Here is a 115,343-nt window from a genome sequence, read left to right as displayed (position 1 = left end):
AGTAAAGTTAGCCGTATTCGACAGAGGTGCGTACGGAGGATCACAATAGACCACACTTCCCTTGCGCGCTCGACGGAAAGTCTCTGGGTAGCCTTCACATACGAAGGTCGCCTTCTTCGCTTTTTCAGCAAAGAATTCCAATTCAGCTTCTGGGAAGTAAGGCTTTTTATATGAACCAAACGGCACGTTGAAACCGCCCTTCTTGTTATAACGACACAAGCCATTAAAACCGAAACGGTTCATATATAAGAACGCCAATGAGCGGTACATCACGTCGTCAGTTTTATTAAACTCAGCGCGAATGCTCAAATAAGCTTCTTTGCGGTTATTCTCTGCAACAAACCAACGCTTCGCTTCGGAGATGTAATCCTCAGGGCGCTCTTTCAGTAGGTTGTAGAGATTAATCAGGTCGGGGTTGATGTCCGCCAGCAAGTAGTGGTCATAGTCGGTATTAAGAAATACCGAGCCAGCACCAACAAAAGGTTCAACTAGCTTTCGAGCCGGTGGCAAATGACGTTGGATGTCTTCAACCAGACCGTATTTTCCTCCTGCCCACTTAAGAAAGGCTCGTTGCTTTTTCATCTACTGCTCTATCTATCGACCAAAAATTAAGGCTGCGGAATGTAACATATTTTTCAACGAAGCTCAGGATTATTTCACGCGATCAATTTCACGATGTACCTGACCCAAGGATTTTGCCCAAGGACTCACCGATTTAAGCGCATCTGGTAGGCTCTCTACCGCGTCTCGAGCGAGCTGGATAGTCGGGTAATCTTGATAGGTGATGATGTACCATTCTGTTCCACTGCGCACGGTCGGGTAAATTCTTACTTTTCCGTTCAGGTCGTACTCGTCAAGGAAGGTTTGCACATCTTCCATTGCCGTCATCGCCCCTAATTGCAATGTATAAGCGCGTGGTGATAACGCTTTTAGCTCTTCACGAGCAAAAGAGAACTTCACGATAGGCTTCGTTGAATTTGCTTGTGTTGCCTTAGGTTGTTCGCCTGTTTGCACGACGTTAATCAATGAAGAGTTCGAACTGCTCTGTGCTTGAGGCACTGATTCTTCCACAACTTGTTTGATTTCATCGGTATTGGCTTCTTCAGGTTTACCTTCAAGTAAGGCGTCCACCACATCCGACTCAATCACAACACGTTGCTGTTTATCTTCAGTACCAACACTTGCAACTTCCTCTGTCACGGCCGGCGGCAATGAATCTGAATCGTCCGTTGCACCAGCAAGCTCTGTCGTATCTGACGCGTCACTGATTGCGGAATCTGCGCTGCTGGTTTGAACTTCGGGCTCGGTTAGGGTTGGAATGGCAGTTTGCTCAATCGTACCTGTGATTTGCTGTGCTTTGTCGTCTGGGCTTGGCTGATTGTACATCCACCAATAACCACCAGCGGCCAACAATAACAGCACCAAAACAACCAACGCGATATTAAGGGGTGAGCCTACAATTGAGCGGATAATGATCCTTTTTTCCACTTTCATCTCTCCTAACGCCATGATGTCTCCCGGAATCGGGTCGACTTTCTTAAATGCATCTCGAACGCGTTTTTCAGACTCATCGTCAACATATCGAATCACCAAAGATTCAAAGAAACGACGCGCTTCGGCTTCTGACAACATCTCAATATCAAGCTCAACCGGCTTGAGCTCTTGCCCGTAACTAATACGCGACAATACCGATTCCAAACGTCCACTTTGAGTGAACAGTAAGATGTTGATTTTCCATTTTGGATTCGCTTGTGCAGCTAGCACTAGCATCCATAATTCTGAAACTAGGGTTTCACTCAGCAAATGAGCGTCATCAACCACAATGGCGATGTCACACACTTCATCACCCAAGATACGCTCTAAGCTATCAAGCAATGTATCTTGTTGATTGAATAAGGCATCGGAAACTATCTGGCTCAAGATGAGCATACGACGTTGCACATCATCTTGATTGGAATGACAAAGTAACAAACATTGGTTTTTGTTACTTGCACCGAGTTCAAGGTATCGCTGTGCCATCCAAGATTTTCCATATCCGGATTGGCCATTCACGGCGATCAAATTAGAACCAAAGTTGGTTAATAAGCTTAATCTGTCTAGTAACTCGGTTTGTGAATCCAATTCAAGAACGTGAGCAAAACTCATCTAAATAACCTTAATAAACTACAAGAATGACGCCCTAAGGCGCCATTACAAGGTTAAATGTCACGACCAAAGTCGATAGCTTGTTTGATGATATCTTGAGGTGTATCCGCAATGACTTCGGCACTACCAATTCCAGTAGGCAACACTAAGCGCAGCTGACCAGACAAGACTTTCTTATCACGCATCATGTGCGTCATAAAGTCATCAAAACTCATCGACTCTGGCGTATGCACTGGCAGTTTAGCACGGCGCATAATGGTAATAATGCGATCCAGCTGCTCTTGCGAAATAAGTCCACGTAAGTGCGAAGCTTTCGCCGCCATCACTGTGCCAGATGACACCGCTTCACCGTGAAGCCAATTGCCATAACCTAGCTCAGCCTCAATAGCATGACCGAAGGTATGACCAAGATTCAACAGCGCTCGTATGCCTGACTCTTTTTCATCAAGAGCCACAACTTCTGCTTTGATTTCACAGCAACGTGCGATGGCATAAGTCAGTGCTTCTTCATCCAGTGCGTACAGTCGGTCGAGATTCTCTTCCAGCCAATCAAAGAAATCCGCATCATAAATAATGCCGTATTTGATCACTTCGGCAATGCCCGCTGCGAACTCGCGTTCAGGAAGCGTTGATAAGCAGTTGGTATCAATGATAACGGCTTTGGGTTGGTAGAAAGCACCAATCATGTTTTTGCCTAGTGGGTGGTTAACTGCGGTTTTACCACCAACAGATGAATCCACTTGAGACAACAATGTGGTTGGGATCTGGATGAAATCCACACCACGTTGGTAACATGCAGACGCGAATCCAACGAGATCGCCAATAACACCGCCACCTAACGCAATAATCACTACATCACGTGCGTAACTCCCCTCTAGCAGGAAGTTCATGACTTGATTAAACGTGTCTAGGCTTTTGTATTGCTCACCATCAGGCAATTCAAGTAATGAGGCATCACAACCGAGCTGTTCAAGCTGACCAAGAATTTTTTCCGCATACAGTGGAGCAACCGTGACATTACTGATCACGACAACTTTCTGATTTGCGTTTTTGTTTGAAAGAATTTGAGAAAGGTACGCCGGGTCTTCAAATAACCCGGCGCCAATTGAGATTGGGTAGCTACGCTCTGCTAGATTGACCGTAATCCGTTCCATCGGTGTGCTCCAATTTGAAAAAGATAAATGCTTATCTCTCTTCTAGCATTTTTACGATCTGGTTGGCTACCACTTTTGCACTCTGATCGTCAGTACGAACCGTGTAATCCGCTACTTCTTCGTATAGAGGGTTACGTTCGCCTGCCAAACTTTCCAATACTTCACGAGGGTTGTCAGTTTGAAGTAGAGGACGCTTCTTGTCGCGGTTAGTACGAGCAAGTTGCTTTTCAATAGTCGTTTCTAGGTAAACAACAACACCACGTGCAGAAAGGCGATTGCGGTTTTCTTTGCTCTTCACAGAACCACCGCCGGTTGCTAGCACGATGCCTTGCTCTTGAGTCAGGTCTTCAAGTACTGCTTCTTCGCGTTTGCGGAAGCCGTCTTCACCTTCTACATCAAAAACCCAAGAGATGTCTGCACCAGTGCGTTCTTCAATCACTGTATCAGAGTCCACGAACTCCATATGCAGCTGCTGTGCTAGATGTCTACCAATTGTACTTTTGCCGGCGCCCATTGGGCCAACAAGGAAAATATTACGTTTCTCAGCCATATTTAGCGGTAATTTACAACGTTAATTCAATAAGATCGCCACAAGAAAACACAGCCAAACTGCTGTTTCACAAGGCTTGTGGCACCAATTCCTCACAGATAATTCGTGATAAGACCCGAAATTATCCAAGCATGGTGCCACTAATGCAACTTTATTTTTGATCTAATCGATTTTTTACTCACTGAGCGCCTACTGAATCACAACTTTAGGCGTGACAAAAATCAACAGTTCACTTTTGCCGACATTTTCATAACTTCGACGAAAAAGTGCCCCTAACAGCGGTAAATCACCTAATAAAGGCACCTTATCGACGGAGTTTGTGATGCTATGTTGAAAAATACCACCCAACACAACCGTTTCACCGTTATTGACTAAAACTTGTGTGCCAATGCGTTGAGTATCGATCGCGACCGCTTCACCAGTGCCTGTTTTTACAACTTGACCCGGTCTATCTTGCGTAACGCTCAAATCCAACACTAAACGATTGTCAGGGGTAATCTGTGGTGTCACTTTTAAGCTCAATACGGCTTTTTTGAACGTGACAGACGTTGCGCCACTGGAAGAAGACTCAAGGTACGGGATTTCGGTACCTTGCTCGATATAAGCAGGCTTCTTGTTAGTGGTAATCAATCGCGGGCTCGAAATAATCTCTGCCTTGGATTCTTGTTGCAGCGCAGAAAGCTCTAAATCAAGCAGTGTGTCTGAGCCTAACTTCGCAACTTGGAAAGCAAGACTGGTCGCATTCGGGCTGGTTGCAGCCAAGTTCACGTTTAGGAAGTCATCAATACCAACACTGCTGCCACCATCTTCACCTTCGCCATCACCGCCGCCATCGTAAAGGCCGATTGTCGCAAGGTTATTCTCAATCGAACCACCGACGGTGTGGCTGCCGTTGATAGAGGTAAAACCCCAGCGCACACCAAGTTCGTCCATATTACCTTCATTGATGGTGACGATTCGTGCTTCAATCTGAACTTGTTTGACCGGAATATCCAAAGACTCGATGATCTCTCGGATAACCTCAATGTTCTCTGGTAGCTCTCTAATTAAGAGTGAGTTCGTCCGCTCATCAATGGTCATGCTGCCACGTTCTGAGAGCATACTGATATTGCCCTCGCCATTAATCATCTCGGCAATGTCCGACGCTTTAGCAAAGTTAACTTTGATGATCTCAGAAGAAAGCTCCCCCATCTCCTGCTCAAGTTTCTGTTTCTCTAATTGTTGCTTTTCACGCAAATCCAGTTCGTCTTTCGGCGCCACCAAAATCACGTTGCCATCAACACGCTTATCCAAGCCTTTTACTTGAAGAATGATATCGAGCACTTGCTGCCAAGGTACACCATCAAGACGCAAAGTTAAGTTGCCTTCAACGGAGTCGGATACCACTAAGTTAAATTGGTTGTAGTCGGCGATGAGTTGCAATACGTTTCGCACTGGGATGTCTTGGAAGTTAATTGAAATCAGCTTCCCTTCTTTTTCTAGAATGCTCTTATCCGGTGCTTTTTCGTTGGCTTTTATCTTACCAACTTTGATCTCTAGGTAACGCCCAGTCAGACGGTAATCGTGAGTGTATTCCTCATCAATATAAGCAACTAAACGTGTAGTTGAGGTCTCTCGAAATATTTCAATACTCTCGACGACCGTAGAAAAGTCTTTTACATCCAGAAGGTAAAGCTGGTCGTCTTTTACAGATGTGTTGAGTAAGTCGATACTCAAGCCTTCCTGTACGCGCTTGATATCAACGATTGCAGCAGGGGACGCAAGTTCTACAACAATCACGGCATCTTTGTCTTTGTTTGTACGAAAGTCGATGGTCTTTAGCGAGTTAGACTTTACTTCCTGTGCTGCTACAAAAGGGGCTAAAAGTAAAAAGAACCACAAAGAGAAGATCCCTGCTAGCTTCCTTGGTGTCAGTGTTAATCCTTGTCTCATTTTCATCATTACTCAATATCAAAAATAAATGCTGCTATGCCTATCTCAAAGCCAACTTAACTTTGCGCTTTTGCCAACACCCTAAACCGTCGGGTAAGGTTTCATTAATTAATAAATAGTTGTGGGATACGTGGGTCACCTTGCCATTGTTACGACCAAGGTACTGACCCGGCTTCACCTTATAAACGGTGCCATTTGGTGCTTGGACCAAACCAGAAACATTGCTCCCCATCCCCATAACACCTTTTAAGCGCAGTTTATTGAGAGGAAAGCGTTCTAACTTACCTACCCGCTTTCTTGATGGCGGTTGCCAACAATCTTGTCTGGCCAAAGGTTGAGTGGCGATGGTGGCTTCTTTAGGAAGCTCAAAAGGCGCACGTAGAATCTCGGGCTCATAACCGATGACAACATAGTCTTCAGCGGGCTGTAATTTGGCGACGTCACGGCGTGCTTGGTTTTCTACACCACGAATAAAGTCTGTCAGTGATTCATCATTGGCTTGGCAACCCGCTAGCGCCCCTGCAATACAAACCATCAGCAAAGATTTATTTCGCATCTTTCTTTTCCTCTGGTTTGAACTGGTAGGTATTCGCTTTTACACGGAAGTGCAAAGTTTCACTCTCTTGACTCACTCGTTGCCAAGTCACGTCTTTAAACGTGATGATGCGCGGCAACGTGGCGATGGCTTGAGAGAAACGGCCGATATCATGAAAGTCTCCAGTGAGTTCAATATTCAGCGGCAAACGATAAAGAAAGTGCTCTGACTGTTTCTCCCCCCAGTCAATGCGGGTAAATGTCAGTTTGTTATCGATGCCCAGTTCATTCACCGAAGCCAGCATGGTGGCCAGCTCTTTTTGCGCAGGTAGCTGTTGCAGTAGCAGTTCGTAGCGAGTGGTGAGCTCATCGAGTTGTGATTGCAGTTGAGGCAAAGCCGCCACTTTATTGGCCTTTATTCTCAGCGCAACTTTTAAGGTTTGCTCTTCTTGAATCAAAGTGTCCAAACGCGCTTGCTCTGGTTTTAAATAGAACCAGTAACCGAAACCTTGAATCAGCAACACGAGCATTAAGAGAACCACTAACTGCGGCACCAATGGCCATTCAGCGATTTCATCCATTTCAAGGTCTTGCCAATTAACCATGCTGTTTACCTCCTTCTTTTATAGAGGCACCTTTAAACATGAAGGAGACTTTGAACGTCTGAAACTCTTTACCGAAACGCGCTTTTCCATGGACAATGGAGTGCATCTCGACATCTAACAATTTTGCCGAACGCTCCATGTTGTCGAGCATTGTCGCGAGACGCGGCGTACTGTCTGAAATTCCTGAGATCTCGATTTCGTAGTCATTCATCTTAATCTTGTCGACATACACGCCTTCAGGGATCACTGATGGCATCAAGTTCATAAACTCAGTGGTTTTATTGCGTCCGTTTTGTAACCCTTCGACGATCTTTAAACGCTCTAAGATCTTGCCGTGCTCTTGCTCAGCAATCTTCATTGCTTCAATTCGCTTATCAAGCTGAGATATATAGTGAGCTAAATAGTCTAGACGCTGTTGTTGCTGGTCTTGTTGGTATTGGTAGTACTTACCGATACCCCACTGCACGCCCAACGCAACAATCGCACCAAGAACAATCAAACCAATAAAACGTCGACGATGTTCTTCACGTTGATTTTCGCGCCAAGCGAGGAGGTTAATGTGATGCAGCATCGTCACCTCCCAACCACTGAATACCGCGTACCGCTAAACCTGCAGCTGCCGTGAAATGCTGCCAATCTGCAGCTCGGCGTTTACGTTTAGAGACTTTCATTTCAAACAAACTAAGAGGATTGAGAAGTTCACACTCTAGTGCCAATTGACTTGATAGTTCCTCAGCTAACATTGGCGTAGCCGCCCCCTCTCCGGAAAGCCAAATGCCTTTGATATCTTGGCTACCATTGAACGAGGTGTAGAGCTGCATCTGACGCTTAACACGTTCAACCATTTGTCGATTGAACTCTTCAGTTGCGGTTTGAATATCGTCACTGAGTGGATCGTGTTGAGACAAATCGTTTGTTGTGCGGGTACCGCAAGGAAACTCCTTATGGAATAACTCTCCTTGCTCGGTAAACATAGTGAAAGAGCTGCTCATCGCACCAATGTCCAACAAGCAATGCTTATTCTTTTCTGGAAAACGTTCTGCGGTTAGCTTCCATATATGACCAAGACTTTGTGAGTGCACATCCACCAGCACGGTTTTTAGGCCAGACTTTGTTAATGTCTCCACTCGGCTTTCCACCACCTCTCTGCGTGTTGCAAACACTTGGTAGCTCTCTGTGCCGCCCATCTGCTCATCCGTATCAACCTTTACAAAGTCGAGGCTGAGCTCTTCAACCGGAAAGGGAGACTGATGCGCAAAGGCTTGCATCACCGCAAATTCCTTTTCGCTTTCTTCTAGGTTCTGCTCTATTTGTAGCTTTTTGCTGATCACGGCATTGTCTGGAACCGAAATTGCGACCTTTCTAGCTCGAATTGGGAGCTCTTTTCTCATCTCTTTAAGGGTCTTTACAATTTCTTGATGATTTATGGTGTTATTTTCAGCGACAATACGTTCCTTAAGTATTATTTCTTTGTAACCCAATAAAGCGTAACTGTTGCCATTGGGTTTAAGTACCACGGCTTTGAGGCTGTTATGGCCAATATCTATGCCCGTAACTAATAGCTTATCCATCTCTACTCTCGCTCCGAAATTCCTGCGTGTGGTTGTAAATAGCACCCAGAGAATTTTCTTCGTGCAAAGGTTGTTATTAGCATCCAAATAAGAGTTAATATCTCTTATGTGCTAAATTTTTGACCTAAGAGTACAAGGGTTTGCCGTTACACAGCCTCAACCAATCAGGGATTCTCCGGTGAAGTTCATAAAGCGTTTATTATTTTTAACATTGATTTGCATAATTCTTGGAGTCACCACAATTTTTGGCTTCTATCAATACGTGAAGCCTGAATTGCCAGATGTTGCAACTCTAAAAGATGTTGAATTACAAACACCTATGCAAGTATTTAGTCAAGACGGGAAACTGATCGCACAGTTTGGTGAGAAACGCCGAATTCCTGTTACCTACGACGAAATTCCACAAGATTTGATTCACGCGCTGATTGCGACCGAAGATAGCCGCTTTTACGAGCACCCTGGTATCGACCCGATCGGTATTACTCGTGCCGCTGTCGTCGTGGCTCTATCCGGTTCTGCTAAGCAAGGTGCGAGTACCATCACTCAGCAGCTAGCACGTAACTTCTTCCTCTCCAATGAGAAGAAGATCATGCGTAAAATCAAAGAGATCTTTATTGCGATCCACATTGAACAGCTTTTGACTAAGCAAGAGATCATGGAGCTTTACGTTAACAAGATCTTCCTTGGTTACCGCTCATATGGTTTCGGTGCAGCCGCTCAGGTTTACTTTGGTAAGAGCCTGAACGAACTGACGCTAAGTGAAATCGCAACGCTTGCTGGTATGCCAAAAGCACCATCAACCATGAACCCACTCTATTCACTAGAGCGTGCGACAAACCGTCGTAATGTCGTTCTGATGCGTATGCTCGATGAGAAATACATCACTCAAGAGCAATATGACGAAGCGCGTGCTGAACCTATTGTTGCTCGTTACCACAGTGCTGAAATCGAGCTTTCTGCACCATACGTGGCTGAGCTAGCACGTTCATGGGCAGTGAAAGAGTACGGCACAGAAAAAGCATACACCTCTGGCTTGAACATCTACATGACGGTAGATTCAAAGCTGCAAGACGCAGCAAACAAAGCAGCGATCAATAACATCCTTGCTTACGATGAACGTCACGGTTACCGAGGTGCAGAAAAAGTACTTTGGAAAGAAGGTGAAAACGCTTGGGATACCGAGCAAATTGAAAAACACCTTAAGAAGCAGCCAACTTACGGCCAACTTTACCCTGCAGTCGTGACTAAAGTTGACGACAAAACTGCGCAAGTTTGGGTGAAGAACAACGATGAGCAAACCATCGCTTGGACTGGCATGAACTGGGCTCGCAAATACCTAACGGATGAACGTCAAGGTGCGGTGCCTAAATCAGCAAAACAGATTTTAGAATCAGGCCAACAAGTATGGGTTCGTGAAATCAGCACAACCGATAAAGAAGGCAACACCGTTAACAGCTGGAAGCTAAGCCAAGTACCAAGTGCCAACACTGCATTTGTGGCAATGAACCCAGAAAACGGTGCAGTACTTTCTCTGGTTGGTGGTTTCAACTTCGTTCACAGCAAGTTTAACCGTGCGACCATGTCTGTGCGTCAGGTTGGTTCAAGTATCAAACCTTTCATCTACTCAGCAGCACTAAACAAAGGTTTAACGCTTGCTTCGCTTGTTAACGATGCACCAATCAACAAGTGGGATGCTGGTTCTGGTTCAGCATGGCGTCCGAAGAACTCGCCACCGACTTACATCGGCCCTACCCGACTACGTATCGGTCTTGCACAATCTAAGAACGTTATGGCGGTTCGTACGCTACGTGAAGTTGGCTTAGACGAAACCCGCGAATACCTAACTCGCTTTGGCTTTGATATTGACCAAGTGCCACGCTCAGAAACTATCGCGCTTGGTGCTGGTAGCTTAACGCCAATGAAAGTGGCGCAAGGCTACTCGGTGTTTGCGAATGGCGGTTACTATGTAGAACCGTTCTACATTGACCATGTTGAAGACTCGTTCGGTGAAGTGTTGTTTAAGGCAAACCCGAAAGTCATCTGCCAACAAGATTGTCCTCAAATGGAAACACACGTTCCTGCAGAAGATAAGTTTGCTGCTGAATTTGGCGAGCAAGACGTCGCGACAGAGAACATCGCTCCAGACAACGCACTTGAAAACGACACGCCGCAATACGCGAAACAAGTTATCTCAGCGCAAAACGCATTCCTGATGCGTGAAATGATGTACAGCAACATCTGGGGTGGCGGTAGCTGGCGTGATGGTACGGGTTGGAACGGTACTGGCTGGCGTGCACAAAAGCTTGAGCGTCGTGACATTGGTGGCAAAACCGGTACAACCAACGATTCGAAAGACACTTGGTACAACGGTTACGGCCCTGGCATCGTTGCGATTGCATGGGTTGGCTTCGATGATCACTCTCGTACACTAGGCCGCACAACAGTAAACAGCAACCTAGGTAAAGGCCAGATCTCTGGCGCTGAATCTGGTGCGAAAACGGCTGAGCCTGCGTGGATTGACTTCATGCGCGTTGCTCTTGAAGGTACTCCACAACAAGGTAAGAACATCCCTGGTGACATCGTACGTGTTCGTATCGACCGTGATAGCGGCCTACTGACACACAAAGTCGACGGTTCATCGATGTTTGAGTACTTCGAGAAGGGAACTGAGCCTACGGAGTACGTAGGTAACAGCCTTGAAGATAGCATCTACTCAGGTGGTGGCAGCGGTTCAGAAGAGCTGTTCTAACCTCATCATTGAGAGACTAAAAAGGGAGCCATTGAGCTCCCTTTTGTTTATTTGGCTTTTAGGCTATCAAGCAGCGATAGAGTCTTCTCTCGCCTCAAGTACACCTTTGATCATTGCGGCCAATGTTTCAAAGCGGGTACGTAATGGTGACCCCGGACGATAAACCAGTACGATACTGCGAGAAGGCGTTGGGTTAATTGCAGGAACGTAACACACGCCGTCTTTTTTCTTCTCATGAGGTACGGACAACTGAGGTAATAAAGTAATACCCGCGCCCGCTGCCACCATGTTGCGCAGCGTTTCTAAGCTCGTTGCTTTAAAACGTTCATCATCTTTCGCTCCTGCCGCAAAACAGAATCCAAGTGCTTGGTCTCGTAAGCAGTGGCCATCACCCAGAGCTAATACTGTTCTACCGTTCAAGTCGAGCATGTCGATATGATCTAGTCCTGCCCATTCATGGTCGCAAGGAACCGCCACGCTCAGTGGTTCGTTATAGACTTCGATCTCTTTAAATGGAGCCGTCTCATCCACTGAAGCTAATACTAGGCAATCTAACTTGCCCTCTTCTAACTGACGAACCAACTGATGGGTCTGCGCCTCATGTAGAAACAGTTCCAATTCAGGAAACTCTTCTTTTAGTCGAGGAACGATTTTAGGTAACAGATAAGGACCAACAGTCGGAATAAAGCCGATGTGCATCGGGCCAGTCATAGCACCACTTTGACCACTCGCCATATCTTTAAAGGTTTTCACTTCACTTAAGATACGTTTTGCTTGCTCCACCAATTGCAAACCTGAATCGGTAAACAAAACACGACGACTGCTGCGCTCCAGCAATGCCGTACCTAATTCGTCTTCTAGTTTACGAATTTGGCCACTTAAAGTCGGTTGGCTGACAAAACAGGCTTCCGCTGCTTTTCGAAAATGCTTGTGCTCCGCAAGCGCCACCAAGTACTCAAAATCTCGGATATTCATAACGTACGATTCGCTTCTTGTTTGGCGATAGAAATAATCTATCAAAACCATAGCATTAAACGATTAGAGCTATCAAAGTTTTTTTTCAATAATGAGCTCAACAAAACGAAACTGAGCGCCAAATAACGCTAAGCTCGAAAACGAATTATTTCATAAATTTAAAAAGGAAATCATCATGTTTGCATCAAAAGAAGGTCAAGCTGTACCACAAGTTACTTTTCCGACTCGTAAAGGTGACGCATGGGTGAATGTAACCACGGAAGAACTGTTTAAAGACAGAACGGTTATCGTATTCAGCTTGCCAGGTGCGTTTACTCCGACGTGTTCGTCGAGCCACCTACCTCGTTACAACGAGTTGTTCTCAGTATTTAAAGAACACGGCGTGGATGAAATTCTATGTGTGTCGGTTAACGATACGTTTGTAATGAACGCATGGAAAGCTGACCAAGAAGCAGAAAACATTACCTTCATCCCAGATGGTAACGGTGAGTTCACAGACGGAATGGGTATGCTAGTGGACAAAAACGACATCGGTTTTGGCAAGCGTTCATGGCGTTACAGCATGCTAGTTAAAAACGGCGTGGTTGAGAAAATGTTCATCGAACCAAACGAGCCAGGCGACCCGTTCAAAGTTTCAGATGCAGACACAATGATGAACTACGTAGCACCTGAGTACAAAACTCAAGAATCTATCACTGTGTTCACCAAACCAGGTTGTCCTTTCTGCATGAAGGCGAAACAAAATCTGATTGACCACGGTCTTCAATATGAAGAAGTGATTCTGGGTAAAGACGCAACAACAGTAAGTCTACGTGCAATCTCTGGTCGCACAACGGTACCTCAAGTATTTATAGGTGGTAAACACATCGGTGGTAGCGAAGAGCTAGAAGCGTACCTAGGTTAATAGTTTGCCTAATGGGCTTGGGTTGGCAATCTCGCTGTCCAGAACTCAGCCCTAGGTCTCCCGGAGCATCCCTCGCCCGGGAGACCATCCCTCTCAATCACTTCCTATGCTTAGTCTTGATAACTGGTCGTCTTCACCGTTCGACCAGTTATCAAGATTAATGAACTCAAATTCACTCATCCAGACTTAGTCACTTCAACTACGTTTGGGAAAAACGAGAATCCATTATGAAACAGTTAAATGTCGACGTAGCAATTATTGGTGGTGGTACAGCAGGTCTTGGCGCATACCGCGCAGCAAAAGTACACACAGACAGTGTTGTGATGATTGAAGGTGGCCCTTACGGCACGACATGTGCTCGTGTCGGATGCATGCCATCGAAGCTATTAATCGCCGCAGCAGAAAGCGTACATCAAATCGAGAAAGCACCGGGCTTTGGTGTACACCCACAAGGCGAGATTTACATTAACGGTCGTGAAGTAATGGATCGAGTAAAGCGTGAGCGTGACCGCTTTGTAGGCTTTGTATTGGAAGGCGTCGATGAGATTCCTGCTGAAGATAAAGTGTCGGGTTACGCTAAGTTTACCAACGACAACACGTTAATCGTTGATGACCACACTCAAATCACCGCTAAGCGTATTGTGATCGCAACAGGTTCTCGTCCTGCTTACCCAGCGGTATGGAATGAACTCGGCGACCGCTTAGTAATTAACGATGATGTGTTCGATTGGGATGACTTGCCAGAATCCGTTGCCGTATTTGGCCCTGGTGTGATTGGTCTTGAATTGGGTCAAGCGCTGCACCGTTTAGGTGTAAATGTGAAGCTATTTGGTCTTGGTGGTCAAGTAGGGCCATTGACCGATCCTGAAGTGATGGCGTACGCCGATAAAGCCTTCAAAGAAGAGTTTTACCTTGATGCCGATGTAAAAGTTGAAAGCATGAAGCGCATTACTTCGCCAGAAAATGACGGCGAAGATAAGGTAGAAATCCAATTCATCAACCACGATGGTGAACTAGAAACCTTTATTGTCGATTACGTATTGGCAGCAACCGGTCGTCGCCCGAATGTGGATAAACTCGCGATTGAAAACACCAATGTGGCACTAGATGAGCGCGGCGTACCAACGGCGGATCACTATACATTGCAAACTTCAGTAGAGAGCATCTTCATCGCAGGTGATGCAAGTAACCAAATTCCATTGCTGCACGAAGCGGCAGACCAAGGTCGTATTGCTGGTGACAACGCAGGCCGTTTCCCAGATATTCGTGCGGGTCTACGTCGCTCACCAATCTCTGCTGTGTTCTCAGACCCGCAGATTGCAATGGTAGGCGAAACCTTTAAGCAGTTGGAAGCTCGTCTAGGTAGCTGCGGCTGCTTTGCAACCGGTCAAGTATCGTTTGAAAATCAAGGACGTTCACGCGTGATGCTCCGAAACAAAGGCATTCTGCACGTCTACGGTGAACAAGGTACAGGTCGCTTCTTGGGTGCAGAAATGATGGGGCCAAACGCCGAGCACTTAGCCCACCTACTTGCTTGGGCACATCAGAATAAAATGACGGTTTCTGAAATGTTGGATATGCCGTTTTACCACCCTGTTATTGAAGAAGGCGTTCGTACTGCGCTACGTGACCTGAATGCGAAACTTCACTTAGGTCCAGAGACGATTAAGCACTGCCTAGATTGCGGTCCTGGCTGCTAATACTCACTCTCTTTAACCCTCACAAAAAACAAAAGCCTCGTCATAGACGAGGCTTTCTCATTCCAACTCTATCAGTTCAAAACTGAGCAAAGTGGTTGTTTTTAAGCGGTCATCATTGCGTAACGGCTAACAAGCACAATGGCAGTAAAACCAATTGTGAAGAAACCACCAGCAAGGCCTAGTGCTACTTTAAGTTCTGTCGACATTATAATTTTTCCTATTGTCAGGCTGACAGCGCACCATACACCAATTACGTGCTACATATTTTTAACCAAGTTAATTTTCCATTTTTGATTCGATAGACACGACATAGAATCCTGACAAAGAGAAACTCAAACTTGAGTTAGCCGTTATAATCAGGGACAAATAGATAGTGTGGATAGAACAATGGCTTGTCGAAGTTGCCAAGAGCACTGGTTTTGGAAAAAGATCGGACGTTGCCAACGATGCATGGATCAACTGACGGTACTTTCTGTTTTATGTTGGATCGTGTGGTGGTTTGCGTTTAAAGATGATCCGCAAAGTATTGAATCGATCGCACTGATCTTTGCCGGATTTGCATTTAATGGCTTACTGTTTTTGCACCTATGGATGCGTTTTGTGGTTTTGCCGTGGCAACGCCGTCGTGGAAAAGAAAGTAAGGATGATCATCACTCAGATGACAGATAGAAAAAAGCCCCAAAACCAATACCGGTCTTGGGGCTCTCTTAGATTCTTCTAAGAAAAAGCAGTGGTACTTTAATAGACCGGGCTTCCTCTCAAAGGTTCCAAGTTTTTTTCCAATTTTTTTAGTATTTTCTTAAATACTAATAGAATCATCAACCTAGGCTACGTTACTTTTCTGGATCAATTGTTCGAACAAGTTGATCTCTAGTGCAACTTCATCACACGCATGCTGACGTGGACACTGATCGCAGTCTTTCAGTACTTTCTCAGGCAACAATGACTTCGACGTTGGCAAGAAGCTTTGCTTCATAAAGAATTCTGGCGTACGTGTCAGCACAAAGACTTTCTTGATGGCCATTTGGCGCGCTTTCTCAACCAGATAGTTCACAATCGCACTGCCCTGCCCTTGGCCTTGCCAACCGGCTTCAATACCTAGAGAGCGAACCTCTGCCAGCCCTGAGTCATAGACATACAAAGATGCACAGCCAGTTACCTCTCCGTGGTGCTCAGCAACCGCGAAGGAGCCAATATCACGTACCAACTCATTGCGTGAGCGTGGTAAGTTTTCACCCATGTTTGCCCAGTATGCCACCATGCCTTCTAGTGTTTCGATGTCCGTTAAGCGAGCAGGGCGAACGTTGACTGCTGATGTATCGCGTTGAGACAGACGCTTGTCTGCTTGGTCAACAGCGTAAGCCACTTGTTGAGGAGACACACCACCTAGTGCACAACGTTTCTCAAGACACGAGTCGATGGTTAAGATGTCATACACATCCGCTTCAATCACTTCAGAGAAAGCTTTCAGCTCATCAATCGACAGCTCTTCTAGTGCACATCCTTTGGCAATCGCACCAACGACGGCAACGCCAACGATATGGTGCGCTTCACGGAATGGGATGCCTTTCGCTACTAGGTAATCAGCCAGTTCGGTAGAGTTTGCGTAACCTTGTTTCGCAGCCTCTAGCGTACGCTCACCATTAACCTTGATGCCATCAAAACACAGTGCTGCCATTTCCATGCAGTCGTTCCATGTATCAAGTGCATCGAACAGGCCTTCTTTGTCTTCCTGCATGTCTTTGTTGTAAGCCAGCGGCAGCGCTTTCACTGTCATCATCATGCCAGCAAGCGCGCCGTATACACGGCCTGTCTTACCACGAATAAGCTCTAGGGCATCTGGGTTTTTCTTCTGTGGCATCAGAGAAGAACCTGACGTCACCGTATCGGCTAATTCAATAAAGTTGGATTCACCCGAGTTGTAGAAGATCATGTCTTCTGCCAAACGAGACAGGTGCAACATCGAGATAGACGCCACAGACATCAACTCCATCACGTGGTCACGGTCAGACACAGAGTCCAACGAGTTACGTGTTGCACGATGGAAACCAAGGTTATGAGCCAGCTCTTCACGATCGATTGGATAAGCGGTACCAGCAAGCGCACCCGATCCAAGCGGGCAAGTATCCAAACGCTTAAGGGCATCACTCAAACGTGAGTAATCACGTTCAAACATTTCCACGTAAGCCAAACACCAGTGCGCAAACGTCACAGGTTGAGCACGTTGCAAGTGAGTGTAACCAGGAAGAACGGTGCCTTGATGTTGCTTGGCAACACCAACCATCTGAGTTTGCAGGCGATCAAGCGCAATTAACAATTGCTGACCTTGCTGGCGACACCAAAGTTTAAGGTCGGTTGCCACTTGGTCATTACGAGAACGTCCAGTGTGTAGTTTTTTACCTAGGTCGCCGACCTTGTTGATCAGTTGCTGCTCTACCCAAGAGTGGATATCTTCCGCATCTGAGCGCAAGATTTGATGTGGGTCTTCCATCACTTCCAGCTTGAGCTCATTCAGTGCCAGCTCAAGCTTTTGTTGTTCTTCTGCAGATAACACGTCAACAGAAAGCAAAGCTTTAGACCACGCAATTGAGCCTACGATGTCTTGCTCAGCCAATCGGTAATCGAAACGCAATGAATCGTTGAAGTCTTTAAATCTGGTGTCTGCCGCTTGGGTAAATCTTCCGCCCCATAATGCCATTGCGTCTCTCCTGATGACTATTGCTTACGCTAACGTGTTCTTCATTAAGTGTTGACCAAATCGGTGGTCATTTGCTCACTTTTTCTTATGTCTCAACGTTACGATAATCACGGATAAAAATAAAGTAGAAATTCAATATTTTTACATATTTATTCATGATTATTTTATCTTTATGCCAATGAGGTCAGCAAAAACGAAAAAGACCTGCCAATAGTGGCAGGTCTCTTATCTTATAAGGTTTTAAATTAGCTTATTTTTTCTGGCTGTTCAGCGCACGAATACGGCTTGATAGCGAGTAGAGACGTATAAAGCCTTCAGCATGGCTTTGGTCATAAACTTCATCTTCACCAAAAGTAGCAAACTCTTCAGAGTACAAACTGTTATCCGAACGTTTTTGCGTTACCGTTGCGTGGCCTTTGTAAAGCTTCACAACCACTTCGCCATTCACGTCTTGCGCAAGCTCTTCAGAAGCCGCAAGGATTGACTTACATAGCGGCGTGAACCAACGACCATCATAAACAAGGTGCGATGCTTTCAGACCAAGCTCCTCGCGGAATTCAAATGACGCTTTGTCCAGCACCAGTTGCTCTACAGCACGCAGCGCTTCCATCATGATGGTGCCACCCGGAGTTTCGTAGCAACCACGAGACTTCATACCCACTAGACGGTTTTCGACAATATCGATACGACCAACGCCGTGCTTCGCACCTTTTTCATTTAGATAAACCAACGCGTTGTATGGTGTCATCGCTTCGCCGTCTACCTCAACAACTTCACCTTTCGCTACTTTCAGCGTCACGGTTTCAGCTTCATTCGGTGCTTGCTCTGGATCTACCGTCCAAGCCCAGCAATCTTCATTTGGCGCATTCCATGTATCTTCTAGAACGCCACCTTCAGTAGAAATGTGCCATGCGTTCGCATCACGCGAGTAGATCTTAGTAAGAGAAGCCGTACAGGGGATATTGCGCTCTGCTAGGTAATCCAGGCATTCTTCACGGCTCACAAGATCCCACTCACGCCAAGGCGCAATAACATGCAGATCTGGTGCTAGCGCTGCAAATGCACCTTCAAAACGTACTTGGTCGTTACCTTTACCTGTACAGCCATGACACAGAGCGTCTGCACCGACTTTACGTGCCACTTCAACCTGCGCTTTGGCAATGATTGGACGCGCCATTGACGTACCTAGTAGGTATTTACCTTCGTAGTAAGCACCCGTTTTTAGTGTCGGGTAAATGTAGTCTGCGACCATTTCTTCTTTCAGGTCAGCGATGTAGCACTCAGAAGCGCCAGAAGCTTTTGCTTTCGCTTCAATACCTTCTAGTTCTTCGGCACCTTGACCAACATCGGCAACGAAAGCTACAACTTCACAGTCGTAGTTCTCTTTTAGCCACGGGATGATTACTGAAGTATCTAGACCGCCTGAGTATGCGACTACCACTTTATTTACGTTCACTTTGCTCATGTTTTTTCTCCAAACTTAACTGGCGCTGCTCTCGGCGGTCAGTGCCAACCACTTCCTAATGTTGAATTCTTTAACTGTTTTGCTTCTGCTTTATTGCGGCAGAAACTGCGTTCCAATACTTTCACCCGCGAATAGCTGGTTCAGTTTCTCTGGGTAACGCCATGTCGCTACTTCGATAGGACGACCAAGATCATTGGCGGCCTCCAAAGCGGCTTTAACTTTGACGATCATGCCGTCGGTGATCACTTGCCCTTGGATCAACGCATCGGCTTCTTGCTCAGATAGCGTTTTGATCAAATGCCCTTTGCCATCGAGTACACCGCTAACATCAGACAGAAGCACTAACTCCGCATCCAATGCTCCGGCCACAGCAACCGCAGCTTGGTCAGCATTCACATTCATCATCTGACCTTTTTCAGTCAGACCAATTGAGCTGATGATCGGCAATGCGCCTGCATTTAGCACCGCTTGTAATAGGGTTGAATCACCTGGTGATGCTTTGCCTACAGCGCCTAGCTCTGGGTCAAGTTCTTCAACATGACATAACCCACCATCAGCGAGACTAAGACCTACGGCATTCAGACCATCCGCAATAGCTTGACCTTGAAGCAACTTGTTTGCGGTGCCTGCAAGCGCGCCTGCAATAACAGGAATTTGCTCATAAGGCGTCACGCGAAGACCGTTTTTCTTTACGGTTTCAAGCTGAAGCTTTGCCATCAATTCATCAACTAGGTAGCCACCGCCATGAACGATGGCGATTTGTCGCTGTGCCGACTTTTGGTAAGCCGCAATGGCACCAAACAGTTGGCTTAAGGTTTGAGTGCCAGATAGGGCTGCACCACCGAGCTTAATGACTAAAGGAGCTTGATTGGTTTGCGTCATCGCATTTCCCTCTTTCAACGACTACAGCAACGCTGTCAGTTCTGGGTAACCGTAATGAATATTGAGACATTGCATCGCTTGACTCGATGCACCTTTAAGTAGGTTGTCGATCGCCGAAATCACAATGATGTGTTCGCCTTGTACCTTCCATCCGATATCACAGAAAGGGGTATTTTCGACATCCTGAATACGTGGAATACCATCACCTTTAAGGCGAACCGCTGGCTTGCCTTGGTAAGCTTGTTCAAACGCTTGTACCACTTGTGCTTCCGTCACACCTTGTGCCAATTTCATCGTGATAGTGGCAAGAATGCCGCGTTTGAAGTTGCCTAGGTGTGGAGTAAAAATCACATCGCAACCTAAATGCTGAGCAATCTCTGGTTGATGACGATGGTTAAAGACACCGTAAGGTTGCAAGCTCACTTCGCAGAAGCTGTTAACCATGGAAGCTTTACGCCCTGCACCTGATACACCACTGGTTGCGTTAATCACAGGCCATTGGTTGGTATCCAGTAATGCGTGTTCTAATAAAGGTTTGATTGCAAGCTGTGAGGCGGTTGGGTAGCAACCTGCCACTGCAATCAAAGGAGTGGTTTTTATTGATTCTTGGTTCCACTCTGCTAAGCCGTATGCTGCTTTATCTAGCCAGTTGTTATATTGATGTTCGAAGCCATAAAAGGTGTCGTAGAAGCCTTCGCTTTTCACACGAAATGCACCAGATAAATCGAATACCTGACATCCCGCCTCTAAGAAGATAGGAGCTAAGTCATGGCTCACTTCATGTGCCGTTGCCAGAAAGACCACATCAGACACTTGAGCAACTTGCTCAGGGTCAGTCAGTGGTGAAACTGGCATATCAATCACACCCGCTAGCTTGCCGTGCAATTGAGCAATATTCTTTCCTGCATCTACGCTATTGGCGGAAACGTATAAACCTGATAGCGTGAGTTCAGGGTGTTTGTTGACCATTAAAGCCAACTCTGCGCCGGTGTAGCCGCTGGCTCCGATAATCGTGGTTTTTAGCATTACATGACATCCATATACTTAAGGCTCAAAATGACTATTCATATTTGATTTTTGCTTTATTTTGATTTTTTATTCATCAAATATGATTTAATATGTGTTTTACATTTTTGTGCTCTGTCTGTCAATAGGAGAATTGAAGAATCCATGCAATTACCAAGTTTTCTAGAGGTCTATGAAGGACTGATCAGTACCTCTTCGATCAGCTCAACCGATCCAAGTTGGGATCAAGGCAATGCCAAAGTGATCGAGAAGCTAGCTTCTTGGTTTAAAGATCTTGGCTTCAGTGTTGAAGTGATCGAAGTGGAACCAGGCAAACACAATATGATTGCACGTATGGGTGAAGGTGAAGGCGGTCTACTTCTCGCAGGTCACAGCGACACAGTGCCATTTGATGAAGGACGTTGGAGTTTTGACCCACATAAGCTGACCGAAAAAGACAACCGCTTTTACGGTTTGGGTACTGCTGATATGAAAGGCTTCTTTGCCTTTATTTATGAAGCGGTAAAGAAAATCGACTGGAGTAAGCAGACCAAGCCGCTTTATGTGTTGGCGACCTGTGATGAAGAAACCACTATGCTAGGTGCGCGTCATTTCACTGAGAACGCGCCTTTTAAACCGGATTACTGCATCATTGGTGAACCTACTAGCCTAGTGCCTATTCGTGGTCACAAAGGACATGTGGCAAATGCTATTCGCGTAACGGGTAAATCTGGTCACTCATCGGATCCAGCACTTGGTGTCAACGCCATTGAAATCATGCATGAGGTCATGTTTGCCATGATGCAACTGCGTGACAAGCTAGTGAAAGAGTACCACCATCCGGGTTTTGCCATTCCGAGCCCTACCCTAAACCTTGGTCATATTCATGGCGGTGACAGTGCAAACCGTATTTGCGGCTGCTGTGAACTGCATTATGACGTGCGTCCTCTTCCTGGTATTAGCCTTGATGGTTTAGAGAACATGCTGCGCGGAGCCTTGAAAGAAGTCGAAGCGAAATGGCCAGGGCGATTAGAAATTATTCCCCTGCACGAGCCAATTCCGGGTTACGAATGTCAACACGATCACCCATTTATCGGTGGTGTTGAAGAGATATGCCAAACCAGTTCAGAAACCGTTAACTACTGTACTGAAGCACCATTTCTTCAACAGTTGTGCCCGACCTTAGTTCTTGGCCCTGGCTCTATTGACCAAGCCCACCAGCCAGATGAGTTCCTCTCTTTCGACTTTATTGACCCAACTATCGATGTGCTGTCACGTGCGATGGTGAAATATTGTTGTTAGTCGCATTCTGTACTTTCCTGACAATGCAGCTCGATTGGGCTGCATTTTGTTATCTACGCCACTCATCTTCTAGCACGCTATATCCTTCTTTTAGTGAGCGATTTTGTAATTAATTTTCACTTCAAGCGGTATAAGCTGACCTAATTTTGCTCTAAATCAGGAGAGCAGTGGAATAATTGCAAACTTACTCTGCTTTATTTGACTAGAACTGGTGGTTTTCGCTAGATTGGAGTCTTAACAAGGACAATGGATGTAGTTTTTTTACGAGGCAGGATGACAATGAACGAGAAATACGCCGCACTAAAAAGTAATGTGCGCATGTTGGGCCACCTTCTGGGTAACACAATTCGTGATGCTCATGGCGAAGAAATCTTCGAGAAAGTGGAAACCATTCGTAAATTATCCAAATCGGCTCAAGCTGGGAATAATGCTGACAGAGACAGCTTAATAGAAGAAATTAAAAGCCTACCAGATGAGCAATTAACGCCCGTGACCCGTGCGTTCAACCAATTTCTAAACCTGACCAATATTGCTGAGCAATACCACACCATTTCACGCCATTGTGAAGAGCACATCTGCGAACCTGACGCAATTAACTCGCTGTTCTCAAAGCTAGTGCAAAATGATGTGAGCAAGCTAGACACGGCACAAGCGGTTCGCGACCTGAACATTGAATTGGTTCTAACTGCACACCCAACCGAAATCACTCGTCGCACCATGATCAACAAACTGGTGAAGATCAACGAGTGTTTATCCAAGCTAGAGCTGAGCGATCTCTCTTTCAAAGAGCGTAAAAAAACTGAACGTCGCCTTGAGCAACTTATCGTTCAAAGCTGGCACTCTGACGTTATCCGTCAGCAGCGTCCAACGCCTCTTGATGAAGCTAAGTGGGGCTTTGCGGTTGTAGAGAACTCACTATGGGAAGCCGTACCTGATTTCCTACGTGAAATGAACGACCGTCTGAAGTCTTATCTTGGCGAAGGTCTACCAATTGATGCCCGCCCTGTGCACTTCTCATCTTGGATGGGTGGTGACCGTGACGGTAACCCATTTGTAACCCACAGCGTGACTCGTGAAGTACTGCTTCTGTCTCGCTGGAAAGCGGCAGACCTATACCTCAATGACATCAACGAACTGATCAGCGAACTGTCGATGACAGTGTGCAACGACAAAGTTCGTGAGCTTGCCGGTGATGATCAGCACGAACCATACCGTGCGATCCTGAAACAGCTTCGTTCACTATTGAACGAAACGAAAGACATTCTAGACGCGAAAGTTCATGGCCAGAAACTGGCAGTCAAAGCGCCACTGCAAAAAGTAGAGCAGCTTTGGGAACCACTTTACGCGTGTTACCAATCACTAAATGAATGTGGCATGGGCGTAATTGCCAACGGCTCACTGCTGGATACGCTACGTCGTGTTAAAGCGTTTGGTATTCACCTAGTTCGTCTCGATATCCGTCAAGAAAGTACTCGTCATGCCGACGTTCTATCTGAACTGACTCGTTACCTAGGTATTGGTGACTACGAGCAGTGGAGCGAGCAAGATAAGGTAGCTTTCCTAACCAACGAACTTGCATCTAAGCGCCCTCTTCTACCTCGTGACTGGGAACCATCAGAACCAGTTAAAGAGGTTTTGGATACCTGTAAGATTGTTGCTGCGCAGCCTCGTGAAGCGTTTGGTGCTTACGTTATCTCAATGGCACGTACCGCTTCTGACGTACTTGCCGTGCACCTACTGCTGCAAGAAGCGGGCTGTCCTTACCGCATGGACGTATGTCCTCTGTTCGAAACCCTAGACGATTTGAACAACGCGGAAGCGGTAATCAAACAGCTGATGGGCATCGACCTATACCGCGGCTTTATCCAAAACCACCAAATGGTGATGATCGGCTACTCTGACTCTGCAAAAGATGCGGGCGTAATGTCAGCAGGCTGGGCGCAATACCACGCGATGGATTCACTGGTTAAGGTTGCAGAAGAAGAAGGCGTAGAACTCACACTGTTCCACGGTCGTGGCGGTACGATTGGTCGTGGTGGTGCGCCAGCACATGCTGCACTACTATCTCAGCCACCTAAGAGTTTGAAAGGTGGTCTGCGTGTAACAGAGCAAGGCGAAATGATCCGCTTTAAGTTGGGTCTACCTGATGTTGCCGTTAACAGTTTCAACCTGTACGCAAGTGCAATCCTTGAAGCTAACCTACTGCCACCACCAGAGCCTAAACAAGAGTGGCGCGACCTAATGGACGTGTTGTCTGAAGTGAGCTGTGAAGCTTACCGTAGCGTCGTTCGTGGCGAGCCAGACTTCGTGCCTTACTTCCGCCAAGCAACACCTGAACTTGAGCTAGGTAAACTGCCTCTAGGCTCTCGCCCTGCAAAACGTAATCCAAACGGTGGCGTAGAAAGCTTGCGTGCGATTCCATGGATCTTCTCTTGGAGCCAAAACCGCTTGGTTCTACCTGCATGGCTAGGTGCTGGTGAAGCAATTCAATACTCGGTAGACAAAGGTCATCAGGCGCTACTGGAAGAAATGTGTCGTGAATGGCCATTCTTCTCAACTCGCCTAGGCATGCTTGAGATGGTGTACACCAAGTGCAACATGGAAATCTCTCGTTACTATGATCAACGCCTAGTTGAGACGCCACTTCAGCCATTGGGTGACCGACTGCGTGAACAGCTTCAACGTGATATTAAGTCCGTACTGAACGTAGAGAACAACGAGAACCTAATGCAAAGCGACCCTTGGGGCCAAGAATCAATCCGCCTACGTAACATCTACGTAGAGCCATTGAACATGCTTCAAGCGGAGTTGCTATACCGTACTCGTCAAACAGAAGAAGCTTCTGCAAATCTAGAAGAAGCATTGATGGTCACGATTGCTGGTATTGCCGCTGGTATGCGTAACACAGGTTAACTTAGCTACGCTAAAAGCATTAAAAGGCTGAGCTCCTGCTCAGCCTTTATTACTAATCACCAATCACTTCTACTATTTGAGCAATACGCAACCAGCTCATTAATCCAAAAAGAAAACAAAAAGTCTCTTAAAAGCAAAATAAATCACTACACAAAAACGCTATTGAGTATTTTATTAGTTTTTTTGGGTAATTTTGTCCTACTATTCCACTTCATGCTTATTATTTATATACTACTTGCCTGCTGGAAGCTCACAAGTCCAATCAAATAAGCTCCAGCTCGATGGAAACACCCATCACTCTAGGTGATAAACGGCTTTAAGGTGACAGGACCAACATTGTTGGTGCTATTTACACATAAAAAACTCAAGCGCCAATAAGAGCGCAACTGAAAGTGTAGATAGCTTGTTTACAAGTTTATTGACCATTTGGATTGAAGACATGTCATTACCACACGTAATTTTAACTGTACTTAGCACTCGCGACGCTACCGGTTACGACATCACTAAAGAATTCTCAGCTAGCATCGGTTACTTCTGGAAAGCAAGCCACCAACAAGTTTATCGTGAACTTAATAAAATGGCTGAGAAAGAACTGGTTACTTGCGTATTAGAACCTCAAGAAGGCAAACCAGACCGTAAGGTATACTCAATCACTGACGCTGGTCGTAGCGCTCTGGGCGAGTGGTTTGATCAACCAACTGCACACCCAACAGTACGTGATGAGTTCTCTGCAAAGCTAATGGCTTGTGCAGTGCAACCAGCGACGCCGTTCCGCGATCAACTTTCTGAGCTTGTAGAAGAGTCTCGCAAACTGGTTTCTCACTACAAAGAAATCGAAGCAGCGTACTACGCAACGCCATCAACACTAGACAAACAAGCACGTCTTGAGCGTCTAACACTTCGTCGCAACTTAATGCTACGTGAAGCTTGGATTAACTGGGCAGAAGAAGTGCTAACAGAACTTGAAGTGATCGGCTAATTCGTCACTTTAAATGAAACGAAAAAGGCTTGCCGATGGGCAAGCCTTTTGTTTATCTGGAGATAAGCGTATTAAGCGCCTACTGCAACTTGTGGACGAACACCTAGAGTGTGGCAAAGTGCATAAGTCATCTCTGCACGGTTCAATGTGTAGAAGTGAAAATCTTTAACACCTTCACGGCTTAATACACGTACCATATCAATCGCTTGGCTTGCACCGACGAGCTGACGCGTCACTGGGTCATCATCCAATCCTTCAAACTGCTTACTCATCCAGCCTGGTACTTTCACATTGTTCTGCGCCGCAAAGCGAGAAGCTTGTTTGAAGTTAGAAACTGGCAAAATACCCGGGACAATCTCAACGTCGATTCCTGCTGCTACACAACGGTCACGGAAGCGTAGGTAAGACTCCACATCAAAGAAGAATTGGGTAATTGCACGGTTTGCACCTGCATCTACCTTACGCTTTAGGTTAAGCAGATCTGATTGAGCACTTTTTGCTTCTGGGTGAACTTCTGGGAAAGCGGCGACTGAAATATCGAAATCATGGCGCGCTTTAAGCAACTCTACCAAGTCCGAAGCGTACATATCTGGCGCACCGCCACCTGGTGGAATGTCACCACGTAGTGCAACAATATTCTTGATACCGTTATTCCAATAGTCATCTGCAATGTTGATGAGTTCATCACGAGATGCATCGATACAAGTTAAGTGAGGCGCAGCCACAAGACCTGTCGCCGCTTTGATTTCTTTAATGATGGAATGGGTTCTATCACGTTCGCCTGAGTTGGCACCGTACGTAACAGATACAAATTTTGGTTGAAGAGTTTTAAGGCGGTGTACTGAGTTCCACAGCGTTTCTTCCATCTTCTCACTGCTTGGTGGAAAAAACTCAAATGAGACGTTGATATTGTCTGATAGTTCAGCGATATTCTGGTTTAAGGCATCGATGTGCCCTGCATGCGTGTATCCCATCTTACTCTCCCTGTGGCAACTCCACCACGAAATCAAAATTCCTTAAATCGCCGTTTAGACGTCTATATGTCTACAGAATGTATTGAATGTGATTTAATGTCAACCTTGTGATTATGAATTTTTCTCAAGTTCATGATGAGGATAGTTCAAGTTCCTGTATGACCAATCCTTAGCCAAAACTCCCAATTCAGTATGGCATTATCCAAATAATAAAAAACCCCGGAGACAATCCGAGGTTTTGTTGTCGTTCGCAAAACTTGCTTCAGCGAGATTTAGAACAAGCCCGCTAGGCGGTTAAGGTCCGATTGAATCGCACCAGCCGTTACTTCACGCCCCGCACCAGGGCCGCGAATCACCAAAGGATTGTCTTTGTACCACTTACTCTCAATGGCAAAGATGTTGTCGCACGGCAACAAGTTCGCTAATGCGTGCTCACGTGATAACGCTTCTACACCCACCGTTGCTTTACCATTACGTTCTAGGCGTGCGACGTAACGTAGCACTTGGTCGTTTCTCTGCGCTTTGGTCAAACGTTCTTGAAGAATCTCGCTGAGAATATCACCTTGGTCGAAGAAAGCATCAATGCTCAAATCACGTAACTCCTCAGGAACGAGTGACTCAACCTTCACGCTCTCAGGTTCAATATTTAAACCAGACTCACGAGCTAAGATAACCAGCTTGCGCATGACATCAGAGCCATCTAAATCGGAGCGAGGATCAGGCTCAGTCAAACCTTGTTGCCATGCCAAGTCGACAAGCTCGGCAAAAGGTACCGAACCGTCAAACTGTTGGAATAACCACGATAACGTACCCGAGAAAATGCCTGATAGCGCGACAATATCATCGCCACTTTCACGTAAATCTCGAACCGTATGGTTTATCGGTAGCCCTGCCCCCACTGTCGCGTTGTAAAGCCAATGACGACCGATCTTCGCAAAAGCATCTTGCACTTGATGGTAGTACTGGCTGTCTGCTGACCCCGCCACTTTGTTTGCAGAGATCAGGTGAATACCTTGCTGTGCAATGTCAACATAACGGGCAGCGAGCTCCTTGCTTGCTGTGACATCAAGTACAACCGCTTCATCGTAGTTTTGCAGAGCGCCCAGCTTATTGAGCCAGTGGCCGTCATTCTCAATGCTTTCATCATCGAAGCGCTGAGCAACCGTTGCTGCATCAATACCGTTTTCATCAAACCAGTAAGTCTGGCTGTCTACAACGGCAACCAAATCAAAACTCATGCCGTGGCGTTTTTCGAGCTCTTCTTTTTGCTCAGAAAACAACGATAGCCAACTTGAACCAATGTTACCTTTACCACACAAAGCCACTGCTACGCGCTTCTGCGCTTGAAACAGCTGACTATGAATACGTTGAACTAGCTCTTCGACTTCTGCGCGGCGTAGTACAGCGACCAAGCTCAAGCCAGATTCCGTCTCTGAAATAAACTCAACAGGCGCATGCTTAAGTTGTTGGTAAAAACCAAAGCAGTGGTTTGCGTTTTTCGTCACACCAGCGCCAACGGCAGCTAGCAACGAATACCCTTCTTTCAGTTTAATTTCCGCTTCAACGGCGAGCTCTTGTAGATAAGTCAATGCTCCGCCAGCAATCTCTGCCGTGTACGCCAAACGCAAGGTTTGCTGATCTTCTTGCGCTTCAAATGCTAGTGGCTCTAATTGAGCGCGCTTTAACGCTTGCAGCACTTCTTTCTGCGCTCGCTCAAAATCATGGCCATGCACAAATGACAGTTGCACCAGTAGCACTTCATCAAGGGAAGTAATGATCTTCGCACCACGACCCGAGGCTAGTACACGTTCAATACGCGTTGAGCCAGATTCTGGTTGATAGCTGCACTTTAGGTTCAAATCCATCGCACTTTGAGCAACAGGCTGAAGCGTACGGCTGTGCAGTACTGGGGCTGCTAAACGAGCAAGTTCACTCGCCTCATCTAAACGCAGCAGAGGTAACAGGCATGCATCCGACACCAAACGCGGGTCTGCGCTATACACACCAGCGACATCACTCCAGATTGTCACGGTATTTACTTCCGCCAACGCACCAATCACAGTGGCTGAGTAATCTGAACCATTGCGACCTAATAGAACGGTTTCACCTGCATTATTCTGTGCCATGAACCCCGTAATGATGACACGCTTATGGTTATGTTGAGTTAACGCTTCTTTAATAAGTGCATAAGAACGAGCACGATCGACTTCTGGCTGCGTGCCTGCTTCTGCGCGCAAAAAGGCACGTGAGTCTTGAGCGACTGCTGGCAAGTCTTGCTGAGATAGCAATGCGGCTAGCAAACGTGAAGACCAGACTTCACCATGCCCCAGCACTGCGGCTTTTTGTGCTTCTGTTAGCGGAGCTGTCAACTCAGCTAAGGTACTGAATTCATCTTGAAGAGAAGCAAGCACCTGCGCTTGGGTTTCTCCTTCTAACAAAGCTTCAACTAACTCTGTCTGGAACTGACGTAAGCTTTGCAGCGCTTCGTGTGCGATGCGACCGTCTTTATCCAACCCTTCCAAAAATTCAATCAAGCGGTTAGTGGTTTTGCCTGCTGCGGACACCACCACTAAATCATTTTCTGATGAATACTCTTTAAGGATCCCCACGACGCGTTGGTAACACTCTGGGTTTGCTAAGCTGCTACCACCAAATTTATGCAGCTGACGTTGTACACTCATGACCTTTTCTCTCCCAATTACTGTGCTGCTTTCGCGAACGCTTGCTCAAGATCAGCAATCAGATCTTGCGCATCTTCTAAGCCGACTGATAAACGCAGTAACTGTTGAGAAACGCCTGCTTCAGCCAGAGCTTCTTCACCCATCGCACGATGCGTCATTGAAGCAGGGTGACAAATCAAGCTTTCTACACCACCTAGCGACTCAGCAAGGGAGAACAGGTCAAGCTCTTTAACGAACACTTTTAATTGCTCAAACGAACCGGCAAATTCAAAGCTCAGCATAGAGCCAAAGCCTGATTGTTGTTTTTTCGCGATGTCATGACCCGGATGCTCTGGCAGACTCGGATGATAAATCTTCGCTACCAAAGATTGTGTTTGCAGATACGCCAACACTTGCTGAGAACTTTCTTCATGGACTCGCATTCGCGCACCCAGCGTGCGAATTCCACGGAGCGTCATATAACTGTCGAATGGCGTACCCGTAGCGCCAATGCAGTTACCCCACCATGCTAATTCTTCAGCATGCTCTTCGCTCTTGGTGATCACCACACCACCAATCACGTCAGAGTGACCATTAATGTATTTCGTCGTTGAGTGGATAACAAAATCCGCACCAAGCTCCAAAGGCTTTTGGTACACAGGTGTCAAAAAGGTATTGTCCACTGCGACTAAAGCGCCGACTTGTTTTGCTTTCTCACACACAGCCGCAATATCAACAACGCGTACGAGCGGGTTTGATGGTGTCTCTAACAAGATAAGCTTTGGCTTTTTCGCAATCGCCGCATCCAACGCTTGCTGATCCGATTGGTCAACAAACTGCACTTTAAAGTCGCCTTTTTGGGAGCGAGTATTGAACAAACGGTAAGTACCGCCGTAGCAATCATGCGGCGCGACAATTAAGTCATCAGGTCCAAGAAACGCCGATACCCAAAGGTTCAATGCCGAAGTCCCGCAGTTAGTAACAACCGCGCCTTTGCCTGATTCAAGCTCATACAGTGCTTTTTCTAACAAGCCTCGGTTTGGGTTACCAGAACGGGTGTAATCGTATTGTGGAACTTCGCCAAACGCAGGGAAGCCGTAGTTAGTAGAAAGGTAGATTGGTGGTACAACAGCGTGATATTGACTGTCTGACTCGATACCAGTGCGTACAGCAATGGTCGCAGGCTTACGGGTGCTCATGGGTGTATCCTTTCACGGGTGGTGACATCTAAATGGGAATGCGCTATATCTAGCTTGTATTGCTCAATTGATTAACACTCTTCCCTAACTATTAACCTCACTTTACTTGTCTAAAAATGAGACGTCAACACTTCTAGACGTCTATATGTCTTTGCTTATGGCAGTAAATGCAGCTAAAATCAGCACCTATATTTATTTCTCTAACTTATTACATTAATGAAGGTGCGCAATGGCTGACTGGAATGGCGAATACATTAGCCCGTATGCTGAGCACGGTAAAAAAAGCGAACAAGTAAAAAAAATTACCGTCTCTATCCCGCTAAAAGTTTTAAAAGTGCTGACTGATGAGCGAACTCGCCGCCAGATCAACAACTTACGCCATGCGACTAACAGTGAACTACTATGTGAAGCGTTCCTGCATGCTTACACAGGTCAACCACTGCCAACAGATGAAGACCTTCGTAAAGACCGTCCAGATGATATTCCGACGGAAGCGAAAGCACTGATGACAGCAATGGGCATCGAATTCGAAGCGTTTGACGAAGAATAATTGCTTACAAATTCATCAAGATGAGAACCTGCACCGGGGGCAGTTTCAAACCAAACGAAAAAGGGACGCACTGGCGTCCCTTTTGTTTATCTGAAGCGTCTACTATATTAATTACTCAGCCATGTAGTTTTCAGGCATTTCAATACGCGCCACACCTGAATCAACTGCAGCTTGTGCTACTGCTTTTGCTACGCGTGGTAATAGACGTGGGTCCATTGGCTTTGGAATGATGTAGTCAGAGCCGAACTCTAGCTTGTCTACGCCTGCCGCCTTCAATACCGCTTCTGGAACTGGCTCTTTTGCCAATTCACGAATCGCATCAACTGCCGCTAGCTTCATTTCATCATTAATCTCGCTTGCACGCACATCTAACGCACCACGGAAAATGAATGGGAAGCAAAGCACGTTGTTTACTTGGTTCGGGTAGTCGCTACGACCAGTACCCATGATCAAGTCATCACGCACTTCGTGAGCCAATTCTGGTTTGATTTCTGGGTCTGGGTTTGAACATGCGAACACCACTGGTTTATCTGCCATTAGCTTCAATGCTTCTGCAGGTAGTAGGTTTGGACCCGATACACCCAAGAACAGATCCGCACCTTCAATAACATCTTCTAACGTGCGCTTGTCAGTGTTGTTTGCGAATAGTTGTTTGTATTCGTTTAGGTCGTCACGACGTGTATGGATCACCCCTTTACGATCCAGCATGTAGATCTTCTCGCGCATTGCGCCGCATTTGATCAACAGCTCCATACATGCCACAGCCGCAGCACCCGCACCAAGACAAACGATGGTTGATTCTTCTAGCTTCTTACCTTGCAGCTCGATTGCATTCAACATACCTGCTGCCGTTACGATCGCTGTACCGTGTTGATCGTCGTGGAATACTGGTACGTCACAACGTTCAATCAGACGCTTTTCAATCTCAAAACAATCTGGGGCTTTGATATCTTCTAAGTTAATACCACCGAATGTATCAGCAATGTTTGCTACTGTGTCGACAAATTCGTCGATCGTGCGGTGTTTTACTTCGATATCAATTGAATCTAAACCAGCAAAGCGTTTGAACAATAGCGCTTTACCTTCCATTACTGGTTTAGAAGCTAGCGGGCCAAGGTTACCAAGACCAAGAATAGCCGTGCCGTTAGAAATAACCGCAACCATGTTGCCCTTCGCTGTGTACTTATACACATTGTCAGCGTTCTGTGCGATTTCACGTACAGGCTCTGCAACACCAGGGCTGTATGCAAGAGCAAGGTCATTTGCAGTTTCAGCAGGCTTAGTCAGCTCTACTGCAATTTTTCCTGGAGTTGGGTATGCATGGTAATCCAATGCTTGTTGGCGGCGTTCTTCTTCTGGGGTGACTTCTTGGCGATTGTCTTCAGACATGGATCGTTTCTCTTTTGTTATTTTTTCGGTAAGGGGGAATAAATTCTAAAGGATAGAAGTCAATCTTCATAGGCTAGATTGCGAGCGATATCCTTAAAAAGGCCGATAATAAAAGAGATTAGACCAGATATTAGTGATGAGCACCTAGTTTACAGGTCAGGTGCTCTTTGAATCACTTCGTTCAGATGAGAAAACAGCGTTATCTTCTCACTCCTCATCAACGTACTGTGCTTGCAGATAATTCTCTATGCCAGACATTTCGATCAAGCCAAGTTGTGTCTCAAGCCAATCAACATGCTCTTCTTCATCCTCTAAGATCTCTTGGAAAAGATCTCGAGATACGTAATCACGAACGTCTTCAGCATAAGCAATCGCATCTTTTAAATCGGGAATCGCGGCCATCTCGAGCTTTAAGTCGCACTCAAGCATTTCTTTGGTATCTTCTCCAATCATTAGCTTACCGAGATCCTGCAAGTTAGGTAGCCCTTCTAAAAACAAGATACGTTCGATCAGATGATCAGCGTGCTTCATTTCATCAATCGATTCGTGGTACTCCTTGTCAGCAAGATGCTTTAAGCCCCAGTCTTTGTACATTCGAGCATGAAGGAAATATTGATTGATAGCGACGAGCTCGTTGCCGAGCACTTTATTGAGATGTTGGATTATGATTGGATCGCCTTTCATGACAAAGCCCTCCTCTTTGGCTTCATTTAAATGTAGAAGCAAATGAGAAGGTGTCAAAAAGCCCTAACTAATAATTAGCTAGCTTGTTTCAGTGTTAAGTATTCCGTTTCAGCTAAAATTTCTTTTGCTTGCTTGATGCACTTGCCACATTGGCTACCTAGAGCAGTACATCGTTTGATTCCTTTAATGTCGGTTACGCCTTCATCTATCGCCAACTTCCTAATTTTCTTGTCAGAGACACCATGGCAAAGACAAACGTACATATTCAAAACCTTTAAATTTCACTTTGGAATGAAATATAAACAAGAATCGTTCTTGTTACCAGTTGTATTAAGACGAATTAAAGAACGTTTTGTTATAACGGTCTGGACCGTTTTAGCAGTTTTCAGTGACTTAGCGGATGGCTAAAAAGAAGAGAAAATCGAGTAGAACTAAGCTCATGTTTTTAAGGAACAAAAAGCATGACTAAGAATGATGGGCTTATAACCATATTGAAAAGAGGAATAGCAGGTATAAAAAAGGGAAGCCTTAGCTTCCCTTTTTCTAGCGCTTTCTTCAAAAAGAAGAAGAGTGCAAGATTACGATTAATTCAGTAAGAATTAGTCGAAGATCTTAGCAACAACACCAGCACCTACAGTACGGCCACCTTCACGGATAGCGAAACGTAGACCTTCGTCCATAGCGATTGGAGCGATTAGCTCAACTTGCATTTGGATGTTGTCGCCTGGCATTACCATTTCTACGCCTTCTGGTAGAGAGATGTCACCAGTTACGTCAGTTGTACGGAAGTAGAACTGTGGACGGTAGCCTTTGAAGAATGGAGTGTGACGACCACCTTCATCTTTAGAAAGTACGTATACTTCTGACTCGAACTTAGTGTGTGGAGTGATTGAACCAGGCTTAGCTAGTACTTGACCACGTTCAACTTCATCACGCTTAGTACCACGTAGAAGTGCACCAACGTTCTCACCAGCGCGACCTTCGTCAAGAAGCTTACGGAACATTTCAACACCAGTACATGTAGTAGTAGTAGTGTCTTTGATACCTACGATAGCAACTTCGTCACCTACGTTTAGGATACCACGTTCGATACGGCCAGTTACTACTGTACCACGACCTTGGATTGAGAATACGTCTTCGATAGGCATTAGGAATGGCATATCTACTGCACGCTCTGGCTCAGGGATGTATGAATCTAGCGCTTCTGCTAGTTCAACAATCTTAGCTTCCCATTGCTCTTCGCCGTTTAGTGCGCCTAGAGCTGAACCTTGGATAACTGGTAGGTCATCACCTGGGAAATCGTACTCAGATAGAAGTTCACGAACTTCCATTTCTACTAGTTCTAGTAGCTCTTCATCGTCAACCATGTCACATTTGTTCATGAATACGATGATGTATGGGATACCAACCTGACGGCCTAGTAGGATGTGCTCACGAGTTTGTGGCATTGGACCATCTGTCGCAGCAACAACTAGGATACCACCGTCCATCTGTGCAGCACCAGTGATCATGTTTTTAACATAATCCGCGTGTCCTGGACAGTCTACGTGTGCGTAGTGGCGAGTTGGAGTGTCGTACTCTACGTGAGAAGTAGCGATTGTGATACCGCGCTCACGCTCTTCTGGAGCGTTATCGATAGATGCGAAGTCACGAGCAGCACCGCCGTATACTTTAGCAAGTGTTGTACAGATAGCTGCAGTTAGAGTAGTTTTACCGTGGTCAACGTGGCCGATAGTACCAACGTTTACGTGCGGTTTTACACGTTCAAATTTTTCTTTAGACACAATCGTGTTCCTTCCTAGTTATGATTCGCCGTGATCATTATTGATCCCGACGCGCCAGAAATTGTTATTTTATGCGCCAACGCCTGTTAGCGCAATATTTGGACGCATTGATCTTTAAAAAAAGCTGGACTTTTTTTCAGCTCAAAGCGTTTTAATTAGTAACCACGGTCTGCAATGATTTTATCTGCGAAGTTTTTCGGTACTTCAGCGTACTCGTTAAACTCCATAGAGTAAGACGCACGGCCTTGAGTTGCAGAACGTAGGTCCGTTGCGTAACCAAACATCTCAGATAGTGGTACTTGAGCGCGGATGATCTTAATACCAGCCACACCATCGTCCATACCTTCGATCATACCGCGACGGCGGTTAAGGTCACCAACAACATCACCCATCCAATCTTCAGGAGTAGTTACTTCAACATTCATCATTGGCTCAAGAAGAACAGGTTGTGCTTCTAATGAACCCTTCTTGAATGCCATCGAGCCAGCGATCTTAAACGCCATCTCGTTAGAGTCAACATCGTGGTAAGAGCCATCAAACAGAGTGGCTTTAATATCTAATACAGGATAACCCGCTAGAACACCGCTGTTCATTTGCTCTTCGATACCTTTCGCTACCGAGTTGATGTATTCCTTAGGAACAACACCACCCACAATTTCGTCAACAAAGACAAAACCTTCACCAGGTTCAGATGGCTCCAGTTTGATCCATACGTGACCATACTGACCACGACCACCAGATTGACGTACAAATTTACCTTCAACTTCCGCGTTGCCACGGATTGTTTCACGGTACGCAACCTGAGGTTTACCAACATTACAGTCAACGCTGAATTCACGTTTCATACGATCAACGATGATATCTAGGTGAAGCTCACCCATACCAGAGATCAGTGTCTGACCTGTTTCGTCGTCCGTTTTTACGCGGAATGATGGATCTTCTGCCGCTAGTTTACCCAGTGCAATACCCATCTTCTCTTGATCGGCAACAGAGCGAGGCTCTACCGCGATCTGAATTACCGGTTCAGGGAACTCCATGCGCTCTAGAATCACTTTGTGGTTCTGGTCACATAGCGTGTCACCTGTTGTAACGTCTTTCAGACCGATAGCAGCTGCGATATCACCAGCGCGAACTTCTTTTACTTCTTCACGCTTGTTCGCATGCATCTGTACGATACGACCGAAACGCTCTTTCTTGTCTTTTACTGAGTTGTAAACAGCATCACCTGAGTTCACAACACCTGAGTAAACGCGCATGAAAGTTAGCGTGCCCACGAATGGGTCAGTCGCGATCTTGAATGCTAGTGCTGAGAAAGGTTCGTTGTCGTCTGCGTGACGCTCAACTTCGTTCTCTCTTTCGTCGATGCCTTTAATTGCAGGAACATCAACTGGCGACGGCAAGAATTCGATCACTGCGTCTAGTACTGCTTGAACACCTTTGTTTTTGAACGCACTACCACAAGTAGCCAGTACGATTTCGTTGTTTAGTGTACGAGTACGTAGAGCTTGTTTGATCTCAGCTTCAGACAGTTCACCTTCTTCAAGGTACTTGTCCATTAGCTCTTCAGTTGCTTCCGCTGCCGCTTCAACTAGGTTGTTGCGCCATTCTTCAGCAAGCTCTTGCATGTCTGCTGGAATTTCGTCGTATGTGAACGACATGCCTTGGTCGGCTTCATTCCAGTTGATCATTTTCATCTTGATAAGGTCGATAACACCACGGAAATCATCTTCTGCACCAACGTTCAGTTGGATTGGAACAGGATTCGCACCAAGACGGTTTTTAATTTGGTCCACAACGCGTAGGAAGTCAGCACCTGCACGGTCCATCTTATTTACAAATACCATACGTGGAACGTGGTACTTGTCAGCTTGACGCCATACAGTTTCAGACTGAGGTTCAACACCAGATGAACCACAGAACACAACAACTGCACCATCAAGTACGCGCAGAGAACGCTCTACTTCGATAGTAAAGTCAACGTGTCCAGGGGTATCGATGATGTTAACGCGGTGCTCTTGGAATTGTGCTTCCATACCACGCCAGAAGGTAGTAGTCGCCGCAGACGTGATTGTGATACCACGTTCTTGCTCCTGCTCCATCCAGTCCATGGTTGCTGCGCCATCGTGAACTTCACCGATTTTATGAGACAGACCAGTGTAGAACAGAATACGTTCAGTAGTGGTTGTTTTACCTGCATCTACGTGAGCACAGATACCGATGTTACGGTAGCGCTCAATAGGAGTTTTGCGAGCCACGATTGAATCCTCTTACTTAGAGATAGGGACTATTGCTATAGCTAAAAAATGCTATCCCCTAGATATAGCAATAGTTCCTAGCATATGCATAGGAACTAAAGAAGTGCTGCAAGGAACCTTGCAGCACTGAAAAGGTATTACCAACGGTAATGAGCGAACGCTTTGTTTGCGTCAGCCATGCGGTGAACGTCTTCACGTTTCTTAACCGCAGTACCTTTGTTCTCAGACGCGTCTAGCATTTCAGCAGCTAGGCGTTGAGCCATAGATTTTTCACCACGCTTACGCGCAGCTTCAACCAACCAACGCATAGCAAGTGCGTTACGGCGAACCGGACGTACTTCTACAGGTACTTGGTAAGTTGAACCACCTACACGGCGAGATTTAACTTCTACCGCTGGGCGAACATTTTCAAGAGCTTCTTCAAAAATAGCTAAGTGGTCTTTACCAGACTTTTCAGCCATAGAATCTAGTGCAGTGTAAACAATTTTCTCTGCAGTAGATTTTTTACCGTCAACCATTAGGATGTTAACGAATTTTGCCAGCAGTTCAGATTTGAACTTTGGATCTGGAAGGATCTTACGCTGACCAATGACGCGACGACGTGGCATGGATTTTCTCCGTTGTCTTCTTCAGGTTTTATCCAAAACTTTTCAGTTTTTTCAAAAAATTAAAAATAATTTAGTGTTTGGCCTTACTTAACGGAATCCATTAAGACTTAGGACGCTTCACACCGTACTTAGAACGACCTTGTTTACGGTCGTTAACGCCAGCACAGTCAAGTGCACCGCGAACAGTGTGGTAACGTACACCCGGAAGGTCTTTTACACGACCGCCACGGATTAGTACAACACTGTGCTCTTGAAGGTTGTGACCTTCACCGCCGATGTACGATGTAACTTCGAAGCCGTTTGTCAGACGTACACGACAAACTTTACGAAGTGCTGAGTTAGGTTTTTTAGGTGTAGTAGTGTAAACACGAGTACATACACCACGTTTTTGTGGGCACGCTTCTAGTGCAGGCACGTTGCTTTTAACAACTTGCTTTGCACGTGGCTTACGTACCAACTGGTTAATAGTTGCCATTAACTAGCTCCTGATTTACTTGAAAGTAAGCTTTGTGAAAAATCTATCCCTAACAGCGGTTGGCAGTTAGGGACGCAAAATTCTATGCAGCAGTGAGAGGTGTGTCAAGAAATATACGGATCTTTTTTGTTCAATTAGGGTAATTAGTCCGTAAAGCTCAATCGACAGGAAAGAAGGGTTAATCCCAAGTCAGAGATTTGGCTTGTTTTGCTGTTAGTTCAACAAAGCCAGCATAGCCAATCACCTCAATAGATGGGCTGATACGATTGCTCATACCACGGGCTTCAATATCGCTTTGCAGCGCAAACACTGATGGACCTTTTGCCTTGCTGAACGCCTTATGCTGAGGGTTCGCAGCGTACACGGCATCTTCAATCAACAAGACATCATCTTGCTCACTGTACAGTGCCATTGCATCGTCTAACGCAGCTACGGATTTGATGATATGTAACATGGCTTCCTCAGAATGACAGCAGTTTGCCCGCTTGTTGCAGTTTAGCTTTTAGTTGCTCAGTATTTAGAGCCTCTGCATCAATGACTAAATCGGCTTGAGCCACGCCACGCTCGGCAAGCGAATCAGCACAAACAAACACTTGCTCAATGTCGTACAAGTCGAACAACTTCAGCATTGGTGCGTAGTCTTTGCTTAAAATGCCATTAGGCTCTTGTCCAAGAAGTAACTGATACACACCATCGCCAACAAATAGAACGGTGATATCTTCACAGTACGCAGATGCCGCTAGCAGCGCATCCACACCTTCACGTCCTGCATTACTACCATGAGGTGCGCTACGAAATAGGTAAGTTAGCTGACTCAAAACTGCACCACTCTATCTTGGGTTAACATGGCTTCGGCTAAGCTCCCCAAACCGGCTTGCTCGAACCCTGTAGCTAGGTTGTTCTGCTCAAGACCATGTTGATTCGCTTCATCTTCACTGATGATACCGCGACGCAATGCCGCTGCCACGCACGTTTCCAAACGAACATCGTGCTGCTGTGCGAGTGATTGCCATGCTTTGGTTAGGTCAAACTCGTCGTTGGCAGGCACGCTCAGAGCCGTACCATTGGTGACGCCATCTTGGTAAAAGAACACACTCACCAGAGTATGTCCTTGTTCAATTACCGCTTGTGCGAATTGGTATGCGCTGCGTGCCGATTGACTGCCGTAAACTGGGCCGTTCACGACCAGCGTGTAAGTTAATCCACTCACGCTTATTCGTCCTCAGTTTTACGCTGACGAATGTATAGGTAAACGGTGTGTTTAGAAATGTTCAGACGGTCTGCGACGCGGTTGATAGCGTCTTTGATGTCGAAGATACCTTTGTCGTACAACTCCATCACGATCTGACGGTTTTTGGTGTTGTTCGATACAGATTTATCGGCGTTGATCTCTTCAATCGTGCGCTCAACCGTTTGGTCTACGAGCTCTTCAACATCACTTGCGAAGTTAACAGAAGACGCCGCTTCTTTCGCTTCTTGCGTTGGCATGAACGATTGCAGCACTTGAGAGAAAGGCGCATCAAGGTTGACGTTGATACAAAGCAGACCAATCACGCGGTTTTCGCCGTTACGAATAGCAACGGTGATCGACTTCATCAATACGCCGCCTTTTGCGCGGGTAAAGTACGAACGCGAGAAGTTACGCTCAGAGCCTTCGATGTCTTTCAACATCTTAAGCGCTAAATCTGTGATAGGAGAGCCCACCTGACGACCAGTGTTCTCGCCGTTAGCGATTTTGATTGCAGAGGTATTGAGATCTTCGAGTGAGTGAAGAACGATTTCACAGAAAGGACCGATCAGACTGGCAATGCCGTCCACGACCGCTTCGTAAGATCTCAAGATGATTTTATCGTGCTCGGTAAATGGCATCACGTTGACAGATTCCATTTCGAGCAACATTTCCGCATTTATTGTTTCTGTAGTTGTCATAAGCCTTCGAGCGAAAAATCAACAAATTGGTGTAAGTTTATCAGAAAATTTGAAAGGCAACCTAGCAAACTCACCAACTAGTGACCTAGAACAAAAAAGGTCCGTAAAACGGACCTTTTTTCATCAAGTTATCGCTAACTGTAATTATTGAGCAGCGTTGTCGTTCTCAATTTTTAGTAGCTCAACTTCGAATACTAGCGTTGAGTTAGCAGGGATGCTTGGTGTGTCTTGATCACCGTATGCTAGCTCTGGCGGGATAACGAATTTGAACTTAGAACCCACAGGCATTAGCTGAACACCTTCAGTCCAACCTGGGATTACGCGGTTTAGTGGGAATGTTGCTGGTTCGCCACGATCGTATGAGCTGTCGAACTGAGTACCGTCGATCAGAGTACCTTTGTAATGTACTTGAACAGTATCAGTGTCTTTTGGCTTCTCGCCTTCAGCTGGAGTCTCTACTTGGTACAGAAGACCAGAATCTGTCTTCACTACGCCTTCTTGCTTCTCGAACTCTGCACGGAAGTCATCGCCAGCTTTCTTCGCTTCAGCTGCTTTTTCAGCCGCTTGCTTTTGCATAGTTTCAGCAACGCGCTTGTCTAGAGATTCTAGAGCTGCACGAGTTTCTTCTTCGTTTAGCGCTGCTTTGTCTTTAAATACGTCTTCGATACCTTTAAGAACTAGGTCTTTGTTTAGGTCGATGCCAATCTCGCTTGGTTTCTCAATGCTAGTGCTTAGGTAGTTAGCAAATGAAACACCGATCGCGTAAGCCGCTTTGTCATCGTCGTTTTTAAAGTGAACTGCTTTACCAGTCTCTGCTTGAACTTGTTCTGCTTGAGGTGCTGCTTCTGGTTTTGTTTCTTCTTTTTGACAACCTACCGCTAGCATTACTGTTGCAGCAAGTAGCGACACTTTTAAAACTGATTTCATTAAATTCTCCCAATAATGGCTTAGCCACTGGTTGTTGTGCACAAATCTTCTATGAGACTAGTGAAGACAATCGTTATACCAATATACTAGCTATATGTCTTAAGACACAAACCGGATTATTAGATGTGATGCAAAGAATTTCTCATTTATTCCTATATTTAATTGTCATCACCACGTTAAATGGATGCTTTTTTACCGATCGCGATGTTCAACGTTGGTCACTCGAACCACAAGGTTCCACCAGCTTTGCGCTCAGTCGAGATGGCCGATTCGCACTGCTGTACTCCAAAGAACACCAGTTGGTTCTTTGGGATTTGGAGCAAAACAAACAGCTCGCAAAGCTGGGTGAACTCGATCAAGCCGCCAATGTGGTCTCCCATATTCGCATTTCGGACAATGGTCGTTATGCAGTCACAGCGAGCCAAATGAACTTCGCTGTATGGGATCTCGGATGGACTCAAGCCGAAGGACTTTGGTCTATCGATGACGCGCTGATTCGAGACGTTGATATCACCAGTAACGGAGAACAAGTGTTGCTTGGCTTGTCCAACGGTAAAGCAATTCACGTCAACTTAGTCACTGGTCGCAGGCTAGAGTTCCTTGCACACCAAGAAAAAGTCAATTCTGTCGCTATCTCGCCCAACGGTCGCTTCGCCTTAACGGGTGGTAATGACTACAAAGCGTATCTGTGGGATACCGAAACCGGGCTAGTATTGCGTACCTTTGAACACGACCAGCGCGTTGTTCGAGTTGCCTTGCAGAGAGATGGAAAACTGGCCATGACTTCAGACGGTGGCAACCAAGCCATTATCTGGAATTTAGAGACGGGTGAAGAAGTCACTCAGCTTAGCAGTTGGTCTCGTCAGTTGATCTTCTCGACGGCACGATTCTCAGACGATGGCAGCTTATTGGTTACAGGAACGCCTTCAGGGCGCGTGATGGTATGGGATACTCGCACGGGTAAACGAGTGGATAGATTTGAAGTCGAGCCGAAAAAAGATACTCGCCCTCCTCGTGCGGTCGTGTATGATGCAGCCTTTGATTCCAAGCAACGTGTAATTACTGCCACTTCTGCGGGCATTGCCCAAGCTTGGCAGCTAGAGAACGGATCATGACAGAGAAAATCATTCAGCAATTGGAAGCACGCATTAATGACTTAGAATGTCAGCTTGCGTTCCAAGAACAGACGATTGAAGATCTGAACGGTGCCTTGTCACAGCAGCAACTGCAAATCACCAAGATGCTCGATCAGATGAAATACGTGGTAGGTAAAGTGAAGAATATGGATTCGTCGAATTTGGCCGATCCATCAGAAGAAACACCGCCACCGCACTACTGATTCATCCGAATCCCAGTGCAGTAAATAACACAAAGCCCAGACTCTTATCTGGGCTTTGTTGTCTTTAAGAAGCGAATCGCTACTCGTCCGAGTAAATGTTTACGCTCAACTCACCTTGAGTGTTGATCCCTGCTCGGTACATACCAGAACTGTTCATCGCAAAGTGCAACTCACCTTGTGCATCGATAGCGATTAGACCGCCCTCTCCGCCCATCTCTTTAAGTTCACCTTGGATGATATGTTCACAAGCAGTATGGACGTTTTCTTGCAAGTAACGCATGCGGGCTGCGACATCTTCCGCCACTCGTTTACGAATAAAGAACTCACCGACACCTGTAGTGGAAACCGCAACAACGCCGTTCTCTGCCACCGTGCCACAACCAATCAGAGCGGAATCTCCCACTCGTCCGTATTTCTTGTTGGTCACACCGCCAGTACTGGTCGCTGCCGCTAAGTTACCGTGTTGATCCAATGCCACAGCGCCGACGGTACCGTGTTTACGATCATCTGGGTAACGGGACTCGGAAAGAGCAAACAAGCCTTTCTCACGCATAGAAATCAGTTGTTCATAACGACGATCAGTGAAGAAGTAATCTTGCTCGGTGTACTCATGGCCTTGTTCGAAAGCAAATTTCTCAGCGCCCTCGCCGACTAACAGCACATGGTTGCTGTTTTTCATTACATCACGAGCGAGCTCGATGGGGTTCTTAATATGACGAACACCGGCAACAGCACCTGCCGCTTGGTTTCTACCATCCATTACGGAGGCGTCCATTTCTACCATTTCATTATGGGTAAGAACCGAGCCTTTTCCTGCATTGAAATTAGGGGAGTCTTCAAGAACTTTAACCGCAGCAACCACAGCATCCAACGCTTCGCCGCCTTTTTCTAGAATTTGATGTCCCGCTTTTACCGCAGCTTCTAAATCCGTCAAGATGGATTGCTGCAGTTCATCGCTCATCTGTTCACGTAAGATAGTGCCCGCACCACCATGAATCGCAATCGAGAAGGGTTTCGTCATCACTTTGTCCAACTGTTATTCCTTGTATGATTTGCACTACACCTTAGATAAACAAAAAGCGCAAGTTGAAACCTCAACTTGCGCTTTTCAAAGCTTTTCTAGATTACGTTATCTAGTGAAGAGCGTGCGATTAGTGAGAACCGCAACCGCCGCCGCCACAACATTCGTGGTCGTCGCCTTTCTCTTCGCCACCACAGCAGCCGCCTTCTTTGTCGTCACCGCCACAGCAGCCACCACCTTGGTGGATGTGACCGTGCTCGATCTCTTCAGCTGTTGCTTCACGAGTAGCCATTACTTCTACTTCGAAAGTTAGAGTTTGGCCAGCTAGCATGTGGTTGCCATCTACAACAACTTCGTCGCCGTCTACTTCAGTTACTTCTACAGGGATTGGACCTTGGTCAGTATCTGCTAGGAAACGCATGCCAACTTCGATTTGGTCAACGCCTTGGAATACGTCTGCAGGAACACGTTGCACTAGTGCATCGTTGTGGTCGCCGTACGCATCTTCAGGAGCTACTGTTACTGAGAACTTGTCGCCAGCCACTTTGCCTTCTAGTTCGTTTTCAAGACCAGTGATCAGGTTGTTGTGACCGTGTAGGTAATCAAGAGGCGCGTCAGCTGTTGATTGATCAACAACAACACCGTCTTCCAACATTACTTTGTATGCAAGGCTTGCAACAACGTTCTTTTCAATTTTCATACTAACTCCAGGGAGATTAATTGACCTAACCAGAATGGGGTTAAGTACCGAGATGGTAGTATTATGGGGATCAATTAACGAAGTTCAATTACTCAGGCTTAAAAATCCCAATCATTTCTTGTTCTGAGTGTTTATTTTTTTCTACAGATTGCGGTTTACGCTGCTCGGTAAAATCACAGTCAACACACTCAACCAGTTCGATGTTGTTCTCGATCCACCAGCGTAGGGTATCCTGCTGGCTGCATTTCGGGCAGCTTGCACCCGCGATAAAACGTTTCTTGGCTTTCACTTTTATTCCTTTTCCCGCTTGATGCTGCGCGGGTACTACTTCCAATGATTTGGCGACTGTTGGTCACTTTCCATTTCGCGACCAAAGATTTCTTCTAGTTCTTTACGTGCTTCTTTCGAGCGTTGAGCAAGTTCTTTGTCCTCATTATGCTGAGGTAACAAGTCCTTGAGCATAGCATTATCTAACTTACGAAAATGTGCTTCTGCCCGCTTTGCTTGATACGGGTGCATGCCTAATTCTACGAGCGCTTGGCGACCTAGATCTAAGGCGCCTAAAAAGGTTTCACGCGAGTAGTTCTGCACGCCGTGATTCATCAACTGATACGCTTCCACACGGCTGCGAGCACGGGCGAGGATTTTTAATTTCGGGAAGTATTCACGGCAAATGTCAACAATCGCCATGACCTCATCTGGTGAGTCGGTACAGATAACCAGCGCTTCCGCCTTGTCTGCACCTGCGGCACGTAACAAATCAATCTGAGTCGCATCACCATAAAACACCTTATAGCCGTATTTACGCAGCAAGTGGATTTGGCTCGCGTCACTTTCTAGTACCGTTACTTTGATCTTGTTGGCGTACATCAAGCGTCCGACAATCTGACCAAAACGGCCAAAGCCTGCGATGATCACTCGAGGTCGACGATCAACAACATTGCTGGCCACACTCTCTTCTTCTTGGTTCAGCGTATGAGCAAACCATTTTTTCTGTCCCATGAGCAATAGTGGTGTCGTCACCATCGACAAACTCACCACAACCAATAAGAAGGAAACTTGCTCTTTGGTTAAGATCCCTTCTTGGCTTGCAGCGGTGAAAATCACAAACGCAAACTCACCACCTTGGCTCAAAATCGCCGCCATACGACTACGCGATTTAGCACGGACTCGAGCAGTGCGAGCTAAGACATACAGCACCAAACCTTTGACGACAACAAGAGCAATCACGGCACTAATAATCGCAAACGGTTGAAGTGCTAATAAGCCCAAATTCACCGCCATACCAACCGCAATAAAGAACAAGCCAAGCAGCAGACCTTTAAAAGGTTCAATCGCGATTTCTAGCTCATGACGGTATTCACTTTCTGCCAGTAACACGCCCGCAAGGAAAGTGCCAAGTGCCATCGATAACCCCAGTTTCTGCATCGCAACAGAGATACCAAGTACCACGAGAAGAGCGGCAACGGTGAAGAGTTCACGCACACCACTCATTACCACAAAACGGAACAGTGGACGTAAAAGGAAATGGCCGCCCACTAATAACGCAACCACACTGCCTAGTACCCAAATGGCATCTAACCAATCGCCACCACTTTGACCACCAGCGAGTAATGGCAACATGGCGAGCATCGGAATGACGGCAATATCTTGGAATAGCAACACAGCAAAACCAGATTGTCCGGTTTCGGTGCCGGCTTGCCCCTGCTCTTCTATCACTTTTAGTGCAATTGCCGTCGACGAGAGTGCCAAACCCATACCAATGACGAGGCTGACTTGCATGCTCAATCCAAACAAGCTGACGATACTGCCGATTACTGCCGTGGTCACGATGACTTGAGCGCCACCTAAGCCGAGTATCGGCCCACGCATTTGCCATAATTTTTTGGGGTTCAGTTCCAAGCCAATTAAGAACAGCAGCAACACCACCCCGAGTTCGGCGAAGTGGAGAATCGCGTCCACATCACTGATTAACCCCAGCCCCCAAGGGCCAATTAAAACACCTGCAATCAGGTAACCGAGTACCGATCCCAAACCAAGTCGCTGAGCAATCGGTACGGCAACAACGGCGGCAGAAAGAAAAACGACGCTACTTTGAAGAAACTCACTGGTCATCGCCATGTTGGCCTCCTTGCTCTCCCCACTCTCTCAGGGGATGATTGAGCCATTGACGATACTGCTCTGCATGCTGATAACGTTCGATATCCGAGACATTACGCGACCAATACAACACTAAAGGTTCCATCCAGTGCATTTGACATAGTGCCGCGGTCAACTCGAACGGTTGCAGAATTTGCTCAAGTGGGTACTTGTTGTAGCCCATAGGACTAAACGCATCTTCTTTCCCTCCGGTGGTAATGACGCTGCGCCAATACTTACCCTCTAATGCACAACCATCGCCAAACGCAAAACCTTTGCCTAACACACGATCCATCCACTCTTTTAGCAATGCTGGGCAGGAATACATATAGAGGGGATGATGAAAAACGATCACATCATGTTCCGCCAACAACTGGTGTTCATAGTTAACATCGATAAAGAAATCAGGGTATGCACCATAAAGATCGTGCACCGTGACATGATCAAGCGATTCGATTTTTTTAATCATCACTTGATTAGCAATGGAGTTTCGCGGCTCTGGGTGAGCATAAATAACCAGAACTCTTGGGGGAATAGACGCTGCAACAGCCAAATGGTCGTCCTTGTGTTGATTTCCTAGTAAAAATTATCGTTATCAGATTGTTATACTTTTTTGTATAGCATAATGCAATTAAAGCTCAGAGATCGACTTTTCCCGCCAATACCCCTACTATTCATCGCGAGATCAACGACCAAGAAACGCGCACTGCGCAAAGTGAATTAAAACTCTATGATTACCTTCTCTGATATTCAGTTACTGCGTGGCGGTAAACCTCTTTTAGACCAAGCTTCTGCAACCATTCACCCAGGCGACAAAGTGGGTCTGGTTGGTAAAAATGGCTGTGGTAAATCGACTCTGTTCGCACTACTGAAAGACGAATTGTCGATTGATGCGGGCTCATTTAGTCAGCCGCAGCATTGGGAGTTGGCATGGGTAGCACAAGAAACCCCTGCACTAGATCGCAGCGCAATTGAATACGTTATTGATGGTGATCGTGAGTTCCGTGATCTTGAAGCACAACTGGCGATCGCCGAAGAGAAAGACAACGGCACACTGGTTGCGGAGATCCACGGCAAGATTGAAACCATTGGCGGTTACAGCATTCGCGCTCGCGCTGCCGAACTGCTTGACGGTCTGGGCTTTAGCCAAGAGCAAATGAGCTGGAACCTGACCCAGTTCTCGGGTGGTTGGCGTATGCGCCTTAACTTGGCTCAAGCTCTATTGTGTCGTTCTGATCTACTGCTACTCGACGAACCAACCAACCACTTGGATTTGGACGCGGTAATGTGGTTAGAGCGTTGGCTACAAAACTACCCTGGCACATTGATTCTGATCTCGCACGACCGTGACTTCTTGGACCCGATCGTTGGTCGCATCATTCACATCGAGAACCAGCAGTTGAACGAATACACGGGTAACTACTCGTCATTCGAAAACCAACGCGCACAAAAAATGGTGCTGCAACAAGCGATGTTTGAGAAGCAACAGAAACAGATGTCGCACATGCAAAGCTACATTGACCGCTTCCGTTACAAAGCATCGAAAGCGCGCCAAGCACAAAGCCGTATTAAAGCGCTGGAGCGTATGGAGAAGGTACTACCAGCTCAGTTCGATAACCCATTTAGTTTCCAGTTCCGCGATCCTGCAGCGCTGCCAAACCCAATCATGATGATGGATGAAGTGTCGGCAGGCTACGGTGACAACCTGATCCTAGAAAAGATCCGCCTTAACCTTGTTCCGGGCAGCCGTATTGGTCTACTTGGCCGAAACGGCGCGGGTAAATCAACCTTGATCAAATTGCTGTCTGGTGAGCTAAAAGCGCAAGGCGGCGATCTAACTTACTCGCAAGGCGTGAAGATCGGTTACTTCGCTCAGCACCAACTAGAAACACTGCACCCAGAAGAAACACCGCTGCAGCACATGATGCAAATCGCACCAGATCAAACCGAGCAGCAGCTACGTGATTATCTAGGTAGCTTTGGTTTCCAAGGTGATAAAGCGCTTGAGAAAGTCGCACCGTTTTCTGGTGGTGAAAAAGCACGTTTGGTACTGGCATTGATTGTGTGGCAGAAGCCAAACCTGTTGCTACTCGATGAACCGACCAACCACTTGGACTTGGACATGCGCCAAGCGCTGACCATGGCACTGCAAACATTCGAAGGTGCGATGGTGATTGTTTCGCACGACCGCTACCTATTGCGTGCAACCACAGATGATTTGTACCTTGTGCACGATCGCCAAGTCGCACCATTCGACGGTGACTTGAACGATTACTACAAGTGGTTGACCGAGCAACAAAAAGCCGAGCGTAAAGAAGCACAAGCGGCTCAGCCAGTTAAAGATAACGCCAACAGTGCAGCGGCGAAAAAAGAGCAAAAGCGACGCGAAGCAGAATTTCGTAAGCAGACCGCACCAATTCGCAAAACGCTGACACAGTTAGAAAACAAAATGGATAAGTTAGGTGAAGCTCTAGCGAAAGCAGAAGAGCAATTAGCGGCTAACTCGCTGTATGAAGCCGAAAACAAGGCTAAACTTAACGAAGTGTTGGCGCTTCAAGCTTCTAGCAAAGCAGAGCTTGAAGAAGTAGAAATGGAATGGATGTCTGCCCAAGAAACACTCGAGCAGATGGAACTAGAGTTTAATCAATGACAAACGAGCACGCAGAATACACTCTTACCCTAGAACACCTTTGGCAGTTCAGTCTGCAATTTTATGGTGTGCGAGAAGTGAAGGAAGCGTGCTTATCATTGCAAAACAACTACCATGGCAACGTGAACCTATTACTGCTGCTCAGATGGCTCGATGAGCAGCAGGTGATTTTCCAAGAACAAGATTGGCATTTAGTTCAAGGCTGTCTTGGTCGAAGCGAAACCCTACTTCACTCTTTCCGCGAACTTCGTCGCCACCTCAAAGCTCAAGTCAACGACGCACTTTATCGTGAAGCATTACAGTTCGAATTGCAGCTCGAAAAACAGCAGCAATCAGACTTAGTTGACTGTGTTAACTCACTTCAATTAGTCAAAAACGATGGTGACCCACTGACGCTGAGATACTGCCGCCAACTAGGTGGAGAGCATTTGCAACAGGCGTTCTCAATTCCCGTTCCGAACATTCACCATCCATAAATCCGTCATAAACCAGTAAAATATCTATACTAAAGCTATAAAGGATTATATTAATAAGTTCTTCAGCGAACATTGAAGGACCATATAAGAGCAGTTAGGTATGACACAATTTTTCGCAGCCGCCGGGATTAAGAACCCGCATCTTCAGACGCTATTACCGCGCTTTATCCGCAAAAAAGCGTTGTTTACGCCTATTTGGCAAACACTCGATACACCGGATGGTGACTTCCTCGATTTGGCATGGTCACAACAGCCAGATTCAGAAGCCGCACGCAACAAACCTATCTTCGTCCTATTCCATGGCTTGGAGGGCTGCTTCTATAGCCCGTATGCGAACGGTTTGATGAACGCTTTCTCTAAATCGGGTTGGCTGTCGGTCATGATGCACTTTCGCGGTTGCAGCGGTAAACCGAACAAGAAAGCCCGCGCCTATCATTCTGGCGAAGTGACGGATGCTCGTTTCTTTCTTCAGCAACTCAATCAGCAATTCCCTAACAACCCTAAAGTTGCGGTCGGCATTTCCCTTGGCGGTAACATGCTGGCGAACTACTTGGCTGAGTATAAAGACGACCCAATATTAAGTGCCGCAACCATTGTCTCTGCACCACTGGACTTGGCAGCATGTGCCAATCGTATTGAGCAGGGCTTCTCGAAAGTTTACCGACGTTACTTGCTCTCTTCACTCAAACGCAATGCACTGCAAAAGCACGACTTAATCCAAGGTGAACTCGCCTTGTCGTATAACTCGATCAAACGCGTGACTCGCTTATATGAATTTGATGACTTGATCACTGCCCCTCTGCATGGTTTTAAAGACGCGCAAGATTATTACGATCAGTGTTCAGGTTTAAGCAAGTTGCAACAGATCACCTTGCCAACCTTGATCATCCACGCCAAAGACGATCCGTTTATGACCGAAGAGGTGATCCCAAAATTCGTGTTGCCAGACAATATCGATTACCGACTTTATGAGCACGGTGGTCACGTTGGTTTCCTGACAGGCACAGCATTAAAACCTAAGTTCTGGTTGGAAGAAGCCTTGCCTTCATATTACGAAAGTATCGCCGCAGACTACCTTTCTGCTGTATCCGTACCGCGAACACAGTAAACTACTGGGCGTGCCAGACATAAGGCTTCTGCACGTACTAAACATCATAAAAGTTTGAGGTATTTATGATCATTCCATGGCAAGACATTGCGCCAGAGACACTAGAAAACCTGATCCGCGAATTCGTGCTACGTGAAGGCACCGACTACGGCTCAGTCGAAGTTTCACTGCAAAGTAAAATCGATCAGGTCAAATCCCAATTAGAGAAAGGCGAAGCGGTCATCGTATTTTCTGAGCTTCATGAAACGGTTGATATCCAACTAAAAGCAAAGTTTTAGACCCTTCACATTTTACCGTATCCCACTCGATGACAAGGGCTTGTTACGTGCTATAGTGGGTTATCGACCGTGCAGCATACGTGTGCTGCACTTTACAGGTAAGTAATTTTCGACAAGGTTTGTCATGTCAGCGAAACACCCAATCATTGCGGTTACTGGTTCGTCCGGTGCCGGCACAACCACCACTTCTGAAGCCTTCCGTAAGATGTTCAATATGATGAACGTCAAACCAGCGTGGGTTGAAGGTGACAGCTTCCACCGCTTTACACGTCCAGAGATGGATGTCGAAATCCGCAAAGCGCGTGAGCAAGGCAAACACATCAGCTACTTTGGCCCACAAGCCAATGACTTTCCGGGGCTAGAAGAGTTCTTCCGCAAGTTCGGTGAAGATGGCACTGGCAGCGTGCGCCGCTATCTGCACACTTTTGATGAAGCCGTTCCATACAACCAAATGCCGGGCACCTTTACACCTTGGCAAGATCTGCCAGAAAACAGCGATGTGCTGTTCTACGAAGGTTTACATGGTGGCGTGGTAGATGGCGATGTCAATGTGGCGCGTCACGTCGATTTTCTAATTGGTATGGTACCGATTGTGAACTTGGAGTGGATTCAAAAGTTCGTTCGTGACACACGCGATCGTGGTCACTCAAGAGAAGCGGTGATGGATTCAATCGTGCGCTCAATGGACGATTACCTAAACTACATTACCCCGCAATTTTCTCGTACACATATCAACTTCCAGCGCGTACCGACCGTCGATACTTCTAACCCACTTAACGCCAAAGGCATTCCAAGTTTGGATGAAAGTTTTGTGGTGATCCGCCTACGCGGTATCAAGAATGTCGACTTCCCGTATTTGCTGGCGATGATTGATGGCTCATTCATGTCTCGCCATAACACCATTGTGGTTCCTGGCGGCAAGATGAGCTTTGCAATGGAGCTCATAGTAAGGCCGATTCTGCAACAACTCATCGAAACAGGGAAAATTGGCTAAAAACCTCCCTACTGGAGTGTTTACTTTTCATACCGTGATCATGTGCACAGTTTTGCTTACAAAATCTCAATCATGGCACGATTAAAATCAAGAAATCGTTTTCGAAAAAGGATACTATTTCTAACCGAAACACAAGAGAGCTTGCAGCATATAAAAAGTGCTCTTATTCTAGTAGGCCAATTCAGGCTTAGCTAAAATATGGATAGCGCAAGCGTACCCTGCAGAGGAAGTGAGATATTATGGTTCTAGGTAAACCTCAAACCGACCCAACATTAGAGTGGTTTCTTTCACACTGTCATATTCATAAGTACCCATCAAAAAGCACGCTAATTCACGCGGGCGAAAAAGCAGAGACTTTGTACTACATCGTTAAAGGTTCTGTTGCGGTTCTTATCAAAGACGAAGAAGGTAAGGAAATGATCCTTTCTTACCTAAACCAGGGCGACTTCATTGGTGAACTTGGTCTATTCGAAGAAGACCAAGAGCGTACAGCTTGGGTTCGCGCTAAATCTCCTTGTGAAGTGGCTGAGATTTCTTTCAAGAAATTCCGTCAACTTATCCAAGTTAACCCAGACATCCTAATGCGCCTTTCTGCGCAAATGGCTCGTCGTCTACAAGTTACTAGCCAAAAAGTGGGTGACCTAGCGTTCCTAGACGTAACTGGTCGTATCGCTCAGACTCTTCTGAACCTTGCTAAACAGCCAGATGCGATGACGCACCCAGACGGCATGCAAATCAAGATCACTCGTCAAGAAATCGGTCAAATCGTTGGCTGTTCTCGTGAGACAGTAGGTCGTATCTTGAAGATGCTAGAAGAGCAGAACCTAATTTCTGCGCACGGTAAAACTATCGTTGTTTACGGGACTCGTTAATCTCGATTAACGTTTAAAAAATTTAAAAGCCACCAAATGTAAGTTTGGTGGCTTTTTTGTTTTTTGGAATCGGGAACGGAAAGCAAAGAGCCGAGAATTGGGAACACTGTGTTCCGAGCGCGGACTTCGTCCTACGAGATAAAGCCCTCTCAGATTCCGAGAGTTAAAACCTCCCGCAGCGAAGCGTTTCCGAATCCACAGGTCATAACCCGTTCTGATATCCCAACAAACTCCAACCTTCGAAGCAGAAACGTTCAACACTCCAGAGTGCAAACCTCTCGAAGCGAAGCGTTCCCGCATCTCTAGTGCGTAGCACGTTCTCGATTCTTTCTACCCGTTGGTACTCTCGAAGATCTTATCTGCCGATGCCGCTACAAATCCTGGGTACAACTCACCGTTATCCATTGGGTAGCGCTTAGCAAACTCGTAGAAGCCTCCAGGAATAACCTCAACGCCTTCAGTAAAGGTCACTGGTACTTTGTCTGCCATGGTCGATGATTGCTCTAGTAGCACCTCTGGCGTACCTTTTACTTCACCGCCATTCTCGTTGATGGTGAAGCCTACTGTACGTAGGTGGTCGTTCACTTGCTTTACTTCTTCATGCTGATTGAGTTGATTCACACTCACTGTGAAGTGGTTCGCTCCGTAACCGTGCGCAGCAAGCCAAGAAGCGTATTCACTCTCTTTCGCCAAAGTTTGGAAGTCAGCATAACTGAGGTCCCACAAACGTCCGCCGTACAAGAAGTCACTGCCTGTCAGTTTAGAAGCATCAACCTGCTCTACCAGTTTATGAACGATGGCTTGTAGCTCTGGTGAGCACTCATCCACTTTCAATTCACTGATGAAGACTTTTGGTTGTTTCGGATCTGGGTGCTCAAAATGTTTTGCCACCAGTTTTTTGCTTTCAAATACGTAGTCACCACAGGCTTTGTAACCCACCGCTAGGAAAGGCTTCGCTAACGTTTCAATGCCTAGGGGAGCGACATTAAACGTACGTAGCGCAATATGATCATTAATCAGAGGCTCATCTTCTTGAAGAAGTTGATGGACTTTAGCAGCGGAAGGGCAAAGACGTTGAATGTAGTCTTGCCATAGCGATTCAAATAACACATCGGGCGTCATAACGACTCCTTGTTATGAAATGTAGAGTTAGGGGTAAGAGGAAGTTGACCGCTCGTTCACAGCCCTAAAGCTGTCCAGAATCACGAACGAGCGGCCATCAACCTGTGACGGTATCTGTGGCATAAGTGCCAGTCAGTCAACACGCTCTGGAGAGTCTTAAGCTCGCCTTTGGCGTTTGCCAGCGCGCTTACCAGAATCCTAACTTGGTAAATAGCTCCGGCAGAGAGAAGCGGCGATACTTTGTCACCGCTTCGTATTTCTCAATTACAGGCTTACACCCGGGCTCAATGTGGCAGGCAAGACCGTCTCTTGTCCTTCCATTGATGCCATTGGGTACGCACAGTAGTCTGCTGCGTAGTAAGCACTTGGACGTAGGTTACCTGACGCACCCGGACCACCAAATGGTGCATCACCACTTGCGCCCGTTAGCTGACGGTTGCGGTTCACGATGCCAGCACGAATGTGGTCCACGAAGTATTCCCACTCTTGGTCGTCGGTCGAAACAAAACCTGCCGATAAACCAAAGCGCGTATCGTTCGCCAGCTCTACTGCTTTCTCTAGCCCTTCGTAGCGCACCACTTGCAGAAGTGGGCCGAAGTACTCTTCATCTGGCAACTCGGCGATGTTCGTCACATCGATGATGCCCGGAGAAACAAACGCTGCTTCACCTGCTTTCGCTTCAATTAAGCTTTCACCACCCAGTGCTTGCAAGTTCGCTTGAGCATCGAGAATGAACTTGGCCGCCGCTACCGAAATTTGTGGTCCCATGAAAGGCGCAGGCTCTGCAAATGGTTGGTCTACGCGAATATTGCGTGTCGCTTCCACCAGCTTAGTAATGACTGCATCACCCTTGTCGCCAAATGGAATGTATAGACGACGAGCACAGGTACAGCGTTGTCCTGCACTGATGAAGGCAGATTGGATAATGGTATAAACCGTTGCGTCTAGGTCGCCGTAGTTATCCGAGATAACCATCGGGTTGTTACCACCCATTTCAAGCGCCAGCATTTTGCCCGGCTGACCAGCAAACTGACGATGGAGAACATGACCTGTGTTTGCACTGCCAGTGAACAGCACGCCATCAATGCCTTTCGCATCCGCCAGCGCAATACCAGTTTCTTTCGCGCCTTGGACTAGGTTAATCACACCTTTTGGTAGACCGACCTCTTCCCACAGCTTCATAGCGAGTTCACCCGTCCATGGCGTTTGCTCAGACGGTTTAAAAACAACAGTGTTACCAGCCAGTAGTGCTGGCACGATGTGACCATTTGGCAAGTGACCTGGGAAGTTATAAGGACCGAAGACCGCCATCACACCCAGTGGGCGGTGGCGCAATACAATTTGGTTGCCTGCGGCTTCACGTGCAGCTTCACCCGTACGGTCGTGGTAAGCACGGATGGAAATCGCAATTTTACCTGCCATTGCTGCCGCTTCGGTGCGTGTTTCCCAAATCGGCTTACCGGTTTCTTTGGCAATCACTTCAGCGATTTTTTCGCTGTTGGCTTTTACTTTCTCAGCAAAAGCCAACACGATCGCTTCGCGCTCTGCAAATGGGCGCTTCTTCCAATCAACAAACGCTTCACGCGCCGCAGATACCGCTTGGTTAACCTGTTCTGCTGTTGCGCCGTTACCTTGCCAGATCACTTCTTGGTTATAAGGTGACAGAGACGTAAATGCTTCACCCTGACCTTGTACCCATTCACCTGCAATCCAATGTGTCATTGTTTCTATCCTTAAATTCTGTCGTCAGTTACTGCGGAAGAAGGCGAACAAAATCCCCTTCCTCAACCAAGAGTGCATCCGCCAATTCTGGTGCAAGCACTACGCTTTGCGTTTCTGCGTCATACGCCGCTTTTGCAGCGGCGGCACGGAAGTTCTCGAATGACGAATTACACATCAAGAAATCTTGTGTGCTGGTGTGCTCCGAGATTTTGACTTGCGCGCGGAATGAGTGGCGTACCGATTCGATATTACGTAAGTCACACTCCACCGTTGGACCACCATCGAAAATGTCGACGTACCCACGGTTGGTAAAACCTTCACGCTCAAGCAGCTTCAATGCTGGACGTGTGTTGTCGTGCACTTTACCAATCACAGCTTGCGCTTCTGGGCTCAGTAGGTTGATGTAGATTGGCAACTTCGGCATCAGGTCGGCGATAAAGCCCTTCTTGCCGATACCGGTAAGGTAATCCGCAAGCGTAAAATCGATAGAGAAGAAATGCTCTTGAAGCCACTGCCAGAATGGCGAGTTACCGTTCTCGTCTGATACGCCGCGCATTTCAGCAAAGATGGTTTCCGAGAAACGTTCTGGGTGCTCTGCCATCATTAAGAAACGGCACTTGGACATCAGACGCCCGTTCAAGCCACCACGGAATTTCTCACGTAGGAACAAGGTACAGATTTCACTGTTACCCGTGTAGTTATTACCAAACGTCAGCAGCTTCACCACGTTGTTTACGCCAAGCTTTGGAGACGAGTGCACCACTTTACTGATGTGGTAAGAATAAAAAGGCACATCCCAGCCGATAGAAGCTTCAATACCTGTGGTACCTGCCACTTCACCAGTTTCAGATTCAAAGCCCACCATTAGGTAGCCTTCATCACCGGCTTCCTTCACGTCAGGTTTGCCAAAACTGTATTCTGAGTGTTTGATTCGATTGGTTAACAGTTCTTCGTTAACCGGTAGAGATGTAAATCCATGACCTGACTCAACCGCACAGGTGTGCAGCGCGTCATAATCCGACATTGCGATAGGGCGAACTACTAGCATCAATACTCCCTCCAGATGCAAGAAGATCCTAACTATATTGTAGGAACAATACCCCCATCAGAGATCCTTGATGGGGGTTTCTAGGTTGACGATAAGCTGAGATCGCGCTTAAACCAGCGTTGCGATCGCTTTATCTAGCTTCGCCAAACCTTCTTCGATTTCTTGTTGTGTGATAACGAGTGATGGTGTGAAACGTACGACATTGGCACCCGCAACCAATACCATGAGACCTTGTTTACCTGCAGCAACCAGTACGTCACGCGCACGGCCTTGCCACTCTTCATTCAGTGCTGCACCAAGCAGTAGACCTTTACCGCGCACTTCAGAGAAGATGTTGTATTTCGCGTTAATCTTCTCCAGACCTTCACGGAACATGGCTTCACGCTCTAGTACGCCAGCCAGTACTTCTGGTTTTGTCACTTCTTCAATAACCGCTTCTGCAACCGCACACGCTAGTGGGTTACCACCGTAAGTTGAGCCGTGCGTGCCCACTTTCATGTGCTCAGCCAGTTTTGCCGTCGTTAGCATCGCACCGATAGGGAAACCGCCACCCAGTGATTTCGCTGTGCTTAGGATGTCTGGCGTGATGCCTAGACCTTGGTATGCGTAGAAATGACCAGTACGACCGTTACCAGTTTGCACTTCATCGAAGATCAACAGTGCGTTGTGCTTGTCACACAGCTCACGAACTGCTTGAGCGAACTCAGGTGTTGGTGGAATGATGCCGCCCTCACCTTGCAGAGGCTCCATCATTACCGCACAAGTGCGATCAGACATGTGTGCTTGTAGTGCTTCGATATCGTTGTAAGGAAGGTGTGTCACATCGCCTGGCTTAGGGCCGAAACCGTCTGAGTAAGCCGCTTGACCGCCAACCGTTACCGTGAAGAAAGTACGACCGTGGAAACCTTGTTTGAATGCGATGATTTCAGATTTATCAGTACCATGAACGTCTGCTGCGTAACGACGTGCTAGCTTTAGTGCCGCTTCGTTTGCTTCTGCGCCAGAGTTAGCAAAGAACACGCGCTCAGCAAAGCTGACTTCTGTTAGCTTCTTCGCCAATCGCAGTGCTGGCTCGTTAGTCATAACATTACTTAGGTGCCAAAGCTTGTTACCTTGCTCAGTCAATGCGTTCACCATAACTGGGTGACAATGACCAAGACAGCTCACCGCAATACCACCAGCAAAGTCGATGTATTCATTTCCGTTCTGATCCCAAATGCGTGAACCTTCACCTTTTACAGGGATCATTTCCATCGGGTTATAGCAAGGTACCATTACCTCATCGAATAAACCGCGCTCTACTTTGTTTTCCGTTGTCATTGCACATTCCTTCTTGATACCGCATGCCTAGCAGATAAGCGAATTTAACCGGCACTCTTTGCCAGCAAATAATGTTTTGCATTTAAGCTATTGCGGCATTGTATTTACATTTAATTAACCATTTCAATAGTGATTTATTCTTTTCGCTTTAGAGCGCAACCACCCATACTCACTATCTATGATTATTTATGCACCAAGAAACGCAAATAGAGAAGCGATTTTTTATAAAAGTTATGTATGACAAGGGTTAGAAAGAAAGGAGAAAAATGAATAGCCGCGAGCAAATAGGCGGAACGCATAGTTTTGCATTCCCATTCTTAGGCGAAAAACATGAAGAATTTGTTAAGAAAGGTGATCGCGATCAGATCGCTTTGCGCGCAAGAAAGTTTGCAAGCAGCTCGTGACCTTGTTCTGTCTTAATCGACTCAGGATGAAACTGTACCGCGTCAATTGGCAGGGTTTTATGCTGATAACCCATGATTTCGTCCATGGCTCCGTCAGGCAGTTCAGTCCAAGCGGTCAATTCAAACACATCAGGTAATGTGCCGTTTTTCACCACGAGAGAGTGGTAACGGGTTACCGTAAGTGGGTTATTAAGGTTTTTAAACACACTGCGACCGTTGTGACGAATTGGTGAGGTCTTACCGTGCATCACTTGTCGAGCACGTACCACTTCCCCTCCAAACACCTGCGCAATCGCCTGATGACCAAGACAAACACCTAAGATTGGTAACTTACCAGCAAAGTATTCGATAGCTTGTAGAGAGATACCCGCTTCGTTAGGGGTACAGGGACCTGGAGAGATCACCAAATGAGTTGGGTTGAGCACCTCAATGCCTTGGATGTCGATTTCATCGTTACGCACCACCTTTACGTCTGCACCAAGCTCGCAGAAGTATTGGTAAAGGTTGTAGGTAAAAGAGTCGTAGTTATCGATGATCAACAACATAAAAGGTCGGTTGCTCCAATCCGTTTTGGCAATGCTTAAGTGGTGAATCGCCACGTTCGTGACAATCAAGGGCGGTATTTTGCTATACCAAGCAAGAAAGGCAAGTTTTTGCTGAATAAAAAGGCCAGCATAGGCTGGCCTTTGGTCTTTACAGCTATTTAGGAACTGTTTGTCAGGAAATAAATTCGCTTAGCGACGACGGCGTAGGAAGCCTAGACCTAGCAGCGCAATTAGCGCGCCAAAGCCAAATGAACCACCATCATCATCGTCTGATGGGGTAGTGCTCGACGCCTCTAGCGTAACATCGCGAGAATCACTGAACTTAACCGTGTTACCTGTAGAGTCTGTCACTTTCTCTTCTAGAACGTACTGGCCTTCCGTTGGTGCTTTGTCGAACTCCACACTCACGCTACGAGCATCAATGTCCGTTTGTGTCAGAGTTGCACTCGCTTCGTAACCATCAGCATCAGACGTTGACGACGCCGCTTGAGTTGCTTCCGTTAGGCTTACTGTCACGATATCACCGACAACTGCGTTTGGTGGCAGACGAACTTCTACTGCTAGGTTTTCACCTGAGCCTGGTAGATCGATGTCTGTATCTGGGAAATCAATCGCGATGATCACTGGATCGTGGTCAGACGCCGAGAACGCATCTTTGTACTTCGGCATATCACCTGTGTACTTGCTGCTGTATTCGAACAAGTTACTTTCTAGTGAGTTGATGTGCCAATCTTCAATCGCCACCACTTTTTGTGCCAAGCTGTTGCTCGCCAACGCGTGGTCTAGGTTGCCTAGCTCACCAGAGTAGGTGTATGAGAAGGTGTCTGCGCCGTGAAGTACCGTGTTCAGGTTATGGTAACCGTAGCCTTTTTCAATTTTGGTCTTCTCGACTTGAAGCTCACCACCACCAATGGTTGTGTAAGCTGCAGTGTAGATGTCACGACCGTATTTCTCTTTCGAGTAATCAGTCAGTGTAAGCAGAGGATCTTCCATGCCGTAGGCGTTTAGGTCACCCATTACTAGCACATCACCTTCAATGCCTTTCAGAGCGTCACCCACAACATTGGCTGCAGAAACACGGAAGTTGTTACAGTTGCCTTGCAGATCCGCTGGCTCAGAGTCTTCTACGCCCGCAATCCACTCTTCAATACATTCAGAACCTTTCGATTTGAAGTGGTTAACAACAACAGACAGATCTTTACCTGTCTCTTTCACCGTGAAGGTTTGTAGCAAGCTATGACGTTGGTATTTGTCGTAAGCTGGGTTGCCTTCCGCATCGTCACCACGCGTAATGGTGTTTTCTTCGATGTGCTGCTCTGGCGTCACAATCACTTTCGCCACTTCTTTTGGCGTCACTTCGTTTGCACGGTATAGGATCGCCACCATGATCGCATCGCTACCAAAGTACTCATCTTGGTATTTGTCTTGTTCCGCGATTTCAACGTAAGTGTAATGATCTTCTGCATCTTCGATTTCAGCGTTCAATGCGTCAACCAAGTTCTTCACTGCACTGCTGTCACCAAAGCCATTGTTCTCGACTTCCATCAAACCAATGATGTCAGCGTCCATCTTGTTCATCGCCGCAACGATTTTCGCTTGTTGGATCAGGAACTCGTCTAGGTTAGTTGCACCGCGGTTTTGTCCAGTTGGGTTTTCATGGCCACTGTCAGCCACAGAGTTGAAGTAGTTTAGTACGTTGAAGCTGGCGATACGCAAATCTGAATCCGCAATCGCTGGAGCATCTTTACGAGCCACGTCGAAGCCTTCACCTGAAGTCACGAAGTTGGTGTTATCGACTTCATTGGTCGCAATCAGGCGGTATTCATTGTAGCTGTAAGCCACCACGCCTTGCAGACCTTCTACCCGCGAACCAAGGCGAATGTGCTGTTCAGAAGAGCCATCTTGGTCTGCATCTTTTGCAAAATCTGGGTAGTAAGGGATTTGGCCGTTTGGTGCTTTGCCATCAGATTCTAGGTATACGCGGTTCGCTGCGTTGTCTTTTGCTAGCTCAACGGCTGCATCGCTCTCTGCTGCGTGCAATTGAGTCGGCTTAAACAATGGCGCTTCATGAGACAACATCATGTTGTTACGACGTGAATCGTAGTCGTAAGAGAAGTTGCGAGTTACAAACAGGTCACTTGCCGAGGTCAGTTCAACTTGCATGCCTTCATGACGCTCTAGCGCATCACGTAGTGTCTCACCTTCTTTGATAACAAGATCGGTAACTCGAGGAATATCCGATGTGCCGGTTTTCACATAGCTGTTAGCATCAGAAGCTAGCTGAGTATTGCTGTAGTACTCTTGAACTTTACCTTTAACACAAACAACGTCACCAGCTTTCAGCGCCGTGTCTGCCGCATCGGTATGAATGAACAAACCTTCTGAGGTCTTGTCATTGTTATCACTTTCTAGTGCTTGTAGGTAGAAACCTTTGGTTAGGCCAGTGGTAACAGCAGTCACGACACCAGTTACGAAATGATCTTCGTCGGTAATGTATGGGTAACCATCAATGAATGGAGAGGTATCGCCTTCACCTTGAATCTCTTGGATGGTAGTAAAGTTAGGTTGCTGACCGTCGACTTCACAAGCGAATGGTGCTGGTGGCTCAGTCGCATTTAGCTCACCAAGACCGTCAATGTTGTCTTTCTCAAATGCCGTCCACTGAGATGCATCATAAGTAGCAGAAGGGGTTAGTGCATCACTGTTACGAACTAATGTGGTGTCTTTACCAAAATCTACGTCACCCATCACACCGATGATGTCGTGCACTTCACCATCTTTAAGCAGTGCGATCGGGTCGTCACCGTTAAAGTTCGTGACGCTTTTCTCCGTATGATCTGCAACAGCTTTGATGGCATCGCTCGCATCACCATGCGCCAGTACATACACTTGGTTAGCTTGTAGCGTCACTTGGCTAAGATCGAGTGTGCTACCCCAAGTACCACCACCGTTTGATGATTTCGCTAGCTCGTAACCGGTTAGCGTTACCGCTGCATCGCCTGTGTTCGCGATCTCTACTGCTTTGTTGTATGAACCACCTTCTACATACTGAGAGATGATAATTTCTGCGTTAGCGTTAGCACTAAGCGCGCTAGCAATCGTCAGTGCCAGTAAAGAGGGTTTGATTAACGTATCCATTGTCGTACCTGATATTTATTTAAATGCAAACTAAGCCCTAAGCAGAGCCCACCATTTGCGCCTACTATCAGGTTTATTTATGAAATAAATAAGAAAGACCAGTAAAAGCCGTGAAATAAATCACATGTGGATACGTAAAATTATGCCAGGGCTGATCATTTAAACAGTTTTTGTAACAAATACAGTAACTAAACCAATAAAGGGCTAGAATTAGACTTATTACTCAGTTTTATATTTCTCAACATGTTATGTGAATATCTTGATATTTATTTTGAATTCACTTGATTCTAGCAACCCAAACAAAAATATTAATTAATGCTAATTTAGAATAACAAAACTTATTATTTCCTTCCTTTTTACCGTGAGAATCAAAATAAGCTTTCTGGTTATTTAAGCCTGTTAAGTTCAAATTTTTATAAATCAAACATCATTTTCACCACACAATACTAGCCAAATCCATAATCACTCGTTATAAAACCCGCAAGAGACAGAGAACAAGGTCTCCAATAACGACTATCAGGATAAGAAAATGAAACGATTTCAGCAGATTGCGCTAGCCCTTTCGGCTTCAATGTTAATGGCGGGGTGTCAATTGACCTCGAGTGAGCCCATCGAACCAAGTACCTCTGAGCATCTGGTCGAAGTGGCTAAGCAAGAACTCAGTGAGTTCGAAATGTTTAAAGTAAGTGACAATGGCTTAATCACCTATACCGCCCGATTGCCTGGCCCTGGCTACTATTGGAAACCCGCAAGGATAAAAGAAATCAGTTATGAAATATCATGTATTGAGTTGAGCTATTTCGTCGATCGCGGGCTCGTCGTAAAGTCCGAGTTCTTGGGAAAAAGAGGACCTGTGGAGTATTACGATATGGAACGCTGCGAACAAGACACTCCATTCCAGTAATACAAGCATAAAAAAAGCTCCACCGATGGTGGAGCTTTTAAATTCTGAATGCTCTTTAGCAACTATGGGCGAGCAACAAAACCTACTGCTTCGTACGCTTTCTTCAACGTTTCAGCCGCACGTGCCGATGCTTTCTCAGCGCCTTGCTTCATCACTTCGTTCATGTAAGCGCGGTCAGCACGGATACGGTGGTATTCAGCTTGAATAGGCTCAAGCATAGTAACTAGAGCTTCACCAACGTCTTTCTTGAATGGACCGTACATTTCAACGCCTTGGTATTTCGCTTCAATCTCTTCAAAGCTCATACCTGTTGCCGCAGAGTACAGACCCATTAGGTTAGAGATACCCGCCTTGTTGTCCCAATCGTGAGCGATACGCGGTGGCGTTTCTGTGTCGGTTTGCGCTTTGTTAATCTTCTTAATGATCGACTTAGGCTCTTCCAACAACGTGATAACGTTCTTACGGTTGTCATCAGATTTTGACATCTTCTTCGTTGCGTCTTGAAGGCTCATTACACGCGCGTTTACCGTCGGAATGTAAGGCTCTGGAACTTGGAAGATTGGCTGCTCTGGTGAGTAGATGTTGTTAAAGCGGTTAGCAATATCACGCGCTAGCTCTAGGTGTTGCTTCTGGTCGCTACCTACAGGTACTTGGTGTGCGCCGTAAAGCAGGATGTCTGCCGCCATCAGTACTGGGTAGTCAAACAGACCCACGTTTACATCACCAAATTGGCTTGAGCTGTCGTTTGAGTAACGTGCAGATTTGTCTTTAAACTGCGTCATACGACCCAGTTCACCCATTTGGGTGTAACAGTTAAGAAGCCAACCAAGTTGAGCATGCTCTGGTACGTGTGACTGAACAAATAGCGTGCTCTTCTTCGGGTCAACACCAACTGCCAGACAGATCGCCAGTGCGTCTAGAGTCGCTTCATGCAGCGCTTTAGGGTCCTGACGAACCGTAATCGCGTGAAGGTCTACCACACAGTATTGGCAATCATAATCGTCTTGCATCTGCTGCCATTGACGTAGAGCACCCAAGTAGTTACCGATACTTAGTTCACCTGAAGGTTGAACACCACTCAATACAATGGGTTTGCTCATTAGAATGATTCCTTTGACTTCTTAATCTAATTAAATGAAAAAAACCGTGCAGTAATAGGTGCACGGTTTACTCAGTGTACTCATTAACGAGTATTTTGGAAGCTCTTTTATAGCCGTTATGCAGAAACCGCTACAACGTCCAATAATTCTGCCAAACTGTCAGCGACGAAATCTGGATTTGATACGGAAATAGGTTCACCGTGGTTGTAACCATATGTCAGACCAAATGAGGCGCAACCTGCGTTCTTCGCTGCAAGAATGTCGTTTTTCGAGTCGCCAACCATCAGCATTTCACTAGGTTGGATTTGGTGTTTTTCCATCAGCCAGTTCAGTGCGACTGGGTTTGGTTTTTTCTCTGGGAATGCATCACCGCCAAGAACATCAACGAAGTATTTTGCGATGTCGTGCTTTTCCAAAACGTCAGGCACAAACTTTGAAGGTTTGTTGGTCACCAACGCCATAACAAAACCCGCTTTGTGCAGCTCTGCTAGTGTCTCTTTTACCGTTGGGTAAAGGTGACTTAGCTTGTGACCGCTTTGCTCGTAATAATCATCAAACAGTACACGCGCTTTTGCACGAAGCTCTTCGCTCAACTCTGGATTGATAGTCAAGCTTTGGCTTAGTGAGCGTCCAATCAGCACGTCTGCACCGTTACCAACATAGTCACGAACCTGCTCTTCTGAAACAGATGGAAAACCAAGTGCTTGAACGGCTTGGTCTGCCGCAACCGCTAGATCCGGCACGCTATCAAGCAAAGTACCGTCTAGGTCAAAGGCAATGAATTTAATGTCTTGTTGAGTCATAACTTCCCTGAAGATTTTTATTTATAAATCGGTGAAAACGACAAAGGATGGCACCCCATCCTTTGTTTTTATCATTATGTCTGACTTTGCAGTAACTGTTTGTTTATTAACTGGTTTAGCAATTACTTTGCAGCAATACGCTGACGAACCGCTTCAAACAAACAAATACCTGACGCCACTGATACGTTCAAACTTGAAACGCTGCCAGCCATTGGGATCTTAATCAAATCGTCACAGGTTTCGCGAGTTAGACGACGCATACCGTCACCTTCTGCACCCATTACGATAGCAAGAGGACCCGTTAGTTTTGCTTGGTAAATATCGTGCGTTGCTTCGCCCGCCGTACCAACAAACCAGATGCCTTGCTCTTGCAGTGTACGCATAGTACGAGCTAAGTTGGTCACTCGGATCAATGGCACGACTTCTGCTGCGCCACAAGCTACTTTGCTTACAGTTGCGTTCATCGGTGCAGAGCGATCTTTCGGTACGATGATCGCTGCTACGCCAGCTGCGTCGGCATTACGTAGACAAGCACCTAGGTTATGCGGATCCGTCACGCCATCCAACACCAATAGTAGCGGTGACTCATGCTGCGCGAGGATGCCATCGATGTCGTTTTCGTTCAGCTGTTTCGCTGGCTTCACGCGAGCGATGATGCCTTGGTGGTTTGCGCCACGCGCTTTGTCATCCAAGGTTTTACGTGTCATTTGCTGAATCGAAACACCACATACCTGAAGGTCATTTAAAATTGGCATTAGGCGATCGTCTTGACGACCTTTTAGTACAAATGCTTCGATAAAACGCTCTGGTTCGCGCTCCAATACCGCCTTCACTGCGTGAATGCCGTAGATAAATTCGTTACTCATTGTTTAACCTGTTGTTCTGGTCGTATTGCCTGCGCCAATCTACCCCTTTAAATCCAGACTAGATTGGCGATTCAGCCTACTCAGCGTCGCTCTTAGTACGCTTAGTCTTTCTCGGCTTACTGTGTGGCTTTTTCTTGCGTGCTTTTTTCACTTTCGGCTTTTTAGCACCTTCAGTGTCACTGCGTTTTGCTCCATTTTTGCGAGGTTTTTCTGCTTCAGCAGATTCTGGTCGCTTGGTTGGTTCAATCGCCGGTATTGCACGAGTGCCGCCTTTCGTTGCCGCACGCTTTTTCTCTTTCGCTTTGCGTTTGGCATCCGCTGCGCGTTTCTTCGCAGTCTTACCTTTGCCGCGTAGCTTACGGCTTGTTTCGATTAATTCAAAGTCAATTTGCTTGTCATTTAAGTTAACCGCAAGCACTTTCACTTTCACCGCATCACCTAGGCGATAGATGTTACCGAAGCTTTCACCGATAAGTCTTTGACCAATAGGATCAAATTGGTAGTAGTCGTTCGCTAGCGTCGAAATGTGCACCAAACCATCGATATGCAGTTCAGTCAGACGAACAAAGAAACCAAAGCTGGTTACGTTGGCAATAACACCATCTAGCTCGTCGCCAACATGGTCTTGCATATATTCACACTTCAACCAATCAGCCACTTCACGAGTTGCGTCGTCTGCACGGCGCTCTGTCATCGAACATTGCTCACCGTAAAAGTCCATGTCGTCAAACGAGTAGTGGTAACCGCCAGTTGGCGTCCAACGATCTTGGTTGCGACCTTCTTCTTTAGCAATCAGGTACTTGATTGCGCGGTGCAACAGTAGGTCTGGGTAACGACGAATTGGCGACGTGAAGTGTGCGTAACGTTTCAGCGCTAGACCAAAGTGACCGGCATTGTCTGCGTTGTAGACCGCTTGCTTCATTGAGCGCAGCAACATGGTTTGAATCAGTTCTTTGTCCTGACGCTCTGCGATTTGTTTTACCAAATCAGCGTAGTCGGTTGGTGATGGCTCTAGACCACCTTTCAGATCCAGACCTAGCTCACTGAGGAAGTCACGGAAACCTTGCAGGCGCAGTTCACCCGGAGATTCGTGAACACGGTACAACGCTGGCTCTTTCGCTTTCTCAACGTAAGACGCTGAAGCGATGTTCGCTAGGATCATACATTCTTCGATGATCTTGTGTGCGTCGTTACGAATCACTGGCTCGATGCTTTCAATCTTACGATCCGCGTTGAAGATGAACTTAGCTTCAACGGTTTCAAATTCAATCGCACCACGGTTATCACGCGCTTCTTTAAGTACTTTGTACATCGCGTGCAGCTCTTCAAGGTGAGGAACGACAGCGTGATAACGCATGCGTAGCTCTTCATCCCCTTCTAGAATCGCGCCCACTTTGTTGTAAGTCAGACGAGCGTGCGAGTTCATCACGGCTTCGTAGTGCTTGTAGCCCGATAGTTTACCCGTCTCTGAGATGGTCATTTCACACACCATACACAGACGATCAACTTGTGGGTTAAGTGAACATAAGCCGTTTGATAGTACTTCAGGTAGCATTGGCACTACTTGCGATGGGAAGTACACCGAGTTACCACGGTTGATGGCTTCTTTGTCCAGCGCAGAGTCTGTACGTACGTAGTAACTTACGTCAGCAATCGCGACCCATAGACGCCAACCGCCGCTCTTTTTCTTCTCACAGTAAACCGCATCATCAAAGTCACGAGCGTCTTCGCCATCAATGGTTACTAGTGGCAAGTCACGTAAATCGACACGACCTTCTTTTGCTTCTTCCGGAACTTCTTCGCCCAGATTTTCGATCTGTTTATCGACGGCTGCTGGCCAATCGTGTGGAATTTGGTGGGTGCGGATTGCTATTTGCGTTTCCATGCCCGGCGCCATGTTCTCGCCAAGAACTTCAACCACTTTACCCATCATGCCACGTGAGCGAGAGCCGCGATCAGTAATCTCAATCACGACCACATTGCCCATACGAGCACCTGCTTTGTGCTCATTTGGGATCAGAATATCTTGGCTGATACGAGAGTCATCAGGCACAACGTATGAGTAGCCGTACTCTAAGAAGAAACGACCTACGATCTGCGTGTTGCGCTCTTCTAACACGCGAACAAGACGACCTTCACGACGACCACGCTTGCTATTATCAGTTGGTTGCACCAACACGTAATCACCATGGATGATGTGCTTCATCTGATGGTGTGGCAGTACAATGTCATTATCCTTGCCGACACTGCCTTCAGGACGAACCCAACCATGACCATCTTTGTGGCCAATTACGTAACCTTTCACCATCTCTAGTTTTTCTGGTAGCGCATAGCACTGACGACGTGTAAACACGAGCTGTCCATCACGCTCCATTGCTCGCAGTCGACGGCGCAAACCTTCGTATTGTTCTTCACCTTCTAGCTTTAATGCTTCGAACAAATCATTGCGATTCATCGGCACACCAGCTTGCTGCAAAAACTCGGTGATGAACTCTCGGCTTGGAATTGGGTTTTCGTAATTTTTGGATTCACGATCTGCGAAAGGATCGTTTGGAATATTGTCTGACATAGGCACGCCTATCTAGCAAGGAAGGTATAGAGCTAGTATATCCGAGTCTCTCGATAAGCTACAGAAATTGCTTTAAAAAAGAGTGTCAGTAAGAAGATTTATAAAGCGTTAAGAAGACTAAGGACGAGCAAGTAAGATCAGCAGTTCAGAATTATCACTTAATAGCTCTTCAATCGTGCAACCATCCAATTCAGCCAAAAACGCCATTTTCGCTTTTGCTAACTTTTCTTTTAGACGACAGGCTGGCGTGATGTGACAAAACTCTACGGAGCAATTCACCAAATCTAATGGCTCTAAATCGCGCACCACACCACCAACTGTGATTTCTTTAGGTGCTTTCAGTAATCGAATACCACCATTTTTACCGCGTACCGTATGCACATAACCAAGTTGACCAAGACGGTTGATCACTTTCACCATATGGTTACGTGATACACCAAATAAATCAGTCACTTCGGTAATATTTGTTAGCTCATCTTTTGGCAATGAAGCCAAGTAAATCAAGGTTCTGAGCGCATAATCGGTAAAGCTAGTTAACTGCATGTTGCTATCCTCTGTAGTAGCAAAATTGTAATTCTTTTCTTGATCGAAAGATACATTTGAGATACAACTTTAAACATGCATTACAAATACAACTTTAAATAGGAAGCCATTATGCTCAGCAACCAAACCATTGATATCGTGAAAGCAACCGCACCACTTCTTGCAGAAACCGGTCCGAAGTTAACGGCACACTTTTACGATCGCATGTTCACCCACAACCCTGAGTTGAAAGACATTTTCAACATGAGCAACCAGCGTAATGGTGACCAACGTGAAGCTCTATTTAATGCAATCTGCGCTTACGCAACCAACATCGATAACCTACCAGCACTACTTGGTGCTGTAGAGAAAATCGCGCACAAGCACACCAGCTTTATGATCACTAAAGATCAATACCAAATCGTCGGCACACATCTACTTGCGACGATCGACGAGTTGTTCTCTCCGGGTCAGGAAGTGATTGATGCATGGGCAGAAGCCTATGGCGTTTTGGCTAACGTATTTATTCAACGCGAAGAGCAAATCTACCAAGAGAACGCAGCTCTTCAAGGTGGATGGCGTGGCCTGCGTGAATTTGAGTTGGTGGGTAAACAGCTTGAGAGTGAAAACATCTGTAGCTTTGTTTTCAAACCAACCGATGATGAAGTGGTTTCTGAGTACAAACCGGGTCAATACCTAGGCATCTACATCAACAGTGATAAGTTCGAAAACCAAGAGATTCGCCAATACAGCCTATCCTCTGCGGTTCAAGAGAACACTTATCGTATCTCGGTAAAGCGTGAAGAAGGCGGTAAAGTATCGAATTTCCTTCACGATGAATTGAACATCGGCGATAAGGTGCAACTTGCGGCACCTGCGGGTGACTTCTTTATGGATGTGGACGCGACCACACCGGTTGTTTTGGTGTCAGCGGGCGTAGGTCTAACTCCGACTCTGTCGATGCTTGAGAGCCTTTCTGAGCACCAAGCATCGGTAACTTGGGTACACGCTGCAGAAAACGGTCAACAACACGCATTCAAACAGCACGTAAACCAGATCGTGAATACTAAAGAGAACATGAATTCATTGGTTTGGTACAACCAACCAACAGCAGAAGACAAGATTGGTGAAGACTTCCACTTCACAGGCTTCGTCAACCTAAATGAAATTGAAGCGGCCCTTAAGCAAGACAACGTACAAGTCTACTTCTGTGGTCCAGTTGGCTTTATGCAGCACGTGGCGAAACAATTGCTTGAGCTTGGCGTAGCGCAAGAACAGTTCCACTACGAGTGCTTCGGTCCACACAAAGTCGTTTAATCGCCTGCGATTACGCTTCGGGAAAAACAACAAAGCCCACATGATGTGGGCTTTGTTGTATCTATTGGCAGAGCTTTATGAAGTTACTGGTGTTTTAAGAGGACACCTACCAGAAGGTGTCGCGGCGCTTAGCGCGCGCAATAATGTTTTGTGGCATACGTTGCTCAAGACCGTTTCTCAGCATCGCAATACGTTTGTGCTTTCTTTGGTCGGCAGTCACCGAGTTATATAACCAACGGTAAGCATCTTCGTAATCTAACGGGCTACCGTAATCACGCAACAGTAGCTCAGCAAGATGAATACGCGCATTCAAGTTACCCATTGCCGCCGCTTCACGCAGATATGGGATTGCACGTTCTTTATCTTGTTGGACTAAAGTACCACGAGAGTAATAGCGACCTAGCTGCTCTAGTGCAGCAGGCAAGCCTTGGTGTGCTGCGTTTTCCATGTAGTAAAGACCAAGTTCGACATCTTGATCAACACAAACGCCCCACGCCAACATATCGCCATAAAGGAATTCATAAGACGGCAAGTTAATGCGCGTCGCACGTGCCACGATATCTTCCACTAGCTGGCAGTTATCAGCGCGCACGCGTTCTAGATGCTTATTCTGCTCAATAAGCTTTATAAGCTCTGCTTCGGTGTAGATGGGGACAGGCGCCCCTACATCGGCAACATTTGCCTTGGCCGATGTCGCACTCAGCATCAATAACAGTGAAGCAGCCACTGTTCGTAACTTCATAAATGTACTCTTTAAGGTATCTAAGAAACCAAAGATCAGCCAAGGATCTCCTCTGCTTGATAACCTTATCGGCAAAGGTCAGTTAAGCTTTAGGCAATTTTTGCCTCCTACTTAAGCTTAACGGCAAATATTTGCCACAGCGAGTCGCATTTTTCAGCAGTTTTTCCATAGTGAACACAACTCACAGATACAAAAAAACCGGCTATAAAAGCCGGTTTTTATAATCTCTAACGAGTATAGATTAAGCTTCGAATGGGTGAACCTTAATGATAGTTTCGTTACGGTCAGGACCTGTAGAGATGATGTCTACTGGCACGCCAGTTAGCTCTTCAATGCGCTTGATGTAATCTAGAGCAGCTTGTGGTAGCTCTTCGATTGATTTCGCACCGAATGTGTTCTCAGACCAACCAGGCATTGTTTCGTAGATAGGCGTTGCTTTTTCGAATGCTTCAGCAGCCATCGGAGAAACTTCTAGTGTAGAGCCATCTTCCATCTTGTAACCAGTACAGATTTTTAGCTCTTCTAGACCATCTAGTACGTCTAGTTTAGTTAGACAGAAACCAGATACAGAGTTGATTTGGATTGCACGACGCATAGCAACAGCATCGAACCAACCAGTACGGCGTAGACGACCTGTTGTCGCACCGAACTCGTGACCAACTTCACCTAGGTGTTTACCTACTGGATCTTGCTTGTCTAGACCGTCGTATAGCTCAGTCGGGAATGGACCTGCACCAACGCGAGTACAGTAAGCTTTCGCGATACCAAGGATGTAACCGATGTGACGAGGACCGAAACCAGAACCTGCAGCAACCCCACCAGCAGTCGTGTTAGAAGAAGTTACGTACGGGTAAGTACCGTGGTCGATATCAAGTAGAGTACCTTGTGCACCTTCGAACATGATCTTGTCGCCGCGCTTACGTGCTGCGTCTAGTTCGTCAGTTACGTCGATAACCATTGAAGTTAGTAGATCTGCGTAGCCTTTAGCTTGCTCAAGTACTTCTTCGTAGCTTACTGGCTCAGCTTTGTAGAAGTTAACTAGTTGGAAGTTATGGTATTCCATTACTTCTTTTAGTTTCTCTGCGAAAGCTTCCATATCGAATAGGTCACCAACGCGTAGACCGCGACGAGCAACTTTATCTTCGTATGCTGGACCGATACCACGACCAGTTGTACCGATAGCTTTTTTACCGCGAGCGATTTCGCGAGCTTGGTCCATTGCAACGTGGTAAGGAAGAATTAGAGGACATGCTTCAGAAATGAAAAGACGCTCGCGTACTGGAATGCCGCGCTCTTCAAGAGGTTTCATTTCTTTAATTAGAGCTTCAGGCGATAGTACAACACCGTTACCGATAACGCATTTTACGTTATCGCGAAGGATACCTGATGGAATTAAGTGAAGAACGGTTTTTTCACCGTCAATTACAAGTGTGTGACCTGCGTTGTGACCGCCTTGGTAGCGTACCACGTATTTTGCATCTTCAGTTAAAAGGTCTACAATTTTACCTTTACCTTCGTCACCCCATTGGGTGCCTAGAACGACTACGTTATTTCCCATCTTTCCAAGTCTGATTGCTAGTTAAAAATGGATTCTAGCACCGAATCACTCTTCTTGCAGTCATTTTTGTTCACAGAGTTGATACTAGAATGCAAACATCACCGATGTTGTTCATTTCGAAATCACTACATCACTGATAATATTTACCTTTCTTAAATCCACAAGGAATCGCAATGTCTGAGTCAATTTGGCTAGCGATAGGGCTAGTATTGATTGTTGAAGGGATTGGCCCCTTGGTCGCCCCAAATTGCTGGCGCAACATGGTTGCCCAACTGAGCGAGCAACCTGATAACCATCTGCGTCGCATTGGCGGTTGCTTGGTCGTAGCCGGCGCTGTGATCGCTATCATGATGAGTTAATCACTCTACAGATCCAACTCTGACCTATTTGGCCGTTAACAATAAGCGCAGCAAGAAATAGATACAAAAAAGGCTCCATAACGGAGCCTTTTCAATTTGCTTGAACGCGGAGCTTATTTCGCTTCTGCGCCTTTCGCATTGTTCATGTATTGGAAGAATTCACTCTTAGGATCCAGAACAAGGATGTCACTCTTAGAGCTGAACGATTTCTCGTAAGCTTTTAGAGAACGTAGGAAGCTGAAGAACTCAGGATCTTTGTTGTACGCATCTGCGTAGATCTTCGCTGCTTCTGCATCCGCTTCACCTCGTGTTACACGAGCTGTTTTGTCTGCTTCAGCAAGAATCGTTGCTACTTCAAGCTCAGCTTGTGCGCGGATTACTTCTGCTTTCTCACGACCTTGAGAACGGTGTTTACGAGCTACCGACTCACGCTCTGCACGCATACGACGGTAGATAGATTCACTGATCTCATCTGGTAGGTTGATCTTCTTCATACGGAAGTCAACGATACGAACACCCAAATCTTTCATTGCGCTGTCGCGCGTGTCTTTCAACACTTCAGACATGATTAGGTCACGTTCGCCATCGATTTCCAATGCTTCACGAGCGGCTTCAGTACTTACTTCATCACTGCTTGCGTCTTCTGGAAGTACGTCGTTATTACGTGGACCAGATACGATTTGCTTGATTTCACGAGAACCGATTTCCGCACGTAGAACGTCTGTTACTTTACGCTCCAGAAGCGCTTCAGCAGTCAGCGTGTTACCGCCGCCAGTTGCTAGGTAGTAACGACCGAAATCTTCAATACGCCACTTCACGTAGGTATCGATGATTACGTCTTTTTTCTCAGACGTTACGAAACGGTCAGCACGGCCGTCCATTGTTTGGATACGCGCATCAAGTGTTTTCACGCGGTCAAACAAAGGCATTTTGAAGTGCAGGCCCGGCTCGTAAATACGAGTGATGTCGTTGTTGTCTTTCAAGACACGACCAAATCGAACCACAATACCGCGGTCACCTTCAGGAATCACAAACAGTGACATCAGCATTAATGCCAGTGCGATTACCAGTACAGGGATCATTAACTTACGCATTCTTAGTATCTCCCTTGACGTGTACCAGTTGAACGAGACTGCGAGCTCGAAGTGTCTTCTTGCGTACGCTCAGATTCCAATTGGATATGGTCGTACGTTGAAGTCGATTTCGATTTACGTTTAGTGTCTGTTTGACCATCTTGACCAGCCAGTTTATCGATTGGAAGGTAAAGAAGGTTGCCGCTAGATTCAGAGTCAATCAACACTTTCGATGTGCTTGAGTAAACCTCTTCCATCGCATCTAGGTAGAGACGGTCACGAGTTACACCAGGTGCCGCTTGGTATTCAGGCAGTAGTTTTTCAAACTGAGCTACTTGACCAAGAGCTTCGTTGGTTACACGCTCGTTGTAACCTTGCGCTTCTTTCTTCAAACGCTCTGCACGACCTGTTGCTTTCGGCAAGATTTCGTTCTTGTAAGCTTCTGCTTCACGGATGAAACGCTCTTCATCCTCACGCGCAGCGATTGCATCATCAAACGCATCTTTAACTTGCTCTGGCGGACGCGCAGACTGGAAGTTCACATCAACAATCACGATACCCATATCGTAGCTATCGATGATTTGATTTAGCGTTTCTTGTGTCGTTTGACGGATTTGCTGACGACCACTTGTTAGGATGCTATCCATCAGTGAGTCACCAATTACCGCACGCAATGCCGAATCTGTTGCTTGACGCAAGCTGTCGTCTGCATTGGTTACGCGGTATAGATATTTGTATGGGTCAGCAACACGGTATTGAACGTCCATTGCTACTGTTACTACGTTTTCATCTTTTGTCAGCATTAGACCAGATGCACGTAGCGAACGAATCGCTTGCACGTTAACCGCTTCGTATTCGTCGATAAAACGAGGACGCCAGTTCAGACCTGGGTCTACGATACGGTCGTATTTACCTAAACGCAGCACGACACCGCGCTCTGCTTCACCGATGGTGTAAAAGCCAGCGAAGAACCACACCGCAATCGCGATAACTGCAATGACACCAAAGCCAATCGCACTACCACCACCGCCGATAGGTGAACCACCACCGCCGCCTTTTTTACCAAATTTGCCACCCAGCTTTTGACTCAGTTTGCTGAACACTTCATCTAAATCTGGCGGACCTTGATCTCGGCCACCAGGACGCTGGCCACCACGATTATTATTACCCCAAGGGTCATTATCGCGGCCATTGTTGCCGTTGTTATTTCCAGGCTCATTCCACGCCATTAGAAAGCTCCATCATTTGATATGACGTTATACTGTAGCAGTCCTTTAAGTGACTATAAAGTCGACTAAAACTGCCCCTTCTCTTTTTTCAAGTCTAGACCAATCTACCTGTTGCATTCGAATATTGATCAACAAGTTACCTTCCTGGTCATATTCCTCACGTTGAATACACTTCATTTGGAAGAATGTACTACGGAATCGTCCTTGATACTGTGGAGGAATTCGCAACTGATGCTCAACCATTTGCGACGCTAAACGCTCGGTCAGCGCGTCAAACAGAATATCAATGCCTAATCCGTCCATCGCGGAAACCCAGACCGTACGAGGCACGCCTTCCTCATCACGTTCTATACGTGGTTTCTGCTCTTCTAGATTGTCAATCTTGTTCATTACTACGAGTGTCGGCACTTCATGTGCGTCGATCTCTTCTAAAACTTCATGAACAGCTTGAATATTCTCACGAAAACGCTCGTCACTGGCATCAACAACATGTAACAAAATGTCAGCTTCTTGCGTTTCCTGCAAGGTTGCTTTGAAGGCCGCAACCAAATCGTGAGGCAGGTGTCGGATAAAACCAACGGTATCTGCAAGTATCGCAGGTCCTACGTCTGCTAACTCTATCTTACGTAAAGTTGGGTCAAGAGTAGCAAACAATTGATCTGCCGCGTAAACGCCAGCTTCTGTAATACGGTTGAAGAGTGTCGACTTACCCGCGTTGGTGTAGCCCACGAGAGAAATCGTTGGGATCTCTGCTCTGTTTCGGGCACGGCGCCCTTGTTCACGCTGCTTCGCGACTTTTTCAAGACGACGAAGGATAGCTTTGATTCTGTCACGCAATAAACGACGGTCGGTTTCTAACTGGGTTTCACCTGGCCCACGTAGACCGATGCCGCCTTTCTGCCTTTCAAGGTGCGTCCAACCGCGAATTAAACGAGTAGAAATATGACGAAGTTGGGCTAGCTCTACTTGCAGCTTACCTTCGTGTGTTCGTGCTCGTTGAGCAAAGATATCGAGGATGAGACCGGTGCGGTCGAGGACTCGACATTTGCACAGCGCTTCGAGGTTACGTTCTTGGGCAGGAGAGAGGGAGTGATTAAAAATCACAATTTCAGCACCAGTTAATTGTACCGCAGTAGCAATTTCTTGTGCCTTACCCTCTCCGACATAGTATTTCGGGTGTGGGGATTGACGACTGCCAGTCACAACTTGCAGCGCCTCTACCCCAGCGGAAGAAACCAGCATTTCAAATTCAGCCAGATCTTCCCATTCACCTTCTTGCGTGAAGTTGATATGAACAAGTACGGCTCGCTCACCGGATTCATAACGGTCAAACAAGCAATCAACTCCTTATTTTTGCAATACTAAATGAAGAATTAATCTTCAGATTTCTCTTGTGGACGATCACCTTGAGGACGATCACCACTGTGGTGGCTCACTGGACGAGCCGGAACAACGGTAGAGATTGCGTGCTTGTACACCATTTGGTTAACAGTGTTCTTCAATAGGATCACGAATTGATCGAAAGATTCGATCTGACCTTGCAGTTTGATACCGTTCACAAGGTAGATAGATACCGGGATACGCTCACGACGTAGCGCATTTAGGAATGGGTCTTGTAGAGATTGCCCCTTAGCCATTTTATTTTCCTTATTTAATTTGTAGTTGTAATTATTTAGCTAGTGGTGCAATGCAAAAGGTACTGCTTTTTGCATCTGAGCTAAACGAATCAAAAATGCACCCTAAGTAATTAGCAGCATAGTATAAAAACCGCCAATAACAGATCCTTTGAGAGTGCGTTCACGCAAAAACGATCACATTATACACAGCTATCTCAATCAGATGCTATTGCTTCTGACATGGTTTCAAGTGCCTGTTCAATGTTATCGCTATCCAACCAAGTTAAATCATTCCAGCTGCGTAACCAGGTGATTTGACGCTTGGCCAATTGACGAGTTGCACAAATGCCACGAAAAACGGCTTCGTCGCGTGTGCAGTCCCCATCTAAGTACTCCCACATCTGTCTGTAGCCAACGCAACGAATAGAAGGAAGATCAGGGTGAAGATCCTTGCGCGCATACAACGCTTTCATTTCCTCTTCAAAACCCGCTTCCATCATCTTATCGAAACGCAGTTCAATTCGACGGTGAAGTTCTGCCCTGTCCTTGGGAGCTATTGCAAACTGTTTGACTCGGTAAGGCAAGCTGTCGCCTTTAGTTTGAGTCAACTCAGTAAGAGTTTTACCTGAAATACGGAAGACTTCCAACGCTCTCGATAAACGTTGAGGATCGTTTGGATGAATTCTCGCAGCTGATACAGGATCAATCTCTTTCAGCTCATCGTGCAACACCGACCAACCTTTAGTCAATGCCTCTTGCTCAATTTGCTGACGAATTTCAGGATTTGCAGCAGGAAGAGGTGATAAGCCTTCAAGTAACGCTTTGTAATACAGCATTGTACCGCCAACTAAGAGCGGAATTTTTCCTTCTGCAACAATGTCATCCATTGCTTGTAGTGCATCACGACGGAAGTCCGCCGCAGAGTACGATTCGCTCGGGTCAAGAATATCGATGAGACGATGCGGCGCTAGACTCAGCTCGCGCTCATCAGGTTTCGCCGTACCAATGTTCATGTCTTTGTAGATCAACGCCGAATCCACGCTGATGATCTCAACCGGATATTTCTGGCGAAGACGAATCGCTAGCTCTGTTTTACCTGATGCAGTTGGCCCCATTAAAAATAGCGCCAAAGGTAGTTTGTCTGTCATGGTCTTAATTTGGCAATCGTGGCAGAGAAATCAACAGCAGACACAAATTTCGTGTCTTCTAATGGCAATTGACCATGTCTTAGCTGTTCAAGTTCCGCAATAATTTGGATGGCTTCGGAAAGAGTATAGTGGCTCTTAACTGTGGTGACCTGCAAAGCAAGCCAATCTATCAGCTCAGATAATAAATGAGCCGTTGCCACTTCCCTCGTCACGCGAGTTTGCGCGTAAGATAACAGATCTGGTATCAAATTTTGTAAGTTTTGTTGACGCAATGGTGAAGGTACGCCCATGACCATCAAGGCTTTATCATTTCGAGCTTTTAGCTGAATGCCTAACTGAGCAAAATCTTGTTGGTAATCCTGCGCAAGTTGAACCAACTCCGGTTCCAATTTCACCGATAATGGTACCAGTAGTGGTTGCGCTTTTAATGCACCATCACTTGGTGTGAGTTGCCCTTTGGTTCGATAGAACTCAGCTCTTGGTAACGCAACCAAAGCAGCGCCACTGTCGCTGCTCATCAATACATACTGTTCGTCCACCACGGCTAAAGCTTTGCTGAGAGCCGTAACGGGAGAGAGTTCTGTCTCTGTTGGTACACTTACAGCCTCTCTGATCGTTTCAGTTTGAGGCTCAAAATCTGGCGTTTGAAGCAATTCATGATAAGCGCGCACTTCTTGTTTACTTGGCGCAGGCTCAGCATGACGTTGTTCTCTGTTAGAGCTTGGTTTAGGCGCAGGTTTTGACTCAACCCAATCTGTTCGTCTGAAAGAGTCTGCCGGACGTGCTTCTCGCACAGAAGAATCACTTGGTGCCCTATCGCGAGGTTTCGCTTCATAGTCTGAACGCCCCGGATAAGCTGGAGTGTTCTCAATCGCTTGATAGACTTGTTCTGGCACAGGAGAGGTCACAGGCTCTGGTGCGCTGACTGGTTCTTGGTTTGCCGTGCTCGCCTCAAAAGATTCAACAGGATCGGCATGGTGGAACGCGGATTCGTTGACGTGGGGTTTATCAATCACTGAGCTTTGTGCAAGCGCATCTGCCAAAGCTTGATAGATAAAGTCATGCACTAAACGGGCTTGATGGAAACGCACTTCATGCTTAGCAGGGTGCACGTTAACATCCACTTGGTGCGGGTCGAGCTCAATAAACAAGACATACGCGGCGAACTGATCCGGCTTTAAGCTGGTTTCATAGCTTTGACGAATCGCGTGATTGATCAATTTGTCACGCATCATACGCCCATTCACGTAACAGTATTGTAAATCACTCTGCTGTCTCGCCCCTTCTGGCGTGGTGATCCAGCCATGAAGCTTGAGACCCTGATGCTCCAATTCGATGCGCAGCATATTACGCACAAAAGCATTGCCACATACCGCAGCAATGCGTTTTTCTATTTGAAGCTGATTTTTTGCCGCGCGGTATTGGCGAATCATTTTGCCGTTGTGGCGAACATTGATAGTGACATCAAAGCGACTTAACGCAATGCGCTTTAGCAGCTCGTCGATGTGAGCAAATTCGGTTTTCTCAGTGCGGAGGAATTTACGGCGTGCGGGCGTATTAAAGAACAGATCTAAGACTTCAACCGAGGTACCGATTGGGTGTGCCGTCGGCTGGAGCTTAACCTTCATGTCACGCCCTTCCGAGTAGGCACTCCACGCTTGTTCTTGCGCTGCCGGGCGAGACGTCATGGTTAATCGCGACACAGAGCTAATACTCGCTAACGCCTCACCGCGGAATCCCAAACTCATGATGGCTTCTAGATCGTCCAATGTGTGGATCTTAGAAGTAGCATGGCGACTCAACGCCAGACCTAACTCATCTTTCACAATCCCTTTGCCGTTATCGCGTACGCGAATCAGCTTGGCGCCACCTTTCTCGATATCAATATCAATACGAGTCGCGCCAGAGTCGAGACTGTTCTCTACCAGTTCTTTCACGACAGAAGCAGGTCTTTCGACGACCTCTCCTGCCGCGATTTGGTTTGCCAGTCGAGCTGGCAAAATCTTGATGGTCATGATGAGTTATCAGCTCACTTATTTGTTTGGAATGATCAGCACCTGCCCAACCGCTAGTTCATCAGAACGTAAGTTGTTCGCCTTACGAATACTCGACACGCTAACGCCATACTTCGATGCGATCTTACCTAGGTATTCACCGCGAGCAACCTTGTGCTTGCGGATTGGTTTGTCTTTCACTGCGACAGTGATCTTCAACTTCTGGCCAACCCAAACCGTATCTGATTTCAGATTGTTCTCACGGCGAATATCCGCAATTTTCACTTTGTAGTGACTGGCAATCTTGCCAAGGAACTCTCCGGATTTAACCGTGTGCGTGATCGTCTCAGTTTCAACGGTATTTGGCTTGTTCGGAATAGAAACCGACGCCGCACCAGAACCAGGAATTTTCAGTTTTTGACCAACCGCCAAACCACTCGATTTAAGCTTGTTCGCGCTCATGATTGCTTTGGTCGACGTACCGTATTTCTGAGCAATCACAGACAGCGATTCACCACGTTTCACAGTATGAATCGATGGCTTGGCAGAAGACGAGAACACCGTGCCTTCTGGCGGGTTATCTTTCAGATATTGTACAACCGCTTTAGTGATAGCTCGTGCTAACTTGTCTTGGTGCGCACGTTGGAACAATAACTTCTCTTCCGTTGGGTTCGAGATAAAACCGGTTTCAACCAGAACTGAAGGGATTTGCGGAGAACGCAGAACCGCCAAGCTGGTATTGATCGGCTTCGAGTTATGCAAACGAGCAACTTTACCCATCTCGCCAAGAATGTTGGTTGCTAGCTTATAGCCTTCTTTCTGTGAATGGCTGAACTGAAGATCCAGCAATGTTTGGTTCACGTTACGATCATTGGTGTTGCTAACAAACGCCGTACCCGAACCACCGAGCAACTCAGATTGTCTCTCGTGGTTTTCAACCCAACGTGAAATTTCTGTGTTTGCACGACGAGTATTCAATACAAATACCGAACCACCACGAGGTTTTGGAGAGGTGAACGCATCAGCGTGAATCGAAATTAGCAGGTGAGCATTGTTCTCACGCGCAATCGCCACACGGCGGTTGAGGTTAACAAAGTAGTCACCGTTACGAGTCATACGCGTTTTGATACCTGGAACCGCATCTAACTGAGCCGAGATCTTACGAGAAATGCTCAGCACCGCATCCTTTTCATATTTACGACGTGATGGACCGATTGAGCCAGGATCTTCACCACCATGACCAGGGTCGATGACGATAAGAATTTCTTGTGCACGCTTCACCGAGCTCATGTCTTTACTTGGTGTTGCTGGAGTACTTGGTTTCGGTGTACTGGTTGCTGCTGTCGATGTCTTCGCGCCATGCGGCAAGTCAATGACCAAACGGTGGCCATATTGCCCAGCCGGCGTTGGCTTTAGCGTGAAGAGTTCAGCTTTAACGTTCTTTTTGAGCTCAAATACTAAACGGTATGTACCTTTACTCGGTGGAGAACTCTTACGAACCCGCTTTAGAACCGGGCTGTCAGTTACGGTGACAGGCAATTTGGCTTGCATCGTGGTGTTTTTAATATCCACGACTAGGCGGTCTGGTCCAGACAGAGAAAAATAGGAATAATCTGCTTCCGAGCTCAAATCGATGACGACACGAGTCTCATCTGGTGAAGGCCAAACTCGGAAACTTTTTACGACGTTAGCAAATGCTAAATTGGGGATGATAAGGAGAAAAGTGGCGACAAACGCCGCCACTACTCTAAATTTAGGAAGACTCAACATAGCTCCAATCGACTGAGTAACTGCACACCATATTCATTGTTCGCCGTTAGTTCGGCTACACGCTGCTCGCCTTGGTAACGAATGTCCACATCAAGATCTGGTTGTGGCAGCATTCCTTGCCCTTTCTCTGGCCATTCCACCAAACAAATCGCATCATCCGTGAAGTAGTCTCGAATCCCCATGAATTCCAACTCTTCCGGATCCGCCAATCGGTAAAGATCAAAATGGTAAACTTGCCACTTATCTAGCTGATAAGGTTCAACCAAAGTATAGGTCGGGCTTTTTACATTTCCTTGATGGCCAAGAGCACGGACAAAACCACGACTGAAGGTTGTTTTACCCGCACCCAGATCACCGTGCAGATAAATGGTGGTTTGTTGAGAACAAAGCTGAGCCAGTGCGGTGCCTAGTGCTACCGTTTCATGCTCATCTTTAAGATTAAATTGTTTCGTGCTCATTGATGTTTCTCTAACTAATGATCGTTGACTATATAAAAATCAAAAGAACAGGAATAGTAAACTGTGTTGGTTTTGAGAGACAAGCTCTCAAATGTCATATATGCGAAAAAATGACCAAAAAAGACAAATCCTAATTACCTGATTCTATTGAATGCATAAGGAAAATTGCTCATGCCCACGTCAACTTTTGCTGACTTTGTTTCAAAATACTTATCTAGACTTTCTGGTAGCACCAATTCATAAGATCCGGTAAGATCCGCCCCCCTTTATCTCGGTGATAAAACATGAACTTCGAACAACTCGCTCAACAAATCAAAATTTGGGGTAAAGAGCTCGGCTTTCAAAAAGTCGGCATCTGCGATGTTGATCTTAGTGAACATGAAGCGGCTCTGCAAAAATGGCTTGATGCTGGCTATCACGGTTCGATGGATTGGATGGCTCGTCACGGCATGATGAGAGCCAGACCCAATGAACTTCTACCGGGAACCGTACGTGTCATCAGCGTGCGCATGGACTATCTGCCTCCTGAAGCTAAGTTCGCTTCCAATTTGGCAAATAAAAACCATGCTTACATCAGTCGCTACGCGCTTGGTCGTGATTATCACAAGTTGGTGAGAAAGCAGCTTAATAAACTTGGCAAACTTATTGAGCAAGAAGTCGGACAATATGGCTATCGCCCCTTTGTCGATTCAGCCCCAATCCTTGAACGCCCACTCGCTCAAAAAGCCGGGTTAGGCTGGACAGGCAAGCACTCACTTATTTTAGATAAAGACTGTGGCTCATGGTTCTTCCTTGGCGAATTGCTTATCGACTTGCCATTACCCGTGGATGAACCAAGCGTCGATCAATGTGACAAGTGTAAAGCATGTATCACATCCTGTCCGACACAAGCTATCGTTGACGATAAAATCGTAGATGCACGACGCTGTATCTCTTATCTCACTATCGAATTTGATGGTGTTATCCCTGAAGAGTTCCGTAAACCAATGGGTAACCGTATCTACGGATGCGACGATTGTCAGTTAGTTTGTCCATGGAACCGATACGCGGAAGTTACCGTTCAAGAAGACTTTCACCGCCGTGATAGTTTTGAAGACCCAGATCTCATTACTATGTTCAATTGGGATGAAGCAACGTTCCTTAAACAAATGGAAGGGTCTGCGATCCGCCGAATTGGCCACTTACAATGGTTGCGTAATATTTCTGTCGCACTTGGTAATGCAGAATATAGCCAAAAGGCCATTGACGCCTTAGAGAGCCGTCGTGGTGAAAGTGAATTACTAGATGAACATATCAATTGGGCTCTAGAACAGCAATTCAGCCAATTCCCTACCAATGAATCAGACTCTATCGAGACGAAGAAGAAACGCTTAATCAGAATCGTCGAAAAAGGCCTTCCAAGAGACGCCTAACGCGTAGCTCATATGCAAGAGATTGAAAACACTTTTTACATGTTCAATTCATGACCTTGTTCTCAATTCTGGAATGTGGAAAAAAAGTCAAGACTCGAAAGATTTCAGGGAAGAGAAAAAAGTTAAACACAACCTGAAGAAATGATTAGGATCAAAAAAACACAAATTAATGATCCTGATTTAACGCACCCGATCCGCAATAAAAGCAACTTTCCCCATAAATAACATACACTTACGTGGTAAAGAGAAATTTTTATTGTTGTCGAATAAAGAAAAGATCTTTCTTTGCGGCCCTTTAAACCCAAGCTGAAAACACTTTATCAACCAACTTATCCACAGAATGATATATGTGGATAACTCTGTTAATTAAAGAGCAGAAAGCACTCCGAACACCAGATAATTCGTTGCTCAGACAAGTCGTCTCATGTTTAAAACACAAACGAAATCGTCCGGCATCGACTGATGCGGATTAAAATATGATTTTCAGGGGTTCATGCTTCGCAGCATTATGAAAAGAGCGATGTGAATTGGTTGCGGGAGCCGGATTTGAACCGACGACCTTCGGGTTATGAGCCCGACGAGCTACCAAGCTGCTCCATCCCGCGTCCATGTATCACTGCTTTAAGCAGTAATAAGAATTGGAACGACACACGAAGTTCCCTATCCATAACAGAAAGGCGTAACCTCAACCTTGGTAAGTTTGCTCTGTAAACGAGCGAGTGTCGCAATTCACTGTTAAGCACAATGAAAGCTATCAAATTGGAGCGACACACGAGGTTCGAACTCGTGACCTCAACCTTGGCAAGGTTGCGCTCTACCAACTGAGCTAGTGTCGCATGTCACTGTTAAGCACAATGAGGACTATTAAATTGGAGCGACACACGAGGTTCGAACTCGTGACCTCAACCTTGGCAAGGTTGCGCTCTACCAACTGAGCTAGTGTCGCATATCACTGTTAAGCACAATGAGAGCTATTGCTTTCTACCTTGAGAAAATTGGAGCGACACACGAGGTTCGAACTCGTGACCTCAACCTTGGCAAGGTTGCGCTCTACCAACTGAGCTAGTGTCGCATATTCTCAAAGAGAATTGGTTGCGGGAGCCGGATTTGAACCGACGACCTTCGGGTTATGAGCCCGACGAGCTACCAAGCTGCTCCATCCCGCGTCCGTATTTCACTGTTAAGCACAATGAGAGCTATCAAATTGGAGCGACACACGAGGTTCGAACTCGTGACCTCAACCTTGGCAAGGTTGCGCTCTACCAACTGAGCTAGTGTCGCATATTCTCAAAGAGAATTGGTTGCGGGAGCCGGATTTGAACCGACGACCTTCGGGTTATGAGCCCGACGAGCTACCAGGCTGCTCCATCCCGCGTCCGTATTTCATTGTTAAGCACAATGAGAGCTATCAAATTGGAGCGACACACGAGGTTCGAACTCGTGACCTCAACCTTGGCAAGGTTGCGCTCTACCAACTGAGCTAGTGTCGCATATTCTCAAAAGAGAATTGGTTGCGGGAGCCGGATTTGAACCGACGACCTTCGGGTTATGAGCCCGACGAGCTACCAAGCTGCTCCATCCCGCGTCCATAGTTCACCATTTAAGGCATGATGAAAGGCCTTTTAATTTGGAGCGACACACGAGGTTCGAACTCGTGACCTCAACCTTGGCAAGGTTGCGCTCTACCAACTGAGCTAGTGTCGCATATTCTCAAAAGAGAATTGGTTGCGGGGGCCGGATTTGAACCGACGACCTTCGGGTTATGAGCCCGACGAGCTACCAAGCTGCTCCACCCCGCGTCCGTAATTCACCATTTTAGGCATGATGAAAGCCTTTTAATTTGGAGCGACACACGAGGTTCGAACTCGTGACCTCAACCTTGGCAAGGTTGCGCTCTACCAACTGAGCTAGTGTCGCATATTCTCAAAAGAGAATTGGTTGCGGAGCCGGGATTTGATCCGGGCGGCGCATCCGTCGACGGCCTGAGGGTTATGATAAATAACGATCAAACTGTCTTGAATTTGGTTGCGGGAGCCGGATTTGAACCGACGACCTTCGGGTTATGAGCCCGACGAGCTACCAAGCTGCTCCATCCCGCGTCCATAGTTCACCATTTAAGGCATGATGAAAGGCCTTTTAATTTGGAGCGACACACGAGGTTCGAACTCGTGACCTCAACCTTGGCAAGGTTGCGCTCTACCAACTGAGCTAGTGTCGCATCAACAACGTTTCCGTCGTTCAGGGCTGCGAATTATAAGAGCATTTTTTTGTGATGCAAGTCCTTCGTTCAAAAAAACTTTATTTTTTTACCAACAGATGAAAAAGCAAGCAAAACGCTCATTAATTACAACAATTTGGATCGCAGCCTTAACAGTTAGATCTTAAAGATCGTTTCGCGGTAGTACTTTAGCTCAGCAATCGACTCACGGATATCATCCAATGCCAGATGCGTGCCCTGCTTCGAAAAACCGTCTAACACTTCTGGTTTCCAGCGGCGAGTCAGCTCTTTTAGCGTACTCACGTCCAAATAGCGGTAGTGGAAGTATTCTTCCAACTCAGGCATATGTTTGTACAAGAATCGACGGTCCTGACCAATGCTGTTACCACAAATTGGAGAAACACCCTTTGGTACCCATTTTTCGAGAAACTCAATGGTCTGCGCAACAGCATCTTGCTCTGAAATTTGGCTGTTTTGAACACGCTCAACCAAACCACTTGCCGTATGTGTATTGGTACACCAGTCGTCCATCTTAGCCAATTCTTCTTCTGGCTGATGGACAGCAAGAACAGGACCTTCAGCCAAAATATTCAATTCACTATCCGTGACGATAGAAGCAATTTCGATGATTTTATGCGTTTCAGGATCGAGCCCTGTCATCTCTAAATCCACCCAAATCAGGTTTTGATCGCTAAAGGACATGATTACGCCGCCTATTTGTTTATCGATAAAAGAGGTACTATACCTGAAAATACTTGAAACACGATACTCACTCGATTGACGAAGATTCCGTTTAATCAACTGAGTTAACTCACATTAAGTACAAGATTGTGGCAAAAAAGAAAAAGTTAACCAAAGGTCAGGTGCGCCGCGTACGCAGCAACCAACAAAAACGCCTAAAGAAGCAAGAAGAGTCCATCCAGTGGGATGAGAACATGCTAGGCGCAAGTAAACAGGGTCTCGTTATCACTCGTTTCGGTCAGCACGCTGACATCGAAGATCTAGAAACGGGTGAAGTGCAGCGCTGTAACCTTCGTCGTGGTATCGAATCACTGGTATCAGGCGATCGCGTGCTATGGCGCGAAGGTCTTGAATCAATGGCTGGTATTTCTGGTGTTGTTGAAGCCGTTGAACCTAGAACATCCATGCTGACTCGCCCTGACTACTATGATGGTTTGAAACCCGTCGCCGCGAACATCGATCAAATGGTGATCGTTTCTTCGGTTTTGCCAGAGCTTTCACTCAACATCATCGACCGCTACCTAGTGGCGTCCGAAACACTGAACATTGCACCGCTATTGGTACTCAACAAAATCGACTTGCTTGCTGAAGAAGATCGAGCAATGTACGAAGAGTGGCTAGAAGAATACAAACGTATTGGCTACAAAGTATTGTTTGTAAGTAAGCAGTCAGGCGAGGGCATTGCAGAACTTGAAGAGCAACTACGCGACCGTATCAACATCTTCGTTGGGCAATCTGGTGTAGGTAAATCAAGTCTAGTGAACGCGTTAATGCCAGAACTTGAGCAAGAAGTTGAAGAAGGTGAGATCTCTGAGAACTCAGGCTTGGGTCAACACACTACAACGGCTGCTCGCTTGTACCACATCCCTACTGGTGGCGATCTGATTGACTCACCAGGAGTACGTGAATTTGGTTTATGGCACTTAGAAGCAGAAGAAGTGACCAAAGCGTTCGTTGAATTCCGTCCTTATCTTGGTGGGTGTAAGTTCCGCGACTGTAAGCACAACGACGATCCTGGCTGTATCTTGCGAGAAGCCGTGGAAAAAGGCGAAGTGAGTGAAGTCCGTTTTGAAAACTACCATCGCATCCTGGAAAGCATGAGTGAAAACAAAGCAAACCGTCAGTACTCACGCAGCAAGAAAGCGGATCTGTAGCTGAGTTAAGACTGCAACTGTGTAAGAAATCATCACCTAATACTGACAAGCAGATTAAATTTCAGTAACATCACGCGCCCTAAAGCGAGAATCAAACAGAAGTATCGGAATTAAAGATGGACAAGATTAAAGTTGGACTGCAGTACTGGATCCCACAACATGGGTTAACACGCCTAGTGGGCAAACTGGCTTCAGCTGAGGCTGGCGGTCTAACAACAGCAATCATTCGCTGGTTTATCAAGCAATACAACGTGAACATGGATGAGGCGAAGCACTCCGATCCTAAACACTTTAAAACCTTCAATGAGTTCTTTGTACGTGAGCTAAAGGAAGGCGCACGCCCAATTGCTGAAGGCGATGCCGTGATCACTCACCCTGCAGACGCGTGTGTAAGCCAATTCGGTCCGATTGAAGATGGTCAGCTTATCCAAGCTAAAGGTCATAACTTCTCAGCACAAGAACTACTTGGCGGTGACGCAAAACTAGCGGAAGAGTTCCAAGACGGTTCTTTCGCAACCTTGTACCTATCACCTCGTGATTACCACCGTGTGCACATGCCATGTGACGGTACGCTACGTCAGATGATTTACGTACCTGGTGACCTATTCTCGGTAAACCCACTAACCGCAGAGAACGTGCCAAACCTATTCGCACGTAACGAACGCGTGGTATGTATCTTTGATACTGAGTTTGGTCCAATGGCACAAGTACTGGTTGGTGCAACCATCGTAGGTAGCATCGAACAAGTATGGGCTGGCACTATCACGCCACCACGTGGAAACTCGGTTTACAAATGGGATTACCCTGCAGAAGGTGATAAAGCAGTTATCTTGAAGAAAGGCGAAGAAATGGGTCGCTTCAAGCTTGGCTCAACCGTTATCAACCTGTTCGCAAAAGATGCTATCGCATTCGATGAAAGCATGGAAAATGGTAAGCCAACCGTAATGGGTACTCCTTACGCCCACCAGCAGTGAGCTTTTCCGCTCAAACTGATTTTAAAGCCTCCGCTCGCGGGGGCTTTTTTGTATCTTAAACCCCATCCCTATCCAAATGTACACAATAACAAAGTTACAAAAAAGTTAAGATCGCAGATCAAATAATCAACAAACTAAGTATTCATACGGTTGATATAAACCAAATTGCTTTTTAGAGTGGTTGCTCTTTTGCTTGGGAAATCAAGCATCAATGGAGCAAAAGCTTCATGACAAGGAAGACACACTAACAAGGAATATAAAATGCGATTAACCAAAGTTGGCTTAGCAGTGATCACTGCTCTTTTGGCGAGTGGTTGTAGCGATGACGACTCGACGTCTTCGGCCGCCACACCCGCGAAACTTAACTTCTCCATCCAAGGTATTGCAACCGATGCCCCTATCGCTAATGCGCTAATAACAGCAAAAATTGGCGATAGAACCGTTACAACGACGGCAAATGAGACAGGAAACTACTCATTAGATTTCGAATATGACGAAGGCTCGCTGGCCGGGACTGAGATGGTTGAAGTAACAGCGAAAGGTGAAGGTCAACAATCACATATCGAACTCATCGGTCAACTGGGCTCTTTTAACATGTTATTAGAGCAAGCAGGAGACGATAACACGCTGCAGCAAGAGGAATCATCCAGAACAGCTATTACCCAAATTAGCACTGCGATGCACTTTTTAAGTCAGCAATCAGGACAAGAGCTTTCCAATGACGAAGCTTTAGTGGCTGCAGAATCGCAAGTCGATGTTGAGGAACTACTGGAAATAAGTGCCATCATCAAAGTTCTGGCTGACAACCCAGATTATACGCCAGAGGAAGAAAGCAGTATTCTGGATATTCTGAGTTCATCAGAAGAAGGGGTCGAAAAGGCGCTTGAAGAGTACTTCGCTAACAATCAACTTTTGGATGAATCAGGCGAGCTTATTCCTGAGTTTTCTAAAGCTATTGAAGAAGCAAAACAACAAACTATCGATGATCCTCTCGTGACTCCAAGCTTTGATGCTGTTGGTCTTGAAGGTACTTACCTTCTGCACAGTTCAGTCGCCAATGGATGGGTTGCGGGGTATGGTGAAGTCATTCGCATTGATGACGAAAACCAAGCCTGGCTAAGTGATTCTCAGACACCTTATCAACTCTCATCAGACAAGGATTCGCACTGGAACCTCACTCCAACAGGAAAGCTCTACATATCTACTTTGAACAGCTCTGAAAGCGTTAGTGTTATGTCTGGAGAAGACATCGTTCAACTGTTCGGAGATGAGGCGAAAGAGGTGTTACCAAGTCTCGATACATGGCTGGAGGTGAAGCAAACACTAAGAGGCATCACTCTAACCAAGTTAACTAAAGGCACTGAAAGCAAAGTCGCGACGACATTCACTTACCAACACATTCTTGATGTTCCGGGCTCAGCATCGTTAACTGCCACCACCGAGGTGGATTCAACCGCAGTGTTGAGTAAAACCAATAACGAAAATGAGATTTGGAAAGAAGCCCCTAGTGGTACATGGGCACTGCCTATCATTGCTGACATGAAAGGAGTCTACGATGAACAGGCACAAGATTACCTAGTTCACCAACAAGTGACGCTAGAAGATAACTCAACTGTTTTAGATTCAGGCGGAGACAATCTAGGAACGTGGCACTTTGAGTCAGGTGAGCTATCGATAAAAGCTTCTGAAGGTTGGGAAGTAACATACTTACCACATCGCTCTGAGGAGGGGTTAATTAGTGCGTTGGTCACGGTAAGTGTCGACAGTAAAGAGCAAAGCACCATCAATTGGTTAGCACCTTTCTCTCAAGAAGAAAGCACTCTTAAAGATGATTTTCTCCAAGAAATGCCTTATGTACTCGGCGCTTGGGTTAACAGTTGGAAGGCCAGCGAGAGTAATGCAGGGTTGCCGGATATCAATACCGTTTATGGTTATACATTTACACAAAGTGGCCAAGCATCCTGGACCTGGACAAGTTATGACGAAGAAGATAACCCGTACTTCATAACGGAATACACTAGCTTCCAACAATGGGCATCACCTGAAGAGCATCAATACGTTCTTAAAGGTACCAGTGACATGTATGGCTACATGAGAGAGCGAGAACGCACATGGACGACAATCAGTACTCTAGAAAATGGACGCCACCTTGTTCTGGAGCAGTCAAACATGCGCCAAGGTTACACCGATGATCAAGAGAGCTTTGAGGAAGGTTACTGGATTTTCCCTCGCATCAATGTACTAAAACCTATTGATCTCTCTACCTATGCAGAGGCTTATCAGCGAAGTAAAGATAAGGGATCTATCCTCGAGTAGATTTTCCTCTTCCCCTAGCCTCCGACGTTATTAATCTTCGGAGGCTTTTTTGACAAAAAGCAAAACTCTGTTCGAAATTTCGCCTCTCTTTTTCAAACTCGTACTTGCCTCTAAGTACCTAAAAGCGCAATCAATTATTCTGCGTTGAGGGATGATTATAAAAGGGGCTGCCAATGCCAAAGATGAGTGCGGACACACTGGTCAAGTTACTTGTGTGTTTTTTGATTCCACTCGGCGTCTTAATGATGCCGATAGATGCCATTCCAATTGACGATCTCACTTTAATTCAGCATCGTCTTCTGGCTATTTTCCTTCTTGCTGCACTACTTTGGGTATTAGAACCGGTTCCCGTCTTCGCTACTTCGATTCTTATCATCGCACTTGAATTGATTATGATATCGGACAAAGGCTTACACCTATTTCGCAATCCACCAGCGGGACATGATTTGGGTGAGTTGATCGCTTACACCGATATTTTTTCCGCCTTCTCCTCTCCCATCATCATCCTTTTCATGGGTGGTTTCGCACTCGCTATTGCTGCCTCTAAATACGAGCTTGATAACAACCTTGCTCGTGTGCTGCTCAAGCCGTTTGGCACTCAACCTAAGTTCATCATGTTAGGCTTAATGCTGATCACCGCCGTGTTCTCGATGTTTATGTCGAACACTGCGACGACCGTTATGATGCTGGCACTCCTTGGTCCCATTGTTGCTTCAGCGCCAAAAGGAGACTTGGGGATCAAAGCGCTGGTTTTGTGTATTCCTATTGCCGCTAATACAGGTGGTATTGCAACGCCAATCGGTACACCACCCAACGCGATTGCCTTGCAATATTTAACCGGAGAAAACAGCATCGATTTCCTATCTTGGATGATGATGGGCTTGCCTTTTGTCTTAGTGCAATTGACGCTGGCTTGGTTCTTATTGCAAAAGCTCTTCCCTTCTAGCGAACCAGAAATGAAGCTGCGTCTGGATGGTAAGTTCAAGAAGAGCTGGCGTGCGATCGTTGTTTACGTCACCTTCGCCATGACCATTCTGCTGTGGATGACAACCAAAGTGCATGGCATGAATACCTATGTCGTCGCCATTATTCCACTCGCTGTATTCACGCTAACAGGCATCATGGGTAAAGAAGAGCTCAAGCTTATCAACTGGGATGTGCTGTGGCTGGTAGCCGGTGGTATCGCCATTGGTATTGCGCTAGATAAAACCGGCTTGGCAGAAGCACTCGCTCACGCAATAGATTATGAGTCCCTGTCTCCATTTGCGGTGGTCGTTGCCCTATCGGTCGTGTGTTGGCTAATGGCAAACTTTATGTCCAACACCGCCACCGCGAACTTGTTGATGCCGATTGCAGCAGCGATTGGAGCTTCTATGCCGAGCCTGGTTGCTATCGGTGGCTTGCAAGGTTTGTTGGTTGTGGTCGCCTTCTCGGCATCGCTAGGTATGATTTTACCAGTCTCTACACCACCTAACTCACTCGCTTACTCAACAGGCTTAATTGAAAGCAAAGACATGGCAAAAGTCGGGTTGATTATCGGCTTGGTTGGCCTGTTCATCGTCTATGGCGCTGTGATTATCTTGTTCTAACACACTAACTTCGGGGTGGTTCACGCCACCCCAGACTCTTTCCTTCCAGCACTTTCAACCCATAGCGATATTTACGAAATCTATATCGATTTTCGAATCCAAAAAAATCACTTTTATAATCAACATATTGAATAAAAATCACGCTATTTATCTCAAGTTTCTACGTAAAACGTCGATAAATTAGCTACAGCCTTTCATGTAACTTTCAGTGCTTGAATCGTCTCACACCCTTTGAAGTCACGGCTCGTGACATTGATCTTTTTGTCTGTTTTATGAAGGTAAGGCAATGAGAAATACCATCAAACTTAAAATACAGATTGCGATTGCAGTCATTATCGCCATTGTTAGTGGCGTTCAAGCTTGGGTTTCCGTAAATCAACTGCGCGAAGAAACCACTTCTACCCTGAATCGAGAAATTCAAAACATCTCTCAATCGACCAACCGTTATATCAGCGATTGGCTGGCGATTCGCAGTGACATGATGCTCGCGAATGAAAACATCATCGCTGGCAGTGACGATGCCGATCGCGAGATGCTACTGACAAAGCGAGCCGGTAAGTTTTTATCGGTCTACGCTGGCTTCTCTGACGGCTCGATTGCCTATGGTGATAAGTCTGAATCTTGGCCTTCTGACTATGATCCTCGCACTCGTCCTTGGTATCAAGATGCGATGGCGAAATCGGGGTTGATCATCACAGAGCCATACCAAGACTTCGATGGCAGCATTGTGGTTAGCTTTGCTAAGGCATTCAATCAAGGTAAAAAAGGTGTACTTGCCGCTGACTTAGCAGTAACAGACATCATCAAAGAAGTCCTTAACATTCAGCTTGATAACGATGGCTTTGCGTTCCTAGTTGATGGCAACAATAACTTGGTGGCTTACAAAGATGAAAAGCTTAGCCAAAAACCGCTAACAGAACTCAACCCAGCCTTAACTCATAGCACGATGATGACGCTGGCCGGTGATGCGAAACTAGACACCATTCAATGGCCGAGCCAAGGCGACAAGCTGATTTACGTGGCTAAAGTGCCGAACACCGATTGGTCTTTAGGTATTGTGCAAGACAAACAAATGGCGTTTGCTTCTGTCTCTGAGCAGGTGACGTTTACGGCTATCGCTTCTATCGTGCTGTACCTGATTATTGCGGCAATCAGTACTTACATCATCACTCGCCTACTGCAGCCACTTCAAACGCTGTCTGATGCGCTTTCAGAGTTATCACAGGGCGAAGGCGACCTTACTCAACGCATCAAGATCGAGCGCATGGATGAGATTGGTGAACTTGCCACTCACGTGAACCAGTTCCTTGCTCAAATGCAGACCATGTTGAAGAGTATTGTTGAAAACAGTGAGCAACTTTCGGAACAAGCTAATCAAGCAAACGAGCTATCTGCGATGGCTGCAGGTCGTGTTGAACATCAGCAAAATGACGTCAACCAAATTGCTACTGCTATTCATGAGATGTCAGCAACCGCTGCTGAGGTAGCAAGTCATGCAGAGCTAACAGCAAGCGCTTCGCAAAACTCCGCATCTGCTTGCATGGAAGGGCAAAACGTCATCCAGAAAAACCGTGAAGCGATTGTCGAGCTGGCTGAACAAGTCAGTGATGCTGCCAGCGTGATTTCAGAGCTAGAAGCAAACACGCAAAGCATCAACCAAATCCTATCGACGATCCAAGGCATTGCTGAGCAAACCAACTTGTTAGCACTTAACGCAGCAATTGAAGCGGCTCGTGCTGGTGAGCAAGGTCGTGGTTTTGCCGTGGTTGCTGATGAGGTACGCGTACTTAGCCAGCGCACTCATGGTTCAACGGAAGAAATCCGCACCATGATCGAAACATTGCAAAACAACACCAAGCTGGCAGTCAATAGCATGCAAACCAGCACCAGTTTGGCAGACACCAGTGTGGATTATGCTCAGCAGGCGCACGACAGCTTAACCAGCATCACCAACTCGATCACTGAGATCAACGACATGGCGATGCAAATCGCAAGCGCTGCAGAAGAGCAACGCGCGGTAAGCGAAGACATCAGCCGCAACACACAAGGCATTAAAGACGATGCCGACATGATTGCCGAACAATCGCTTAAAAGCAGTGAAGGCGCACGCCAGATGTACGATACCGCCAATACCATGCGTGAGAACATCAGTCGCTTTAAAGTGTAACCTTCTTCATCAAAAGCAGCTCAACGAGCTGCTTTTTTATTAGCGATAAGATGCTCTTTTACATCTCTATAAATTGATGCATATTAGACCCTTACCCTGCTCTACAAGGATGTCTCGCAATCATGGGTTATGAATGGCTGGCGCTGTGTGCCGCTTTCCTATGGGCTGTTTCTAGCTTAATTTCTGTTGTTCCCGCTCAACATCTCGGTGCGTTTGCCTATAGCCGTTGGCGTATGGGCTGTACCGCAGTAATCCTCTCCACAATGGCGTGGATAACGGGTGGCTGGCTGAGTGTCTCGGCGGAACACATTACGCCGATGATGGCATCCGGTTTGATTGGTATCTTTATTGGCGATACCGCATTATTCGCTTGTTTGAACCGCATGGGGCCACGCCAAGCAGGTTTACTGTTTTCTTGTCACGCCGTTTTCTCTGCCATTTTAGGTTACTTCCTATTTAGCGAAAGCATGACGGGTATGGAGTTGATTGGTGCAGCCCTAGTTTTTAGCGGTGTCGTAATGGCGATTTTCTACGGCCGACGCGGGCAAACCAGCAATGCGCTAGAGGAGATCAAAGGTAACGTTTGGATTGGCGTCGGGCTCGGTTTAACTGCCGCTATGTGCCAGGCTCTGGGCGGCATCATCGCTAAACCTGTCATGCAAACCAGTGTCGATCCTGTCGCCGCTTCCGCGATTCGTATGATCAGTGCTTTCGTCGCACATTGCGCACTTTGGTTAATTGGCGCAAAAGTCGCTCGCGCGACTCAAACCATCACATGGAAAGTTTTTGGCATTACCGCATTAAATGGCTTTTTGGCCATGGCGGTGGGTATGACGTTGATTCTCTATGCCCTGCGTGAGGGTAATGTCGGGATGGTGGCTCTGCTTTCTTCAACAACACCAATCATGTTGCTGCCATTGTTGTGGGTTTACACCAAGAAACGTCCGAATCGATTCGCTTGGTTTGGCGCAGCACTGGCGGTCATAGGCACTGGCATCCTAGTGCAATAGATCAGGTTCAATTAGAACCTGTTGAGCTTCGTAACTCACCGCCTTACCAAACACAGAATCGCAGATACAAAAAAGCCCGAGTCAAACTCGGGCTTTTATCATTCTGAATCGTCAGTTAATTACTTAACTAGCACTTCACCAGACATTTCCGCAGGGATTTCTAGACCTGCTAGAGAAAGCATTGTTGGCGCAAGGTCAGACAGTTTACCGCCTTCTTTGAACTCAACCGCTTTGTCACCTACGTAGATTAGAGGTACTGGTAGGTTAGTGTGAGCAGTGTGGATGCCGCCAGTTTCAGGGTCGATCATCATTTCTGCGTTACCGTGGTCTGCCGTGATCAACAGTTGACCGCCAACTTCTTTGATTGCTTCAACCACTTTACCAACGCTTTCGTCTAGTGCTTCGATAGCTTGCTCAGCCGCTTCGTAAACACCAGTGTGACCAACCATATCTGCGTTCGGGTAGTTACAGATGATAGTGTCGTACTTACCAGACTTGATAGCCTCAACCATCTTCTCTGTTAGCTCTGGAGAGCTCATTTCTGGCTGCATGTCGTAAGTTGCTACTTTTGGAGAAGCAACAAGTTGACGCTCTTCGCCTTCGAATTCGTTCTCAATACCACCGTTGAAGAAGAACGTTACGTGCGCGTATTTCTCTGTTTCAGAGATACGTAGCTGAGTTTGACCTTGCTTAGATAGCCACTCACCGTAAGTGTTTTCTAGAGACGCAGGTGGGAATGCGATAGCTAGAGGGATGTCAGCTGCGTATTGAGTCAGCATCACGAAGTTGATTGCTGGGAATACAGCGCGCTCGAAGCCGTCAAATGCAGGAACGAATGCACGAGTAATTTGACGTGCACGGTCAGCACGGTAGTTCATGAAGATAACCGCATCGCCATCTTGCATGATTGCGTCTTCTTGACCTTCCGCTTTGATAGCTGTTGCTTTAACGAATTCGTCGTTTTCCTCACGAGCGTAAGCCGCTTCTAGACCTGCAACTGCCGTTTCTGCTGTGAACTCAGCTTTAGCTTGAGTTAGAAGATCGTAAGCAACTTGAACGCGATCCCAGTTGTTGTCACGGTCCATTGCGTAGTAACGACCCACTAGAGAAGCAACACGACCTTTACCTAGTTTCGCAAATAGGTCTTGGAAACGTTGTAGTGAGTTTTCAGCACTACGTGGTGGCGTGTCACGGCCGTCTAGGAAGCAGTGTAGGTAGATTTTCTCAGCGCCACGAGCTGCTGCCATTTCAACCGCTGCGTAGATGTGATCTTCGTGAGAGTGAACACCACCAGGAGACATAAGACCCATGATGTGTACAGCTTTCTCAGCTTTTACTGCAGAGTCGATAGCTTCAACTAGTGCTGCTGTTTCAGCGAATTCACCGTCAGCGATAGACTTAGTGATACGAGTTAGATCTTGGTATACAACGCGACCTGCACCGATGTTGGTGTGACCAACTTCTGAGTTACCCATTTGACCGTCAGGTAGACCAACGTCCATGCCTGAAGCAGAGATTAGAGTGTTAGGGTTGTTCGCAATTAGTGCATCCATTACTGGTGTTTTAGCATTTGCAATTGCGTTACTTGCTGTGTCTTCACGGTAACCGTAACCGTCAAGGATAACTAGAGCCAATGGCTTCTTAGCAGACATAGTGATGACCTCATCAAATTTAAGTAACTTTCGGTGTAGAGCTTCGCTGCTCTATCTAACCTTGAAACAAAACTAGCGTAATTTTACTACACTTTTTAACCAAAACTGTAGGTTAAGATCAAATAATGTTTGCGATTTATTGTTGCTATCTTACAAGTTAGCAAGCAATCCGACTCAGTCAGCAAACGTGTTCCACAAGCATAGTCACTTTCAAGACGCTTTGTACGACCACCGAAATACTTTGGTGAAAAACTTTTTGTTGTGACCCATTGTGCGCTTTTTCGACCAGAAGTGAAGTCAATTACGCCGATTGAATTGATAGGAGGAAGTGATAATAAGATTGCATGAATAGCGCATCAGAAAAGCCTTGGGGTAAGCGCGTAGATCTCAATTATTCGTTAGAAAATTTTAACCCTCTCGCCTAAGACGGCTAACCCCGCTATACTCCTGCTTTATTTTTCCGCCAACATTGCAAGAGCTCAAGACATGCAAGAGTACATTGATTTTTTCCAACAGAACATGATTCTATCTTTGGTTTGGGTAGGTCTTCTTGTCGCATTTATCATGAACCTCGTGAAATCCGCGACGGCCGCATACAAAGAGATTAACGTAAACCAATTGACTCACCTTATGAACCGTGAAAACGGCGTTGTGGTGGATATCCGCTCTAAAGATGAGTTCAAACAAGGTCATATCACCGACGCACTTCACATTTTGCCGTCTGATATCAAAGCAGGTAACTTTGGTAGCCTTGAAAACCGTAAATCAGACCCAATCATTGTGGTATGCAAAACGGGTCAAACCGCTCAAGAAAGTGCAAACCTACTAGCTAAAGCAGGCTTCGAAAACGTAAGCCTACTGAAAAACGGTTTGATTGCATGGAACGAAGCGAACCTTCCACTAGTACGTGGTAAAAAATAAGGTCGCGGTAAAACAATTTTGCCAGCCTCGTTTATATAAACTGAGCAAATAGAAAGCAGTTGAAGCACTAAGTTGTGATGCTTTGCACGTAATAAGCGCTTCATCTAGTCAAGGTAGATTTGCTCAGTTAGTCTCAGGACAAACCATATTTCTGGGTTTAGATAATCCTAGACCCAACAAATGTTTATTAAGGATTTAAAAATGGCTGAAGCAGCACCACAAGACGCACAACAAAACTTTGCAATTCAACGCATCTTCCTAAAAGACGTTTCTTTCGAAGCGCCTAACTCTCCAGTAATCTTCCAAAAAGAGTGGAACCCAGACGTTAAACTAGACCTAGACACTCAAAGCCGTGAGCTTGGTGAAGGTGTTTACGAAGTAATTCTACGTCTAACTGTTACTGTTAAGAACGAAGAAGAGACTGCGTTCCTATGTGAAGTTCAACAAGGTGGTATCTTCACTGCTGAGCAAATGGAAGCAGGTCAACTTGCACATTGCCTAGGCGCATTCTGCCCGAACATCCTATTCCCATACGCTCGTGAAACTATCTCAAGCCTAGTGGTTAAAGGTACGTTCCCTCAACTGAACCTAGCGCCAGTTAACTTCGACGCGCTATTCATGAACTACCTACAACAGCAAGCTCAACAAGGCGAAGCTGAAGCGTAATTCACGTTTTGTAAGTGACGTGTTGCCCTTCATAGAGAATGAGCACACGTCATATACCTGAAGAAAATGCACAAAGCGTCCTCTCAGCGATGCAATGTGCATTTTTTATTTCTGATAAAAGTTCCTAGTTCCTAACCCCTTGAGAGCGTAAACTCTAGCGATTATGAACTAGATTCTACTAGTAGAAAGACAATTAGGCGGTAGCATGACACAAGCAAATACAAACAATGCTTACGGTAAAGACATCGCAATGACTGTGATCGGTGCTGGCTCATACGGCACTTCTTTGGCAATCTCCCTTGCTCGTAACGGCGCGAACGTCATCCTTTGGGGTCACGAGCCAGAGCACATGGCACGCCTTGAAGCAGACCGTGCCAACCACGAATTCCTACCTGGTATTGATTTCCCAGAGAGCTTGATCATTGAATCGGATTTAGAAAAAGCCGTTCAAGCAAGCCGTGACTTGTTAGTTGTGGTTCCTAGCCACGTTTTCGGCATCGTACTAAAAAGCTGTCAGCCTTTCCTACGTGAAGATTCTCGTATCTGTTGGGCAACCAAAGGTCTTGAGCCAGAAACCGGTCGCCTACTAAAAGAAGTGGCGTTCGACATCATCGGTGACAGCTATTCGCTAGCGGTACTGTCTGGCCCTACGTTTGCTAAAGAGCTTGCTATGGGTATGCCTACTGCCATCTCTGTTGCCTCTCCAGACGCAGACTTCGTTGCTGACCTGCAAGAGAAGATTCACTGCAGCAAAACTTTCCGTGTCTACGCAAACAACGACTTTATCGGCATGCAACTTGGTGGTGCGGTGAAGAACGTTATCGCGATTGGCGCAGGTATGTCTGATGGTATCGGCTTTGGTGCCAATGCTCGTACCGCACTGATTACACGTGGTTTGGCAGAAATGAGCCGTCTTGGCGCAGCTCTGGGCGCACAACCAGAAACCTTTATGGGTATGGCTGGCTTGGGCGACCTCGTTTTGACTTGTACCGATAACCAATCGCGTAACCGTCGTTTTGGTTTGGCACTAGGTCAAGGTAAAGACGTCGACACTGCGCAAGAAGAAATCGGTCAAGTAGTTGAAGGCTACCGCAACACCAAAGAAGTTTGGATGCTTTCTCAGCGCATGGGCGTAGAGATGCCAATTGTTGACCAAATTTATCAAGTATTGTATCAAGGAAAAGATGCACGCCTGGCAGCGCAAGATTTACTTGCTCGTGACAAAAAAGCCGAAGGAAAGTAGCACCCTACCTCCCTTTGCACCTCATCTGAGAAGAATAGAAGTTGTCGGGTCACGGAAGAACCACTCAGGATATTGAGAATGAAACACTGCGAAAAACAAAAAGTCTGGAACAAAATCGTTTCAGAAGCCCGTGAGATGTCAGAGCAAGAGCCTATGCTGGCGAGCTTTTATCATGCGACCATTATTAAGCATGACAGCTTGTGTGCCGCATTGAGCTATATTCTGGCCAACAAATTAAACACTGCATCGATGCCTGCTATGGCAGTGCGTGAAGTGGTTGAAGAGGCATTTGCTGCCGATCCTACTATCACGGACGGCGCAGCTTGTGATATTTGTGCCACGGTTAATCGCGACCCTGCGGTTTCTATGTACTCAATGCCATTATTGTACTTAAAGGGCTACCATGCTCTGCAAGGCTACCGAGTAGCAAACTGGTTGTGGAAGCAAGGTCGTCACGCTCTTGCGACATATCTACAAAATCAGATTTCTGTGGCGTGTCAGGTCGATATTCACCCTGCAGCGCGCATCGGTAGTGGTATCATGCTCGACCATGCAACTGGCATCGTGATTGGTGAAACAGCTGTCGTAGAAAACGACGTGTCTATTTTGCAGGACGTCACCCTTGGTGGTACCGGCAAAGAATGCGGTGACCGTCACCCGAAAATTCGCGAAGGCGTAATGATCGGCGCAGGTGCAAAGATTCTTGGCAATATTGAAGTCGGTCAAGGGGCGAAAATCGGCTCTTGTTCTGTGGTATTGCAAGCAGTGCCCCCCCACACAACTGTGGCTGGTGTGCCTGCAAAAATCGTTGGTCGTCCGAAAACGGACAAACCTTCTCTCGATATGGATCAAGGCTTTAATGGCAAATCGCAAAGCTTTATCCATGGAGATGGTATTTAATCGTCATCTGATCCTTTGACAATAATGTGGTAGGTAACTCTCAAGTGCGAAAACAAAATCACCCAGTGCTACGCTCGGCTATTTTATTAACTTGTGCTTTATCTGCCACATATCCCCTCACCTCTTCCGCTGCCAGTGAGCAAGAGTTAAAAGGCGTTTCTAGCGAAATCAGCCGTCAGCGTAAATCGCTCACTTCTCAAGAAAAACAACTTAACGATCTGCAAAAGTCGCTTAAAGACCAAGAGCTTGGTATCTCGAAACTAGAAAGAGAAATTAAGCAAACTAAGGCGGAATTAGCGCAAGCCGATCAGAACATTAATAAGTTGGAAGAGAAAATTGCACTGCAAGAAGGCCAGCGCCAAGCGCAAGAGGAAGAGCTAAAGCAGCTCATTCAAACCTACTACGTGACGGAACGCGCCAAAGCCAATGGACATCTACTCAATGAAGGGGTTGAAGAGGATCGCATCAGTCAATATTTCCAGCACTTAGCGAAAGCACGTGCGGAGGTTATTGATGCCATTACTAAAACCACTCAAGAGTTGGCGCACAATAAAAACCAACTTGAGTTGGAAAAAGAACAGATAGAAACCTTGCTTAAACAGCAGTCGGAAAAGCGCTCGTCATTGGCAAGCACGCAATCGAAACGTAAAGGCACGCTAAGCAAGATTCAGAAAAGCATCAAAGACGACAAACGTTACCTTTCAGAATTGCAACGCAACGAAACCCGCCTAAAAGCGGAGATCGCGAAAGCCGCGAAACGTAACGCAGTACCGATGGATGGTATCGCGAAACAACGTGGCAAACTGCCTTGGCCACTCAAAGGCCGAGTCCTGCATAACTTCGGAACCAGACAGACTGGCCAAGTAAACTGGAAAGGCATGGTGCTTTCAGCAAGCTACGGTCAACAAGTCAAAGCCGTTTACCCAGGTACCGTTGTATTCGCCGAATACTTGCGTGGTTATGGTCTAGTCGTTCTGCTCGACCATGGTAAAGGTGACATGACGCTCTACGGTTACAACCAAGCATTGACCAAGAAAGAAGGCGATAAGGTAACAGCCGGTGAAGTGATTGCCCTTGCGGGTGATACCGGTGGTCAAGACAGACCTTCACTATACTTCGAAATTCGCCGTAACAGTGAAGCGCAAAACCCGAAATCTTGGTTAAAGCGTATGTAGTTGTCGTTGGTAACCCCAGTTCAAAACAGCGCTATCAACAAATAAAAACAAAGGAGCCACTCGGCTCCTTTGTTGTATGTCTATTTTGGAAAATGCTATGCGTAGTAGGTTTCAACCGCATCAATAAAGGCACTAACATCATCTTTGCTTAGCGCATTGATACCCGCCGCAGCCTCTCGACCACCACCTGTAGGGAACTGTCCACACACCGCCACGGCACCTTGCTTGTTATTCAGTGGCGCGCGAAGAGAAACCGTGTAAGTACCGTCTGCATTTTCAGTTAACACCGCATGCGCAGAGTCTGGGGTTTGGTTTGCAAGCCAGTTGCCATAAACACCACTAATTCGACGTGATGCTGCATTGTTTGGCAGTTCAAATAGCTTGAGCTTCGCACTTTCGTGAGTAGCAGGAACCGCCTGCGCCGCATCCATATCTTGTTGATAAGCCGATTGCAATTGGTAGTAAGGTGACGCTTTATCTGCAATCGCATCGAATGGTGAAACGTATTGCTTCAACGCTTGGTACAAGTCCGCTGGGTGAAAATGAAGGTCGTCTACTTTAGAGCCATAGCCGTTGTAGTTGATTAATGTGCCAAGCTCTTTTAGCTGTGCTTTCTGCTCTTGATTAAGTCCGGCTTTGTCCGCCAATGCATCCGCTTTAGCGATCAAGTTATCGCCATAAGCAGCGGTAATCGCCCATGTATGAAAACGGCCATCAAGCAGTTTATCGACAATCAATGCAGTACACATGTTGGCATCGAGATCGATGTGCGCGTCCAAATTCCCGTGCTGAGGAATCTCGCCCGCTTTGTGGTGATCGGCGTAGAAGACATGCGCGCCTTGAGCCAAAGCTTGCTCTAGACCTACCATGTTCTTTTCCATTGAAATGTCCAACACTGTCAGCTCATCGCCGGCTTGCACACCCACTTTTTCCACCAGTTTGATGTCGCGCTTTACGCCTGTCACCAACTCAGCGTTGATGGGATCCGCTAAGCGCAATTGCAGCAATGCAATGATGCCGTCGGCATCGCCATTAAAAATGTCGTAATTCATTGAACGATAGTTCCTTTATCGAGAATCATCTTCCACTAGAAAGTATGGAAGAGCATGAGTTCTATTGTGCGAAATGAGCACAGCAAGTCAACTCAAGGAAGGAGTTGAAAATGAGAGCTGCGCTCTAAACCTTAAGCGTTGAGCCATACTCTCATTTTCTGAAATGAATAAGGAGGGAAAATAGTATTAACTGTGCAGACGACTCACTGCTTCTTCAAGCAAAAGCAACTGTTCCATGCCCTGCTCGGTCGCCACGGGTTTCACCACGTTAAGCATCTGCAACATGCCTTGTTTCACCATTAGCTCGGTAATATCGGTCTTTGATGACATCGCCGATTGGTAAGCTAACCAACTACACGCAATAAGGTGCAGCGTGCAAACTAGTGATTTCAACTGCTCTTGGTCGACATTCAACAACTTCAGCGACACAAACTCTTGCATGATCGCAATCAAGTTGGCTTGCAGCTTCTCTTGAACATCAATGTATTCATCATGCAGTTGCTCATCTCGAGAAAGGATTTCTGGCAGGTTCGCGTAGAAAAAACGGTACTTCCACATCAAAGTGAAGATTGAATCGAGGTAGCTTTTCAGCATGGTCAGGCTCTCTTGAGAACCTTGAATTGGAGTAAAGCGTTCTAGCAGTTCCGCAGAGTAAAGCGCGAAAATCTCACGCACGATTTCTTGTTTGTTGCGGAAGTGGTAGTAAAGATTGCCTGGGCTAATTTCAATATGGTCAGCAATGTGGTTGGTTGTGATATTGCGCTCACCATGTTGGTTAAACAACTCCAGTGCGGCATAAACGATTTTGTCGCGCGTTTTCATGGTTATCGTATTCCCTCTTCATTATCGAATCGAGTATAGCGACTTCACCAACCTAGGTCGATAGAGGCTCCAAATACGGTAACATAGCAGACCAGTTAGAATGCCAATCGAGTTCGCAATCAAGTCGTGCCATGAGGTTTGGCGCCCCACATAACCTTGTAAAACTTCAATCACAGCGCTGAATAACAGAATGCTCAGAGCCACCATCCAACGCTGACGCCAGCTTGCGACACAGAAACAGCCCAAGAAGCCAAAACCACTGTACGCCATCGCGTGCTGCATCTTATCTAAGTACGCAATATCCCCCCAATCTTGCAACTCTCCAGAGCTCAAAGATAGGTAAGCAATTAATGTCGCGTAACTCAGTAGCACCAAACGTGCAGCGGTCAGGTTCATCGTCAATCCTTAAGCAATTGGGAATGGGAAAGCAGTCACTTGGTCAATATGGTCACAACCAAGAGCCAACATAATCAAGCGATCAACGCCGAGCGCCACGCCTGCACAATCTGGCAAGCCTGCTTCTAACGCGCCAATCAGATGATAATCGATCGGCTGTGACTTCAAACCCATTTCAAGACGCTTAGCGTTATCTTGTTCAAAGCGCGCCAATTGCTCTTTCGGGTTATCTAGCTCGTGGAAACCGTTCGCTAACTCAATACCTTTGAAGTACACCTCAAAGCGATCAGCAACGCGATTGTCTTGTGGATTAATCTTCGCTAATGCGGCTTGCGATGCAGGGAAGTCATAAACAAATGCAGGCACTTGCTGGCCAATCTTAGCTTCGACACCAATACTGAAAAGTAGTTGCAGCAAGGTATCGCGATCCTCCTCAGGCTCAGCAATATCACTTAGCCCTAGCTTAGCCGCGACCACTTTTAGCTCTTGCATAGAGCCTTCTAATGGGCACACGCCAAGCACGTCAATAAAGGCTTGCTGGTAAGTCATTCGTTCAGCAGCGCCGCACTTCAATACCAGTTGCAGCAGATCGTCCATTTCGTCCATCAGCTTGTGGTGATCAAAGCCGATGCGGTACCACTCCAACATGGTGAATTCAGGATTGTGGTGACGACCATTCTCTTCATTACGAAACGCTTTGTTGATTTGGTAGATACAACCACTGCCTGCCGCTAGTAAGCGCTTCATATGGAATTCAGGGCTAGTCATAAAAAACAGCTTGCTGCCATCGGCATAACCTGGGCCAACAAACTCGGTCTGGAAAGTATGCAAATGAATGTCGGTCACAGTGGCGTGACTCATGGCTGGCGTGTCGACTTCCATCACCTGTCGCTCGGCAAAGAATTGACGAATAGCGGTGATCAACGCGGCACGTTGACGAAGTTGTTCCATAGAAGCAGTAGGTTGCCAGGTCGTTTGCATAACAAGACTCTCAATACATAAGTGAGCGAGGAAAATAGCAATTTTGTCACGCTTTGCCTAGCTCGGCGAGGGGGGATTCATCTTAATTGTATTGGTCTAAATACGAATAAAACTCGATCAGAATTGAAGCAAGCATTCCACGTTCTACAGTACAAAAAACACTCACAACTTACCCTATTATCAATGAGGGTAATGTCGTGCAACACCTGTGTAACATTGAGCAGCTTTACGTTTATCCTTCAACTGTTTCGTGCCGTGATAGCAGTCACATAACCTAGAATTTCTATGCTCTCGTGTGCATTACCGGAGAAAAAACCCAAATACATCAATTTTTCTGCCATAAGGCTCCCCTACACTAACCCTACTACTTTTGAGGGATAGCCTAAAAACGGTGCCCTCACACTCACAATAACAAGCGGATTTCCGCAATCACACACTGGAGGATAACTGTGCAAACTATCACCACAGATATCGCAGTCATCGGCGCAGGCGGCGCTGGTCTTCGTACTGCTATTGCAGCGGCTGAAGCAAACCCGGACTTAGAAGTAGCGCTTATTTCTAAAGTTTACCCAATGCGCTCCCATACGGTTGCTGCAGAAGGTGGCTCAGCAGCAGTTATCAAGGATGAAGATAGCTTAGACAACCACTTCAACGACACTGTTGGCGGTGGTGACTGGCTATGTGAACAGGACGTTGTTGAATACTTTGTAGAGAACGCGACTCGCGAAATGATCCAAATGGAGCAATGGGGTTGCCCATGGAGTCGTAAAGAGAACGGTGAAGTCAACGTACGCCGCTTTGGTGGTATGAAGGTTGAACGTACTTGGTTCGCTGCAGATAAAACTGGCTTCCACATGCTTCACACGCTATTCCAGACGTCGATGAAGTACGACAACATCAAGCGCTTTGATGAGTACTTTGTTGTCGACTTGCTTGTTGATGAAGGTGAAGTACAAGGTCTGATTGCAATCCACATGTCTGAAGGTGAACTAGTTACGATTAAAGCGAAGTCTGTCGTACTAGCAACAGGTGGCGCAGGTCGCGTTTACCACTGTAACACCAACGGCGGTATCGTAACGGGCGACGGCATGGCGATGGCTTACCGTCACGGCGTTCCTCTACGTGATATGGAATTCGTTCAGTACCACCCAACAGGTCTTCCTGGCACGGGTATCCTGATGACTGAAGGTTGTCGTGGTGAAGGCGGTATCATCGTCAATAAAGACGGCTACCGTTACCTACAAGACTACGGCATGGGCCCAGAGACTCCAGTGGGTCAACCTAAAAACAAATACATGGAACTGGGTCCACGTGACAAAGTTTCTCAAGCTTTCTGGCACGAACAACAGAAAGGCAACACCATCAAACACCCTCTTGGCGATGTGGTGCATCTAGACCTTCGCCACCTAGGTGAAGAGTACCTACAAGAGCGTCTACCGTTCATCTGTGAGCTAGCGAAAGCTTACGTGAACGTTGACCCTGCAAAAGAGCCAATTCCAATTCGTCCAACGGTTCACTACACCATGGGTGGTATTGAAACCAACGGCGAATGTGAGACTCGCATTAAAGGTCTATTCGCGGTTGGCGAATGTGCGTCTGTTGGTCTTCACGGTGCAAACCGTCTAGGTTCTAACTCGCTGGCTGAGTTCGTAGTATTCGGTCGCGTTGCGGGTGAACAAGCGGTGAAACGCGCGGCAGAATTCAAAGGTTGGAACGAAGAGTCTATCGCGACTCAAGTGAAAGCTGTAGAAGATCGCATTGCTGCTCTAATGAGCCAAGAAGGCGAAGAAAACTGGGCAGATATCCGTACTGAAATGGGTCACACCATGGAAGCGGGTTGTGGTATCTACCGCCAAGAAGATTTGATGCAAGCAACGATTGAGAAGATCACTGAGCTGAAAGCTCGTTACAAGAAAATCAGCATCAAAGATAAAGGTAAAGTGTTCAACACTGACCTTCTATACGCTATCGAAGTGGGTTATGGCCTAGAAGTCGCAGAAGCGATGGTTCACTCTGCTATCCTACGTAAAGAATCTCGTGGTGCGCACCAACGTCTAGACGACGGTTGTACAGAGCGTGACGACGTGAACTTCCTGAAACACTCGCTTGCTTTCTTCAAAGAAGATGCAGCACCAAGCATCGACTACAGCAACGTGAAGATCACTAAATCTCAGCCTAAAGCGCGCCTATACGGTGAAGCGGCAGAGAAAGCTGCAGCAGCTGAAAAAGCCGCTGAAGCAGAAGCGAAGAGCGCAGAGGAGCAAGCATAATGTCAGCAAACCGCATTCAAAAAGTAGACATTCTGCGTTACGACCCTGAGAAGGACGCGGAACCATACACGCAAACATTCGAAGTTCCATTTGATGAAACCATGTCTGTACTTGATGCACTTGGCTACATCAAAGATCACCTAGATAAAGATCTGTCTTACCGTTGGTCTTGTCGTATGGCGATCTGTGGTTCTTGCGGCATCATGGTAAACAACGTGCCTAAGCTTGCTTGTAAGAGCTTCCTACGTGATTACCCGAATGGCGTAACTATCGAACCTCTAGCAAACTTCCCAATCGAGAAAGACTTGATCGTGGACATGACACCGTTCATCGAGCGCCTAGAAGCGATCAAACCTTACATCATTGGTAACGACCGCAAACCAGAAGACGGCACAAACCTACAAACACCAGAGCAAATGGCGAAATACAAGCAGTTTGCTGGCTGTATCAACTGTGGTCTTTGCTACGCAGCCTGTCCTCAGTTCGGTTTGAACCCTGAGTTCATTGGTCCTGCAGCACTGACTCTGGCACACCGTTACAACCTAGACAGCCGTGACAACGGTAAAGATGAGCGTATGAAGCTGATCAATGGTGAAAACGGCGCTTGGGGTTGTACATTCGTAGGTTACTGTTCTGAAGTTTGTCCGAAGAACGTTGACCCAGCAGCGGCAGTAAACCAAGGCAAAGTGGAGTCTTCTATGGACTTCGTGATTGCGATGTTGAAACCTGATGGTTCACCAAAGAAAGTGGAGGCATAAGGATGAGCAACCGTAAACCTTACGTTCGTGAAATAAAACGCACATGGTGGAAGAACCATCCTTTCTATCGCTTCTACATGGTACGTGAAGCAACGGTACTTCCTCTGATTCTATTCACTATCTTCCTGACTTTCGGTCTAGGTTCATTAGTGAAAGGCCCAGAAGCTTGGCAAGGTTGGTTGGAATTCATGGCAAACCCTATCGTGGTAGCGATCAACATCGTTGCGCTGCTAGGTAGCCTATTCCACGCACAAACTTTCTTCAGCATGATGCCACAGGTAATGCCAATTCGTCTGAAAGGCAAACCAGTGGATAAGAAGATCATCGTTCTGACTCAGTGGGCAGCGGTAGCGTTCATCTCACTGATCGTTCTCATCGTGATGTAAGGAGCTTGAGTAATGAAACCGAATTATAGTGTTAATACAGCACCGAAACGTTCTGATGAGCCAATCTGGTGGGGTCTATTTGGTGCCGGTGGTACTTGGTTTGCGATGATCACGCCAATCACGGTACTCGTACTGGGCATCCTAGTTCCACTAGGTGTGATTGATGCAGAAGCAATGAGCTACGAGCGCGTATCTGAATTCGCGACTAGCATCATTGGCGCACTGTTTATCATCGGTACGCTAGCATTGCCAATGTGGCATGCAATGCACCGTGTACACCACGGCATGCACGACCTTAAATTCCACACAGGTGTGGTAGGTAAAATTGCATGTTACGCGTTTGCAGGTCTTATCTCTGCACTAGCCGTTATCTTTATCTTCATGATTTAAGAGACCGACGGAAATGAAAAAAGCTGGCACCTCGCCAGCTTTTTTATTGCCTGCTATTTGTGTTTATCGTCAATGCTATTCGTTTCAGGCACTATTCAATAAAGGTCGCGATTTCATCCAACGACTTTTTGTGCATCGCATGCTCTGGAATGGTCGCATCTTCTTCCGGATAACCGGTCACAATCAACATGTACGGACGGTCAACATCGTTGTCTCGCCCACAAATCTTGCTCAAGAAACTCATCGGCTTTGGCGTGTGCGTCAAGGTACCCAAACCGGCGTTATGTAATGCTTGAAGCAAAAAGCCCGTCGCAATCCCGACTGACTCGTGCACGTAATAGTTGGTTTGTTCCCCATCGTTGCTCATACCGCCTTTCTTTTGCGAAAACACCGCGATCAGCCACGGCGCTTTTTCCAAATACGGCTTACTGGCATTCGTGCCAAGTGGCTTCAGTGCATCTAACCATTCTTGCCCTGCTCGACCTTCATAGAAAGAACGTTCTAGTTCTTCAGCGGCTTGACGGATCTGCCCTTTCACTTCTGCACTGTTAATCGCAACAAAATGCCAAGGTTGATGGTTTGCCCCACTAGGTGCCGTACCCGCTGCTCGAATGCAGTGCTCAATGACTTCTTTCGCTACTGGGCGATCAGAGAAACTTCGAATCGAATGACGGCGCTGAAGTTGCTCAAAGTTGTGTACAGCTCTTGCTGCCATTTCTTGCGGAGGGTATTCGACATAATCATTGAGTGGATGGTGTTGCTCTTGAGTCGACATAGTGCTTCCTTGCGCTTGTTGGGTGTTGATTCACTATAGCCACAAATTTCGCCCTCGCCTTTTTATCTTCATAAAATCAATGTGATATTGAGATAAAGCGCAAATATTCAGCCGTATTTCACCAACAAAAAAGAGAGGCTGATAACACGTATCAGCCTCTGCATTACTCTGATTTGTACAGCTACCAGAGCTTTCGGTCACCCATGATCTTTTTGCTTTTTTAGCTTTTGACCACCCATGATCTTATTGCTGTGTGACCTTCTTGGTTTGGTCCATTAAGCCCAACGCACCAAAGCCAGTAATCACATCGAGGTTAGTTTTCAGACCCGTTTCGTCACCACCACCGATGTAGTTTTGTGGCATCTGCACTTGGAAGTTTTGCAGGTTGTTGTACAACGAGTTCGCCACATCTCGGTTCAACTCTGCCAAGTACACTTCTCGGTTTGCACCCAGTGCTGCGTACTTCGCTTTCAAGACTTCCGCTTCTGCACGGCCTTTTTCAAGAATCGCTTTTGCTTCAAATTCCGCTGATAGAGCATTGGCTTTTTGAATCGCTAGGTTCGCTTCTGCAATCGCTAACTCTTTCTCTTTTTCCACCTCAGCCAGTCGCTTGGTTTTCTCAACCTCGACGATTTCACGCTCCGCAATTTGACGTGCAACTTCGACTTCTTTTTGCTGAGCGATGATCGCAAGCTCTTTACTACGTTGAGCATCTTGTACTTCACGGGTACGTTGAATCTCTTTACGTAACTGCTCAGTCTCTGCTTGTGCTTTCGAGGTCTCTTGCTCCTGAATCGCACGGATACGGTCTGCTACTAAGCGCTTTTTATCTGCCAGCAATTGATCAAGTTGTTTCTCTGGTTGCGGGTCACCGATGGTAACCTGCGTCACTTGAATACCGTATTGCTGTAGAGGGTTATCCTGTCGGATTGGTTGGCCTGTGTTGTCCACTACCGGCACCGTCTTCCAAACCAGTTGGTTAGTACGTTGCAGCTGGTTCGCGTTCGACTGATTCGCACCAACCGGAGCTAGGTCTAGCTCTTCCACTTCTACCTGACGACGCTCAGTCAGATAAATACCTTCACGCAGTTGGTCACCCAATTTGGATTTGAACTGGTTCAAGCCGCCTTGGAAAAACTCTTCACCTGTGTATTGAGTCGCGGTAATCACTGTCACGTTACGTGCGTTCTTCACCAACAATGCATCAATTAGGTTACTGTTGTTGCGGAACTCTTTATGCATCTTCTTAACCGCTTCAGGGTCATTACTCAGTTTGAAGCGGAATGTCACTGGGATCTGACCAATGTAGGTATCGGCAAAGCGAACCTGAATCGCATCAAGGCGTTGATAAAAATCTTCGCCCTTGCTGTTACCAAATGACACGGTGATCACTTGGTCATACTTGGTAATCTTGGACAGAAACGGCATACGAAAGTGAATGCCCGGCTCTGTGAATACGTCCAATTCACCAGTGATGTTGTTCTGATGCACATAGCTGTAACCCGCATCGGTCATCAGCACTGAGCTGTTAATCGTTAAGCCTATTGCCAGCAGCGGAATACCAAATACGGCTGCTTTCAATCCTTTATGTAGTAACTGACGTCTCTCTTCCACCTTTAAACCTCGTCCTAAGCCTCTGCTTTCCATTTTGTTCTCCTTTTTGGATTGTCATTGAGTTAAATCGATAAAAATCAAATTGCTATGCAACTCGCTGACAACGAGGACTAATGTATCAAATTGTTACATTAAGAAATAATCGAAAGATTCATGAAATAAATAAGATTTTTGCGAATAATACAAAATCATCAGAAATTTGCGGAAGATATCGATGTTTTACACAGAGGCATCAAAGAGAGGAAAATGACAGGCAATAAAAAAGGCCGCCGAAGCGACCTTTTCAATCAGAAAGTCTAAGGTGAATTACTTCACACGACCTACGTATTCACCAGTACGAGTGTCAACTTTGATCACTTCGCCGATTGCGATGAATAGTGGTACACGTACTACAGCGCCAGTTGATAGTGTTGCTGGCTTACCACCTGTACCTTGAGTATCACCTTTCAGACCTGGATCTGTGTCAGTAACTTCTAGTTCAACGAAGTTTGGTGGAGTAACAGTAATTGGGTTACCGTTCCAAAGCGTGATCATACAAGTGTTGTTTTCTACCAACCACTTAGCGTTTTCACCAACCGCTTTCAAGTCAGCAGCGATCTGCTCGAAAGTTTCGTTGTTCATAAAGTGGTAGAATTCGCCGTCTGAATATAGATAATCTAGGTCGATATCCATTACGTCTGCCACTTCACAAGTGTCACCAGACTTGAATGTTTTCTCTAGCACTTTACCAGAAAGAAGTTTACGAATTTTAACGCGGTTGAACGCTTGGCCTTTACCTGGTTTAACGTATTCGTTTTCCAGAATTACACAAGGCTCGTTATCAAGCATTAACTTAAGGCCGCCTTTAAATTCATTGGTGCTAACTGTAGCCATTTTTTCCTCTTACATTCTTAGAGCTAAATTCAATGCCGCACATAATAACCCGAAAAGTCGAATCTGTTGAGCAAAACTGGCTCAAACAGTTAGCGAATGGGATCTCCGATCCTGCAAAATTGCTGGAAATGTTGGAAATCGATCCTTCACCGTGGCAGGACGGGTTCGCTGCGCGTAAGCTGTTTGCACAGCGTGTACCGCAAAGTTTTGTCGATAGGATGGAAAAAGGCAATCCTTACGATCCACTTTTGCGCCAAGTATTACCTTTGAGCGAAGAGTTTGAGGTACATGAAGGCTATTCGAATGATCCTTTGGAAGAGCAAGACAACGAGCTGCCTGGATTACTGCACAAATACCGCAATCGCGCATTGATGATCGTGAAAGGTGGTTGTGCGGTGAATTGCCGTTACTGCTTCCGCCGCCACTTCCCATATCAAGAGAATAAGAGTGGCAAACAGGCGTGGACGAAGTGCTTGGAGTATATGGCGCAACAACCAGAGCTCAATGAAGTGATCTTCTCTGGTGGCGATCCTCTGATGGCGAAAGACGATGAGATTCACTGGCTACTTGAACACATCGCAAAAATCCCACACATCAAACGCCTGCGTATTCACAGCCGCTTGCCTGTGGTGATCCCTGCACGTATTACCGATGAGCTATGCCACCTACTTCGCGCTTCTCGTCTACAGATCGTATTGGTGACGCACATTAACCACGCCAACGAAATCAACGCTGAGTTTGCTGCTCAAATGGCGAAGCTAAAGCAAGCTGGTGTCACTCTGCTTAACCAAGGTGTACTGCTAAAAGACGTTAACAATAGCGTTGAAGCACAGGTTGCGTTAAACGAAGCATTATTCGATGCTGGTATTTTGCCGTACTACTTGCACGTTTTAGATAAAGTCCAAGGTGCAGCGCACTACTTTGTTTCCGATGAAGAAGCCAAAGAAATCATGCGCGGTGTGATCACGCGAGTTTCTGGCTACCTAGTACCTAAGCTCACCCGTGAAATTGGCGGTCGCCCAAGTAAAACACCGCTGGATCTGCATCTAGAATAAGTTGCTTACCGTATAAAGATTGTCGTTACGAGCAAAAGCTTTTGTTCGATCAGGCGGTCTTATCTATGCATACTCCGCAAATTTGGAGGTTAAGATGCAAGCAACTTTTGAACACCTTTTCGATCTTGGCCCTTTTAGTTGGGCTGCGCTGCTTTGTTGTGCCATCAATGGTTTGATGATTGGCATTGAGCGTCAAACTCGCGGTAAACCCGTTGGTATTCGTACCGCAATTTTAGTTATCTCAGGTACTTACCTATTTATGTCGATGGCGGTCTCTTTGTCGCCAAATACATTAGACCAAGCCCGTGTACTTGGTCAGATCATTACTGGTGTCGGCTTTTTAGGTGCCGGTGTGATGATGACTCAAGACGGAAAAATTCACGGCGTGACTTCGGCGGCCGTCATTTGGGTGTTGGCGGGGTTAGGCTTGATGATTGGCTTAGGTTACTTATCACAGTCGATCATCATTACCGTATTGGCACTGACCGTTTTACTCGGTGTGGACAAAGCGGAAAACCGCGTCAAAGCATTGCGCCGTGGTGTGCACCAGAAAATGCAGCAACGAAAAACATCAACGCGTTTAGTTAAGTAATCAAGCACAATAAAAAAGACCCCGACATCAAGCCGGGGTCTTTTTGTATCTGGCGTTAAGTTAGGAAGGTGACTTAACTTTTGGCGAAGCTCGCTGATTATTTAGCGAAGTTCACGATTGGGAAACACTTGAAGAAGCCGTTGTCCGCACAGTTTAGAAGACCAATTTGAACACCGTCGATTTGGTCAGTCATGTTGAAGAAACCTAGCTGGAAGTTAGATTTTTTAGAGATACTTGCCAGACCGATGTCTGCCATTGTGTAACCTTCAGAGTAGTTCACAGCACTCCAGTTTAGACCTTCAACGTTGTTAGTCACGTTTACCGCACCTAGGTTAAGACCCGTTGTTTGGCCTTGGTTCCAGTTGAATAGACCTAGAGAAACACCCTTCATTTCATGGTTTACTTTAGACGCACCAAAGAAAAGACCGAAGTTCACACCAGTAGTACGGTCTGTTTCAGACATACCTAGTAGAGAGAAATCGACACCTTTTACTTCGTTCACTTGACCGTGAAGAACCGCAAGACGAACACCGCCAACAGAAGAGTTAGAAGGTGCGTTAGTGTTGTCGATAGTAGAGAACATAACTGGTGAGCTATCAGCAAGAGCAACAGGTGAAGCGATAACGGCTGCAACAGCCAGTGACGTCATTAGCTTTTTCATTTTTATCTCCATGGGGGAATTTAGTGTTTACAACACACTGTAATGTTCAAAGTTTGCGTCATTTTAACCAAATAAATGTTAGCGGGAAGTCATATTTAACCGCTTGAATAAATAAGCAATTGATTCATCAAACTTATTTTTCTGCATTTTCCCTGACCGTTTGCGCACAATAGCCACAC

The 115,343-nt window shown here is 46.4% G+C and carries 102 protein-coding genes and 14 tRNA genes (1 of these 116 cut by a window edge); 37 read left to right on the top strand and 79 right to left on the bottom strand.

The window, feature by feature from the left end; translation table 11 throughout:
* From A9237_RS10000 to pilM, 9 genes are all read right to left on the bottom strand, one after another.
* On the bottom strand, nt 1-582 hold the 5' portion of the coding sequence (locus A9237_RS10000) for a Dam family site-specific DNA-(adenine-N6)-methyltransferase (RefSeq protein WP_020196767.1). Its footprint begins 258 nt before the window's first position; 582 of the gene's 840 nt are visible here — the first part of the coding sequence; it begins with the start codon at nt 580-582; the stop codon falls past the left edge of the window.
* Nucleotides 583-651: 69 nt separating this feature from the next.
* Nucleotides 652-2,145: an SPOR domain-containing protein gene (locus A9237_RS09995; protein ID WP_078608110.1), complete on the bottom strand. Its 1,494-nt coding sequence runs from the start codon at nt 2,143-2,145 to the stop codon at nt 652-654.
* Between the two features lie 53 nt (nt 2,146-2,198).
* A complete protein-coding gene (gene aroB, locus A9237_RS09990) occupies nt 2,199-3,299 on the bottom strand; it encodes a 3-dehydroquinate synthase (RefSeq protein WP_005438436.1) in 1,101 nt (366 codons plus the stop codon).
* Between the two features lie 31 nt (nt 3,300-3,330).
* Nucleotides 3,331-3,849, bottom strand: coding sequence for a shikimate kinase AroK (aroK, locus tag A9237_RS09985; protein ID WP_005438434.1), 519 nt, complete (start codon nt 3,847-3,849; stop codon nt 3,331-3,333).
* A 189-nt stretch (nt 3,850-4,038) separates the two neighbouring features.
* A complete protein-coding gene (locus A9237_RS09980; protein WP_039988233.1) occupies nt 4,039-5,787 on the bottom strand; it encodes a type IV pilus secretin PilQ in 1,749 nt (582 codons plus the stop codon).
* 34 nt (nt 5,788-5,821) lie between these two features.
* Nucleotides 5,822-6,337 carry a pilus assembly protein PilP gene (locus A9237_RS09975; protein WP_078608109.1) on the bottom strand — a complete coding sequence of 172 codons (516 nt, stop codon included), beginning with the start codon at nt 6,335-6,337 and terminating at the stop codon, nt 5,822-5,824.
* Nucleotides 6,327-6,920 carry a type IV pilus inner membrane component PilO gene (locus A9237_RS09970; RefSeq protein ID WP_078608108.1) on the bottom strand — a complete coding sequence of 198 codons (594 nt, stop codon included), beginning with the start codon at nt 6,918-6,920 and terminating at the stop codon, nt 6,327-6,329. Before A9237_RS09970 ends, A9237_RS09975 begins: the two co-directional genes overlap by 11 nt.
* A complete protein-coding gene (locus A9237_RS09965) occupies nt 6,913-7,491 on the bottom strand; it encodes a PilN domain-containing protein (RefSeq protein ID WP_078608107.1) in 579 nt (192 codons plus the stop codon). The genes A9237_RS09970 and A9237_RS09965 overlap by 8 nt, the downstream gene beginning before the upstream one ends.
* Nucleotides 7,475-8,491: a type IV pilus biogenesis protein PilM gene (gene pilM, locus A9237_RS09960; RefSeq protein WP_045412016.1), complete on the bottom strand. Its 1,017-nt coding sequence runs from the start codon at nt 8,489-8,491 to the stop codon at nt 7,475-7,477. The genes A9237_RS09965 and pilM overlap by 17 nt, the downstream gene beginning before the upstream one ends.
* Before the next feature lie 178 nt (nt 8,492-8,669).
* On the opposite strand from pilM, the gene A9237_RS09955 reads away from it, so the two are divergent.
* Nucleotides 8,670-11,240: a penicillin-binding protein 1A gene (locus A9237_RS09955; RefSeq protein ID WP_041061315.1), complete on the top strand. Its 2,571-nt coding sequence runs from the start codon at nt 8,670-8,672 to the stop codon at nt 11,238-11,240.
* Nucleotides 11,241-11,306: 66 nt separating this feature from the next.
* Here the strand turns inward: A9237_RS09955 and oxyR are convergent, their stop codons facing one another.
* Entirely contained in the window at nt 11,307-12,215 is a 909-nt protein-coding gene (gene oxyR / locus A9237_RS09950) for a DNA-binding transcriptional regulator OxyR (protein WP_033005806.1), read from the bottom strand.
* 175 nt (nt 12,216-12,390) lie between these two features.
* Between oxyR and A9237_RS09945 the strand changes: the two genes are divergently transcribed.
* The 3 genes from A9237_RS09945 to A9237_RS09935 all read left to right on the top strand — a co-directional run bounded on the left by A9237_RS09945 (nt 12,391) and on the right by A9237_RS09935 (nt 15,488).
* Nucleotides 12,391-13,119 (top strand): redoxin family protein, encoded by a 729-nt coding sequence (locus A9237_RS09945; RefSeq protein WP_005438421.1) that lies wholly within the window; start codon nt 12,391-12,393, stop codon nt 13,117-13,119.
* Between the two features lie 227 nt (nt 13,120-13,346).
* On the top strand, nt 13,347-14,819 hold the full coding sequence (locus A9237_RS09940) for a dihydrolipoyl dehydrogenase (protein WP_078608106.1): 1,473 nt from the start codon (nt 13,347-13,349) through the stop codon (nt 14,817-14,819).
* Between the two features lie 387 nt (nt 14,820-15,206).
* A complete protein-coding gene (locus A9237_RS09935) occupies nt 15,207-15,488 on the top strand; it encodes a DUF3624 domain-containing protein (protein WP_027726698.1) in 282 nt (93 codons plus the stop codon).
* Between the two features lie 154 nt (nt 15,489-15,642).
* On the opposite strand, the gene argH is transcribed toward A9237_RS09935, so the two are convergent.
* The 4 genes from argH to argC form a co-directional block, all read right to left on the bottom strand.
* Entirely contained in the window at nt 15,643-17,517 is a 1,875-nt protein-coding gene (argH, locus tag A9237_RS09930) for an argininosuccinate lyase (RefSeq protein ID WP_078608105.1), read from the bottom strand.
* A 250-nt stretch (nt 17,518-17,767) separates the two neighbouring features.
* Nucleotides 17,768-18,982, bottom strand: a complete 1,215-nt coding sequence (locus A9237_RS09925; RefSeq protein ID WP_009705512.1) for an argininosuccinate synthase — start codon at nt 18,980-18,982, stop codon at nt 17,768-17,770.
* Nucleotides 18,983-19,072: 90 nt separating this feature from the next.
* Entirely contained in the window at nt 19,073-19,864 is a 792-nt protein-coding gene (argB, locus tag A9237_RS09920; protein ID WP_078608104.1) for an acetylglutamate kinase, read from the bottom strand.
* A gap of 21 nt (nt 19,865-19,885) precedes the next feature.
* On the bottom strand, nt 19,886-20,890 hold the full coding sequence (argC, locus tag A9237_RS09915; RefSeq protein WP_009701791.1) for an N-acetyl-gamma-glutamyl-phosphate reductase: 1,005 nt from the start codon (nt 20,888-20,890) through the stop codon (nt 19,886-19,888).
* Between the two features lie 144 nt (nt 20,891-21,034).
* On the opposite strand from argC, the gene argE reads away from it, so the two are divergent.
* The 3 genes from argE to A9237_RS09900 all read left to right on the top strand — a co-directional run bounded on the left by argE (nt 21,035) and on the right by A9237_RS09900 (nt 26,063).
* Nucleotides 21,035-22,171 (top strand): acetylornithine deacetylase, encoded by a 1,137-nt coding sequence (argE, locus tag A9237_RS09910; RefSeq protein ID WP_017190923.1) that lies wholly within the window; start codon nt 21,035-21,037, stop codon nt 22,169-22,171.
* 279 nt (nt 22,172-22,450) lie between these two features.
* Nucleotides 22,451-25,084: a phosphoenolpyruvate carboxylase gene (ppc, locus tag A9237_RS09905; RefSeq protein ID WP_009705509.1), complete on the top strand. Its 2,634-nt coding sequence runs from the start codon at nt 22,451-22,453 to the stop codon at nt 25,082-25,084.
* Between the two features lie 439 nt (nt 25,085-25,523).
* Nucleotides 25,524-26,063: a PadR family transcriptional regulator gene (locus A9237_RS09900; RefSeq protein WP_009705507.1), complete on the top strand. Its 540-nt coding sequence runs from the start codon at nt 25,524-25,526 to the stop codon at nt 26,061-26,063.
* A 71-nt stretch (nt 26,064-26,134) separates the two neighbouring features.
* Here A9237_RS09900 and metF read toward each other — a convergent pair whose 3' ends face one another.
* The 3 genes from metF to A9237_RS09885 form a co-directional block, all read right to left on the bottom strand.
* Complete coding sequence (gene metF / locus A9237_RS09895; protein ID WP_005438398.1) at nt 26,135-27,037, bottom strand: methylenetetrahydrofolate reductase; 903 nt, start codon at nt 27,035-27,037, stop codon at nt 26,135-26,137.
* 272 nt (nt 27,038-27,309) lie between these two features.
* Nucleotides 27,310-29,718, bottom strand: a complete 2,409-nt coding sequence (locus A9237_RS09890) for a bifunctional aspartate kinase/homoserine dehydrogenase II (RefSeq protein ID WP_078608103.1) — start codon at nt 29,716-29,718, stop codon at nt 27,310-27,312.
* 17 nt (nt 29,719-29,735) lie between these two features.
* Nucleotides 29,736-30,896: an O-succinylhomoserine (thiol)-lyase gene (locus A9237_RS09885; RefSeq protein ID WP_078608102.1), complete on the bottom strand. Its 1,161-nt coding sequence runs from the start codon at nt 30,894-30,896 to the stop codon at nt 29,736-29,738.
* A 229-nt stretch (nt 30,897-31,125) separates the two neighbouring features.
* Here A9237_RS09885 and metJ point away from each other — a divergent pair, with 229 nt between their 5' ends.
* Nucleotides 31,126-31,446 (top strand): met regulon transcriptional regulator MetJ, encoded by a 321-nt coding sequence (gene metJ, locus A9237_RS09880; RefSeq protein ID WP_005432736.1) that lies wholly within the window; start codon nt 31,126-31,128, stop codon nt 31,444-31,446.
* Between the two features lie 111 nt (nt 31,447-31,557).
* Here metJ and A9237_RS09875 read toward each other — a convergent pair whose 3' ends face one another.
* The 12 genes from A9237_RS09875 to fkpA all read right to left on the bottom strand — a co-directional run bounded on the left by A9237_RS09875 (nt 31,558) and on the right by fkpA (nt 41,497).
* Nucleotides 31,558-32,835, bottom strand: a complete 1,278-nt coding sequence (locus A9237_RS09875) for a malic enzyme-like NAD(P)-binding protein (protein ID WP_005451474.1) — start codon at nt 32,833-32,835, stop codon at nt 31,558-31,560.
* 207 nt (nt 32,836-33,042) lie between these two features.
* Nucleotides 33,043-33,519, bottom strand: coding sequence for a bacterioferritin (gene bfr / locus A9237_RS09870; protein ID WP_005438394.1), 477 nt, complete (start codon nt 33,517-33,519; stop codon nt 33,043-33,045).
* 74 nt (nt 33,520-33,593) lie between these two features.
* Nucleotides 33,594-33,782 carry a (2Fe-2S)-binding protein gene (locus A9237_RS09865; protein ID WP_005451472.1) on the bottom strand — a complete coding sequence of 63 codons (189 nt, stop codon included), beginning with the start codon at nt 33,780-33,782 and terminating at the stop codon, nt 33,594-33,596.
* A gap of 336 nt (nt 33,783-34,118) precedes the next feature.
* The gene (gene tuf / locus A9237_RS09860) at nt 34,119-35,303 is read right to left on the bottom strand and encodes an elongation factor Tu (RefSeq protein ID WP_005438393.1); all 1,185 of its coding nucleotides are present in this window, start codon (nt 35,301-35,303) and stop codon (nt 34,119-34,121) included.
* A 155-nt stretch (nt 35,304-35,458) separates the two neighbouring features.
* On the bottom strand, nt 35,459-37,558 hold the full coding sequence (fusA, locus tag A9237_RS09855; protein ID WP_005438392.1) for an elongation factor G: 2,100 nt from the start codon (nt 37,556-37,558) through the stop codon (nt 35,459-35,461).
* Nucleotides 37,559-37,695: 137 nt separating this feature from the next.
* Entirely contained in the window at nt 37,696-38,166 is a 471-nt protein-coding gene (rpsG, locus tag A9237_RS09850; RefSeq protein ID WP_005438390.1) for a 30S ribosomal protein S7, read from the bottom strand.
* A gap of 100 nt (nt 38,167-38,266) precedes the next feature.
* The gene (rpsL, locus tag A9237_RS09845) at nt 38,267-38,641 is read right to left on the bottom strand and encodes a 30S ribosomal protein S12 (protein ID WP_004399892.1); all 375 of its coding nucleotides are present in this window, start codon (nt 38,639-38,641) and stop codon (nt 38,267-38,269) included.
* A gap of 178 nt (nt 38,642-38,819) precedes the next feature.
* Nucleotides 38,820-39,095: a sulfurtransferase complex subunit TusB gene (gene tusB / locus A9237_RS09840; RefSeq protein WP_078608101.1), complete on the bottom strand. Its 276-nt coding sequence runs from the start codon at nt 39,093-39,095 to the stop codon at nt 38,820-38,822.
* A gap of 7 nt (nt 39,096-39,102) precedes the next feature.
* On the bottom strand, nt 39,103-39,459 hold the full coding sequence (tusC, locus tag A9237_RS09835; RefSeq protein ID WP_061010692.1) for a sulfurtransferase complex subunit TusC: 357 nt from the start codon (nt 39,457-39,459) through the stop codon (nt 39,103-39,105).
* A complete protein-coding gene (gene tusD, locus A9237_RS09830) occupies nt 39,456-39,851 on the bottom strand; it encodes a sulfurtransferase complex subunit TusD (RefSeq protein ID WP_005438379.1) in 396 nt (131 codons plus the stop codon). The genes tusC and tusD overlap by 4 nt, the downstream gene beginning before the upstream one ends.
* A 2-nt stretch (nt 39,852-39,853) precedes the next feature.
* On the bottom strand, nt 39,854-40,570 hold the full coding sequence (locus A9237_RS09825) for a helix-turn-helix transcriptional regulator (protein ID WP_005438378.1): 717 nt from the start codon (nt 40,568-40,570) through the stop codon (nt 39,854-39,856).
* A gap of 144 nt (nt 40,571-40,714) precedes the next feature.
* Nucleotides 40,715-41,497, bottom strand: a complete 783-nt coding sequence (gene fkpA, locus A9237_RS09820) for an FKBP-type peptidyl-prolyl cis-trans isomerase (protein ID WP_009705500.1) — start codon at nt 41,495-41,497, stop codon at nt 40,715-40,717.
* A 128-nt stretch (nt 41,498-41,625) separates the two neighbouring features.
* Here fkpA and A9237_RS09815 point away from each other — a divergent pair, with 128 nt between their 5' ends.
* Together A9237_RS09815 and A9237_RS09810 are read left to right on the top strand one after the other, a co-directional pair.
* A complete protein-coding gene (locus A9237_RS09815) occupies nt 41,626-42,612 on the top strand; it encodes a WD40 repeat domain-containing protein (protein WP_078608100.1) in 987 nt (328 codons plus the stop codon).
* Nucleotides 42,609-42,836, top strand: a complete 228-nt coding sequence (locus A9237_RS09810; protein ID WP_005381455.1) for a SlyX family protein — start codon at nt 42,609-42,611, stop codon at nt 42,834-42,836. Before A9237_RS09815 ends, A9237_RS09810 begins: the two co-directional genes overlap by 4 nt.
* Nucleotides 42,837-42,915: 79 nt before the next feature.
* On the opposite strand, the gene A9237_RS09805 is transcribed toward A9237_RS09810, so the two are convergent.
* The 5 genes from A9237_RS09805 to kefG all read right to left on the bottom strand — a co-directional run bounded on the left by A9237_RS09805 (nt 42,916) and on the right by kefG (nt 47,249).
* Nucleotides 42,916-43,857, bottom strand: a complete 942-nt coding sequence (locus tag A9237_RS09805; RefSeq protein WP_041060913.1) for an isoaspartyl peptidase/L-asparaginase family protein — start codon at nt 43,855-43,857, stop codon at nt 42,916-42,918.
* A gap of 130 nt (nt 43,858-43,987) precedes the next feature.
* Nucleotides 43,988-44,557: a peptidylprolyl isomerase gene (gene slyD, locus A9237_RS09800; RefSeq protein WP_005438368.1), complete on the bottom strand. Its 570-nt coding sequence runs from the start codon at nt 44,555-44,557 to the stop codon at nt 43,988-43,990.
* Nucleotides 44,558-44,645: 88 nt separating this feature from the next.
* Nucleotides 44,646-44,846, bottom strand: coding sequence for a YheV family putative zinc ribbon protein (locus A9237_RS09795; RefSeq protein ID WP_033005797.1), 201 nt, complete (start codon nt 44,844-44,846; stop codon nt 44,646-44,648).
* Nucleotides 44,847-44,881: 35 nt separating this feature from the next.
* On the bottom strand, nt 44,882-46,678 hold the full coding sequence (gene kefB / locus A9237_RS09790; protein ID WP_078608099.1) for a glutathione-regulated potassium-efflux system protein KefB: 1,797 nt from the start codon (nt 46,676-46,678) through the stop codon (nt 44,882-44,884).
* The gene (kefG, locus tag A9237_RS09785) at nt 46,662-47,249 is read right to left on the bottom strand and encodes a glutathione-regulated potassium-efflux system ancillary protein KefG (protein WP_078608098.1); all 588 of its coding nucleotides are present in this window, start codon (nt 47,247-47,249) and stop codon (nt 46,662-46,664) included. The genes kefB and kefG overlap by 17 nt, the downstream gene beginning before the upstream one ends.
* Before the next feature lie 177 nt (nt 47,250-47,426).
* Here kefG and A9237_RS09780 point away from each other — a divergent pair, with 177 nt between their 5' ends.
* From A9237_RS09780 to crp, 6 genes are all read left to right on the top strand, one after another.
* A complete protein-coding gene (locus tag A9237_RS09780) occupies nt 47,427-49,346 on the top strand; it encodes an ABC transporter ATP-binding protein (RefSeq protein WP_078608097.1) in 1,920 nt (639 codons plus the stop codon).
* Complete coding sequence (locus A9237_RS09775; protein ID WP_078608096.1) at nt 49,343-49,822, top strand: TIGR02444 family protein; 480 nt, start codon at nt 49,343-49,345, stop codon at nt 49,820-49,822. Before A9237_RS09780 ends, A9237_RS09775 begins: the two co-directional genes overlap by 4 nt.
* A gap of 100 nt (nt 49,823-49,922) precedes the next feature.
* A complete protein-coding gene (locus A9237_RS09770) occupies nt 49,923-50,930 on the top strand; it encodes a hydrolase (protein ID WP_078608095.1) in 1,008 nt (335 codons plus the stop codon).
* A gap of 65 nt (nt 50,931-50,995) precedes the next feature.
* Nucleotides 50,996-51,208, top strand: a complete 213-nt coding sequence (locus A9237_RS09765; protein WP_005432763.1) for a YheU family protein — start codon at nt 50,996-50,998, stop codon at nt 51,206-51,208.
* Between the two features lie 124 nt (nt 51,209-51,332).
* A complete protein-coding gene (locus A9237_RS09760; protein ID WP_005438358.1) occupies nt 51,333-52,202 on the top strand; it encodes a phosphoribulokinase in 870 nt (289 codons plus the stop codon).
* A 239-nt stretch (nt 52,203-52,441) separates the two neighbouring features.
* On the top strand, nt 52,442-53,074 hold the full coding sequence (gene crp, locus A9237_RS09755; protein ID WP_005381432.1) for a cAMP-activated global transcriptional regulator CRP: 633 nt from the start codon (nt 52,442-52,444) through the stop codon (nt 53,072-53,074).
* 330 nt (nt 53,075-53,404) lie between these two features.
* Here the strand turns inward: crp and A9237_RS09750 are convergent, their stop codons facing one another.
* The 6 genes from A9237_RS09750 to A9237_RS09725 all read right to left on the bottom strand — a co-directional run bounded on the left by A9237_RS09750 (nt 53,405) and on the right by A9237_RS09725 (nt 62,373).
* On the bottom strand, nt 53,405-54,196 hold the full coding sequence (locus A9237_RS09750; RefSeq protein ID WP_038892627.1) for a DUF1338 domain-containing protein: 792 nt from the start codon (nt 54,194-54,196) through the stop codon (nt 53,405-53,407).
* A gap of 264 nt (nt 54,197-54,460) precedes the next feature.
* Complete coding sequence (astD, locus tag A9237_RS09745; RefSeq protein ID WP_078608094.1) at nt 54,461-55,918, bottom strand: succinylglutamate-semialdehyde dehydrogenase; 1,458 nt, start codon at nt 55,916-55,918, stop codon at nt 54,461-54,463.
* A 28-nt stretch (nt 55,919-55,946) separates the two neighbouring features.
* Entirely contained in the window at nt 55,947-56,966 is a 1,020-nt protein-coding gene (gene astA / locus A9237_RS09740; RefSeq protein ID WP_005438349.1) for an arginine N-succinyltransferase, read from the bottom strand.
* Nucleotides 56,967-57,074: 108 nt separating this feature from the next.
* Nucleotides 57,075-58,286 carry an aspartate aminotransferase family protein gene (locus A9237_RS09735; RefSeq protein ID WP_078608093.1) on the bottom strand — a complete coding sequence of 404 codons (1,212 nt, stop codon included), beginning with the start codon at nt 58,284-58,286 and terminating at the stop codon, nt 57,075-57,077.
* 361 nt (nt 58,287-58,647) lie between these two features.
* Nucleotides 58,648-59,235 (bottom strand): aminodeoxychorismate/anthranilate synthase component II, encoded by a 588-nt coding sequence (locus A9237_RS09730; RefSeq protein WP_078608092.1) that lies wholly within the window; start codon nt 59,233-59,235, stop codon nt 58,648-58,650.
* A gap of 189 nt (nt 59,236-59,424) precedes the next feature.
* On the bottom strand, nt 59,425-62,373 hold the full coding sequence (locus A9237_RS09725; RefSeq protein WP_078608091.1) for an ExeM/NucH family extracellular endonuclease: 2,949 nt from the start codon (nt 62,371-62,373) through the stop codon (nt 59,425-59,427).
* A gap of 529 nt (nt 62,374-62,902) precedes the next feature.
* On the opposite strand from A9237_RS09725, the gene A9237_RS09720 reads away from it, so the two are divergent.
* Complete coding sequence (locus A9237_RS09720; RefSeq protein ID WP_078608090.1) at nt 62,903-63,277, top strand: hypothetical protein; 375 nt, start codon at nt 62,903-62,905, stop codon at nt 63,275-63,277.
* A 62-nt stretch (nt 63,278-63,339) separates the two neighbouring features.
* On the opposite strand, the gene trpS is transcribed toward A9237_RS09720, so the two are convergent.
* From trpS to nsrR, 5 genes are all read right to left on the bottom strand, one after another.
* Complete coding sequence (gene trpS, locus A9237_RS09715) at nt 63,340-64,377, bottom strand: tryptophan--tRNA ligase (RefSeq protein WP_005432761.1); 1,038 nt, start codon at nt 64,375-64,377, stop codon at nt 63,340-63,342.
* Between the two features lie 116 nt (nt 64,378-64,493).
* Nucleotides 64,494-65,180, bottom strand: a complete 687-nt coding sequence (locus tag A9237_RS09710; protein WP_050910301.1) for a phosphoglycolate phosphatase — start codon at nt 65,178-65,180, stop codon at nt 64,494-64,496.
* A gap of 122 nt (nt 65,181-65,302) precedes the next feature.
* Nucleotides 65,303-66,046, bottom strand: a complete 744-nt coding sequence (gene rlmB / locus A9237_RS09705) for a 23S rRNA (guanosine(2251)-2'-O)-methyltransferase RlmB (protein ID WP_005451431.1) — start codon at nt 66,044-66,046, stop codon at nt 65,303-65,305.
* Nucleotides 66,047-66,122: 76 nt separating this feature from the next.
* Nucleotides 66,123-68,615 carry a ribonuclease R gene (gene rnr / locus A9237_RS09700; protein ID WP_078608089.1) on the bottom strand — a complete coding sequence of 831 codons (2,493 nt, stop codon included), beginning with the start codon at nt 68,613-68,615 and terminating at the stop codon, nt 66,123-66,125.
* Between the two features lie 117 nt (nt 68,616-68,732).
* A complete protein-coding gene (nsrR, locus tag A9237_RS09695; protein ID WP_009705482.1) occupies nt 68,733-69,158 on the bottom strand; it encodes a nitric oxide-sensing transcriptional repressor NsrR in 426 nt (141 codons plus the stop codon).
* A gap of 111 nt (nt 69,159-69,269) precedes the next feature.
* Between nsrR and hmpA the strand changes: the two genes are divergently transcribed.
* The gene (hmpA, locus tag A9237_RS09690) at nt 69,270-70,454 is read left to right on the top strand and encodes an NO-inducible flavohemoprotein (RefSeq protein WP_078608088.1); all 1,185 of its coding nucleotides are present in this window, start codon (nt 69,270-69,272) and stop codon (nt 70,452-70,454) included.
* 106 nt (nt 70,455-70,560) lie between these two features.
* Here hmpA and motX read toward each other — a convergent pair whose 3' ends face one another.
* Together motX and A9237_RS09680 are read right to left on the bottom strand one after the other, a co-directional pair.
* Nucleotides 70,561-71,196, bottom strand: a complete 636-nt coding sequence (gene motX / locus A9237_RS09685; RefSeq protein WP_005432781.1) for a flagellar protein MotX — start codon at nt 71,194-71,196, stop codon at nt 70,561-70,563.
* 241 nt (nt 71,197-71,437) lie between these two features.
* On the bottom strand, nt 71,438-72,754 hold the full coding sequence (locus tag A9237_RS09680; protein WP_005438335.1) for an adenylosuccinate synthase: 1,317 nt from the start codon (nt 72,752-72,754) through the stop codon (nt 71,438-71,440).
* A 173-nt stretch (nt 72,755-72,927) separates the two neighbouring features.
* On the opposite strand from A9237_RS09680, the gene A9237_RS09675 reads away from it, so the two are divergent.
* A complete protein-coding gene (locus tag A9237_RS09675; protein WP_078608087.1) occupies nt 72,928-73,113 on the top strand; it encodes a DUF2065 domain-containing protein in 186 nt (61 codons plus the stop codon).
* Between the two features lie 113 nt (nt 73,114-73,226).
* On the opposite strand, the gene hflC is transcribed toward A9237_RS09675, so the two are convergent.
* From hflC to tsaE, 8 genes are all read right to left on the bottom strand, one after another.
* A complete protein-coding gene (gene hflC / locus A9237_RS09670) occupies nt 73,227-74,207 on the bottom strand; it encodes a protease modulator HflC (protein ID WP_005438334.1) in 981 nt (326 codons plus the stop codon).
* A gap of 2 nt (nt 74,208-74,209) precedes the next feature.
* Nucleotides 74,210-75,415 carry an FtsH protease activity modulator HflK gene (gene hflK, locus A9237_RS09665; protein WP_045412746.1) on the bottom strand — a complete coding sequence of 402 codons (1,206 nt, stop codon included), beginning with the start codon at nt 75,413-75,415 and terminating at the stop codon, nt 74,210-74,212.
* A gap of 45 nt (nt 75,416-75,460) precedes the next feature.
* Nucleotides 75,461-76,750, bottom strand: a complete 1,290-nt coding sequence (gene hflX / locus A9237_RS09660) for a ribosome rescue GTPase HflX (RefSeq protein ID WP_078608086.1) — start codon at nt 76,748-76,750, stop codon at nt 75,461-75,463.
* A gap of 38 nt (nt 76,751-76,788) precedes the next feature.
* Entirely contained in the window at nt 76,789-77,052 is a 264-nt protein-coding gene (hfq, locus tag A9237_RS09655) for an RNA chaperone Hfq (RefSeq protein WP_005438329.1), read from the bottom strand.
* 194 nt (nt 77,053-77,246) lie between these two features.
* A complete protein-coding gene (gene miaA, locus A9237_RS09650; protein ID WP_005451402.1) occupies nt 77,247-78,179 on the bottom strand; it encodes a tRNA (adenosine(37)-N6)-dimethylallyltransferase MiaA in 933 nt (310 codons plus the stop codon).
* Complete coding sequence (gene mutL / locus A9237_RS09645) at nt 78,176-80,194, bottom strand: DNA mismatch repair endonuclease MutL (protein WP_078608085.1); 2,019 nt, start codon at nt 80,192-80,194, stop codon at nt 78,176-78,178. The genes miaA and mutL overlap by 4 nt, the downstream gene beginning before the upstream one ends.
* Nucleotides 80,195-80,212: 18 nt before the next feature.
* On the bottom strand, nt 80,213-81,943 hold the full coding sequence (locus A9237_RS09640; protein WP_078608084.1) for a LysM peptidoglycan-binding domain-containing protein: 1,731 nt from the start codon (nt 81,941-81,943) through the stop codon (nt 80,213-80,215).
* On the bottom strand, nt 81,937-82,401 hold the full coding sequence (tsaE, locus tag A9237_RS09635) for a tRNA (adenosine(37)-N6)-threonylcarbamoyltransferase complex ATPase subunit type 1 TsaE (protein WP_005438321.1): 465 nt from the start codon (nt 82,399-82,401) through the stop codon (nt 81,937-81,939). The genes A9237_RS09640 and tsaE overlap by 7 nt, the downstream gene beginning before the upstream one ends.
* A gap of 284 nt (nt 82,402-82,685) precedes the next feature.
* On the opposite strand from tsaE, the gene queG reads away from it, so the two are divergent.
* Entirely contained in the window at nt 82,686-83,813 is a 1,128-nt protein-coding gene (gene queG, locus A9237_RS09630) for a tRNA epoxyqueuosine(34) reductase QueG (RefSeq protein ID WP_020196230.1), read from the top strand.
* A 528-nt stretch (nt 83,814-84,341) separates the two neighbouring features.
* Here queG and A9237_RS09625 read toward each other — a convergent pair.
* The 15 genes from A9237_RS09625 to orn all read right to left on the bottom strand — a co-directional run bounded on the left by A9237_RS09625 (nt 84,342) and on the right by orn (nt 86,733).
* Nucleotides 84,342-84,418, bottom strand: a tRNA-Met gene (locus A9237_RS09625).
* Nucleotides 84,419-84,573: 155 nt separating this feature from the next.
* Nucleotides 84,574-84,649 (bottom strand) — tRNA-Gly (locus A9237_RS09620).
* 34 nt (nt 84,650-84,683) lie between these two features.
* A tRNA-Gly gene (locus A9237_RS09615) sits at nt 84,684-84,759 on the bottom strand.
* A 50-nt stretch (nt 84,760-84,809) separates the two neighbouring features.
* A tRNA-Gly gene (locus tag A9237_RS09610) sits at nt 84,810-84,885 on the bottom strand.
* A 17-nt stretch (nt 84,886-84,902) separates the two neighbouring features.
* Nucleotides 84,903-84,979: transfer RNA gene (locus A9237_RS09605), tRNA-Met, on the bottom strand.
* Nucleotides 84,980-85,018: 39 nt separating this feature from the next.
* Nucleotides 85,019-85,094, bottom strand: a tRNA-Gly gene (locus tag A9237_RS09600).
* Nucleotides 85,095-85,111: 17 nt separating this feature from the next.
* Nucleotides 85,112-85,188: transfer RNA gene (locus A9237_RS09595), tRNA-Met, on the bottom strand.
* A gap of 39 nt (nt 85,189-85,227) precedes the next feature.
* Nucleotides 85,228-85,303, bottom strand: a tRNA-Gly gene (locus A9237_RS09590).
* Nucleotides 85,304-85,321: 18 nt separating this feature from the next.
* Nucleotides 85,322-85,398, bottom strand: a tRNA-Met gene (locus tag A9237_RS09585).
* 43 nt (nt 85,399-85,441) lie between these two features.
* A tRNA-Gly gene (locus tag A9237_RS09580) sits at nt 85,442-85,517 on the bottom strand.
* A gap of 18 nt (nt 85,518-85,535) precedes the next feature.
* Nucleotides 85,536-85,612 (bottom strand) — tRNA-Met (locus A9237_RS09575).
* A 42-nt stretch (nt 85,613-85,654) separates the two neighbouring features.
* Nucleotides 85,655-85,730: transfer RNA gene (locus tag A9237_RS09570), tRNA-Gly, on the bottom strand.
* Nucleotides 85,731-85,835: 105 nt separating this feature from the next.
* Nucleotides 85,836-85,912 (bottom strand) — tRNA-Met (locus tag A9237_RS09565).
* Between the two features lie 43 nt (nt 85,913-85,955).
* Nucleotides 85,956-86,031, bottom strand: a tRNA-Gly gene (locus A9237_RS09560).
* Nucleotides 86,032-86,187: 156 nt separating this feature from the next.
* On the bottom strand, nt 86,188-86,733 hold the full coding sequence (gene orn / locus A9237_RS09555; RefSeq protein WP_005443758.1) for an oligoribonuclease: 546 nt from the start codon (nt 86,731-86,733) through the stop codon (nt 86,188-86,190).
* Nucleotides 86,734-86,861: 128 nt separating this feature from the next.
* Between orn and rsgA the strand changes: the two genes are divergently transcribed.
* The 6 genes from rsgA (at nt 86,862) to A9237_RS09525 (ending at nt 95,982) form a co-directional block, all read left to right on the top strand.
* A complete protein-coding gene (gene rsgA / locus A9237_RS09550) occupies nt 86,862-87,926 on the top strand; it encodes a small ribosomal subunit biogenesis GTPase RsgA (RefSeq protein WP_078608083.1) in 1,065 nt (354 codons plus the stop codon).
* 116 nt (nt 87,927-88,042) lie between these two features.
* A complete protein-coding gene (asd, locus tag A9237_RS09545; protein WP_005443754.1) occupies nt 88,043-88,900 on the top strand; it encodes an archaetidylserine decarboxylase in 858 nt (285 codons plus the stop codon).
* A 261-nt stretch (nt 88,901-89,161) separates the two neighbouring features.
* The gene (locus tag A9237_RS09540) at nt 89,162-91,216 is read left to right on the top strand and encodes a carboxypeptidase-like regulatory domain-containing protein (RefSeq protein ID WP_078608082.1); all 2,055 of its coding nucleotides are present in this window, start codon (nt 89,162-89,164) and stop codon (nt 91,214-91,216) included.
* A 173-nt stretch (nt 91,217-91,389) separates the two neighbouring features.
* On the top strand, nt 91,390-92,805 hold the full coding sequence (locus A9237_RS09535; RefSeq protein WP_032803123.1) for an SLC13 family permease: 1,416 nt from the start codon (nt 91,390-91,392) through the stop codon (nt 92,803-92,805).
* Nucleotides 92,806-93,091: 286 nt separating this feature from the next.
* Nucleotides 93,092-94,972: a methyl-accepting chemotaxis protein gene (locus A9237_RS09530; protein WP_078608081.1), complete on the top strand. Its 1,881-nt coding sequence runs from the start codon at nt 93,092-93,094 to the stop codon at nt 94,970-94,972.
* A gap of 122 nt (nt 94,973-95,094) precedes the next feature.
* Nucleotides 95,095-95,982: a DMT family transporter gene (locus tag A9237_RS09525; protein ID WP_039840847.1), complete on the top strand. Its 888-nt coding sequence runs from the start codon at nt 95,095-95,097 to the stop codon at nt 95,980-95,982.
* 119 nt (nt 95,983-96,101) lie between these two features.
* Here the strand turns inward: A9237_RS09525 and gpmM are convergent, their stop codons facing one another.
* Entirely contained in the window at nt 96,102-97,634 is a 1,533-nt protein-coding gene (gene gpmM, locus A9237_RS09520; RefSeq protein ID WP_005440508.1) for a 2,3-bisphosphoglycerate-independent phosphoglycerate mutase, read from the bottom strand.
* A 486-nt stretch (nt 97,635-98,120) separates the two neighbouring features.
* On the opposite strand from gpmM, the gene A9237_RS09515 reads away from it, so the two are divergent.
* From A9237_RS09515 to A9237_RS09495, 5 genes are all read left to right on the top strand, one after another.
* Nucleotides 98,121-98,555: a rhodanese-like domain-containing protein gene (locus tag A9237_RS09515; protein WP_005425033.1), complete on the top strand. Its 435-nt coding sequence runs from the start codon at nt 98,121-98,123 to the stop codon at nt 98,553-98,555.
* A gap of 201 nt (nt 98,556-98,756) precedes the next feature.
* Nucleotides 98,757-99,221, top strand: coding sequence for a protein-export chaperone SecB (secB, locus tag A9237_RS09510; protein ID WP_005440506.1), 465 nt, complete (start codon nt 98,757-98,759; stop codon nt 99,219-99,221).
* A 205-nt stretch (nt 99,222-99,426) separates the two neighbouring features.
* A complete protein-coding gene (gene gpsA / locus A9237_RS09505) occupies nt 99,427-100,464 on the top strand; it encodes an NAD(P)H-dependent glycerol-3-phosphate dehydrogenase (RefSeq protein WP_009707847.1) in 1,038 nt (345 codons plus the stop codon).
* 78 nt (nt 100,465-100,542) lie between these two features.
* A complete protein-coding gene (cysE, locus tag A9237_RS09500; RefSeq protein WP_005440502.1) occupies nt 100,543-101,364 on the top strand; it encodes a serine O-acetyltransferase in 822 nt (273 codons plus the stop codon).
* A 26-nt stretch (nt 101,365-101,390) separates the two neighbouring features.
* Nucleotides 101,391-102,539 (top strand): murein hydrolase activator EnvC family protein, encoded by a 1,149-nt coding sequence (locus A9237_RS09495; protein ID WP_078608080.1) that lies wholly within the window; start codon nt 101,391-101,393, stop codon nt 102,537-102,539.
* Between the two features lie 95 nt (nt 102,540-102,634).
* On the opposite strand, the gene A9237_RS09490 is transcribed toward A9237_RS09495, so the two are convergent.
* The 4 genes from A9237_RS09490 to epmA all read right to left on the bottom strand — a co-directional run bounded on the left by A9237_RS09490 (nt 102,635) and on the right by epmA (nt 105,790).
* The gene (locus A9237_RS09490; protein ID WP_039840844.1) at nt 102,635-103,591 is read right to left on the bottom strand and encodes an acetyltransferase; all 957 of its coding nucleotides are present in this window, start codon (nt 103,589-103,591) and stop codon (nt 102,635-102,637) included.
* Between the two features lie 186 nt (nt 103,592-103,777).
* On the bottom strand, nt 103,778-104,413 hold the full coding sequence (locus tag A9237_RS09485; protein WP_005440488.1) for a TetR/AcrR family transcriptional regulator: 636 nt from the start codon (nt 104,411-104,413) through the stop codon (nt 103,778-103,780).
* A 21-nt stretch (nt 104,414-104,434) separates the two neighbouring features.
* Nucleotides 104,435-104,809 carry a VanZ family protein gene (locus A9237_RS09480; protein WP_078608079.1) on the bottom strand — a complete coding sequence of 125 codons (375 nt, stop codon included), beginning with the start codon at nt 104,807-104,809 and terminating at the stop codon, nt 104,435-104,437.
* A gap of 9 nt (nt 104,810-104,818) precedes the next feature.
* Nucleotides 104,819-105,790 carry an elongation factor P--(R)-beta-lysine ligase gene (gene epmA, locus A9237_RS09475; protein WP_078608078.1) on the bottom strand — a complete coding sequence of 324 codons (972 nt, stop codon included), beginning with the start codon at nt 105,788-105,790 and terminating at the stop codon, nt 104,819-104,821.
* Between the two features lie 449 nt (nt 105,791-106,239).
* Between epmA and frdA the strand changes: the two genes are divergently transcribed.
* From frdA to frdD, 4 genes are read left to right on the top strand one after another with little or no spacing between them, the layout of a single operon-like run.
* Nucleotides 106,240-108,060: a fumarate reductase (quinol) flavoprotein subunit gene (gene frdA, locus A9237_RS09470; RefSeq protein WP_078608077.1), complete on the top strand. Its 1,821-nt coding sequence runs from the start codon at nt 106,240-106,242 to the stop codon at nt 108,058-108,060.
* Entirely contained in the window at nt 108,060-108,818 is a 759-nt protein-coding gene (locus A9237_RS09465) for a succinate dehydrogenase/fumarate reductase iron-sulfur subunit (RefSeq protein ID WP_005440483.1), read from the top strand. Before frdA ends, A9237_RS09465 begins: the two co-directional genes overlap by 1 nt.
* Nucleotides 108,819-108,820: 2 nt before the next feature.
* Complete coding sequence (gene frdC, locus A9237_RS09460; protein WP_005440480.1) at nt 108,821-109,204, top strand: fumarate reductase subunit FrdC; 384 nt, start codon at nt 108,821-108,823, stop codon at nt 109,202-109,204.
* Nucleotides 109,205-109,216: 12 nt separating this feature from the next.
* The gene (frdD, locus tag A9237_RS09455) at nt 109,217-109,594 is read left to right on the top strand and encodes a fumarate reductase subunit FrdD (protein ID WP_005440479.1); all 378 of its coding nucleotides are present in this window, start codon (nt 109,217-109,219) and stop codon (nt 109,592-109,594) included.
* A 91-nt stretch (nt 109,595-109,685) separates the two neighbouring features.
* On the opposite strand, the gene A9237_RS09450 is transcribed toward frdD, so the two are convergent.
* From A9237_RS09450 to efp, 3 genes are all read right to left on the bottom strand, one after another.
* Entirely contained in the window at nt 109,686-110,369 is a 684-nt protein-coding gene (locus A9237_RS09450) for a nitroreductase family protein (protein ID WP_078608076.1), read from the bottom strand.
* 243 nt (nt 110,370-110,612) lie between these two features.
* Nucleotides 110,613-112,016: an SPFH domain-containing protein gene (locus A9237_RS09445; RefSeq protein ID WP_041060873.1), complete on the bottom strand. Its 1,404-nt coding sequence runs from the start codon at nt 112,014-112,016 to the stop codon at nt 110,613-110,615.
* Between the two features lie 273 nt (nt 112,017-112,289).
* Nucleotides 112,290-112,856 (bottom strand): elongation factor P, encoded by a 567-nt coding sequence (efp, locus tag A9237_RS09440; protein WP_005440472.1) that lies wholly within the window; start codon nt 112,854-112,856, stop codon nt 112,290-112,292.
* A gap of 32 nt (nt 112,857-112,888) precedes the next feature.
* On the opposite strand from efp, the gene epmB reads away from it, so the two are divergent.
* Nucleotides 112,889-113,911, top strand: coding sequence for an EF-P beta-lysylation protein EpmB (gene epmB / locus A9237_RS09435; RefSeq protein ID WP_045417455.1), 1,023 nt, complete (start codon nt 112,889-112,891; stop codon nt 113,909-113,911).
* Nucleotides 113,912-114,005: 94 nt separating this feature from the next.
* A complete protein-coding gene (locus A9237_RS09430) occupies nt 114,006-114,503 on the top strand; it encodes an MgtC/SapB family protein (protein ID WP_005440468.1) in 498 nt (165 codons plus the stop codon).
* A 97-nt stretch (nt 114,504-114,600) separates the two neighbouring features.
* On the opposite strand, the gene A9237_RS09425 is transcribed toward A9237_RS09430, so the two are convergent.
* The gene (locus A9237_RS09425) at nt 114,601-115,164 is read right to left on the bottom strand and encodes a VC2662 family protein (protein WP_078608075.1); all 564 of its coding nucleotides are present in this window, start codon (nt 115,162-115,164) and stop codon (nt 114,601-114,603) included.
* Nucleotides 115,165-115,343: the final 179 nt, after the last annotated feature.

Origin of the sequence: Vibrio owensii, from assembly GCF_002021755.1 — a bacterium.
GTDB lineage: Bacteria > Pseudomonadota > Gammaproteobacteria > Enterobacterales > Vibrionaceae > Vibrio > Vibrio owensii.
The sequence above is the reverse complement of the archived record's forward strand: the minus strand, read 5'-3'. Positions and strand labels throughout refer to the sequence as shown.

Excerpts from the sequence above, each read along its gene's own strand:
- A9237_RS09995 (WP_078608110.1), bottom strand. The coding sequence starts at position 2,145 with ATGAGTTTTGCTCACGTTCTTGAATTGGATTCACAAACCGAGTTACTA.
- aroB (WP_005438436.1), bottom strand. The coding sequence starts at position 3,299 with ATGGAACGGATTACGGTCAATCTAGCAGAGCGTAGCTACCCAATCTCA.
- aroK (WP_005438434.1), bottom strand. The coding sequence starts at position 3,849 with ATGGCTGAGAAACGTAATATTTTCCTTGTTGGCCCAATGGGCGCCGGC.
- A9237_RS09980 (WP_039988233.1), bottom strand. The coding sequence starts at position 5,787 with ATGAAAATGAGACAAGGATTAACACTGACACCAAGGAAGCTAGCAGGG.
- A9237_RS09975 (WP_078608109.1), bottom strand. The coding sequence starts at position 6,337 with ATGCGAAATAAATCTTTGCTGATGGTTTGTATTGCAGGGGCGCTAGCG.
- A9237_RS09970 (WP_078608108.1), bottom strand. The coding sequence starts at position 6,920 with ATGGTTAATTGGCAAGACCTTGAAATGGATGAAATCGCTGAATGGCCA.
- A9237_RS09965 (WP_078608107.1), bottom strand. The coding sequence starts at position 7,491 with ATGCTGCATCACATTAACCTCCTCGCTTGGCGCGAAAATCAACGTGAA.
- pilM (WP_045412016.1), bottom strand. The coding sequence starts at position 8,491 with ATGGATAAGCTATTAGTTACGGGCATAGATATTGGCCATAACAGCCTC.
- oxyR (WP_033005806.1), bottom strand. The coding sequence starts at position 12,215 with ATGAATATCCGAGATTTTGAGTACTTGGTGGCGCTTGCGGAGCACAAG.
- A9237_RS09945 (WP_005438421.1), top strand. The coding sequence starts at position 12,391 with ATGTTTGCATCAAAAGAAGGTCAAGCTGTACCACAAGTTACTTTTCCG.
- A9237_RS09940 (WP_078608106.1), top strand. The coding sequence starts at position 13,347 with ATGAAACAGTTAAATGTCGACGTAGCAATTATTGGTGGTGGTACAGCA.
- A9237_RS09935 (WP_027726698.1), top strand. The coding sequence starts at position 15,207 with ATGGCTTGTCGAAGTTGCCAAGAGCACTGGTTTTGGAAAAAGATCGGA.
- argH (WP_078608105.1), bottom strand. The coding sequence starts at position 17,517 with ATGGCATTATGGGGCGGAAGATTTACCCAAGCGGCAGACACCAGATTT.
- A9237_RS09925 (WP_009705512.1), bottom strand. The coding sequence starts at position 18,982 with ATGAGCAAAGTGAACGTAAATAAAGTGGTAGTCGCATACTCAGGCGGT.
- argB (WP_078608104.1), bottom strand. The coding sequence starts at position 19,864 with ATGACGCAAACCAATCAAGCTCCTTTAGTCATTAAGCTCGGTGGTGCA.
- argC (WP_009701791.1), bottom strand. The coding sequence starts at position 20,890 with ATGCTAAAAACCACGATTATCGGAGCCAGCGGCTACACCGGCGCAGAG.
- argE (WP_017190923.1), top strand. The coding sequence starts at position 21,035 with ATGCAATTACCAAGTTTTCTAGAGGTCTATGAAGGACTGATCAGTACC.
- ppc (WP_009705509.1), top strand. The coding sequence starts at position 22,451 with ATGAACGAGAAATACGCCGCACTAAAAAGTAATGTGCGCATGTTGGGC.
- A9237_RS09900 (WP_009705507.1), top strand. The coding sequence starts at position 25,524 with ATGTCATTACCACACGTAATTTTAACTGTACTTAGCACTCGCGACGCT.
- metF (WP_005438398.1), bottom strand. The coding sequence starts at position 27,037 with ATGGGATACACGCATGCAGGGCACATCGATGCCTTAAACCAGAATATC.
- A9237_RS09890 (WP_078608103.1), bottom strand. The coding sequence starts at position 29,718 with ATGAGTGTACAACGTCAGCTGCATAAATTTGGTGGTAGCAGCTTAGCA.
- A9237_RS09885 (WP_078608102.1), bottom strand. The coding sequence starts at position 30,896 with ATGAGCACCCGTAAGCCTGCGACCATTGCTGTACGCACTGGTATCGAG.
- metJ (WP_005432736.1), top strand. The coding sequence starts at position 31,126 with ATGGCTGACTGGAATGGCGAATACATTAGCCCGTATGCTGAGCACGGT.
- A9237_RS09875 (WP_005451474.1), bottom strand. The coding sequence starts at position 32,835 with ATGTCTGAAGACAATCGCCAAGAAGTCACCCCAGAAGAAGAACGCCGC.
- bfr (WP_005438394.1), bottom strand. The coding sequence starts at position 33,519 with ATGAAAGGCGATCCAATCATAATCCAACATCTCAATAAAGTGCTCGGC.
- A9237_RS09865 (WP_005451472.1), bottom strand. The coding sequence starts at position 33,782 with ATGTACGTTTGTCTTTGCCATGGTGTCTCTGACAAGAAAATTAGGAAG.
- rpsG (WP_005438390.1), bottom strand. The coding sequence starts at position 38,166 with ATGCCACGTCGTCGCGTCATTGGTCAGCGTAAGATCCTTCCAGATCCA.
- rpsL (WP_004399892.1), bottom strand. The coding sequence starts at position 38,641 with ATGGCAACTATTAACCAGTTGGTACGTAAGCCACGTGCAAAGCAAGTT.
- tusB (WP_078608101.1), bottom strand. The coding sequence starts at position 39,095 with ATGTTACATATCATCAAATCCGTAGCTGCGTTAGACGATGCAATGGCA.
- A9237_RS09825 (WP_005438378.1), bottom strand. The coding sequence starts at position 40,570 with ATGACAACTACAGAAACAATAAATGCGGAAATGTTGCTCGAAATGGAA.
- fkpA (WP_009705500.1), bottom strand. The coding sequence starts at position 41,497 with ATGAAATCAGTTTTAAAAGTGTCGCTACTTGCTGCAACAGTAATGCTA.
- A9237_RS09815 (WP_078608100.1), top strand. The coding sequence starts at position 41,626 with ATGCAAAGAATTTCTCATTTATTCCTATATTTAATTGTCATCACCACG.
- A9237_RS09810 (WP_005381455.1), top strand. The coding sequence starts at position 42,609 with ATGACAGAGAAAATCATTCAGCAATTGGAAGCACGCATTAATGACTTA.
- A9237_RS09805 (WP_041060913.1), bottom strand. The coding sequence starts at position 43,857 with ATGACGAAACCCTTCTCGATTGCGATTCATGGTGGTGCGGGCACTATC.
- slyD (WP_005438368.1), bottom strand. The coding sequence starts at position 44,557 with ATGAAAATTGAAAAGAACGTTGTTGCAAGCCTTGCATACAAAGTAATG.
- kefB (WP_078608099.1), bottom strand. The coding sequence starts at position 46,678 with ATGGCGATGACCAGTGAGTTTCTTCAAAGTAGCGTCGTTTTTCTTTCT.
- A9237_RS09780 (WP_078608097.1), top strand. The coding sequence starts at position 47,427 with ATGATTACCTTCTCTGATATTCAGTTACTGCGTGGCGGTAAACCTCTT.
- A9237_RS09775 (WP_078608096.1), top strand. The coding sequence starts at position 49,343 with ATGACAAACGAGCACGCAGAATACACTCTTACCCTAGAACACCTTTGG.
- A9237_RS09770 (WP_078608095.1), top strand. The coding sequence starts at position 49,923 with ATGACACAATTTTTCGCAGCCGCCGGGATTAAGAACCCGCATCTTCAG.
- A9237_RS09765 (WP_005432763.1), top strand. The coding sequence starts at position 50,996 with ATGATCATTCCATGGCAAGACATTGCGCCAGAGACACTAGAAAACCTG.
- A9237_RS09760 (WP_005438358.1), top strand. The coding sequence starts at position 51,333 with ATGTCAGCGAAACACCCAATCATTGCGGTTACTGGTTCGTCCGGTGCC.
- crp (WP_005381432.1), top strand. The coding sequence starts at position 52,442 with ATGGTTCTAGGTAAACCTCAAACCGACCCAACATTAGAGTGGTTTCTT.
- A9237_RS09750 (WP_038892627.1), bottom strand. The coding sequence starts at position 54,196 with ATGACGCCCGATGTGTTATTTGAATCGCTATGGCAAGACTACATTCAA.
- astD (WP_078608094.1), bottom strand. The coding sequence starts at position 55,918 with ATGACACATTGGATTGCAGGTGAATGGGTACAAGGTCAGGGTGAAGCA.
- astA (WP_005438349.1), bottom strand. The coding sequence starts at position 56,966 with ATGCTAGTAGTTCGCCCTATCGCAATGTCGGATTATGACGCGCTGCAC.
- A9237_RS09735 (WP_078608093.1), bottom strand. The coding sequence starts at position 58,286 with ATGACAACGGAAAACAAAGTAGAGCGCGGTTTATTCGATGAGGTAATG.
- A9237_RS09730 (WP_078608092.1), bottom strand. The coding sequence starts at position 59,235 with ATGTTGTTGATCATCGATAACTACGACTCTTTTACCTACAACCTTTAC.
- A9237_RS09725 (WP_078608091.1), bottom strand. The coding sequence starts at position 62,373 with ATGGATACGTTAATCAAACCCTCTTTACTGGCACTGACGATTGCTAGC.
- A9237_RS09720 (WP_078608090.1), top strand. The coding sequence starts at position 62,903 with ATGAAACGATTTCAGCAGATTGCGCTAGCCCTTTCGGCTTCAATGTTA.
- trpS (WP_005432761.1), bottom strand. The coding sequence starts at position 64,377 with ATGAGCAAACCCATTGTATTGAGTGGTGTTCAACCTTCAGGTGAACTA.
- A9237_RS09710 (WP_050910301.1), bottom strand. The coding sequence starts at position 65,180 with ATGACTCAACAAGACATTAAATTCATTGCCTTTGACCTAGACGGTACT.
- rlmB (WP_005451431.1), bottom strand. The coding sequence starts at position 66,046 with ATGAGTAACGAATTTATCTACGGCATTCACGCAGTGAAGGCGGTATTG.
- rnr (WP_078608089.1), bottom strand. The coding sequence starts at position 68,615 with ATGTCAGACAATATTCCAAACGATCCTTTCGCAGATCGTGAATCCAAA.
- nsrR (WP_009705482.1), bottom strand. The coding sequence starts at position 69,158 with ATGCAGTTAACTAGCTTTACCGATTATGCGCTCAGAACCTTGATTTAC.
- hmpA (WP_078608088.1), top strand. The coding sequence starts at position 69,270 with ATGCTCAGCAACCAAACCATTGATATCGTGAAAGCAACCGCACCACTT.
- motX (WP_005432781.1), bottom strand. The coding sequence starts at position 71,196 with ATGAAGTTACGAACAGTGGCTGCTTCACTGTTATTGATGCTGAGTGCG.
- A9237_RS09680 (WP_005438335.1), bottom strand. The coding sequence starts at position 72,754 with ATGGGAAATAACGTAGTCGTTCTAGGCACCCAATGGGGTGACGAAGGT.
- A9237_RS09675 (WP_078608087.1), top strand. The coding sequence starts at position 72,928 with ATGTCTGAGTCAATTTGGCTAGCGATAGGGCTAGTATTGATTGTTGAA.
- hflC (WP_005438334.1), bottom strand. The coding sequence starts at position 74,207 with ATGCGTAAGTTAATGATCCCTGTACTGGTAATCGCACTGGCATTAATG.
- hflK (WP_045412746.1), bottom strand. The coding sequence starts at position 75,415 with ATGGCGTGGAATGAGCCTGGAAATAACAACGGCAACAATGGCCGCGAT.
- hfq (WP_005438329.1), bottom strand. The coding sequence starts at position 77,052 with ATGGCTAAGGGGCAATCTCTACAAGACCCATTCCTAAATGCGCTACGT.
- miaA (WP_005451402.1), bottom strand. The coding sequence starts at position 78,179 with ATGACAGACAAACTACCTTTGGCGCTATTTTTAATGGGGCCAACTGCA.
- mutL (WP_078608085.1), bottom strand. The coding sequence starts at position 80,194 with ATGACCATCAAGATTTTGCCAGCTCGACTGGCAAACCAAATCGCGGCA.
- A9237_RS09640 (WP_078608084.1), bottom strand. The coding sequence starts at position 81,943 with ATGTTGAGTCTTCCTAAATTTAGAGTAGTGGCGGCGTTTGTCGCCACT.
- tsaE (WP_005438321.1), bottom strand. The coding sequence starts at position 82,401 with ATGAGCACGAAACAATTTAATCTTAAAGATGAGCATGAAACGGTAGCA.
- queG (WP_020196230.1), top strand. The coding sequence starts at position 82,686 with ATGAACTTCGAACAACTCGCTCAACAAATCAAAATTTGGGGTAAAGAG.
- orn (WP_005443758.1), bottom strand. The coding sequence starts at position 86,733 with ATGTCCTTTAGCGATCAAAACCTGATTTGGGTGGATTTAGAGATGACA.
- asd (WP_005443754.1), top strand. The coding sequence starts at position 88,043 with ATGGACAAGATTAAAGTTGGACTGCAGTACTGGATCCCACAACATGGG.
- A9237_RS09540 (WP_078608082.1), top strand. The coding sequence starts at position 89,162 with ATGCGATTAACCAAAGTTGGCTTAGCAGTGATCACTGCTCTTTTGGCG.
- A9237_RS09535 (WP_032803123.1), top strand. The coding sequence starts at position 91,390 with ATGCCAAAGATGAGTGCGGACACACTGGTCAAGTTACTTGTGTGTTTT.
- A9237_RS09530 (WP_078608081.1), top strand. The coding sequence starts at position 93,092 with ATGAGAAATACCATCAAACTTAAAATACAGATTGCGATTGCAGTCATT.
- A9237_RS09525 (WP_039840847.1), top strand. The coding sequence starts at position 95,095 with ATGGGTTATGAATGGCTGGCGCTGTGTGCCGCTTTCCTATGGGCTGTT.
- gpmM (WP_005440508.1), bottom strand. The coding sequence starts at position 97,634 with ATGTCTGCTAAGAAGCCATTGGCTCTAGTTATCCTTGACGGTTACGGT.
- A9237_RS09515 (WP_005425033.1), top strand. The coding sequence starts at position 98,121 with ATGCAAGAGTACATTGATTTTTTCCAACAGAACATGATTCTATCTTTG.
- secB (WP_005440506.1), top strand. The coding sequence starts at position 98,757 with ATGGCTGAAGCAGCACCACAAGACGCACAACAAAACTTTGCAATTCAA.
- gpsA (WP_009707847.1), top strand. The coding sequence starts at position 99,427 with ATGACACAAGCAAATACAAACAATGCTTACGGTAAAGACATCGCAATG.
- cysE (WP_005440502.1), top strand. The coding sequence starts at position 100,543 with ATGAAACACTGCGAAAAACAAAAAGTCTGGAACAAAATCGTTTCAGAA.
- A9237_RS09490 (WP_039840844.1), bottom strand. The coding sequence starts at position 103,591 with ATGAATTACGACATTTTTAATGGCGATGCCGACGGCATCATTGCATTG.
- A9237_RS09485 (WP_005440488.1), bottom strand. The coding sequence starts at position 104,413 with ATGAAAACGCGCGACAAAATCGTTTATGCCGCACTGGAGTTGTTTAAC.
- A9237_RS09480 (WP_078608079.1), bottom strand. The coding sequence starts at position 104,809 with ATGAACCTGACCGCTGCACGTTTGGTGCTACTGAGTTACGCGACATTA.
- epmA (WP_078608078.1), bottom strand. The coding sequence starts at position 105,790 with ATGCAAACGACCTGGCAACCTACTGCTTCTATGGAACAACTTCGTCAA.
- A9237_RS09465 (WP_005440483.1), top strand. The coding sequence starts at position 108,060 with ATGTCAGCAAACCGCATTCAAAAAGTAGACATTCTGCGTTACGACCCT.
- frdC (WP_005440480.1), top strand. The coding sequence starts at position 108,821 with ATGAGCAACCGTAAACCTTACGTTCGTGAAATAAAACGCACATGGTGG.
- frdD (WP_005440479.1), top strand. The coding sequence starts at position 109,217 with ATGAAACCGAATTATAGTGTTAATACAGCACCGAAACGTTCTGATGAG.
- A9237_RS09450 (WP_078608076.1), bottom strand. The coding sequence starts at position 110,369 with ATGTCGACTCAAGAGCAACACCATCCACTCAATGATTATGTCGAATAC.
- A9237_RS09445 (WP_041060873.1), bottom strand. The coding sequence starts at position 112,016 with ATGGAAAGCAGAGGCTTAGGACGAGGTTTAAAGGTGGAAGAGAGACGT.
- efp (WP_005440472.1), bottom strand. The coding sequence starts at position 112,856 with ATGGCTACAGTTAGCACCAATGAATTTAAAGGCGGCCTTAAGTTAATG.
- epmB (WP_045417455.1), top strand. The coding sequence starts at position 112,889 with ATGCCGCACATAATAACCCGAAAAGTCGAATCTGTTGAGCAAAACTGG.
- A9237_RS09430 (WP_005440468.1), top strand. The coding sequence starts at position 114,006 with ATGCAAGCAACTTTTGAACACCTTTTCGATCTTGGCCCTTTTAGTTGG.
- A9237_RS09425 (WP_078608075.1), bottom strand. The coding sequence starts at position 115,164 with ATGAAAAAGCTAATGACGTCACTGGCTGTTGCAGCCGTTATCGCTTCA.